101 protein-coding genes (1 of these 101 running past the window's edge) are annotated in these 115,343 nt (G+C 59.3%); 50 read left to right on the forward strand and 51 right to left on the reverse strand.

The annotated features are described in order from the left end of the window. Positions 1–86: 86 nt before the first annotated feature. The 3 genes from AAE514_RS07575 to AAE514_RS07585 form a co-directional block, all read right to left on the reverse strand. The gene (locus AAE514_RS07575) at positions 87–1,217 is read right to left on the reverse strand and encodes a 4-phosphoerythronate dehydrogenase (RefSeq protein WP_347330928.1); all 1,131 of its coding nucleotides are present in this window, start codon (positions 1,215–1,217) and stop codon (positions 87–89) included. A gap of 254 nt (positions 1,218–1,471) precedes the next feature. Next, a complete protein-coding gene (locus tag AAE514_RS07580) occupies positions 1,472–2,368 on the reverse strand; it encodes a 5'-3' exonuclease (protein WP_347330929.1) in 897 nt (298 codons plus the stop codon). After that, positions 2,365–2,961, reverse strand: a complete 597-nt coding sequence (locus tag AAE514_RS07585; protein ID WP_347330930.1) for an elongation factor P hydroxylase — start codon at positions 2,959–2,961, stop codon at positions 2,365–2,367. Before AAE514_RS07585 ends, AAE514_RS07580 begins: the two co-directional genes overlap by 4 nt. 200 nt (positions 2,962–3,161) lie before the next feature. On the opposite strand from AAE514_RS07585, the gene AAE514_RS07590 reads away from it, so the two are divergent. After that, the gene (locus AAE514_RS07590) at positions 3,162–3,860 is read left to right on the forward strand and encodes a hypothetical protein (protein WP_347330931.1); all 699 of its coding nucleotides are present in this window, start codon (positions 3,162–3,164) and stop codon (positions 3,858–3,860) included. Positions 3,861–3,955: 95 nt separating this feature from the next. Here the strand turns inward: AAE514_RS07590 and tusA are convergent, their stop codons facing one another. Then, a complete protein-coding gene (gene tusA / locus AAE514_RS07595) occupies positions 3,956–4,210 on the reverse strand; it encodes a sulfurtransferase TusA (RefSeq protein WP_347330932.1) in 255 nt (84 codons plus the stop codon). Between the two features lie 145 nt (positions 4,211–4,355). Here tusA and AAE514_RS07600 point away from each other — a divergent pair, with 145 nt between their 5' ends. Beyond that, positions 4,356–4,739: a hypothetical protein gene (locus AAE514_RS07600; RefSeq protein WP_347330933.1), complete on the forward strand. Its 384-nt coding sequence runs from the start codon at positions 4,356–4,358 to the stop codon at positions 4,737–4,739. 68 nt (positions 4,740–4,807) lie between these two features. Continuing rightward, complete coding sequence (locus AAE514_RS07605) at positions 4,808–5,101, forward strand: antibiotic biosynthesis monooxygenase family protein (protein WP_347330934.1); 294 nt, start codon at positions 4,808–4,810, stop codon at positions 5,099–5,101. A gap of 68 nt (positions 5,102–5,169) precedes the next feature. Here the strand turns inward: AAE514_RS07605 and rlmM are convergent, their stop codons facing one another. The 3 genes from rlmM to AAE514_RS07620 are packed head-to-tail and all read right to left on the reverse strand — an operon-like array spanning position 5,170 to position 7,095. Continuing rightward, on the reverse strand, positions 5,170–6,225 hold the full coding sequence (gene rlmM, locus AAE514_RS07610) for a 23S rRNA (cytidine(2498)-2'-O)-methyltransferase RlmM (RefSeq protein ID WP_347330935.1): 1,056 nt from the start codon (positions 6,223–6,225) through the stop codon (positions 5,170–5,172). After that, the gene (locus AAE514_RS07615; RefSeq protein WP_347330936.1) at positions 6,222–6,872 is read right to left on the reverse strand and encodes an alpha/beta family hydrolase; all 651 of its coding nucleotides are present in this window, start codon (positions 6,870–6,872) and stop codon (positions 6,222–6,224) included. Before AAE514_RS07615 ends, rlmM begins: the two co-directional genes overlap by 4 nt. After that, entirely contained in the window at positions 6,865–7,095 is a 231-nt protein-coding gene (locus tag AAE514_RS07620; protein ID WP_347330937.1) for a YheU family protein, read from the reverse strand. Before AAE514_RS07620 ends, AAE514_RS07615 begins: the two co-directional genes overlap by 8 nt. 103 nt (positions 7,096–7,198) lie before the next feature. On the opposite strand from AAE514_RS07620, the gene AAE514_RS07625 reads away from it, so the two are divergent. Then, positions 7,199–7,723, forward strand: a complete 525-nt coding sequence (locus AAE514_RS07625) for a glycine cleavage system transcriptional repressor (RefSeq protein WP_347330938.1) — start codon at positions 7,199–7,201, stop codon at positions 7,721–7,723. Between the two features lie 165 nt (positions 7,724–7,888). On the opposite strand, the gene AAE514_RS07630 is transcribed toward AAE514_RS07625, so the two are convergent. From AAE514_RS07630 to AAE514_RS07705, 16 genes are all read right to left on the reverse strand, one after another. Continuing rightward, positions 7,889–12,055, reverse strand: coding sequence for a DUF6701 domain-containing protein (locus AAE514_RS07630; protein ID WP_347330939.1), 4,167 nt, complete (start codon positions 12,053–12,055; stop codon positions 7,889–7,891). 30 nt (positions 12,056–12,085) lie between these two features. Next, positions 12,086–12,523 (reverse strand): MSHA biogenesis protein MshP, encoded by a 438-nt coding sequence (locus AAE514_RS07635; RefSeq protein ID WP_347330940.1) that lies wholly within the window; start codon positions 12,521–12,523, stop codon positions 12,086–12,088. Further along, a complete protein-coding gene (locus tag AAE514_RS07640) occupies positions 12,513–13,283 on the reverse strand; it encodes a PulJ/GspJ family protein (RefSeq protein ID WP_347330941.1) in 771 nt (256 codons plus the stop codon). Before AAE514_RS07640 ends, AAE514_RS07635 begins: the two co-directional genes overlap by 11 nt. Then, positions 13,283–13,744 carry a prepilin-type N-terminal cleavage/methylation domain-containing protein gene (locus AAE514_RS07645; RefSeq protein ID WP_347330942.1) on the reverse strand — a complete coding sequence of 154 codons (462 nt, stop codon included), beginning with the start codon at positions 13,742–13,744 and terminating at the stop codon, positions 13,283–13,285. Before AAE514_RS07645 ends, AAE514_RS07640 begins: the two co-directional genes overlap by 1 nt. Positions 13,745–13,751: 7 nt before the next feature. Then, a complete protein-coding gene (locus AAE514_RS07650) occupies positions 13,752–14,189 on the reverse strand; it encodes a prepilin-type N-terminal cleavage/methylation domain-containing protein (protein WP_347330943.1) in 438 nt (145 codons plus the stop codon). A gap of 245 nt (positions 14,190–14,434) precedes the next feature. Further along, a complete protein-coding gene (locus tag AAE514_RS07655; protein ID WP_347330944.1) occupies positions 14,435–14,839 on the reverse strand; it encodes a prepilin-type N-terminal cleavage/methylation domain-containing protein in 405 nt (134 codons plus the stop codon). A 145-nt stretch (positions 14,840–14,984) separates the two neighbouring features. After that, complete coding sequence (locus tag AAE514_RS07660) at positions 14,985–15,557, reverse strand: hypothetical protein (RefSeq protein ID WP_347330945.1); 573 nt, start codon at positions 15,555–15,557, stop codon at positions 14,985–14,987. 4 nt (positions 15,558–15,561) lie between these two features. After that, a complete protein-coding gene (locus AAE514_RS07665; protein WP_347330946.1) occupies positions 15,562–16,782 on the reverse strand; it encodes a type II secretion system F family protein in 1,221 nt (406 codons plus the stop codon). A gap of 5 nt (positions 16,783–16,787) precedes the next feature. Next, positions 16,788–18,524: a GspE/PulE family protein gene (locus tag AAE514_RS07670; protein WP_347330947.1), complete on the reverse strand. Its 1,737-nt coding sequence runs from the start codon at positions 18,522–18,524 to the stop codon at positions 16,788–16,790. 3 nt (positions 18,525–18,527) lie between these two features. After that, positions 18,528–19,931, reverse strand: a complete 1,404-nt coding sequence (locus tag AAE514_RS07675) for a hypothetical protein (RefSeq protein ID WP_347330948.1) — start codon at positions 19,929–19,931, stop codon at positions 18,528–18,530. After that, the gene (locus tag AAE514_RS07680; protein ID WP_347330949.1) at positions 19,928–20,857 is read right to left on the reverse strand and encodes an ExeA family protein; all 930 of its coding nucleotides are present in this window, start codon (positions 20,855–20,857) and stop codon (positions 19,928–19,930) included. Before AAE514_RS07680 ends, AAE514_RS07675 begins: the two co-directional genes overlap by 4 nt. A 13-nt stretch (positions 20,858–20,870) precedes the next feature. After that, on the reverse strand, positions 20,871–22,625 hold the full coding sequence (mshL, locus tag AAE514_RS07685; protein ID WP_347330950.1) for a pilus (MSHA type) biogenesis protein MshL: 1,755 nt from the start codon (positions 22,623–22,625) through the stop codon (positions 20,871–20,873). A 29-nt stretch (positions 22,626–22,654) separates the two neighbouring features. Beyond that, the gene (locus AAE514_RS07690) at positions 22,655–22,984 is read right to left on the reverse strand and encodes a hypothetical protein (RefSeq protein ID WP_347330951.1); all 330 of its coding nucleotides are present in this window, start codon (positions 22,982–22,984) and stop codon (positions 22,655–22,657) included. Beyond that, positions 22,974–23,642, reverse strand: coding sequence for a hypothetical protein (locus tag AAE514_RS07695; protein ID WP_347330952.1), 669 nt, complete (start codon positions 23,640–23,642; stop codon positions 22,974–22,976). Before AAE514_RS07695 ends, AAE514_RS07690 begins: the two co-directional genes overlap by 11 nt. Then, positions 23,635–24,279, reverse strand: a complete 645-nt coding sequence (locus tag AAE514_RS07700) for a hypothetical protein (protein ID WP_347330953.1) — start codon at positions 24,277–24,279, stop codon at positions 23,635–23,637. Before AAE514_RS07700 ends, AAE514_RS07695 begins: the two co-directional genes overlap by 8 nt. Continuing rightward, positions 24,279–25,223, reverse strand: a complete 945-nt coding sequence (locus AAE514_RS07705) for an MSHA biogenesis protein MshI (RefSeq protein ID WP_347330954.1) — start codon at positions 25,221–25,223, stop codon at positions 24,279–24,281. The genes AAE514_RS07700 and AAE514_RS07705 overlap by 1 nt, the downstream gene beginning before the upstream one ends. 255 nt (positions 25,224–25,478) lie before the next feature. Between AAE514_RS07705 and trmL the strand changes: the two genes are divergently transcribed. The 4 genes from trmL to mnmC all read left to right on the forward strand — a co-directional run bounded on the left by trmL (position 25,479) and on the right by mnmC (position 29,114). After that, positions 25,479–25,946: a tRNA (uridine(34)/cytosine(34)/5-carboxymethylaminomethyluridine(34)-2'-O)-methyltransferase TrmL gene (gene trmL / locus AAE514_RS07710; protein ID WP_347330955.1), complete on the forward strand. Its 468-nt coding sequence runs from the start codon at positions 25,479–25,481 to the stop codon at positions 25,944–25,946. Positions 25,947–26,038: 92 nt separating this feature from the next. Next, positions 26,039–26,503 carry a flavodoxin domain-containing protein gene (locus AAE514_RS07715; RefSeq protein ID WP_347330956.1) on the forward strand — a complete coding sequence of 155 codons (465 nt, stop codon included), beginning with the start codon at positions 26,039–26,041 and terminating at the stop codon, positions 26,501–26,503. Beyond that, the gene (gene fldB, locus AAE514_RS07720; RefSeq protein WP_347330957.1) at positions 26,500–27,021 is read left to right on the forward strand and encodes a flavodoxin FldB; all 522 of its coding nucleotides are present in this window, start codon (positions 26,500–26,502) and stop codon (positions 27,019–27,021) included. Before AAE514_RS07715 ends, fldB begins: the two co-directional genes overlap by 4 nt. Continuing rightward, a complete protein-coding gene (mnmC, locus tag AAE514_RS07725) occupies positions 27,018–29,114 on the forward strand; it encodes a bifunctional tRNA (5-methylaminomethyl-2-thiouridine)(34)-methyltransferase MnmC2/FAD-dependent 5-carboxymethylaminomethyl-2-thiouridine(34) oxidoreductase MnmC1 (protein WP_347330958.1) in 2,097 nt (698 codons plus the stop codon). Before fldB ends, mnmC begins: the two co-directional genes overlap by 4 nt. Positions 29,115–29,142: 28 nt before the next feature. On the opposite strand, the gene AAE514_RS07730 is transcribed toward mnmC, so the two are convergent. After that, positions 29,143–29,820: a DUF502 domain-containing protein gene (locus AAE514_RS07730; protein ID WP_347330959.1), complete on the reverse strand. Its 678-nt coding sequence runs from the start codon at positions 29,818–29,820 to the stop codon at positions 29,143–29,145. 47 nt (positions 29,821–29,867) lie between these two features. Here AAE514_RS07730 and AAE514_RS07735 point away from each other — a divergent pair, with 47 nt between their 5' ends. Continuing rightward, positions 29,868–30,686, forward strand: coding sequence for a glutaminyl-peptide cyclotransferase (locus AAE514_RS07735; RefSeq protein WP_347330960.1), 819 nt, complete (start codon positions 29,868–29,870; stop codon positions 30,684–30,686). 60 nt (positions 30,687–30,746) lie between these two features. Here the strand turns inward: AAE514_RS07735 and AAE514_RS07740 are convergent, their stop codons facing one another. Beyond that, a complete protein-coding gene (locus AAE514_RS07740) occupies positions 30,747–30,953 on the reverse strand; it encodes a cold-shock protein (protein WP_347330961.1) in 207 nt (68 codons plus the stop codon). Between the two features lie 345 nt (positions 30,954–31,298). Between AAE514_RS07740 and fnr the strand changes: the two genes are divergently transcribed. The 5 genes from fnr to dapE all read left to right on the forward strand — a co-directional run bounded on the left by fnr (position 31,299) and on the right by dapE (position 35,536). Then, positions 31,299–32,036, forward strand: coding sequence for a fumarate/nitrate reduction transcriptional regulator Fnr (gene fnr, locus AAE514_RS07745; RefSeq protein WP_347330962.1), 738 nt, complete (start codon positions 31,299–31,301; stop codon positions 32,034–32,036). A 37-nt stretch (positions 32,037–32,073) separates the two neighbouring features. Further along, positions 32,074–32,667 (forward strand): DUF4202 domain-containing protein, encoded by a 594-nt coding sequence (locus tag AAE514_RS07750; RefSeq protein ID WP_430623890.1) that lies wholly within the window; start codon positions 32,074–32,076, stop codon positions 32,665–32,667. Positions 32,668–32,840: 173 nt separating this feature from the next. Beyond that, the gene (locus AAE514_RS07755) at positions 32,841–33,191 is read left to right on the forward strand and encodes an ArsC family reductase (protein ID WP_347330964.1); all 351 of its coding nucleotides are present in this window, start codon (positions 32,841–32,843) and stop codon (positions 33,189–33,191) included. A gap of 101 nt (positions 33,192–33,292) precedes the next feature. Further along, positions 33,293–34,327 carry a 2,3,4,5-tetrahydropyridine-2,6-dicarboxylate N-succinyltransferase gene (gene dapD, locus AAE514_RS07760; RefSeq protein WP_347330965.1) on the forward strand — a complete coding sequence of 345 codons (1,035 nt, stop codon included), beginning with the start codon at positions 33,293–33,295 and terminating at the stop codon, positions 34,325–34,327. Between the two features lie 78 nt (positions 34,328–34,405). After that, positions 34,406–35,536 (forward strand): succinyl-diaminopimelate desuccinylase, encoded by a 1,131-nt coding sequence (gene dapE, locus AAE514_RS07765; RefSeq protein ID WP_347330966.1) that lies wholly within the window; start codon positions 34,406–34,408, stop codon positions 35,534–35,536. Between the two features lie 96 nt (positions 35,537–35,632). Here the strand turns inward: dapE and AAE514_RS07770 are convergent, their stop codons facing one another. Then, positions 35,633–38,605, reverse strand: coding sequence for a TonB-dependent receptor (locus AAE514_RS07770; protein WP_347330967.1), 2,973 nt, complete (start codon positions 38,603–38,605; stop codon positions 35,633–35,635). A gap of 304 nt (positions 38,606–38,909) precedes the next feature. On the opposite strand from AAE514_RS07770, the gene AAE514_RS07775 reads away from it, so the two are divergent. Further along, positions 38,910–40,121, forward strand: a complete 1,212-nt coding sequence (locus AAE514_RS07775; protein WP_347330968.1) for an MFS transporter — start codon at positions 38,910–38,912, stop codon at positions 40,119–40,121. Positions 40,122–40,189: 68 nt separating this feature from the next. Next, the gene (locus tag AAE514_RS07780; protein WP_347330969.1) at positions 40,190–40,927 is read left to right on the forward strand and encodes a lipoprotein intramolecular transacylase Lit; all 738 of its coding nucleotides are present in this window, start codon (positions 40,190–40,192) and stop codon (positions 40,925–40,927) included. Here the strand turns inward: AAE514_RS07780 and djlA are convergent. Together djlA and AAE514_RS07790 are read right to left on the reverse strand one after the other, a co-directional pair. Beyond that, positions 40,902–41,705, reverse strand: a complete 804-nt coding sequence (gene djlA / locus AAE514_RS07785) for a co-chaperone DjlA (RefSeq protein ID WP_347331054.1) — start codon at positions 41,703–41,705, stop codon at positions 40,902–40,904. The two genes, AAE514_RS07780 and djlA, sit on opposite strands and share 26 nt — an antisense overlap. Before the next feature lie 35 nt (positions 41,706–41,740). Then, the gene (locus tag AAE514_RS07790; RefSeq protein WP_347330970.1) at positions 41,741–43,366 is read right to left on the reverse strand and encodes a protein adenylyltransferase SelO; all 1,626 of its coding nucleotides are present in this window, start codon (positions 43,364–43,366) and stop codon (positions 41,741–41,743) included. Between the two features lie 275 nt (positions 43,367–43,641). On the opposite strand from AAE514_RS07790, the gene AAE514_RS07795 reads away from it, so the two are divergent. After that, on the forward strand, positions 43,642–44,391 hold the full coding sequence (locus AAE514_RS07795; protein WP_347330971.1) for a proteasome-type protease: 750 nt from the start codon (positions 43,642–43,644) through the stop codon (positions 44,389–44,391). On the opposite strand, the gene AAE514_RS07800 is transcribed toward AAE514_RS07795, so the two are convergent. The 4 genes from AAE514_RS07800 to AAE514_RS07815 form a co-directional block, all read right to left on the reverse strand. Then, complete coding sequence (locus tag AAE514_RS07800) at positions 44,345–45,394, reverse strand: zinc-binding metallopeptidase family protein (RefSeq protein WP_347330972.1); 1,050 nt, start codon at positions 45,392–45,394, stop codon at positions 44,345–44,347. The genes AAE514_RS07795 and AAE514_RS07800 overlap by 47 nt on opposite strands. Before the next feature lie 11 nt (positions 45,395–45,405). Then, entirely contained in the window at positions 45,406–46,368 is a 963-nt protein-coding gene (locus tag AAE514_RS07805; protein ID WP_347330973.1) for an alpha-E domain-containing protein, read from the reverse strand. 1 nt (position 46,369) lies between these two features. Further along, positions 46,370–47,818: a circularly permuted type 2 ATP-grasp protein gene (locus AAE514_RS07810; protein WP_347330974.1), complete on the reverse strand. Its 1,449-nt coding sequence runs from the start codon at positions 47,816–47,818 to the stop codon at positions 46,370–46,372. A gap of 209 nt (positions 47,819–48,027) precedes the next feature. Continuing rightward, the gene (locus AAE514_RS07815) at positions 48,028–48,690 is read right to left on the reverse strand and encodes a 2OG-Fe(II) oxygenase (protein WP_347330975.1); all 663 of its coding nucleotides are present in this window, start codon (positions 48,688–48,690) and stop codon (positions 48,028–48,030) included. Between the two features lie 293 nt (positions 48,691–48,983). Here AAE514_RS07815 and AAE514_RS07820 point away from each other — a divergent pair, with 293 nt between their 5' ends. The 6 genes from AAE514_RS07820 (at position 48,984) to AAE514_RS07845 (ending at position 53,423) form a co-directional block, all read left to right on the forward strand. Continuing rightward, positions 48,984–49,544, forward strand: a complete 561-nt coding sequence (locus AAE514_RS07820; protein WP_347330976.1) for a PEP-CTERM sorting domain-containing protein — start codon at positions 48,984–48,986, stop codon at positions 49,542–49,544. Between the two features lie 138 nt (positions 49,545–49,682). Next, on the forward strand, positions 49,683–49,955 hold the full coding sequence (locus AAE514_RS07825) for a hypothetical protein (RefSeq protein ID WP_347330977.1): 273 nt from the start codon (positions 49,683–49,685) through the stop codon (positions 49,953–49,955). Positions 49,956–50,072: 117 nt separating this feature from the next. Next, entirely contained in the window at positions 50,073–50,447 is a 375-nt protein-coding gene (locus AAE514_RS07830; RefSeq protein ID WP_347330978.1) for a Sec-independent protein translocase subunit TatA/TatB, read from the forward strand. Next, positions 50,431–51,216 carry a twin-arginine translocase subunit TatC gene (tatC, locus tag AAE514_RS07835; RefSeq protein WP_347330979.1) on the forward strand — a complete coding sequence of 262 codons (786 nt, stop codon included), beginning with the start codon at positions 50,431–50,433 and terminating at the stop codon, positions 51,214–51,216. Before AAE514_RS07830 ends, tatC begins: the two co-directional genes overlap by 17 nt. Before the next feature lie 181 nt (positions 51,217–51,397). Then, positions 51,398–52,798 carry an alkaline phosphatase PhoX gene (locus AAE514_RS07840; protein ID WP_347330980.1) on the forward strand — a complete coding sequence of 467 codons (1,401 nt, stop codon included), beginning with the start codon at positions 51,398–51,400 and terminating at the stop codon, positions 52,796–52,798. A 34-nt stretch (positions 52,799–52,832) separates the two neighbouring features. After that, positions 52,833–53,423, forward strand: a complete 591-nt coding sequence (locus tag AAE514_RS07845; protein WP_347330981.1) for a PEP-CTERM sorting domain-containing protein — start codon at positions 52,833–52,835, stop codon at positions 53,421–53,423. Between the two features lie 182 nt (positions 53,424–53,605). Here AAE514_RS07845 and tatA read toward each other — a convergent pair whose 3' ends face one another. Further along, entirely contained in the window at positions 53,606–53,815 is a 210-nt protein-coding gene (gene tatA / locus AAE514_RS07850) for a twin-arginine translocase TatA/TatE family subunit (protein WP_347330982.1), read from the reverse strand. 86 nt (positions 53,816–53,901) lie between these two features. Beyond that, a complete protein-coding gene (locus tag AAE514_RS07855) occupies positions 53,902–54,237 on the reverse strand; it encodes a DUF1820 family protein (RefSeq protein WP_347330983.1) in 336 nt (111 codons plus the stop codon). 183 nt (positions 54,238–54,420) lie between these two features. Here AAE514_RS07855 and miaB point away from each other — a divergent pair, with 183 nt between their 5' ends. From miaB to lnt, 5 genes are all read left to right on the forward strand, one after another. Next, positions 54,421–55,815: a tRNA (N6-isopentenyl adenosine(37)-C2)-methylthiotransferase MiaB gene (gene miaB, locus AAE514_RS07860; RefSeq protein ID WP_347330984.1), complete on the forward strand. Its 1,395-nt coding sequence runs from the start codon at positions 54,421–54,423 to the stop codon at positions 55,813–55,815. Between the two features lie 623 nt (positions 55,816–56,438). Then, positions 56,439–57,485 (forward strand): PhoH family protein, encoded by a 1,047-nt coding sequence (locus AAE514_RS07865; RefSeq protein ID WP_347330985.1) that lies wholly within the window; start codon positions 56,439–56,441, stop codon positions 57,483–57,485. A gap of 3 nt (positions 57,486–57,488) precedes the next feature. Beyond that, complete coding sequence (ybeY, locus tag AAE514_RS07870; RefSeq protein ID WP_430623888.1) at positions 57,489–57,977, forward strand: rRNA maturation RNase YbeY; 489 nt, start codon at positions 57,489–57,491, stop codon at positions 57,975–57,977. Further along, entirely contained in the window at positions 57,974–58,864 is an 891-nt protein-coding gene (locus AAE514_RS07875; protein ID WP_347330986.1) for a CorC family transporter, read from the forward strand. Before ybeY ends, AAE514_RS07875 begins: the two co-directional genes overlap by 4 nt. Beyond that, on the forward strand, positions 58,861–60,420 hold the full coding sequence (gene lnt, locus AAE514_RS07880; RefSeq protein ID WP_347330987.1) for an apolipoprotein N-acyltransferase: 1,560 nt from the start codon (positions 58,861–58,863) through the stop codon (positions 60,418–60,420). The genes AAE514_RS07875 and lnt overlap by 4 nt, the downstream gene beginning before the upstream one ends. Here lnt and AAE514_RS07885 read toward each other — a convergent pair. Continuing rightward, on the reverse strand, positions 60,393–60,716 hold the full coding sequence (locus AAE514_RS07885; RefSeq protein ID WP_430623889.1) for an ArsR/SmtB family transcription factor: 324 nt from the start codon (positions 60,714–60,716) through the stop codon (positions 60,393–60,395). The two genes, lnt and AAE514_RS07885, sit on opposite strands and share 28 nt — an antisense overlap. A 189-nt stretch (positions 60,717–60,905) precedes the next feature. Here AAE514_RS07885 and AAE514_RS07890 point away from each other — a divergent pair, with 189 nt between their 5' ends. From AAE514_RS07890 to AAE514_RS07915, 6 genes are all read left to right on the forward strand, one after another. Further along, positions 60,906–63,497 (forward strand): efflux RND transporter permease subunit, encoded by a 2,592-nt coding sequence (locus tag AAE514_RS07890; protein ID WP_347330988.1) that lies wholly within the window; start codon positions 60,906–60,908, stop codon positions 63,495–63,497. Next, positions 63,494–64,288, forward strand: a complete 795-nt coding sequence (locus AAE514_RS07895; RefSeq protein ID WP_347330989.1) for an outer membrane lipoprotein-sorting protein — start codon at positions 63,494–63,496, stop codon at positions 64,286–64,288. Before AAE514_RS07890 ends, AAE514_RS07895 begins: the two co-directional genes overlap by 4 nt. Positions 64,289–64,303: 15 nt before the next feature. Next, complete coding sequence (locus AAE514_RS07900) at positions 64,304–65,569, forward strand: hypothetical protein (RefSeq protein WP_347330990.1); 1,266 nt, start codon at positions 64,304–64,306, stop codon at positions 65,567–65,569. Between the two features lie 24 nt (positions 65,570–65,593). After that, entirely contained in the window at positions 65,594–65,809 is a 216-nt protein-coding gene (locus AAE514_RS07905; protein ID WP_347330991.1) for a YgaP family membrane protein, read from the forward strand. Between the two features lie 275 nt (positions 65,810–66,084). Further along, on the forward strand, positions 66,085–67,833 hold the full coding sequence (locus AAE514_RS07910; protein WP_347330992.1) for an AAA family ATPase: 1,749 nt from the start codon (positions 66,085–66,087) through the stop codon (positions 67,831–67,833). Position 67,834: 1 nt separating this feature from the next. Further along, positions 67,835–68,701 (forward strand): general secretion pathway protein GspB, encoded by an 867-nt coding sequence (locus tag AAE514_RS07915; RefSeq protein WP_347330993.1) that lies wholly within the window; start codon positions 67,835–67,837, stop codon positions 68,699–68,701. 22 nt (positions 68,702–68,723) lie between these two features. Here the strand turns inward: AAE514_RS07915 and AAE514_RS07920 are convergent, their stop codons facing one another. Further along, on the reverse strand, positions 68,724–69,095 hold the full coding sequence (locus tag AAE514_RS07920) for a DUF6164 family protein (RefSeq protein WP_347330994.1): 372 nt from the start codon (positions 69,093–69,095) through the stop codon (positions 68,724–68,726). A 2-nt stretch (positions 69,096–69,097) separates the two neighbouring features. Further along, the gene (locus AAE514_RS07925; RefSeq protein ID WP_347330995.1) at positions 69,098–70,423 is read right to left on the reverse strand and encodes a sensor domain-containing diguanylate cyclase; all 1,326 of its coding nucleotides are present in this window, start codon (positions 70,421–70,423) and stop codon (positions 69,098–69,100) included. Positions 70,424–70,810: 387 nt separating this feature from the next. Between AAE514_RS07925 and AAE514_RS07930 the strand changes: the two genes are divergently transcribed. From AAE514_RS07930 to glgP, 10 genes are all read left to right on the forward strand, one after another. Beyond that, a complete protein-coding gene (locus AAE514_RS07930; RefSeq protein ID WP_347330996.1) occupies positions 70,811–71,389 on the forward strand; it encodes a gluconate 2-dehydrogenase subunit 3 family protein in 579 nt (192 codons plus the stop codon). A gap of 2 nt (positions 71,390–71,391) precedes the next feature. Beyond that, positions 71,392–73,080, forward strand: a complete 1,689-nt coding sequence (locus AAE514_RS07935) for a GMC oxidoreductase (protein WP_347330997.1) — start codon at positions 71,392–71,394, stop codon at positions 73,078–73,080. Positions 73,081–73,199: 119 nt separating this feature from the next. Continuing rightward, entirely contained in the window at positions 73,200–75,455 is a 2,256-nt protein-coding gene (locus AAE514_RS07940) for a heavy metal translocating P-type ATPase (RefSeq protein ID WP_347330998.1), read from the forward strand. A 193-nt stretch (positions 75,456–75,648) separates the two neighbouring features. Next, positions 75,649–75,870 carry a hypothetical protein gene (locus tag AAE514_RS07945; RefSeq protein WP_347330999.1) on the forward strand — a complete coding sequence of 74 codons (222 nt, stop codon included), beginning with the start codon at positions 75,649–75,651 and terminating at the stop codon, positions 75,868–75,870. Between the two features lie 228 nt (positions 75,871–76,098). Further along, positions 76,099–76,701, forward strand: coding sequence for an NAD(P)H:quinone oxidoreductase (gene wrbA, locus AAE514_RS07950; protein WP_347331000.1), 603 nt, complete (start codon positions 76,099–76,101; stop codon positions 76,699–76,701). Positions 76,702–76,843: 142 nt separating this feature from the next. Continuing rightward, on the forward strand, positions 76,844–77,887 hold the full coding sequence (locus AAE514_RS07955) for a sodium:calcium antiporter (protein ID WP_347331001.1): 1,044 nt from the start codon (positions 76,844–76,846) through the stop codon (positions 77,885–77,887). 137 nt (positions 77,888–78,024) lie between these two features. Next, positions 78,025–80,412 (forward strand): phosphoenolpyruvate synthase, encoded by a 2,388-nt coding sequence (gene ppsA, locus AAE514_RS07960; protein ID WP_347331002.1) that lies wholly within the window; start codon positions 78,025–78,027, stop codon positions 80,410–80,412. Next, positions 80,409–81,398, forward strand: coding sequence for a 2-hydroxyacid dehydrogenase (locus tag AAE514_RS07965; protein ID WP_347331003.1), 990 nt, complete (start codon positions 80,409–80,411; stop codon positions 81,396–81,398). Before ppsA ends, AAE514_RS07965 begins: the two co-directional genes overlap by 4 nt. A 6-nt stretch (positions 81,399–81,404) precedes the next feature. Further along, complete coding sequence (locus AAE514_RS07970; RefSeq protein WP_347331004.1) at positions 81,405–84,152, forward strand: cation-translocating P-type ATPase; 2,748 nt, start codon at positions 81,405–81,407, stop codon at positions 84,150–84,152. Between the two features lie 4 nt (positions 84,153–84,156). Next, positions 84,157–86,676, forward strand: coding sequence for an alpha-glucan family phosphorylase (gene glgP, locus AAE514_RS07975; RefSeq protein ID WP_347331005.1), 2,520 nt, complete (start codon positions 84,157–84,159; stop codon positions 86,674–86,676). A gap of 73 nt (positions 86,677–86,749) precedes the next feature. On the opposite strand, the gene AAE514_RS07980 is transcribed toward glgP, so the two are convergent. Together AAE514_RS07980 and AAE514_RS07985 are read right to left on the reverse strand one after the other, a co-directional pair. Then, a complete protein-coding gene (locus AAE514_RS07980) occupies positions 86,750–88,747 on the reverse strand; it encodes an alpha/beta hydrolase family protein (RefSeq protein WP_347331006.1) in 1,998 nt (665 codons plus the stop codon). Then, positions 88,737–89,309: a hypothetical protein gene (locus AAE514_RS07985; RefSeq protein WP_347331007.1), complete on the reverse strand. Its 573-nt coding sequence runs from the start codon at positions 89,307–89,309 to the stop codon at positions 88,737–88,739. Before AAE514_RS07985 ends, AAE514_RS07980 begins: the two co-directional genes overlap by 11 nt. A 204-nt stretch (positions 89,310–89,513) precedes the next feature. Here AAE514_RS07985 and AAE514_RS07990 point away from each other — a divergent pair, with 204 nt between their 5' ends. Continuing rightward, positions 89,514–91,268, forward strand: coding sequence for a beta propeller repeat protein (locus AAE514_RS07990; RefSeq protein ID WP_347331008.1), 1,755 nt, complete (start codon positions 89,514–89,516; stop codon positions 91,266–91,268). A gap of 61 nt (positions 91,269–91,329) precedes the next feature. Here AAE514_RS07990 and AAE514_RS07995 read toward each other — a convergent pair whose 3' ends face one another. From AAE514_RS07995 to AAE514_RS08050, 12 genes are all read right to left on the reverse strand, one after another. Next, entirely contained in the window at positions 91,330–91,695 is a 366-nt protein-coding gene (locus tag AAE514_RS07995; protein ID WP_347331009.1) for a cytochrome b5 domain-containing protein, read from the reverse strand. A 26-nt stretch (positions 91,696–91,721) separates the two neighbouring features. Further along, positions 91,722–93,032, reverse strand: a complete 1,311-nt coding sequence (locus AAE514_RS08000; RefSeq protein WP_347331010.1) for a ferredoxin reductase family protein — start codon at positions 93,030–93,032, stop codon at positions 91,722–91,724. A 14-nt stretch (positions 93,033–93,046) separates the two neighbouring features. After that, on the reverse strand, positions 93,047–95,245 hold the full coding sequence (locus tag AAE514_RS08005) for an MtrB/PioB family decaheme-associated outer membrane protein (protein WP_347331011.1): 2,199 nt from the start codon (positions 95,243–95,245) through the stop codon (positions 93,047–93,049). Positions 95,246–95,261: 16 nt separating this feature from the next. Beyond that, positions 95,262–96,227 (reverse strand): DmsE family decaheme c-type cytochrome, encoded by a 966-nt coding sequence (locus AAE514_RS08010; RefSeq protein ID WP_347331012.1) that lies wholly within the window; start codon positions 96,225–96,227, stop codon positions 95,262–95,264. A gap of 247 nt (positions 96,228–96,474) precedes the next feature. Next, on the reverse strand, positions 96,475–96,867 hold the full coding sequence (locus AAE514_RS08015; protein WP_347331013.1) for a response regulator: 393 nt from the start codon (positions 96,865–96,867) through the stop codon (positions 96,475–96,477). A 45-nt stretch (positions 96,868–96,912) separates the two neighbouring features. After that, positions 96,913–98,556 (reverse strand): diguanylate cyclase, encoded by a 1,644-nt coding sequence (locus tag AAE514_RS08020; RefSeq protein WP_347331014.1) that lies wholly within the window; start codon positions 98,554–98,556, stop codon positions 96,913–96,915. A gap of 93 nt (positions 98,557–98,649) precedes the next feature. Further along, entirely contained in the window at positions 98,650–102,594 is a 3,945-nt protein-coding gene (locus AAE514_RS08025; RefSeq protein ID WP_347331015.1) for a PAS domain S-box protein, read from the reverse strand. A gap of 96 nt (positions 102,595–102,690) precedes the next feature. Then, positions 102,691–103,113 (reverse strand): hypothetical protein, encoded by a 423-nt coding sequence (locus tag AAE514_RS08030; RefSeq protein ID WP_347331016.1) that lies wholly within the window; start codon positions 103,111–103,113, stop codon positions 102,691–102,693. A 272-nt stretch (positions 103,114–103,385) separates the two neighbouring features. Next, positions 103,386–104,243: a hypothetical protein gene (locus tag AAE514_RS08035; RefSeq protein ID WP_347331017.1), complete on the reverse strand. Its 858-nt coding sequence runs from the start codon at positions 104,241–104,243 to the stop codon at positions 103,386–103,388. A gap of 22 nt (positions 104,244–104,265) precedes the next feature. Continuing rightward, positions 104,266–104,787 carry a hypothetical protein gene (locus AAE514_RS08040; RefSeq protein WP_347331018.1) on the reverse strand — a complete coding sequence of 174 codons (522 nt, stop codon included), beginning with the start codon at positions 104,785–104,787 and terminating at the stop codon, positions 104,266–104,268. A gap of 50 nt (positions 104,788–104,837) precedes the next feature. Beyond that, positions 104,838–105,698 carry a formyltetrahydrofolate deformylase gene (gene purU / locus AAE514_RS08045; RefSeq protein ID WP_347331019.1) on the reverse strand — a complete coding sequence of 287 codons (861 nt, stop codon included), beginning with the start codon at positions 105,696–105,698 and terminating at the stop codon, positions 104,838–104,840. A gap of 97 nt (positions 105,699–105,795) precedes the next feature. Next, a complete protein-coding gene (locus AAE514_RS08050) occupies positions 105,796–106,698 on the reverse strand; it encodes an AEC family transporter (protein ID WP_347331020.1) in 903 nt (300 codons plus the stop codon). A gap of 517 nt (positions 106,699–107,215) precedes the next feature. Here AAE514_RS08050 and AAE514_RS08055 point away from each other — a divergent pair. The 5 genes from AAE514_RS08055 to AAE514_RS08075 form a co-directional block, all read left to right on the forward strand. Further along, positions 107,216–110,155, forward strand: a complete 2,940-nt coding sequence (locus AAE514_RS08055) for a ribonucleoside-diphosphate reductase subunit alpha (RefSeq protein ID WP_347331021.1) — start codon at positions 107,216–107,218, stop codon at positions 110,153–110,155. A gap of 228 nt (positions 110,156–110,383) precedes the next feature. Beyond that, a complete protein-coding gene (locus AAE514_RS08060; RefSeq protein WP_347331022.1) occupies positions 110,384–111,676 on the forward strand; it encodes a ribonucleotide-diphosphate reductase subunit beta in 1,293 nt (430 codons plus the stop codon). 216 nt (positions 111,677–111,892) lie between these two features. Next, complete coding sequence (locus AAE514_RS08065; protein WP_347331023.1) at positions 111,893–113,191, forward strand: nucleotide-binding domain-containing protein; 1,299 nt, start codon at positions 111,893–111,895, stop codon at positions 113,189–113,191. Positions 113,192–113,198: 7 nt separating this feature from the next. Then, positions 113,199–113,795 carry an SLATT domain-containing protein gene (locus AAE514_RS08070; RefSeq protein ID WP_347331024.1) on the forward strand — a complete coding sequence of 199 codons (597 nt, stop codon included), beginning with the start codon at positions 113,199–113,201 and terminating at the stop codon, positions 113,793–113,795. Positions 113,796–113,950: 155 nt separating this feature from the next. Continuing rightward, positions 113,951–115,343: the 5' end (the start) of an AAA family ATPase gene (locus AAE514_RS08075; protein WP_347331025.1), read on the forward strand. Its footprint extends 3,176 nt past the window's final position; only the first 1,393 of its 4,569 coding nucleotides appear in the window; its start codon is at positions 113,951–113,953; its stop codon lies off the right edge, out of view.

Consider the following 115,343-nt stretch of genomic DNA (forward strand, 5'->3'; position numbering starts at 1 on the left):
ACCTGTCCCTGACATCGAGCACTGAGACCTTGCAAACGGGGAGGAGACCATATACGGATAAGCCGGAAGGCGCATCCGCCGAATAGCTACTTCACCCGAAACCCAAGGGCCTCCAGACGCACTCGAGCCTCTTCGGAGTAATCCCCAGTGACGCGATAATTCCCAAACTCCCGACGCTTGGGGTATTCCTTGCGCAGTCGATCAAAGCCTTTGGCAAAATCCGCCTCACCTCGGTCCGCGCGCTCGGCCAGCTCGCGCAGTTGTCGGTCGTCTTCGGTGATGTCATACACCTGCGGAACCAGCCGCTGAATGGCCGGCCAGGGCTCACCACCGGCCCAGTGCCGCTGGGGGTCGGCCACCGAGGGGCGCAATGCACTCAGGTCTTTCTCCGGCGTTCGCCCCAGATGCCGACACAACGCCTCGTAAATCATAAACGTTCCCTGCATCTTGCCGTCATAGCTGTAACCGGCGATGTGGGGGCTGCCCAGGGCGACTTTCTCCAGCAGCGGACGAGAAATGTCCGGCTCCGGCTCCCACACATCCAGCACCACTTTCAGATCCGCCCCGCTCTCCAGGTGGTTCAGCAAAGCCTGATTATCGATGACCGGCCCACGACCGGCATTCAGCAACACGGCGCCGGGCTTGAGCTGCTTGAGCTGCTCCGCCCCCAGCAAGTGCACGCTCGGGTGCGGGCCCGACCGAGTTAAAGGCGTGTGCATGCAAACGATATCGCTGCCCAATACGTCGGTAAGGGACGTCAGCTCGGGAATCTGCTCCGTGGAGAGGAAGGGGTCGTATACGCGGCATTCAACGCCCTGGGCCTTTAGGCGGCGATACAGCCGCCCTCCGACATTGCCGCAACCGATAATGCCGACCCGCTTCCCCTTCCAGTCGACATTGAGGTGGGCCAGCGCAGCGTAAACGTATTCCACCACGGAGTTGGCGTTGGACCCGGGGGCGCTGACCCAGGTGATGCCTTGGTTGTCGAAATAGGCAGTATCGAGATGGTCGATGCCGATGGTGCAAGTGCCCACAAACCTCACAGGAGTGCCCTGGAGCAACTCGGCGTTAACCTGGGTGACGGAGCGCACCAGCAGCGCGTCGGCGCCCTGGAGATCCTCGTTGGTCATATTTCGCCCGGGCAGGCGGATGATTTCGCCCAGGTCGCCGAAGCATTCATTGACCAGGGGGATGTTTTCGTCAGCTACGATTCGCATTCTTTTCTTCCGTTTTGTTTGGTTTTTCTGCATAGACCGTTTTTGTGTAGGACACGGTAAGGCGTCAGCCGCCACCTGCCACAAAAGCCATAGCAATGCGACGAGGTGCGACGGGTGGGAATGAATGGTAGGTGGCGGCTAACGCCTTACCATACCCTACGCCTCGATTTGGTTGAATTGGGTGGGAAACAGTTCATCGCCGGTTTCCAAGGGGTACGCCCTACCTCGGGTCGGACGCGACGCCAGCACCAGCTTCAATAGCCCTCGAGAACCCGACTGGCTCGACTCAGAAACCCAGCGCCAAATCCCATTTCATCGGCAAACTCCTCCAACGCCCACCAATCCACCGGGCCGAACTTCAAGTCCGCCAGTGTAACCCCCAGCGGCAAATCATCCACAATACGGGCCAACTGCCGGGAAACTTCCACCTGCTCCCACGCCGCCTCCAGCTTCGCCGCCAACGTTCTGGCACCACGAATGGGCAACGACGCCACAGCGGACAAATCCGCTCGCAGCGCCTCCAAAGAGCCGAAATGCCGCAACAGCGCCGACGCCGTCTTCGGCCCGACCCCGGGCACGCCGGGAATATCGTCAATACTGTCCCCCACCAGCGCCAGATAATCCACCAACTGATCCGGCCGCACCCCCAGCTTGGCCTCCACATCCGGTGCATAAGCACGGCGGTCGGCCGCGTGGTCCCACAGGTAGTCCTGGGGGCGGCTCAAAAGTTGGCCCAAATCTTTATCCCGAGTCAGGATCGCCACCGGGCGGGGGCTGCGACGCAGGGAGCGGGCCAGGGTGCCGATCAGATCATCCGCCTCGTGGGTGGGGCTGGCAAAGCTGGCAATGCCCAGAATTTCCCCAAAGCGCCGGCAGGCCAGCAGCTGAAACGCCAAGGCCTCGTCCGGGTGAGCGCGGCTGATTTTGTAATCCGGGTAGAGGTCGTTGCGAAAGCACTGCCCCAGGCTCTCGTCGTAGCAGGCCGCCAAATGGGTGGGGCGGGACTCTTCCATTAGCCGCAGCAAAAACGTGCTGTAGCCGTACACCGCGCCCGTACCGTAGCCCTCCTCCCGGCTAAACCAGTGATCCGGCAGGGAGAAATAGTAGCGGAAAATGTAAATGGAGGCGTCAATCAGGCAAATGGGGTTCATGCCACCTCATCCCAGCTGAAGTGGCGCTCATCCAGTAGGGCCTCCACGTTGGCGGCGGTGCCGTAGAAGCTCACCAGCGCTTCCAGAAACGCCCGTACCCGCTCACTCACGCCCTCCCGGCAAAACCGAAGCACCTGGGCGTGGATGGCCTGTTTGAAAGATTCGCTCGGCCCCTGGTTGGCGGCCAAGTTATCGGCGCTGGGCCGAAAGCGCCAACCCGCGGCCCGAGAAAACAGCCACTCCAACGCTTGCGGGCGCACCTCCACCCGCTCGAACAGGGCCTGCTCGGCCTCGGTGCGGCCGTCGGGGGCGTACCAGTAGCCGTAATCCTCCCGCTGGCGCCGCTCGTGGCCGGCCACGCACCAGTGGGCCACCTCGTGCAGGGCGCTGGCGAAATAGTCCCGGGTAAACCAGATACAATGGACGTCGCTCGCGGCGCCCTCCCCCGAGCTGGCGTCGCTCGCCGGCCGGTACAATGGCTCCAAAGCGCCCCCGCGCAGCCGGGTCAAATGGCTTTTAAGGAACGTTTGGTCAAACAACCGGACTAAGTCTCGACAATCGTGCCGGTTTGTGTTGCCAACTTCGGTCAACATGCAACTCCTAAAAGGCACACCACTCAACAGAAGCTGGTGAGCGCAAAGATTTTTCTTACCAAGTGTTGTGCTTTCGGTTTATAACCTATACTTTAGAAACAGATGGCGGAGTATTTTGCGTATCCCGCGTTTCGGGAACCCCACCATCCGTGTCTCCTGGGCTAGCGTCGTTAGCCCCAGCCTCAGCCAGGAGGTGTATTATGAAGACCTCACAGTCACGCCACAACACGGAAAATGTGGTCGATCTCTTCACGGGAAAATCTCTCTCCGAGCTGCATGATCAGCGCTTCATTCGACTCGCCCCCGAGCTGGATGGGCTGGAAATGCTGTATTCCAATGATACCAGCGACGATCGCCTGTTTAGCCTGAAAGTACTTTGCTGGGGCCTGCGTGCCAACGGTGAGGTAGTGGGGCTGGTCCCCTGGCTCAACGATATCGTGGCCTGCCCGGATATTTGTGACCCCCTTAACGGTCAGTGGGAGGGCTATTACGACCCTGGCATTGACGACGTGTTTTTCGACGCCCCCATGCACAAGGTCATCGAGCTGGAAACCGCGGCCGAATATTACGAGCTGCAGTGCGAGAACGAAGACGATGTGGTGCAGGAGCTGCCCGATACCATCGGCACTCACGCGGTGCTTGCCACTGAAGAGTCCAACAAGCTGCACCTGGTGGAGGTGATCAGCTGGCGGCTGCTTCACGACGGCAGCGTCTACGGCATGCTCACGGATATGAACAAAATCGTCAGCACGCCCGTACTGCCCGGTGACGACTGCTTGTATCCGGCGCAGACCAGCGACCAGTTCCGGTACTTTTTCCAGCATCAGATCGCCAACAAGATCAAGGCGGAAGACCCGGAGGCGCTCGCGGCGATCTCTCTGCTGGTGGACGGCTACTAACTAACCGCCCACCATTTGCGCAGCGCCATCAAACGCTTCGGCGCCCGCCCCGCGGGTGCTGGAGGGCGCCCTTTTCCCAACTGACAACGCCCGCGTTACTCGCTTTTGCGGATGTAGTAGTGATACTCGTCCTCCCGGCGACGTTCCTCCACCAGCTCATGACCCAGAAACTGACAGAATTTGGGAACATCCCGGGTGGTGGATGGGTCGGTCGCCAACATCTCAATGACCTCTCCGGCTTCAACCTCCCGCACCGCCCGGTGCAGGAGCATCACCGGCTCGGGGCATACCAAGCCGCGCGCATCCAACTGCTTGCCAATTTTCCAGGGGGTCGTCTCAGGCTCTGACATCCGGTCGCATCTCACAGTTAATGGGTTACCCATAGAATTATTGACGCAATCGCCGGTAAAAACCGCCACTGATTGCTAGACTGATAAGTAGGAAGTCCTATGGCAGGAAGGCTGAACAAGAGTCGTAGCTTACAGGGGTTACCCTATGTCGTCGCCCAGTCAGTCCCACGCCCACGCCGCCCTTACCCCGACGGCGCTGGTTCTTACGTCCCACTTATTGCGTCATGATAACCCGAACTTGGCTTTCGCCATACAGCATGCTCTGGAATACCTCGGCGCCGACCGCCCGCCCCCTTCGACACAAGCCAATGAGGAGCTCCAATTGAACACTGCCCTGCTGGCCAGCCTGCACGCCCAAACGGTGGGAGAAATTCTGGCGGCGCTGACTGTGCTGGGCCAGCAGGCAGTCAGCACCCCGCAGCGCCATCCCGAACGGGTGGCATTGCTCCATGAGTTGCTGGACGAGTGGGTCGCCCTGGCGGAGTGGATTTTACAGCGCACGGATAACCCGCCGGAGCGGTGGCATTAGACGCGCTATGCAATCAACGCTAAAATACCCCCTTCTGATTGAGACTGTCATTACAACCGGAACGCTTCATGATCTACGTGCTCGTTGAACGCCACATCGCCGATGGGATGGAAAGCACTTACGAAATCGCCGCTCGCAAAGCTTTGAAATCGGCTTACGAAGCCGAGGGATTTCTAACGGGGGAAACGCTTCGCGACCTACAGCGCCCCAACCACCATTATCTTCTGTCCAAGTGGCGTTCGCTGCACGACTGGAAACGCTGGTACTACAGCGACGAACGCTACGAGGTGATGAACCAGCTTAACCCCACGCTGGCGGATTTTGAGAAAATAACCCTGCTGGACAAAAACCCGGTGGAGTAAGGAGCGCCTCTAAAGACGGCGCCCGTAAGCGGAAGAAGAAAGAAGGACGAAGAAAGTACCCGGCGGCGTTACCGCAACCGCACCAAGTGGCCGGTTACCTCTTCACGGTCGTGGTACAGCTGTTTGAAGGCCAGGTCCACGCTCAACCCGGCGTCCGCACACTGTTGCTCAATGCGCTCGCGCAACCTCGCCACTTCGGCGTAGCGCTGCTTCATGGGCAGCTTTAAGTTAAACACCGCCTCCCGGCACCAACCATGGCTGCCCCAGTGGGCGATCAGGTTAGCCACCCTCGCCGGTTTGTCGGCAATATCACACACCAGCCAGTCCACCGGTTTTTTGGGCTCAAAGGTAAAACCGTCCTCCCGGCAGTGGGTGACCTGTCCGGACTCCATCAGCGCCTCCGCCATGGGGCCGTTATCCACGGCCTCCACGAACATGCCGCGCCGCACCAGCTGCCAGGTCCAGCCGCCGGGGGCCGCGCCCAAGTCCACCGCTTTTTGGCCGCCACCGAGGCGGGCGTCCCACTCGTGGGCCGGCACAAAGTGGTGCCAAGCTTCCTCAAGCTTCAACGTCGCCCGGCTCGGCGCCCCTTTGGGTTGGCGCAGGCGCGGTATTCCCATGGGCCAAGCGGCTCGGTTATTGACCGGACTGATGCCCAGGTACATGCACTGGCCTGACAACAACATCAGGTGCAACTGCCAGGGGCTGGCAGGGTCCATCAGCTTTTGCTTTTTCAGGGCGGATAACAGCGGCGGCGTCAGTTTTTTTCCGAGGGTGGACAGTTCCTTGCCCTCGTTGGTGTCCAGCGTTTCAATCACCAGCGAGCGGGTCGGGGGCAGTTCAGCGGCCAGTTCCATCAGCGGCCCCACCCGGTTCTCCGGAGGCAAGTCCCGGCGGGGCGGCCCGGTCACAAACCACTGGCGGGTAAAAATCAGGTCCATAAAGTACAGGCGCTGAACCAGCTCCAACGCGCCCTCGGGCTCGTGGGTAACGTAGATCACGTACGCTTGGTCGGCCTTGGCTTTAACAAAGCCATACACCCCGACGGCGGTGGCGAGCTCCTGGATCTCCGCGGCGCACTCCTTTTCGAAGCCGGCTCGGCAGTGCAAAAACAGATGGTTCATTGATTGTCTCCCAATTTGTGAAGATCCCCTATCCGCTGAAGGCTCCACCGCCCCACTGTGTCGAGGGCGCTCTGCCAGTGTTCGCTCTGGCGGTGGCCGGATTTGACCCGGGGTTTGAAGTCGTGGTCGCCATCGTCCAGCCAAAGCCAGTCCAGTGACGGGGGCAAGTCGTATTCGGCCACTTCCTCCTTTCCACCCAGGGGGTCGCGAGTGCCCTGCACGATCAGTGCCGGCACCGTGAGGTTTTGCAGGGGCTCGAGCCGGGTTTTTTCCGGCTTGCCCGGAGGGTGGAAGGGGTAGCCCAGGCAAACCAGACCGGCCACCCCCGGCGTTTGCGAGGCCAGGCTGGCCATACGGCCGCCCATGGATTTCCCGCCAATCAACAGCGGAAGGTCCCCGGCCGCCTCTTCGATGGCGGTTTGCCAACACTCCAGAAGGATGGGCTGACGATCGGGCGGGCGTTTCTTGCCCGTGCGGCGACGTTCGGCCATGTAGGGAAACTCGAACCGCCAAAGGTCGATACCCCGCTCGCACAGCCCCGTGGCCATGACGTTCATAAAATCACTGTCCATGGGCGCTCCGGCCCCATGGGCGAGCACCAGCCGAGCGGCGGGCTGCTCGGGGGTATTTTTCAGCCACTCAATCATTGTCCAGGTCCCGCGCCTCACGCTGGGTGAGCAGGGTGACGGACTCGGTGGCGGGGTCGAATACGATGACCACATCGCCCTGCTCTATTTGCCGGCGCACCTGTTCGACCTTTCGCTCCAGGCTGGTTTCTTCCCAGCCGTAGTCGGTGCCTTCACGGGTGATAAATTCTTCCATCAGGCCCCGCAGGGCGGAGTCGGAGAGTTGTTCGTGGGGAATGATCATGGTGTCTCTTTGGTGGTTGTCGGTGCTCGGGGGTGTCGGTATTTGCTTTTGTGGGTGCTTGGGTCACAATGTCGGCATTACACGTCTGAAATGGATGATAACAATGCAACACTATTTGATTCTGACGCTAATCAGCGACGATAAACCCGGCATTGTGGAGCGGTTGGCCCAGATTATCCAGGAGTATGAGGGTAACTGGCTGGAGAGCCGTCTGTCTCACCTGGCCGGGAAGTTTGCGGGTATTGTACAGGTTGCGGTGCCTCAGGCGCAGCGCGAGCCGCTAACGAAGGCGCTTGAGGCGCTCGGTGCTCAGGGTTTTAAGCTGGTGGTGGAGTCGGCCGAGGCGGAGGAGCGGCCGGCGTTCCGGGCGTTGCGCTTTACGGTGGCGGGCCCGGACCGGTCGGGGATTGTGCGTGAGATTGCTCAGGCGTTTGCTCGGCGCCAAATTAATTTGGGGGAGCTTGAGACGGATTATTCGAGTATGCCTTGGTCGGGGGAGCCGATGTTTCAGGCGAATGGGGTGATTGAGGTGCCGGAGTCGGTGAATATGGATGAGTTGTACGATGAGATGGATTCGATTGCGGATGAGTTGGCTATTGATATTCGGTTGGAGGAGGATGGCGAGTAGAATCCTGTGTATTTCCTCCAGAACGTCCAGCGAAGGGAGCGGGGATGCCCTTCTCAAAACGCGATAGATACGTCCCTGTAGCTCCCTCTCTTCATCCCTGAAGAGAGGGTTTGAGAAGGGCATCCCCGCTCCCTTCGCTTCAGCAGCTGCATCACGCTCACGCTTCTATTCCAGTACTTCTCTCCAGTAGATAATTCTGTCGTGGCCTCGGTAGGAGCCGAAGCCGATGTTGGCCGGGGGCATGTTGATGTCGTTGTTGTGGTCGCCGTCCCGGTTCCAGTCGAATATTAACCAAGGTCGGTCGGTTAGGTTGACGAGGATGTCGAAGGAGCCCGTGTTGCCTTCTCCGGGGGCGGTGAAGGTTTGGCCGCTGTAGCTGTTGTTGATGTTGACGCCGACAGCGTCGAGGTTGTCGTATTGGCCGGTGGTGGTGCCGCTGCCAATGGGGACGGTGCGGTTGCTGTCGTCGGTGAGGGTTCCGGTGGGTTCGTAGGTGATGGCGCTACGGGGAATGCGGGTGCAGCTGTCGTCCGCGTTGCGGATGAATTCGGTTCCGTTCCAGTATTCGGTGTAGAACGGCGCGGGCAGGTTGAGAACTTCGGGGCCGAAGGCGTTTTCCAGTTTCAGACGACCGAAACGAAGCTCTAGGGTATCGCCCAACGCTACGGCGTTGCAGTCGTTCGAGGCCGTGCAGTCTCCCGTGGTGTCGGCGTTCATGTCATAGCCTGTGAGCGGGCGGTTGTCGGGGTCGGACAGAGCAGTCAGGCCGATGCGCAGGGATGGCCAGGGGCCGTCGGGTTGGCTGGCTCTTCGTAGCATGGCGGTGTTGGTATCGAACTGTCCCGTGCCGTCGTCCCACTCCCCGTCAAAGGTCGCTTGCACCCGTCCGTTAAAAACGTCGCCGTTGCCGCTGCCGGCGTTTTCCGCCACGTGGCCGGTCGCCGCCGGTGCGGCCACTTGCTGGTAGGCCAAGTCGGTATTGTCGTAGTTGCTGACGTTGTTGCCGCCTAAATTGCGCGCCACTACCGTCACGCTCAACCCCACCGCGGGCTGTTGAAGGTAGCTAAAACTGCTGCAGGTATCGACGCTGTCGCTGGCGGTGGCCGCATAGTCCCAGGGGTAGAAACGCCCTATGGCATCACTCTGGGAGGTGGTAACCAAAGCGCCCGTTCCTTGATAGCCGTCGCCATCGAGTTGGGGGGTCAAGGCAATGGCCCCGACGTTATCCCAAGTCAGGGTATCGGCGGTTAGCTGGCCCGGTCCGGTGCGGGAGAAGCTCAGGGCATTGGCCAGGGTGCCGGTATCTCCGCCGGCGGGATAAACCAGCGCGGGCGGTGTGGCGAGTTGCACGCTTTCGGGGGTGGTTTCGTTGCCGAAGTTGGGCGTGAGCTGGTCGCGCTCGTTACGCGCTTCGACAGTGACCGAGAAGGTTTCGCCAGCGGCAACAAAACCCTCGCTCTGGGGGTCCTGTCCCGCATTTGTCCCCCAGCCCGGGGCATCGGCCCCGGCACCGTCCCTTACCGCCGTTACGGCCAAGGTGTATGGCCTGACAATGAACTCGTTGCTGTCGCCCGAGACGGTATCCACCCGGTTCGGGTCATTTTCCACCGGCACCTCCACTCGGCCATGCAAGCGCACTTGGCCCACGTCCGAATACTCCAGAGGGATGGAGGCGAAGCCGTCGTTGTCGAACGACAAAGAGACCGACGTGTAGGCCAAAGCGGCATCGCGGTTGTTGGCCGTTACGGCTTGGTCGTTTAGCGTCAGCGTCTGGCCGGCAATACATTGGGTAGGGTTGCGGCACTCGAAAGCCAAGTCCACCGATCTGTTCTGGTTGGTTACCGCCGCCTCACAAGCGCCGGTTTCGTCGTCCGTGCGGACCACCCGAAGCGTCGGGTCCGGGTCGCGCCGCCCCGCGACTTGGGTGGGCACCGGTGGGGGATTTAGCGGGTCAACATTACGATTGCCGTAAAAACGCAGGGCCTGGTCGACGAAGTTTATCTCCGCTCCCACACCCGAAGCACTGCCGGTGGTTTCCAGCACTTCGGGAGTGACGGTGGTCGGTTCGGTGTGGGTCAGATAGCGCTCTACAAACGACTCCACTCCGGAGAAGGTATAGAAATTGCCACCGACCCAACTGGCACCGGAGCCAGCGGGAACGACTCTGAATTCAATTTCGGTGCCGGCCTGTGGGACCATGGCGTCGCCATTACTGTCGCGGGCCGTGACAGTGACAAGCTGGGCTTCGCAGGTCAGACCAATAGTGCCATGTTCCACCGTGTAGTAAGCCACGGCGGTTTGCGGGCAGTGGTAGAGGCCGGGGGCGGTACCCTCAACGTTTCCGGCCGGAATCAGTTGCTGGTTCATGGGGGACCCGCCACCGGGGCGCGACCAGTACAATTCGATATCCGCATCGCCCTGGTTTTCGTAATATTCCAATTGTAGGTCGTAGACCTGACCGGCTGCCAAAGGTTGGGGAGCCGAGTTGAAGGCCTGATCGTCGTGGTCGTACCATTCGTCGATTAGAGTTTGTCCGTCCAGCAGCAACCGAACGCCATCGTCCGACACTACGGTAAATTCATAGTCGCCCGACTGGCTCACCAACAATTTTCCGTTCCATAGGATGGAAAAATCACTGCCCTGCCCTAGCACTGTGGGACCGTCATCGCCGTTCCAGGTAAACGCAATGGGCCCATCCACGCGAGTGGCGGTGGGAGGGCTGTCGCGCACGCTGTCCAGGTCCTGCGTGTTGTAGTAATTGCCCATTAGGCCGGGCTCGGCGGTGGCGTTTGGGCAGATCACATCGGGGCAGGGATGAGTGGCGCCAAAAATTTGTTGAACGTCATCCAGTCCCAGAACGCCGTCATAAACGCGAACTTCGTCCAGCTGACCATCCAAGTATTCGTGAGTGCCTCCCGTATCCATGATGCTGCCAATACGGTCATAACCATTGCCAATCACACCAGTGGCAATACTGCCATTATTGTCGAGAGCCCCGTCTATATAGATACGAAACTCGCCCGCCTGATGATCGCGTGTCAGCACCACATGGTGCCAACTGCCGTCATTAATTGAAGCCAGGGACTTCGTGGAGTTATCGTTGGCAATAGACACGCCGATACGGCCCTGGCTATCGAGCCAACCCCAAAAAATATCGTCGGTCCCACCGGCCTCTTCCACGCCGGCCACCCCCGGCGCCTGCCAGGCGGTGTCGCTGCCCACCTGCGAGGTTCGAATCCAAAAGGCAAGCGAAGCGGTGGCGTTGAGCGTATTTGACAGCCCCGGCACCGAAATGTAGTCACCGCTGCCGTCAAACTGGCCGTATCCACAAGAGCCGGGATCGCCCGCAATGGCAGGGGTCGAATTATCCGTACTGGCATCACCCTGAGCGGTGCCATGATTGCCGTTGCCGCTCGTATCCTGCACTTCGCCGGCCGTGCCGTTCCAAAGCGTTTCGTCCATGCGCCAGTAGGACACCGGCTTCGGGGGGCCTGTCCGGCAAAAAGGCGCAAACTCAACACCATCGAGGACTCCGCTCGGATAGTCGATTGAGGTTTCATTGGCCAAGTTTACTGTCCCCCCAGATACCGCGCCCACGACACTGGATTGAAAACCGCTCTGAAACTGACTGCCCGCGTAGAGAAACCCCGCCATTTGCACCTGATCGGCAAAAGTGATGTTGCCGGTGGCATAGATCAATAACTGCTCAGGATTGAAACCAGAGGACCTCGCTGCATAACCAATGCTGACATCGCCATCAACAAAAATTCGAACCGTGCCACCGCTTACCACTACCAACTCCGTTTCCTGACCGATAGTCATATCCCCAGCGATCCAATAGTCCCCAGCACTAAACTGGACTTCCGATTGGTAGTTACTGGTCAGGCTTTCCATCAGATAGGTCCCGCCAGTGGTGCTGAAATTCAACACACGTTCCTGCCTCACTGAAATCGTTGAGTAGTCACCTTCACTCACAGTGGTGACACCCCCTTTAGGTCCAGCGGCGTTGACCCCACCATCGACCCCACTTCCCCTCACAAAATCAGGGCTTCCGGTGGCAGCCGGGGAGCCACTTGCCGTACAACTGCTTCCTCCGCAGGTCACTTGATTTCCGGTCGTCAGCAAAGGAGTATCCAGTTCGCTTCCACCCCCCGTAACCTGAGTTTGAAAATTGGCATTGATGCTGCCGCCAGACGAATGACTCTGCACACCATTGGTAAACACCGCATCGCAGGCGGCGGACCAAGCCGGCGATGCCCAGCTGGCGAGCAGGATGACCGCTAGCCAACGCGCGTGTCTTATCCAGGCTTGTTTATCGGTGATTGCGTTCATTGAACGGATTCCAACACTCGTTGCGCATGATCAAAAGCGGGCCTGAACCCGCAGCTCCCGCACGGCGCGGGTCGCCCCCGTACCACAGGCGCCACTGGCTTCCACCCGGTAGATACCCGGCTCCAGCAGCTCGCAGCTTACCTCGGAGGAGCACAGGTTAAGCCCGGAGATGCCGGAAAAGTCCAGGGACTGGCTTAAGCTCGTGCAGCGACTATCCACCGCCGGGCGGGACGAGGCACTGGGGTAAAACAGCTCACTCAACCCCGACTGGAGGCCACTTTCAGCCGCGTACAGTGCCTGCACGGTGAGCAGTTCCTGGACGCTCGCCACGGAGCTCTGGCTGGTGGTGCGCCAAAGGGCCAGGGCGGCGAGTCCCATTACCACGACGATGAACATGGCCACCGGCAACAGGAAACCTTGCTGCGCGGCGGGCAGTGCGGACGGTGAGCGGTTCCGATTAGGGGACATTGCGAATCAACACCTCCTGTTCAAAGGCGAGCGATTCACCCCCTTCCGCAAAGGCAATATTTAGGCGCACCAATACATTACGGCTGTCGCTTGCCGCAGAGAGCGAAAAAGGCGCGCCCACGGCCTGGGCGCCTCTGGCCAGGAGGTCGTAATCCGAAGTGACGTCTATGCCAGCGGCGGTGCGATCCTGGTTCGGGTAAAAGCGAAGCTCCCCGCCAAACAAACAAAACCCCTCTGGTGGATTAAGCAGAAAGAAACGCTGGCCGATTGAGTTGCGCTGCCACCGGCGGCTGGGGAAGTCGACGGACGTCGCCGTGCGACTGGAGACCGACGCCAGCGAGACCGGGCTGCCGCCATAAAGCTCATCGCTGCTCATGGCCCCAATGGTGAGGAAATCCGCGGAACCGAAATCAACACTGTGGGGCGCCGTGGCGATGGACGCGTGCGCTGGCGCCTGGTTGGACTGGTCCGGGACCGGGTTGCGATAGTAACCACCGCCGGCCACCGGCATAAACTCCACGCAGCTGCCGCTGTTGGTAATGCGTACACTATAAGGCATGGCCCCGCGCAGTTGGCGAGTCATTCGCTCCAGAGCGGCGCGGGCGGTATTCACCAAGCCCGCCCGGGTCTGGGTCTGCTGATAGCTCTCCGTGGCGGTCACAATAAAGCCCGAGCCGATGGTCGCTATGACGGCCAGCACCACCACCACGGTAATCAGCTCGATCAAGGAAAACCCGCGCTCGCTCCGACAGACCATCATCAGAAATTGGTCCGGTAGGCGGAGAGAGTCAGTGATTGCCCGTCCGGGGCGGTCGCGACCACAGTGATGCGCTTTGCCCAAGCATTGTTGGGCAAGCCCAGCTCGGTGCCCGCCAGTTCCACGTTCACTTGCCGCTGATAGCCGACGTAAGGCGAATCGGAATAGCCGTCGAAGCTACTGACACCCCCCGCATCCGCGCAGACAGGGGCCGGCGGGCGGGCCGCTGGAACCGTGCTGCCACAGGCGGGCACGCCGCCGGCGGGGGTGTTGGCATCGTAGGGCTGCGCGAGAACCTCGTCCAGCTGGGACTGAGCCGCCTCCAGCAGACGGACGCGAACGACCGGGTCCACGCTGTTCACCACGGAGTGCTGGTAGACACTAAGCAAGGCTCCCATCGCCAAAGCCACGACCGTGATAAAAACGATCAGCTCTATCAGAGTAACGCCTCTTTGCGAGGCCATTGTAGGGCTACGGCGTATAGGCATAACCACTGGCCTCTACATTAATGGTGGCTGAGGTGGAACCACGGGCAATCACCAACTGTCCTTCGGAGGTTCGGCCCAATTTGTCAAAAGCGTAACTGCCGGTACCGCCGGTTATGGTCACTCCTTGGGGGAGCGTGATGGGATAGGGGCTGCCGGTGGCCGTGACCGAGTTGCCGTTTTCCGTCACGTTAAGACTATTTGCGGAAACCGTAATTTGAATGGGATTGGCGTCGCTGGCGCGCGCCATAGCGAGCTGTTGGGCAGTAGAAAAGGCCGTCAGAGTTTGATCGCGGGCGGACTGCACGGCGGCGACATCGGTGCTGTAGAAGCGAGGGAGCGCAACTACGCTGATAATGCCCAGAACAATGATAACCGCTATTAGCTCAATTAAGCTAAAGCCACGCTGGGCTCGTAATGTCACTCCACGGTTGCTTGTCGCCATTGATAAATCAACGCGTATAAGGTGATGAAGGAGAAACCGTTCCGTGAAAAACAATGAAGGGCCCTGTTGTTGAGCCCTCACTGCTTCTCACATTAGCGGAAAAGCCTTGTATTATAGCCAAACCGATAATCGGCACTAGGGCAATCAGCCTCAAGCTACAGGAATACTCGCTTTGCGCCAACTGCCTTAGTGCTTAACCCCTTCCCCTTGTGCTCTGCCGCGCGTTATTGCACACCGTAGGCAGTGAAGGTGGCAGTCGGCTTATTCGCATCAACGGCACCATTATCGTCAAAACCGACTGTGCACTGAACAGTTGCACCATCACCCACTGCAGCAGAAGGAATGAAATAATTTGCCGGCAGGCCGCCTTCCAACAAGGGACCTACCTCGTTGCAATCAGTGACGTTGGTGGGCGTGGGCGCATTAGCCAAGCCTGCATCGGCCGCCACAGAAGCTGCATAATTAAGGGAGCTTGCACTCGCAAGACTGCCAGCGACACCTTCTACGGCGGCTTCTTCCGCGGCAGCGGACAAATCCACAAACCGGGGCACGGCGACGGCGGCAATAATCCCCAGGATCACGATAACCGCGATCAATTCAATCAATGTAAAACCGGACTGTTGTTTCATAAGTATCAACTCCATCAGTGTGGTGAGTTCAATTATTAAAAGTGCTGCAAAGTCGCCGCCCCGATGAGGCCGAAATTGGCGCCTGATCACACCTAACTATAGTTTAATTCAACATCCATGCCAACAAATTTCCTAATTATTTTCGTCATTTCGGTGACGAATTGACGGTTACACTGCCATGGCGAGGCAGGTAGTCAAAATACTGCCGAATCGGCCCGTCAACCAAATGACGGTAGCGGCATGCCTGGTCGCCTTCCACAACTACAGACGAGACACTGTAGACCGCATTTCCGCTCGACTCTTGACCTTCACTCCGAATTGAAGGCGCTCCATAAAAAAGTCCGCTCCAAAGTTCCATACATTCCCAGGTTTCCAGGGTGCCGTCCTGAGCCGTCGCGGTGGAGGCGGTGTTAACCGGCCAGCCCTGTCGGTTCAAGTAGACTGTCACAGGGCGCGTGCCCTGCCCTTCGCCCGGGGCGATAGGTAACTGTTCATACACACTTACAGTGTAGTCAACATTTCCCTGGCTTTGTTGCACGTACCATTGGGCTCTGACGCCGGATACGGCCGTTTCAAAATTCTGGGCGGCCAGCTTGAAACTCAGCTTTTGCACATCGGCCGCCATTCGGGTGTAAACGCCCACGGCCATCATGACGATGACGCCGATCACGATGATCAACAACAGCCATTCAAATACGCGCGCATTCCGTCCGGCCATAGAGTCACTGTTGGATGTTATACATTTCCCACATGGGAAGAAAGATGCCCAGCGCCAGGATCAATACAAAGCTGGCCATGATCACAATCATAATAGGCTCAATTCGGTCGCTGAGGCGCTTGGTGTCATAGTCCACTTCACGCTCGTAAAACTCGGCCACTTCGGCAAGCAGCTGGTCCACCTGCCCGCTTTCCTCCCCGACGGCGATCATTTGCAATACCAGCGGCGTAAACATACCACTGGTCATGTGCGTCTGGAACAGGCCCTCGCCGCGCTCGACCCCCGCCCGGATTTCCCGAATTTTGTCGCCCAGGTAGGGGTTGTCAATAGCGCGGGCGCACAGGTCCAGCGCGCGGTTGACCGGCAGGCCGGCCCGCAGCATCACGCTAAAGGAGCGAGCGTAGCGCGCCATGGAGGCCCGTTCGATAATGTCGCCAATCACAGGCAGGCCCAGTTTCTTTCGGCCCCACCAGCGGGCGCCTTCGTCAGTGGCAATATAGTGTCTCAGCCCAAAGAAAACCCCGACGGTAATAAACAGTAAATACGGCCAGAAGTCGACAAAAAAGTCGGACACACCGATCAGTATTCGGGTGGGCAGCGGCAACTCGGCGCCGAACTGGGCGAACATGTTGCCGAAGGCCGGGATCACCTTGATGTTGATAACCAAAATGGCAATCGCCAGGGCGACCAGAACGAAAGTCGGATAGCGCAAGGCCGCCTTGATGTTCTTAATGGTTTCCTGGTCGCGCTCAATATACTCGCCAAGTTGTTTAAAGGCATCTTCCAGCGAGCCGCTGTCCTCCCCCACGCTGACGATACTGACGAACAGGTTGTCAAACACCTTCGGGTGGTGACGCATCGCCACGGACAGCTCAAGGCCGGCTTCCAACCGGTCGGCGATATCCTCTAGCGTCTCGCGAAAGGTGACGTTTCGAAGGTTGGCCGCCAAGCCTCGTATGCCGCGCACCAATGGAACGCCTGCACGGGTGATGGTGTACATCTGACGGCAGAACATGATCAAGTCCACCGTTTCCACTTTGCCGCTGTTGTGCCAGGCTTGGAGACGCTCCGAGAGGCTGGCCTTGTACTCATAAGGCTCAATAGCCAGCGGCGTGACGCCTCGCCCGGACAACTGCCCGGCAACGGCGTCGGCACTGGCCGCCTCTAGCTGGCCGGTTACCAACCGGCCTTCGGCGTTGCGTCCTCGAAACTGGTAGGTCGCCATGGCGGTTAGATTATCTCCGCATCATCTTCAATTTGCGCCGATACTTTCATCACTTCCTCCAGGGTCGACAGCCCTTCGATGGCATAGTCCAGAGCGGCGTGGCTTAGGGGGCGGTAGTGGGGGCTGGCCTGCGCCGCCCGGGTAAAGGCGTTGAGGCTGTTGTCGCGTAGCGCTTCGGCCATGGCGTTGTTGATTTCCAACAACTCAAACACGCCGATTCGACCGCGATACCCTGTATTGTGGCAGTGCGGGCACCCCGCGCCCCGCTTGAATTGCGCGTGCTCGAGGTTGTGGCCGTGGCCGATCGCCGCCAGCAGCTGTTGTTCACTGGCATCGGGGGTGTGATCCTCAATGCAGCTTGAACAGATTTTCCGCAGTAACCGCTGAGCGACAATGGCTTTCAATGCCGTCGCCACCAAGTAGCCGTCCACGCCCATGTCAATCAAACGAAGCGGTGAGGTCAACGCGTCGTTGGTGTGCAGCGTGGAGAGCACCATATGGCCGGTCATGGCCGCGCGCAAGGCAATTTCGGCGGACTCGGCATCACGAATCTCGCCCACCAGCAGGATGTCCGGGTCCTGACGCAGGGCGGCTCGAAGCACACTGCCGAAGGTCAGGCCGATGCGTTCGTGTAGCTGTACCTGGTTAATACGAGGCAGCCGGTACTCCACCGGGTCCTCCACGGTGATGATTTTTTTCTCCGGCTTGTTCAGCTCGGACAGGGCCCCGTATAGCGTGGTGGTTTTACCGCTACCGGTGGGTCCGGTAACCAACACCAGGCCGTGAGGGCGAGTAATGATTCGGCGGAAACGATCCACCAAATTCGATGGCATGCCCACTCGCCCCAGAGGCAAGACCCCTTCGGTATGATCCAACAGTCGCATGACCACCGACTCGCCAAACTGAACCGGCATGGTGGACAGGCGCACATCAATGTTGCGACCTTTAACCTTGAGGTTAAAGCGCCCGTCTTGGGGTTTACGCTTCTCGGAAATGTCCAGCCCGGACATCAGCTTCAGGCGAACCACCAGCGCCGGGGCGATGCGTTTTTCGTTCATCACCTGCTCAAGCAACACACCGTCGATCCGGTTACGAATGCGCAGCACGGTTTCATCGGGCTCGATATGAATATCCGAGGCCTTGGCGGAGATGGCTTCCTCAAAAATTTTCTGCAGCAGCTTGACCACCGGCGCGTCGCTATCAGTCGCTTCCGCCGCGAAATCCGTCAGGTCAATGGCGGAGCTTTCGAGCTCTTCATCCAGCTCTTCGGCCAGTGAGGCGATTTCACTGGCTTGGCTGTAGGCGATGTCGAGTACGTCCAACAGTTCGGACTCCCGCACCACCGCCGGCTTCAGCGGTTGCTTCAGTTGGCGGGCCAAATCGTCCAGGCAAAAAATGTCGGTGGGGTCGGCCATGCCCACCAGCAGGCCGTCCGAGTCCTCGCGCAGGGGGATCACCCGGTAGCGCCGAGCACTGGTTTCCGGCAGGCGCTGAATCAGATCCCGATCAAAACGGAACTGCTTAAGCTCGACAAAGGGAATGTTGAGCTGTTCAGACAACAGGTTAAGCAGCGTACTTTCATCGACGTAACCGAGATCCACCAAGGTGTTGCCCAGCTTGCGGCCGGTGAGCTTTTGCTCCTGGAGCGCGTGCTTGAGCTGATCGTCGGTGATCATCTGCTGACTGACCAGCAAATCCCCAATGCGGATACGTTTGCGCGGATTGGATTGCGGTTCCGACATAGTTCAGGATTCCTGTGTCTGTATTCGCCGTCTCAGGGCATTGACGCGGTTGTGCAGGTATTCCTGCACGGCGGCATCATTGCGATAGCCACCACTTTCCAGCGCTTGGCTGAAGGCGTTCAGTGCCGCCGGGTCATCGTCTTGCGCATCCTTGGCCAGCCCCAGCCCCAGCCAGTACGCCGGGCGCTCGCCCATGTCCGTTAGCAGAGCCTGGTAGTGATTCGCCGCCTCGGTAAACCGCTTCTGCTCATAGTATAGGCGAGCCATAAGCGCCCGGTACGGCTCGTGCCGCGCCGCCTCTTCGGCCCCGGACTCCAGTAAGCTCAGCGCCTTCTCCGTCTGCCCGGTCGCCAGCGCGAGCTGAGCGCGACGGTAGAGCGTCTCCTCCGCCGGTAGGGGGTGGTCGGCAAGCAGCTGTTGCGCGCGGGTCAGCTCCTCAGCGCTCAGGTACACATCGAACAATACCCCGATGCTTTGCACCGGCACCGTGCCTTCAAACGACCACTCCCGAAGCGTCTTTTCCAAGAGCGAGCGCGCCCGCTTAACATCGCCCTGGGACCACCAGCGCTCGGCCTGACTCGCACGGTTTCGGTCCACCGAGGCGGGGTCGGGGCGCACTGACAGAGACGACTGGGCCGTTGCCGGTTCAGCGGCGGACTTGGGCTCGGCCGGCACATTCGCCAGCGCCTTCGCCGACGCCTCCGCCAACGATGCCAGGCGCGCTTCACTGGCCTGAATGCCTTCGACGCCCGGGCGAACGGAGCGGGCCCGCTGCAAAAATTGCCGGGCCTTTGTCAGGGCCTCCCGGTCCATGGCCGCCTCGGCCAGCTCTCGATACCGCTGGGCGATGGCCGCCAGCCCCGCCAGCGCCTCGGGCTGGTCAGGTTCCATGGCCAGCACTTGTTGATAGTATTCATAGGCGTTATCACTCACTGGCCGTGTCAGACGGTCCCGCGCTCGGGCGGTGCGGGCCGACTCCAATAAGTTTGCAATAAGCTCCGCCTTCGCGGCACTCGCTTCTGGCGTTGCCGCTTCTTCTGACGTTGCCCCGTCCTCTGCCATGGTCGGCTCCGAGCGACTGGGCTCATGGAGAAGGGGTTCAACGGCTTGAACTTCCGGTTTCTCGACTGACGCCTCGGCGGTTGCCCGCTTGACCGGCGTTGTCGCCACCTGAGTGGGCGCGGAGGACGATGCCGAAGAGGCGGCGGCCGAGGGGGACGGCTCGCGCGACTCAGGCCACCACCAAAGTGTGGCAATGACCACAATCAGAATCACGACGCCGCCCGCCATCACGGCGGGCATGATGGAGACCGAACGAGTCGCTCGGTGGTGATCCCCGAGGGGGTCATGATCACCGCGTGCGCCCCGGCGATCGAGATCCTTAAGCATATCGTTCATCAAGCTCATGGCTGTCCCCCAACGCTCATGGCTGTCCACCACCAGCCGGCGGTGAGGCCACCGAGGCCGACGATCATCAGAGGCATGACCCACAACCAATGGTTTGCCAGCCAGCGCCCGAGGGTGCGGCTTTCGGTGGTGTCTTTGACCGCTCGGGCCACCTGAGCACGGCCCACCTGGGCCTGGCCCTGGCCGTAACCCACGAGTAAGGACTTGTGGGCAAGAATATTGATCAGCCGAGGAACGCCGCCGGAGGCGCGGTGGAGCAAACGAACCGCGCCGCGCGAAAACAAGGAGCGCCCGCGGTAGCCCGCTGACTGCAAGCGGTAGTCGAGGTAATCGCCCAAGGTGCGCCGGTCGATGGTGCCCAGAGTTTCGGAAAACACAATGCGTTGCTTGAGCTGACGCAGGTCACTGCGGTTAAGCACTTCGTCCAGCTCGGGCTGGCCGAGCAACACCACTTGCAAGAGCTTGTTTTTCTCGGTTTCCAAATTGGTGAGCAGCCTGAGCGCTTCTATGGTTTCCCGGGGCATGGCCTGGGCTTCATCCACCACGAGAACCACTCGGCGTTTCTGCGCCGCCAGTTCCACCAGACGGCGGTAAACTTCATTAAGCAACTGGTAGGCTGGCATATCGGGAGCCGGCTCGACCCCGATCTCCTGCGCCAGGAAGCTTTTCAACTCATCCGGTGTCAGGTAAGGGTTGGGAATATAGGCGGTAATGAATTCATCGCCCAGGCTCGCCAGCAACTTTCGACAAAGCAGGGTTTTGCCGGTGCCCACTTCCCCAACAATTTTAATAAAGCCTTCGCTGTGCCGAAGCGCCAGCAACACGGTATTGAGCACCGCCCGGTGGGCGGCGCTGTCGAAAAAGAACTGTGTGTCGGGCGTGAGCGAAAATGGCATCTCGCGCAACCCGAAGTAATGCTGGTACATGACCGGCCCCGCGCTATTGATCCCAGAGGTCGCGATAGCCTTCTCCCATGGATTGCATTCGCTCGCGGCTGCTTTCCAGCTCCCTGTTCCAAGTCCCGTCCTCATTGTCGACCACTACCGGGCGCAACAGAATCACCAGTTCGGTTTTCTGTTGGCTGCGCCCCTGGGTTTTGAACAGACTTTTCAGCAGAGGAATATCACCCAAGAACGGCCGCTTGCCGTCACTGTCTCGGGTGTCTTCCTGCATCAGCCCGCCAAGCACCACCACCTGGCCACTCTGGGCCCGAACAATACTGTCCGACTCGCGCACGCCGCGCTGCGCCAGGGGCAGGGCGAACTCTTCATCACCAATGGTGAAGACTTTCAGTTGGTCATTGACCTCGCTCACCACCGGGTGGATGTGCAGAATCACTTCGCCGTCATCGGCGATCTGGGGGGTCACGTCCAATGCGATACCGCTGAAGAAGGACGACAGCTCAATATTAGGCGTACTGGTCACCGACGCCGCATTGGAAGTGGTGTTGTTGGAAATCCCGGTCACGAAATATTCGTCCGAGCCGACCCGAATCAACGCTTTCTGATTGTTCACCGTGGACACCCGCGGGCTGGAGAGCACTTGGACACTGCCCTGGGTTTCGAGCAATGACAATAGGTCCCGAATATTGCTCACCTGCAGAACCGAGGTGAACAAACCTTCGCTGGTTTTCTGGAAGGCATCCACCGTGGTTTGCGTGGCGGAAAACTGACCTGAGCTGTCACGATTGATCCTGAGTTCGTCGTTGAAGGAGTCGGTTTCTCCGCGGTTGTAGCCATACTGCAGCTGCCCGCCGATAGCACCCCAGTTGATGCCGGCCTCAAAGCCTTCGCTCAGCCGCACTTCAAGAATTTTCGCCTCTAGAATCACCTGGCGCCGAATGCTCAGCTCTGAACGCTCCAGAAACTCCCGCACGGATTTAAGTTCGTGGGGCATGGCTTTCACCACGATCATGCCCGCCTGGGGGCTTACCATTACCATGCGATCACCGGCATCGCCGCCAATAATGGCGGTGACCGACTCTCTAAGCGAACGCCAGAAATCCGTGCGGTTGCGTGTTTGTACCCGAGCGCCGGGTGAGAGGCTGGCATCGCCCCCGCCGGCATCCTCACCGCCGAGCATTCCCAGCAAGTTGGCCGACTCATTATCCGCCCCACCGCCGCCGGAGCCTCCGCTACGATTATTGCTCCCGCCGGAGGACTCGGCCTGCCCGATGGACAGGTTGGTGTCCGACACCCCCACCCGCTGGACGTCCAAATAGTTGAGATGGAACACCTGGGTGCGCAACTCATTGGGGTAGACCGTATAAATATTGCCGGAGCGTTCAAACTCATAGCCGTAAATGTCCCGGGTGACTTCCAGCACGTCCTCTACCCTTACTCGCTTGAGGTTTAGCGACAAGCTGCCGCTAACATCGGGGTGCACCACCACGTTGGTGTCGGTGCCTTCGACCAGCCCCAGGAAAAACGTCTGCGCCGGGACGTTGCGGACCGATACGTCAAAGCGTTCCTCGGCGGACTCCTCGGACGCCGGGCGACGATCGGGCTGCAGCGCCTGATTGACCGCCTCGGGCACCGGGGCCTTGCCTTGCGCTTCCTGCTCGGCGACCACCCGGTCCATTTCCTCTTCCGCCGCCAGTTGAGAATCCCGGGGACCAACGCAGGCCGCCAATGGACACAGGACGGCGGCCACAGCCCACCACCGCAATCCGGATACCAATACGTGCTTGCCCATAGACTCTTGCCTCAATACTCCGCGCGCCGTCATCGGCGCACCGGTTCATTATTCAGTTTTAATCGCCACTGGCGGCCCGCCTGGCCCACCAACACTGACTCACGGTCGATGCGTACCACCCGGATGCCACCGGAGTTGGCAATGGTGTCACCCTCTTGAAGGCGCTGGCCGTTGACCACCGCCAGGCGCCGCTCTCCACCGCGCAAAATAGCATTCACACTCAGTTCCACGCTCACCCTGGAAACCCGGTAGTCCAGCGGCCGAGTAGGGTCATTTTCAACCGGCTGGGCCAATACCGTCCAGGACAGGCCCATCATCAAAACGAAGGACAGGTTTCGAATCGCGAGATTAAACACCAAGCAACCCCTCTTCCGCGCTCAGGGTATACACCCGAAGCCGAATCTCCCCTTGGGGATAGTCCACCACCTCGTAATCGAGGCGGTCCCAGTAAAAGCGCCAGGGCAGAGCTTCCAAGCGGCGCAGGAACGCCAGGGTCTCGTAATAATCCCCACTGACTTCCAGCTCCACGCTGTGGCGGTAGACCCCGGTCTCTCGAACCTCGGTTTGCGCATCGGCCTCTGTGGCCTTCAGCGGCAGCTCTTCCACCGGCAGGGTGCGCACCCGGCGCAACCTCAGCTCGGTAGTGGAAACCAGCACTTCCTGGAGTATTTCCGGTAGCTGGTCGGCACTAATCAACCCCTGGGACAGGCTCGCGAGGCTCTCGTCCAGGCTCTCCCGCTGAGCCTGCAAGGTGGCGAGCTCTTTGGTGACCCCGGTGTCCTGCCCGGAGCTCATCAACGCCTGCACTTGCGCTTGTTGGGCCTGCTGGTCTTTGGCCAACGTCTGCTGTTGCTGCATGAGCTGCTCTCGGGTTTGCGCCTGCGGCAGCTCGAAGAACCACTGCCACACGCCCACAATCACGGCGATTACACACAAAAGCAGCAGCGCCCGCTCCCGCAGGGAGTAGGCTTCTATGCGCTCCGACCATTGCTGCCATCGTTGTTGCCAGTCAGCCATCGTTTCGTCCTCCGTTGCGCCCTTGACGTTCAGTGGCCGCCTCCTGCTGCTGCACGCGCTTGACGCTAAACTGCAACCCCGGGCCTATATCGTCCGGCTCCCGAGCCACTTCCAACACGCCCAGGCGCACATCGGCAAAACTGCTATCGCCCCGCAGGCGTTGCAAATACAGGGGCACCACCTCGGGCTGGCGGACCCGGCCGGCCATTTCGACGTATTGCCCTCCCGATTGCAGAGAGAAAGCCGACAAAGCGAGCTCCTCGGGGGCATGGCGGGCAAGGCTGACCAACTGCTCGGAGAAACCATCGGCATTGCCCAGGTTTTGTTGAGTAATCAGACGCAGAATTTGCTCTCGCCGGGCCACCTCCGCGCGCAGCTCTGCCACCTGCTCTTCGATACTTTGGCCTCGCCGGGCGGGCAACTCGGCCGCCAACGCCTCCACTTGGGCCTGAAGCGCCTGGAGCTGTTCGCGCTCAGCCGCCACTTCCTCGGACAAGGCGTCCGTGCGCGCGGCGCTGAAAAAGCTCAAGAGAATAATGAGTAACAGAACGAGCCCCAGCACGGCGCCCATTTGGGGAAGGTTGAGCCAAACCCGACGAGGCTGGAACTCCGGCAGATAGAGGTTGACCTGTTGCATTAATCAGCCTCCCCTTCCATTAACCGCATGGCCGCGCCAATGGCCTCCAGGCACAGCGGCAGAGTGTGGGGCTGAGCCTTTTCACCCAGGGTCACCAGGCTTTCAAGATCCAGCGCGGAGAGGTCCATCGGCAAGCTGTCCGATAAACTGTCGGTGATCTTATCCGGCGTGAGATTTTCCCCCACCAGAACAATTTGCCCGGGCGGGGGCTGGCGCATCTGCCGCTCAAAGTAATCCAGTGAGCGTTGCACCTCCAACACCAACACATCCTCCGGCAAGTCTTCCAACAGTCCGCCTTCATAGGGCACGTTAAAGCGGCGAGCAAGGTGCAGGTCCGCGCCCCGAACAATATGCAAGCTGCCGGCGCCCTGCCCCAGCCGCACCAATGCCACGCCGCGCTCGGTCTCGCACAAGCGATACACGATATTGCGAAGGGACAGTTCGGGGATGTCGATGGTCTTCAAGTCCAAGCGTGCATCCGCCGCCTGGGCGATGCGCTCCTGAATCCGCTCGCGGTGGGCCACCGCCACATAGGCCATGCGCTTGCCCGCGCGCCCACGGTCCTCCGGCAGCATAAAGGCATCGAGTACGGCGCTCTCCACGGGAAAGTCAATGAGATCCCTGATTCGCCAGCGAAGCGCTTCGCGCAACTCACTCTCGGGCACCGAGGGGGCTTCGACCAACAAAAGGTTATAATCATCGCGCCCGAGCACCAAGTGGCAATCTTTACGGCGAAGCCCCAGCGCTTCGACCCGATCAGCCAGCGCTTTTTGCTGACGACCGACGTCGGACTCCGAGAGCCACTCACTGGCCACCACGTGCGGACGAGCATCATCGGCGCCGAACGAGTCCGAGAGCTTTACGTGAGTGAGCGAGACTCCGTCGGCATTGATTTGAACGCCAACGGCGCCTTTATTGGCAGTTTTTTTTCGAAATAAGCTCAACGGCTTGCCACCTAGACTTCCCAGATTATTATCAGTCCCGTGAACTTCGACAATTTGAGTACAGACTCCCTACATACTAGCAGCCTGTCAGGTAATTTCTGCTCACTGGTGCTGTTATTATGACGCTTTTGCGGTTTTGACTCCCGTTTACGCGGGAAACCGGCATTTAAAGGCTCACATATAACTAAACGTTATAAAAAGCTCTTATAGAAATTGTACTGTGTCGCAATATTACACCAAATAGACTAAAAACCAATGCTTCATATCGTTTTATTTGAACCTGAAATTCCGCCCAACACCGGCAATATCATTCGTCTCGCAGCCAATACCGGGTGCCAAGTCCACCTTATCGAACCCTTGGGCTTCGTACTGGATGACAAACGGCTGCGCCGAGCGGGGTTGGACTACGGCGAATGGCGGGACCTGAAGACCTACCCGAACTGGTCTAAGTTCCTGGAACAGTGCCGCCCCTCTCGCTTGTTCGGCCTTAGCACCAAGGGCCACAAGCATCACAGTGATATTCCGTTTCAGGCGGGCGACTACCTGTTATTCGGCCCCGAAACCCGGGGGCTGCCCGCCGACCTAAGGGACGCCTTGGGCCCCGACCACCTGTTGCGCATTCCCATGCAGGCAAACAGCCGGAGTATGAACCTGTCCAATGCGGTATCGGTGGTGGTGTACGAGGCCTGGCGCCAGCTCGACTACGCCGGCAGCGTCAACTGACGCGTCTGGAGCCCCGCCCCGGCGGGCTGGTATGATGCCGCCCTTCGACGGAACCAATCCGTAAAGCTAACCCGACAGTCAGTAGAGTGTTCATGAGTCAGATTCAGATTTTAGTGGGCAGCGTCACCGGCAACGCGGAAATTGTAGCCGAAGAGGTCTCGGATGAACTGGAGGCCGCCGGCCACAGTGTCAGCCTCAACGGTATGGCTCAGGTGGAAGACCTGGTGCGAAACCCCGACGAAATCCTGTTGGTTTGCACCTCCAATACCGGTGCCGGCGAGCTGCCGGATAACCTTCAGCCCCTTTACGTGCAGATGACCCGGGAGTTTCCCGCTATTGCGGGACGTCACTACGGCATCATTAATATGGGGGACAGCAGTTACGTCACCTTCGGAGAAGCCGGCCAGGCCATCGACGAGGCTTTCGCCGACCTGGGGGCCCAACGGCTAGGCGAGCCGCTGGTTCTGGACGCCAGCAGTGGCGAGGACCCGGAAGCACTCGCCCGGGAGTGGGCCAGCCAGTGGCAACGGCTACTGCCCACCGGAGCGGCTTCATGACCCGCGCTCCCATTGGCCTTTTTTACGGCAGCTCCACCTGCTACACCGAAATGGCCGGCGAGAAAATCCGGGCTGAGCTCGGTGAAAGCCGGGTGGACCTGTTTAACATCGCCGATGAGCCCGTCATTACGGCCCAGTTTTACGATTATCTGATTTTCGGCATTCCCACCTGGGACTACGGCGAACTGCAAGAAGACTGGGAAGAGATTTGGGAAGAGCTGAACGAGCTGGATTTAAGAGGCAAGGCGGTGGCCCTTTACGGGCTGGGTGACCAGATCGGCTACCCGGAGTGGTTTCTGGATGCCATGGGCTACCTCCACGCCCAGCTCTTGGCCCGGGGCGCCCGGCCGTGCGGTTACTGGCCCAGTGAAGGCTATGAGTTCGAGGCCTCCAAAGCCCTCACCGAAGAGGGCGATCAGTTCGTCGGGCTAGCCCTGGACGAGGAAAACGAATTTGATTTAACCGAAGAGCGCATCGCCCGCTGGTGCCGACAGATCGTTCAGGAGTTCGGTTTGTGAGCGACCGCGAAGGACCGAGCGAGACCATCCGCTGCGCCGCGCTGCGTTGGGACGAACTGGGGCAGCCGCGGTGCAACCACTTTGACGATGTCTATTTTTCCCCCGCCGACGGCTTGGCGGAAACCCGCTACATCTTCCTGGCGCAAAACCAGTTGGTCGAGCGCTTTTCGGCTCTCGGCACCGAGCCCGCACTGTCTCGACGTTTTGTCATTGGCGAAACCGGCTTCGGCTGCGGCCTGAACTTCCTGGCCACTTGGCAATTGTGGCGGGAGCAAGCACCAGCGGGCGCCCACCTGCATTTTATCAGCGTCGACAAATTTCCCCTGGCTCGACCGGACCTGGAGCGGACGCTAATGCTCTGGCCCGAACTGGCTCCGCTGGCCCAAGCACTGCTAGAGCAATACCCGCCTACGGTGGGCCCGGGCTTTCACCGGCGCTATTTCGACCAGGGCCGGGTGAGCCTCACGCTGATTTTTGATGACGCCTACCAAGGGCTCGGCCAGCTCAGGGCCAGCGAGCATCCGGACTTTGTCGATACCGGGCTCGCCGTTGACGCCTGGTTTTTGGACGGCTTTACTCCGCGCCGGAACCCCGAGATGTGGACGCCGGCCCTGCTCTCCAGGCTTGCCGAGCTGAGCGCGCCGGGCACCACCGTCGCTACGTTCACCGCCGCCAGCGCGGTAAAGCACGGGCTGCGGGAGGCGGGTTTCGAGCCGGAAACGGTACCGGGCTTCGCCCGGAAACGGGAAATGGTGAAGGCTCGGTTTATGGGCCGTCCGGCCCCCGAGGCGAGTCCCTATCGCTTTCACGGCAAGCCACCCCTGCCCTGGCATGTACCGCACCCAAGCAGCCGACTGCGGGCCTCGGAACCCCGGACTGCGCTGATCATCGGCGCCGGGTTGGCCGGCTGCCACACCGCGCGCGCCCTCGCCCAACGAGGGTGGCGGGTCACCGTACTGGATCGACGCAGCGCCCCCGCGCAAGAGGCCTCGGGCAACCCTCAAGGGCTCCTCTACGCCAAGCTGTCCCCCAAGAATTCGCCCCTGGCTCGGTTTAACCTCCTGAGCCTGAGCTACGCCCAGGCCCACTACCGCCCCTACTGGCAAGGCGGCGCGGGCTCGCCCTGCGGCGTTCTGCAAATGGCCATAACGGATAAGGATGAGACAGCTCAGCGAGCCATTGCCGAACGCTTTGCCCAGGCACCTGAGTTGGTCCAGGGGGTATCGGCCGCTCGGGCCAGTGAGGTGGCGGGCATAGCGCTTCACCACCGCGCCCTGTATTTCCCCAAGGCCGGTTGGCTGGCTCCCCGGCGTTTGTGCGAAGCCCTGCTCAAGCACCCCGCCATCACTCTTCAGCCGAACAGCGCTGTGGCGCAACTGGAGCGAGAGGGGAGCCAGTGGCGGGCGTTCGACGCCGAGGGCAATGTCCTGGCCCAGGCCAGCGTGGCGGTGCTGGCCAACGCCCATGCCGCGCGCCAGCTGTGCCCCGAGCAGGGTTTGCCCTTAAAGGCGATTCGCGGTCAGATCACTCAGGTACCGGCCAACGCCAAGAGCAAAGCCTTGCGCGCGGCCCTATGCGGCGATGGCTACCTGGCCCCCGCGGCCGACGGTTACCACTGCTTGGGCGCCACTTTCAACCTGGGCGAGACCAACCCGGAGCCCACCGCCCGAGACCACCGGGCCAACCTTGAGCAGCTCTCTCAATTCGGACCCGATATCGAAGCACTTTTTTCCGGTGAAAAACCACTCCTTGAGGAAGAGCCCGAGGCCATGAAGGGTCGAGTCGCTTTTCGCTGTGCCACGCCCGACTATCTGCCTTTGGTCGGCCCGGTGCCCGATATGGACGCTTTCCTCCGGGACTACGCCCCCCTGCGTAAGGACGCCCGGTTAAACCTCCCGCTGGCCGGACAAACCCGCCCTGGGTTATACCTGAACCTGGGGCACGGCTCTCGCGGGCTGTGCTACAGCCCGCTCAGCGCCGAACTGCTCGCGGCCCACGTCACGGGCGAACCCATGCCCCTGGACGCCGAGCTGGTTCAGGCGTTGCACCCCGCGCGCTTTCTTATTCGAGACTTGATGCGCAACAAGCGCTAAAAGAGGGAGCGGGACTGGCCTAGTGGTGTCACGGGCCGGAAGGCGTTGTTGCCTTTTTGTCTTCCTCGCCCGGCTCACCCTCTTCCTCAACTTCTTCGGGCGGTTCGCTCAAAATATGAGAGCCGCTGCCGCAGGAAATGACTGTGCGCATGGCGGTCTCGACACTGATGTGGGGCAGTAAATCGATACACTCCTCCCCCAAGTGGTACACAAACCCAGAGGACGGAATGGGTGCCGTGGGCACATAGACGGTGCAGTCCCCGTTATCGTGGCGTGCTGTGACAATGGCGGTAACCGACACCGGGCTCTGGCGGCCCATGATGTAGGCCCGGCACACTTGGCCACGCAGCAAGGAGGTGTTGTTCTCACCGCCCACAAACTGCGAGACCACCTCGCGGATGGTGCTATAGCCCGGCGCAAACCGGCTCAGCCAGTGGTCCACCCGGTTGTGAACCCAGCGCCCCACGCTGGTTTTCACCGCCAGGCCCACCAGAAAAAAGGCCCCGAGCACTAATAGCACCCCCAACAGGTCCGCCACTTGCTCCCCAAGCGGCGCCCAGCGCGCCAGCCAATGGCTGATGGGGGCGATCAAAGCAGTAACGAGCCCCAATAGCCATTGCAGTAGAAAAATAAAAATCGCAATCGGCAGTGCCACCATCAGGCCACCGAGCAACGTCAAACCGATATAGGACTGCCAGCGTTTCATTATTGCGTTCCTGTTGATTATCATGGGCCGCTACCCAGGAGGAAGGTATGACCCCAAGACAGCCCCGAAGTATCCACCCCCGAGGCATTCCAAGCACTCTGCGCCCGGTTCTGCTGCTTTGCGCTCTCGCGAGTGCCCTCTTAAGCGCCTGTGGCGACCAGGCCCAACCGGTGGACTACCGCTACGAGGTGGTTGAGGTTCGCCCCCATGACTCGCGTCTATTCACACAGGGGCTGCTGATTCACGACGGCCTATTCTACGAGAGTGGCGGGCGCTACGGCCAGTCGCGCGTGGTGGCCTACGAAGAAAGCGCCGAGGACCCACTTCGCCAGCACCGCCTGCCCCACCACTATTTCGCCGAAGGACTGACCGAGCTTGGCGGTCGGCTTTATCTGCTGACCTGGAAAGAAAACACCCTTCTGACGTTCGATAGGGAGAGTTTTGAGCTTCTTGAAGAAACCCACTACCCGGGCGAAGGCTGGGGCCTGGCGGACAATGGGGAGCATTTGATCCGTTCGGATGGTTCTGACCGGCTCTACTTTCACGAGCCGGAGGGGTTTGATCTCGCCCGGACCGTCGCCGTCCGGGAAAACGGTCAGGCCGTGGCGAAGCTGAATGAGCTGGAATTTATTGAAGGCGCCCTGTGGGCCAACGTCTGGCATACCAATCGGCTGGTGCAAATCGATCCATCCACTGGCGACGTCCTCGGCTCGCTTGACCTGAGCTCTCTGGTGCGCCGGGAAAACCCCTCAAGCTCCGAGGCGGTGCTGAATGGGATCGCCTACGACGAGAAGCGCCAGCACCTGTGGGTCACCGGCAAGAACTGGCGTCACCTGTATCGCCTTGAGCTTCAACCCGCCCCTTAACAAAAAGACAAAAAAACCGCGCCGAAGCGCGGTTTTCTGCGAAGCGTGGGGTAGGCGCCATTACAGCCCCACCACGTTCTCCGCTTGAGGGCCTTTCTGACCCGTCTTTACATCAAACTCGACCCGCTGGCCTTCGGCCAGGGTCTTGAAGCCGCTACCGGAAATGGCACTGTAATGAACAAACACGTCCTGTCCGCCTTCCTGCTCAATAAAGCCGAAACCCTTGGACTCGTTAAACCACTTAACAACACCTGTACTTCTGGACATAGTTATAAACCTTTACGTTTTGCTGAGTCGAATGATGCCTCCACCCCGGCAACGGCTACTGGCGGGCAGTAACGAAGCACGGCGCGGACCAACTCGCTGGCTCAAGTCACTTACTTATGACTCACAAAACCTTATGACTCACAAAACGCGGTGCTATAAGGCGGGCTTACAGGGCGTGCGGGGCAGCCTTGTTAGAACAACGAAGTAACCATAAATAATGCGGCGTTCAGCCAGCTCTTTGACTATATACCGGTTCTCGCGATCAAGTAAAGTCCCCACCCCCGAGCCGCTTTACCCTATTCGACAAAGCTGCAACAATGACGTTCTTGCACTATGGGATGGAACATGACACACACCACCACACAGGCCAACAACTGCCGTCATGACACCCAGGCTTCATGTGGAAGCTGTCGTTTGAGTACACTTTGCCTGCCCCTGAGCTTGCACCTGGACGATGTCGACCAACTGAGCCGCATCGTTCAGCGGGGATGGCCTCTACAAAAAGGCGCGACCCTGTACCGGGCGGAAGAGCCGTTTACCTCTCTGTTCGCCATACGCTCGGGAGCCGTGAAGGCTTCCACCTTGAACGAGCAAGGGGAGGAGCAAGTCACCGGCTTTTACCTCCCCGGCGAGCTGGTTGGGCTGGATGGCATTGCCGCCAACCGCTACACCACCACCGTAGTGGCGCTGGAAACCGCCTCGGTCTGTGAGATTCCCTTTGATCAGATCGAGGACCTGAGCCTGAAAATCCCCTCACTTCAGCGCAACGTCTTCCAACTGCTCAGCCGGGAAATCACCCAGGACCAGCAATTAATCGGCCTGCTCAGCAAGAGCAACGCCGAGGAACGCGTCGCCACACTGCTTCTTAGCCTGGCCAACCGACACCAGCGGCGAGGACTCTCGGCGCATCAGTTCCGCCTGCCCATGTCGCGCACTGACATCGGCAACTTCCTCGGCCTCACCATCGAAACCGTCAGCCGGGTGCTCGGTCGACTGCAGCAGCAGGGCGTGATCGCCGTCAACCGAAAAGAAGTGAACCTTCTGGCGCTGGAGCGGTTGCGCGCAATCGCCAGCCAACGCTGATACCCAACCAACCCACCCCAGATCCGGTTTGGACTCCATTATGACGAATGACAGCCGCCTCGAACGGACCCTCGCCGCCTTTGACGCCTCCAACGCCGAAGACCCCAACCAGGAATTGGATCGTGGACAGCCTCAACCCAAGGAATGGCTCTACGGCCGGCGAATGAGCGAAACCCTGGCAACCTTCAAGCCGGACGCCTCCGAGGCCCTGCAGCTCGCCGCCCGCTGCCAGCACATCCGACGCTGGGAGAGCCCGCGAAGCGACTATCCCGACGGGCGTGCCGGCTATAAAAAGTGGCGCAGCCAGCTCGCCCTGTTCCACGGCAAGGTCGCGGGGGAGATAATGGCGGAACACGGCTACGACGAAGCCACCATTGCCCGGGTCAAAGACATGCTGATCAAGCGCAACCTGAAGCGGGACCCGGAAGTCCAGGCCCTGGAAGACGTCATCTGCCTGGTGTTCCTCTCCTACTACCTGGAAGACTTCGCCCAGAAGCACGATGAGGGCAAGCTGATCGACATCATCCAGAAAACCTGGCGCAAAATGTCGGAAGAAGGCCACGAAGCCGCCCTGAAGCTGCCCCTTTCCGACCCCATGGCTCAGTTGGTTAAAAAAGCCCTTAGCGAATAATAGGAAGCCCTTAGCGAGTAATAGAAAGCCCTTAGCAGCAATAAAACGCCCTTAGCGCTCTGAGGGGATATAAGCCCTTAGCGGCTGAAGGTAAACCCACCACGCCCCTGCCCGAGCGAACCGCGCCATTTTTTGCTACCATTGTCGGTTTTCTAAAACCGGTGGGGCCTCGTATGTCAACCATTACCCTTTACGGGATCAAAAACTGCGATACCGTCAAAAAAGCCCGCCGCTGGCTGGATGACAACGGTGTCCCCTATCACTTCCACGACGTTCGGGCCGATGGCCTCGAGGCGGCCCAGGTGGATACCTGGCTCCGGGAGCTGGGGCTGGAGCTGATCAACCGGCGCAGTACCAGCTGGAAAGCGCTGGACGAACAAACGCGCAACGCGCTAAACGTCGAAAACGCGCGGGATGTGATCCTGGCCCACCCCACTTTGGTCAAACGCCCGCTGCTGGATACCGGACGCGAGCGTCGCGTCGGTTTTAAGCCGGCGGAGTATCAGGCCCTACTAAAAGCCTGACGCGCTCCCGATCCCACGACGGACCAGGGCATTAACCCGCTGTTATGCCCGGCATACACCCACTATTTTTTTACCCGCAATGCAGTAGACAGGAATGAACCATGACACAACTTTATAGCCTCGGCCTCGGTGTCGGCACCCAGAACCTGAAAAATGAGTGGCTGGAAGTTTTCTACCCTCAGCCCCTGCTCAATCCCGACGCTGCCACCGCCGAGGCGGTGGCCAAGGCCCTCAACTACCAGGGGGGCAATCAGCTCATTGAGCTGGATGTGGACAAAATGCAGGCGTTGGCGCAAGCGCTGGAGCAAGCCGGCAATAATGAGCAGGCCGCTATTGCCCGCTCGTTCATTCACAGCAAGCGCCCACTGATCGCGACGCTGCTGGCCGAAGACAGTGCGCCCCAGTCCGTGCCCGAGGGCTACTTAAAACTGCACCTGATCTCTCACCGTTTGGTGAAGCCCCACGGAACGGACCTCACCGGTCTGTTCGGCTGCCTGCCGAACGTAGCTTGGACCAACCAGGGCGCGGTGGATTTGGAAGAGCTGCCCGAGCGACAGCTGCAGGCTCGCTTGGCCGGCGAGTTGCTGGATGTGGCGTGCGTGGACAAGTTCCCCAAAATGACCAACTACGTCGTTCCTCAGGGTGTGCGTATCGCTCACACCGCGCGGGTGCGCCTGGGCGCCTACCTGGGTGAAGGCACTACCATCATGCACGAAGGTTTCGTCAACTTTAACGCCGGCACTGCCGGGCCGGGCATGATCGAAGGGCGCATTTCCGCCGGCGTGTTTGTGGAGTCCGGCTCTGACCTCGGCGGCGGCAGCTCCACCATGGGCACCCTCTCCGGCGGTGGTAACATTGTTATCTCCCTCGGCAAGGAGTGCTTGCTCGGCGCCAACGCCGGCACCGGCATTCCCCTCGGTGACCGCTGCACCATTGAGTCCGGCCTGTACATTACCGCAGGCACTAAAGTGGCGGTACTGGATGACCAGGGCCAGGAAGTGAACACCGTCAAGGCCCGGGAGCTGGCAAACCAGTCCGGCCTGCTGTTCCGCCGCAATTCGCTGACCGGTCGGGTTGAGTGTGTGACCAATAAAACCTCTGTTCAGTTGAATGAGGCCCTGCACAAAAACAATTAATGGTAATGGCGGATGCGCTTAGTAGCTCCGAAGCGCATCCGCTGGTACCCAAGCAAGCTGTTTCAACAGGCATACACTATGACTCCCACCCTCGAACTCGCCCACGACCTGATCAGCCGCCGCTCGGTCACCCCGGAGGATGCCGGCTGCCAGGCGTTGATGATCCAACGGCTGGAGGCCATCGGCTTTACCGTCCAGCGGCTGCGCTTTGACGACGTGGACAACTTCTGGGCCACTCGTGGCAACGGTGGCCCACTGCTCGCCTTTGCCGGGCACACCGACGTCGTTCCCACCGGCCCCGAGGGCCAGTGGCAGTACCCGCCTTTCGAGCCGACGATTGTCGACGGCATGCTCTATGGCCGCGGCGCGGCGGATATGAAAGGCTCCCTCGCCTCAATGGTGGTAGCGTGCGAGCAATTTGTGGCCGAACACCCGGACCATAAGGGCCGCATTGGTTTTCTTATCACCAGCGACGAAGAAGGCCCCTCCATCAACGGCACCGTAAAAGTCGTGGAGTGGCTGGAAGCCAAAGGCGAAAAAATCGATTGGTGCATTGTGGGGGAACCCTCCAGCACCGACCGCGTGGGGGATATCATCAAAAACGGACGCCGAGGTTCGCTCGGTGGCGTCCTGACCGCGAACGGCGTACAGGGCCATGTGGCCTACCCGCACTTGGCTGACAACCCCGTTCACCGTGCAGCGCCGGCGCTTGCCGAGCTAGTCGCTCAACAATGGGATAAAGGAAACACATTCTTCCCGGCCACCAGCTTTCAAATTTCCAATATCAACGGCGGCACGGGTGCCACCAATGTGATCCCGGGCGCCGTGGAAGTGGTGTTCAATTTCCGCTTTTCGACGGAAGTAACCGAGGAGGAACTGCGAGAACGCACCGAGGCCATTTTTAACCAGCACGAGTTGGACTATCGCATCGACTGGAAGTTGAGCGGCCAGCCGTTTTTAACGGCGGAAGGCGATTTGGTGGAGGCGGTTGTCCGCGCCGTGGAGGCACAAACCGGTCAAAAACCGGTACTGTCCACTGCGGGCGGCACTTCCGACGGCCGCTTTATCGCCCCCACCGGAGCCCAGGTGGTAGAGCTCGGCCCGGTCAACGACACCATTCACAAGGTGAACGAGTGCGTCCGAGCGGATGATCTGAACCAGCTCACCCGAATGTACCAGTCCACACTGGAGAACCTTCTCCGTCCGTAACGGCCAAGGAGATCCAAAAAATGCTCCAAAAAAAGCCCCGACCTGAAACCAGGCCGGGGCTTTTTTCTGTCAGCTTTTGACAGCGGAGATTAACGCTTAGAAGCGCATCCGCACGCCGGCTGCCATGCGACGTTCCTGTGCCGCCACTGACTGGAACTGACTCTCAAACTGCGCATAGTTGCGGTTGCTGGTTTCAGTCAGATTCGTGCCCTGGAGGTAAACGGTGAAGTTTTCATTGATGTCATAGTTCACCGAGGCATCCAGGTAGCCGGCGGATTCGGTCCAGCTGCCCATATCCAGTGCCACTTCGCTGGTGAGTACGCCAACCTGCCCCTGATAGACGTCGCTGCGCCAGTTATAGGCCAAACGCGAGCTCAGCTTCTCCCCCTGATACCACAGCACCAAGTTGGTCTGGTGCTCGGAGTTGGAGGGCAGCGGGAAGCTTTCCCCATTCAGGTCCTTATCCCCAGAGTCACTATCGGAATAGGTGTAGTTAAACTCAACACCGGTATCCGCCAGAACGCCCGGCAGGAAAGTCATGGCCTGACGATAACCCAGCTCGATACCTTTCAGGTCGGACGCGGCCAAGTTTTCACTCATCCAAACGTTGACCGAGCGACGTACCTGACCGTCTTCATCGGGATACTCACGTTTTTCCTGAACGATTTGAGTCGCGGTATCCACCTTAATCAGGAAGGCCGCCGCGGACAGCAAACCACCCTCATTGAAGTACCATTCGCTCGAAACGTTGTAGTTGCTGGCCTGCCAGGGCTCAAGGTCGGGGGTGCCGTAGTCATCCCCACCGCCAACGCCCCACAGGGCATCATAACGGCCTTCGTCGTCCTGCTGGCTGCCGGTGTCCGAGTACACTTTGTACTCCTGGAACCACAGGGCTTCGGTTTCACCGACGTTGGTCAGATCATTACGGGCCATGGTTTCGTTGTAAGACAAACGGACGATCACTTCTTCATTGGGGTAGAAGTTGATGTTCGCCATCGGCAGCACATGGCTGAAGCTGGCATCATGCTTCTCGGTGTCGAGCCGCTTGTAAACCACCTGGTAGCCTTGGGGCCGCCCCAGAGTCGCTTCGTAGTTGCCACCGATGTAGTTGCCCTCTTCGGGAACCGCGCTTACATCGGTCACGGAGGTAATCACTTCACGATCGGTATTGACCAAACGCAGGCCCAGGTTACCGTCGAAAGGCACACCGAAAAGACCGTAATCGTTGGTGAAGTTGTATTGAGCGTAGGCCGAAGTTTCGTCCTCGGTCACCGCATACTGACGGCTCGGCTGGTTAAAGCGCTGGCTGCCGTCGTAAATCAAGTTCATAAAGCCGCCAACGTCGTCCATGCTATCGGGGGAAACGGCGGCCACTCCGTCTTCCCAGCCTTTGAACGGCCCGAAATCGTTGTAGGAAACCAGCTGCGCTTGAAGGTCTTCAAACGGCGGAACGTCTTGAGCCGGGTTGCCAAAGAAGCTGGTCCAGTCCGGGTAACGCTGCCACACGTGGTCGCCTTCCAGCAGTTCGCCGGAGGGAGTGCGGGCCGTGGGGGTCATATAGACAAAGTTGGCCGTTTCCACATCCCGGGAGCTCAGACGCACACCGAATTCCACGGAGTTCAGACCTTCGTTGTCCAGGTCATAACGACCGTCCGCCCGAAGGGTATTCAGGGTGGCGTCCTGGTCAAAACCATCGGCAAATGCCTGGAACTGAGACAGATGGTCCGGGTGGGACATATCGTCATCCAGGGTGAACACCGGGTACTCGGGGCGATAGTCTACGGAGATGTTGAACGGCCCGCGGCGGTCCGAGACACCATCGTTGTTCCGGTCAATGGTACTCCAGTGCGGCGTGGTCTGCTGCAGACTGACTTGTTCGTACAGGCGTTCGGCCTGACCACCGTTGTACTGAACCGAGCCGGAGAACGCGGTTCCCGGCTCAAAGAACAGCTTAATGCTGCCGTTGAGTGCTTCGGTGTGGTTCTGATAGCTGGCGCTGGTGGCCTGGAAGTCCGGTGCCTCCACTTGGGCGACCTGGACGGAGTTCAGGGCCCGCTCAGGCAGCTCTTCGGTCGCCGGCAGTTGAGCGACCGGAGTGGAAACAGTGCCCTCGCGCAACAGGTCATAGCTGTTTTCATTGATGTACAGGAAGCGCCCTTCTACACCGCGATCAATCTGATCCATCTTGTTGTAGAACAGATCCGCGGTCAGCGTAAAGGCATCACCCATGTCCATTTGGAAGGAGGAAGCCAGACCATCGCGCTCGCGCTCCATGATATAGGACTTAACCCCGAACGCACCCGGAACCAGGTAGCGATCATTCAGGTCGCCGTTGTTATTGAGATCCAGGGGGTCGCCGCCTGAGGTGGCGAACGCCAATCGAGTGGCTTCATCCATGCCGTAGTTGGCGGAGTTGGTCAAGGTATTAAACGCCGCCAGGGTGAAACCGATGCTGCCTTCGTTGTAACCGACAAAGCCATTCACGTTGTGATTGGTCTGCTCGGTCATGGAGCCTTCGGAGGTTTCCAGGCCCACGCTGGTGGTCCAACCTTCGGGCATGGCCAGGGGACGGCGGGTTTTGAGGTCAATGACACCGGAAATACCACCGGGCAGGGTGGAGGCGGATTGGGACTTGATCACGTCCACGGCGGACACCATACCCGCCGGAATGTCGCTGTAGTTGGCCTGAACATCGGTGATGGACCAGGGGCTCAGGAACTGCTCACCATTAAGAGTGGTCAGCACTTGGGGCATGCCGCGCACGTTCAGGCTGGTGCCCTCACCGGCTTCGCGCTGAATCTGGACGCCTGTCACGCGCTGGAGCGAGTCGGCGATGGTCACGTCCGGCAGCTTACCGATGTCTTCGGCGACGATCGAGTCTACAATATTGACCGAATTGCGCTTAACATCCAGCGCCGCTTCCTGGGAGCCGCGGATACCCACGACAACGACTTCTTCCAGTAACTCCCCCTGAGGCATCATTTGCGCGCCGGCCACGGCGGGCAGGGATACGGTCAAGGCGGCAATGCAACGGCTTAAACGACTTCGGGGGATGTGTCTGATGGTCATGCTAATTCCTCTGTTTGAACGACAGTCCAGGGCGGCCCAAGGGGGCCTTAGGGTCAAAAAAGACAAGAAATATGGTCAAAAAGACAAGAAATATGGTCAAAAAGACAAGAACACTATTCTATATGTTGTTATAAGTACTACAAGACCTTAATTAGGATTTGTTATAACAATTAGACGCAAGTCTCAGGCTCCCCCCTTTCAATGTGTTGTAAGGCGCCAAACAGACGTCGGTTTATACCGCCCAGCGTTTACTTTACAATTGCTCGCTTTTCACCCACCCCCAACCGATGCAGGCACGGTCTCATTGCGTAACTACCTTCGTTTTATTACTGACTCCTGGCCTCTGCTGGCCTTTGGCTTCCTCAGCATTTTCTGGGGCAACTTCGGTCAATCCTTCTTTATCAGCTGGTATGGCACGCCCATCCAGGAATCGCTGGGCCTCTCGGCGGGCCGCTACGGTTCGCTCTACTCCATTGCGACACTGAGCAGCGGGTTGCTCATTATGGTGTTCGGGGGCTGGATCGACCGGTTGCCGCTGCGCTTTTTCGCCACCCTGGCGGCCCTGGGGCTGACCCTGGCGGGCGTGGTGATGGCGCTGGCCTACCATCCCCTAATGCTATTGCTGGGCCTGTTCTTAATTCGCTTTTGCGGCCAGGGGCTGATGCCCCACACCGCCCAAACCACCATGGCCCGCTACTTCGACGCAGACCGGGGCAAGGCGCTGAGTGTCTCCGCCAGTGGCGTCCCCGTCGGGGAGGTGATCCTGCCGATCGCCGCGGTAGCGTTGATCGCCGCCATCGGCTGGCGCGGCAGCTGGGGCGTGATCGCGCTAATAACGGTGGTGGTTTATATCCCGTTTATGCTCTGGCTGCTGGCCAGGGCGCCGGTGGAGACCCACCGGTCTCCGGTGACCGTCAGCCCCGAGCGGCTCAAAAAAAGCGCCGGGCGAATAGAGATGCTGAAGGACCATCGCTTTTGGCTGGCGCTGCCCACGGTGCTGGGCGGGCCCTTTATGGTCACCGGCATTTTTATTCACCAGGGCTTTATTCTGGAGGAGAAAGACTGGAGCGCGGCCTGGCTGGCCAGCTGCTTCATTATTTACGGGGTCACCCACTGGCTGGCGCAGATGGTCACCGGGGTATTGATTGACCGGTTCAGCGCCCAGACGGTGTTGCGCTGGGTATTGGCGCCTCTGACGGCGGCGGTGTTTGTGCTCGCCCACCTACAGGGCAACTGGGTGGCTCCACTGTTTATGATTCTGCTCGCCATGACCATTGGCTCCGGCAGCCCCACCGGAGGTGCGCTTTGGGCTGAGGTCTACGGCACCACAAAACTCGGCTCAATTCGCTCACTGATGAGTTCGCTGATGATCATCTCCACCGCCATTTCCCCCTTTGTTCTGGGGGTACTGATTGACCAGAAACTCCCCCTCAGCGAAATCTTCGGCACCATTGGCTGGGTATTGCTGGGGGCCATCGTTCTGGTCCAGTTCTCCTATAAGCCGGAGCGGTATTAACGGTCGTAAGACTTTCCTGAGCCATAAACTCTTGGCATGATGCGGGTTCTGTTTACCGGGATTCGCTCATGCTTGCACGTTTCTTTCATCGCTTCGCACTCTGGCCCCTGCTGCTAATCAGCCACTTTCTGGTGGCCAGCCTGCTGGCATGGCACCTGTTGGCCAAAATCGACTTCGGTTACGCCTGGGCCTACCCGGCTTTGGATATTCAGGCGCATATCGAGCGCTTTGGCCCGCTAAACCGTTACAAACCCGGTTTCGGTGAAACGGGCAAAGAAGAGCACTTTCGGCTGTTCGGGGAAATCACGGAAAGCATTCAAAGTGGCGGGGAAGGGCTGAGCGAAATCCGCTACCCCCTGCCCGGTGGCCAGGAGACGCCGCTGATGCGCGAGGCGGAAGTGATTCACCTGCAGGATGTCGCCCGCCTTGTGAGCCTCTATTACGCCGTGGGCCTAGCCGCCGGAGGGCTATTCCTATTATTAGTCGTCTATGCGTACAGGCGAGCGCAACGGCCACCCCGGCCCGCGCGGGTTCTGTGGGTCACCCTGGTAAGCCTGCTACTCGGCGCCGCCCTTCTGGCCCTGATAGGACCGGTAAAGGTGTTCTATTGGCTACACGAACACGCCTTCCCGGACGACCACGAGTGGTTTTTCTACTATCAGGACTCGCTGATGACCACCCTGATGAAGGCCCCGGACCTGTTCGGCTTTATCGGGGCGCTTCTGCTACTGCTGACGCTGGTTCTGTGGGGCGCCTCCGGTGCGCTGCTTTGGCGCTGGCTCAGCCGCGCGCCCGTTCGGTCTTGATCAGCTCGTAGGCCTTGCTGATTTCCTGGGACCGCTCGGTGGCTTCCTTCACCATATCCTCCGGCACGCCCTGCCCCATCAGCTTGTCCGGGTGGTATTGGCTCATCAGTTTGCGATAGGCTTTTTTGATCTCGGCATCGCTCGCCTCCGGGGAGACGCCAAGCGCGTCGTAGGCTTTTTGTAGCTGGTCGGCGCTCGAGGGACCCCCCGCGCCGCCCTGGTACTGTTGGCCCCCAAAGCTGTTCTGGGCCTGAATCATGCGCAACAGCTGCTCGAACATCGACGCTGAAATGCCCAGCCCCTGAGCGATGCGCCGCAGCACCTCGGCCTCTTGCTCGTCCAGCTCGCCATCGGCCAGGGCAATATTGACCAAGTAGATCAACAACATCCGCACCAGGTTCGAGCGCCGACCGCACACCTCCCGAAAGCGGGTCACCTGGGCGTCCGCGTCAAAGTCAGCGGCGGCGCCCTCTTTGAACAGAGCAATGGCCTCCTTGCGATGCTCGGCGGTCAGCCCCATTTCCGCCATATAGGCTTCGGTCTGCTGAACTTCGGATTCAGAGACCCGGCCGTCCGCCTTGGCCAGGTGCCCAAGCAACCGAAACACCGTTTGAAAAAAGGTCTGCTCGATTTCCCGGCGACGCTCGGGCGAGCCTTCCGCCTGAATCTGGGCGTAGCCCTTGTCGAACATATGGCCGATAAACAGCCCGATCAGGGCGAAAAAAATACCGCCCATGTACCAGCCGAGGACGGCGCCGATCAGTTTGCCGAAAATCATCATCGTGGGGCTTTATCCTTCTTAAAACAGAGTAATTAAGAGCTACAGGAAAGCATGGAGCAACCGGCCTTCTCCCGCGCCCATTCGGGGCGTCGGGCGAAGTAGTGCTGATTCTCCGGCTGTTCGTCGTAGGGACGGCGCAGCAGCGCTTGGAGGCGGTGGATCTCGGAGAAATCCCCCCGCTCGGCCAAATCAATGGCCTGCTGGGCCAAGTAGTTACGCAGCACGTATTTGGGGTTGGTGCGGTTCATCTGGGCCCGCCGTTGCTCCGGTTCGGTGCCGTGGACCACGGTATCCCGCACCAGACGATCGCGGTAACGACGCATCCAATCGGCCATCAACTGTTCCGCCGGGGCCGATGGCGTTTGGTAATAGGCCTCGCGGATCACCGACAGCAAAGCGGCATTCTCTCGCGGGTCGCTTTCCCGGTCCATCTGGGGGTCGAAGTCCGCCAGGTTACGGTAGAAGATGGTCATATCGGTTTCCGTCTCCACCAAGGCACGCTGCAGGTCATTGACCAGTTGCCCGTCGGCATCGCCTTCCCACTGCGCAAGACCGAGCTTATTGGCCATGTCCCGTTCCCAGCAGCGCTGATACTCCTGTCGGTACAGGTCCATTACCGCCTGTAGCGGCTCGACCTCTTCCACCAGGGGGTAGATCGCGTTGGCCAGCTGAGCGAGGTTCCACAGGGCCACTTGGGGCTGCGCGCCGAAGCGGTAGCGCCGGCCCTGGGCATCCGTGGTATTGGGGGTCCAAGAGGGGTCGTAGCCCTCCAGCCAACCGTAGGGGCCGTAGTCAATGGTCAGGCCCAGAACGGACATATTATCGGTGTTCATCACCCCGTGCACAAAGCCGACCCGCATCCAGTGCGCGACCATTTGAGCCGTTTTGGTGGCCACTTCTTCCAGCCAGCGGACGTACGTCTCTGGTCCGGGGTCCCCCAGGTGGGGAAAGTCCGCTTCGATCGTGAAGTCCAGCAGCCGCTTCAGCAGCTCGTGCTCCTGCCGGGCCGCGTGCAGTTGGAAATTCCCGAAACGCACAAAGGACGGTGCCACCCGGCATACCACGGCGCCGGGCTCCCATTGGGGGTTACCGTCGTAGAACATATCCCGTTCCACCGAATCGCCGGTCAGCACGAGGCTCAAGGCCCGGGTGGTGGGCACGCCCAGGTGATGCATGGCCTCGCTGCACAGAAACTCTCGCACCGAGGAGCGCAACACCGCCAGCCCGTCGGCGCCGCGGGAATACGGCGTGCGACCGGCACCCTTGAGCTGCAAGGTCCAGTGCTCGCCATCGGCGTTAAGCAGTTCCCCGAGGTTGATGGCCCGGCCATCGCCCAGTTGACCGGCCCAGTGGCCAAACTGGTGGCCGCCATAGGCACTGGCGTGAGGCGCCATGCCCTCAAGCAATTGGTTGCCGGCAAATACCTGGGCAAAGGCGTCGCTTTCACAGTCTTCCCGGGAAAACCCGAGGCGATCCGCCACCTCGGAAGCGTAAGCCACCAGTTTGGGAGCACTGGCCCGGCGCGGAGTCACCCAGCTGTAGCTGGCGCCGGTGACGGGGCGCGGAACGTTATCGGTTACCGGGTCGGCGGGCAGCGCGCGCAGCCAGCGGTTGTCGAAACGGGGGACGGTGTGAAAGCGGGTAAAGTCTGAGGTCATGACGGCAGTATATCATCTGGCCCCCCGGGAACGGGAAGGTGGGTCTGAAAGCGGTCCATACCACAAACCACTCGATAGAGGGCACTTTAGGCGCCGCACTGAAGGAAATACCCCGAGGTGGAAATGAGTTCGGCCCACGCTGCAGGCCGCACCACAGGCGGCCCTGTCCACCCCGTTGGCACCCCCCGACTCAGCCCGGTCCGCGCCCGTCTCTTGACGCTCCGAGAGACTGCTCTTAACCTAGGCGCCCTTTGAGTTACTGGGCGTCAACCAATATGACCTATTGCCTGGCCATCAATGTCGACAACGGCTTGGTGTTCTGTTCGGATTCGCGCACCAACGCTGGCGTCGACCGGGTGAGCACTTACAGTAAAATGTACCGCTTTGGTGTGGAGAATGAACGCCAGTTCGTGGTGCTCTCCGCCGGCAACCTCGGCACCACCCAGGCGGTGGTTTCACGCCTTAAACGCGATATCAAGGAGGAGGCGGAAACCAGTCTGCTCACCATGGAGACCATGAGTGATGCGGCCGAATACCTGGGGGAAATCAACCGCGCCCAGCAAGAAAAGCACGCCGATAACACCAGCGGGGCCAATTTCGAGGCCAGCTTTATTATTGGCGGCCAAATTCGCGGGGACAAACCGCGCATTATGATGGTCTACCCCGCCGGAAACCACATCACCACCTCCAAAGACACCCGCTACCTGCAAATTGGCGAAAGCAAATACGGCAAGCCGATTCTCGACCGAATTTTGACCGCCAAGACCGATTTGCACACCAGTGCTTTGTGCTCTCTGGTGTCCATGGATTCCACGATGCGCACCAACCTAACCGTGGGCCCGCCCATCGAGCTGGCACTGTACGAGACGGACTCGTTCAGCCTGCAACACAACCGCTTCGATGAGGATGACGAGTATTTGAGGGAGTTAAAGAAGGCGTGGGACGCCCGTCTGGTGGAGGCGTTTGTTCAGCTGCCGCCTATTGACTGGCGGCCTGAATCACCTGATGGACCAAGCGAAGCTTAGTCACCACGGTTTCGGTCAACACAAACGGGTAGGCGTCCTGCAGCCCCATGCTGCGGTTCAGGGCGTTCAGCACCACCGTTAACTCCACCCACTGATCCACCAGGGCCTGCAGGGGTATGTCCCGCGTCGAGGTGGGCACATTCACCCTCAAACCAAAGGCCGAAGCGGTCTCCAGTGTGTCCCGCATGTGCAGATAATGCGCCCAGGTTTCCGCCCAGTCTTCCGAGGGATGGGAGCTGGCATAGGCGCTGATAAAGTGCTGTTGCCAGTCATTGGTGCGTCCTTTGGTGTAATGACGTTTGAGCGCTTGCTGGTAATTGAGGTCCGGGTCGCCAAAAACTTGCTCAAACGCAGATCGCCAGTGGGTTCCCCGAACCAGAAGCTCATAGTAGTAGTGGCCACTCTCATGGCGAAAATGGCCGAGAATGGTCCGGTAGATCTCACCCAACTGCTGGCGGGTTTTCTCCCGGTAGGCATCGTCTGCTTCGGCCAGGTTCAGGGTGATCAGCCCCCGGGCATGACCGGTCGCCACGAAGGATTCCCGCACATTGGCGTTCGAACGGCTATCCTCCAAAAACGCAAACTCCAACCCGAGGCCATCGGTCTCCTTGGGGCTCCGAACCGGCAACCCCAGCTCTATCAGGGTATACAGCAAATGCCGCTTGGCCGATTCCAGCTTGGTCCAATGCCGGACATTGCCCGGCCTCTCCAGGTGCGGCACCACTTTGTTAAGCCGGCAGGAGCGGCAGTAAGGCTGCTTCTCGCTCGCCGGTAGCACCCAATTGCAGGCGCGGTATTGAGTCCGGTTACGACACTCCCGAAAGTGACGGCCGGCCTCGTCCACCAATGTGGCTTCGCTTTCCGTCGGCCCCCGGCTTTCACTGGGGGTCAGCGCCACCATGGTGTGCCGCTCCGGGTCGAACCGCAATGAGCGGCCACACGCCAGACAATGGGTGTTGTCGAAGTAGATCCTCTGCCCGCAGGTGCAGTGAAAGTCTTTCATAGCGCGCGATACTACTCGCTTTCCACCAATGGCGTCACCGGCAAGAACCAGGTACCGGCAATTTGCTGGTGAACATCGGCGATTTCCAGCTGCAAGCGGTCAATGTACTCCTGCAGCCCGCTTTGCAGCAGGGCGGGGATATCCGCGGTGCGCACGCGCCGCCGCACCCCGGTAACCGCGCGCAGCGCATTGTCACTGTTAGGCAGCTTTTTCAGGAAGGATTCCAGCTCCCCCAAGCTGTGGGACACCGCGCGGGGAAAGAGTGCGTCCTGGAGCAAAAACGTCACCACATCTTCGGCGTTGACGCGGTCCTGCACGTGTTGGCGATACATTTGATAGGCACTGAGCGAGCGCAGGACGCTCATCCACAGAATATTGTCATAGGGCTCAAGCACATCCTCTTCGCCCAACAGGTGCGGCAACAGGTTGGCGGAGCCGGCATCCACAATGCGGGTGGTCATATCGGCCCGCTCGAGGTTACGGCCGATGCGAATAAAGTCATAGGCGCTGTTGTGGCTCATACAGCCGGCCAGCAGCCCGGTGAACTGTTGGATGCTGGTAATAACCGTATGCAGGGTCCGGTTGCGCTCGCGCCGGGCGACGGACTTGGATAGGTTGTCTTTTACTTCCAGGTAGAGGTTGTTGATCAACTCCCACCCTTCCATGGGAATTATTTCCCGGGTAATCCGGGCGTTTTCCCGCGCCCAGCTAAGGGAGTTCAACAGGGACGCGGGGTTGTCCCGGTCCGATAGCATAAAGCGCACCACGGTGCGCTCGTCCGCTTTTTCGGTATCGCCCCGGTTGAAGTAATTCCCGGTGCCGCTGATATGAATCAGCGAGCCCCAACCGACCCGAATGCCCTTGGGCAGGTCCATTAGCAGGTGAGAATTAACATTGACCAGGCGCGCCATGTTTTCGCTGCGCTCCATGTAGCGGCCCATCCAGTAAATACGTTCGGCGACTCGGGAAAGCATATTATTTATCCCCCTCTACCACGACCCAGGTGTCTTTGCTGCCACCACCCTGGGAGGAGTTCACGACATAGGAGCCCTTGGTCATGGCCACTCGGGTCAGCCCCCCCGGGGTCACGTGATGTTCGCGCCCCTGAAGAATAAACGGGCGCAGGTCAATGTGCCTGGGCTCGGCATTGCGCGGGGTCACCACGGGTGATGTGGATAGCGCCATTAACGGCTGGGCCATGTAGTTGCGGGGGTTGGCCTTGATTTTTTGAGCGAATGCCTCGCGCTCTTTCTTGGTGGCCTGGGGGCCCATCAGCATGCCGTAGCCGCCGGATTCGTTCGCGGGTTTGACTACCAGCTTGTCCAGATTGGCCAGGACGTAGTCCCGGTCCTTTTTGTCGTTGCACAGGTAGCTGGGCACATTGGGCAGGATCGGGTCTTCGTCCAGGTAGTATTTGATCATTTTGGGCACGTAGGTGTAGACGAGCTTATCGTCCGCCACGCCGGCGCCGGGGGCGTTGGCCAGCGCGACATTGCCCTTGAGCCAGGCGCGCATGAGGCCTGGCACGCCGAGCACGGAGTCCGGATTGAACATTTCCGGGTCGAGAAAGAGATCATCAATTCGGCGGTAGATGACATCCACTCGGGCAAGCCCGTTGATGGTGCGCATATAGACGGTATCGTCTTCCACGACCAAGTCGCTGCCTTCCACCAGCTCTACGCCCATCTGTTGAGCGAGGTAGGAGTGCTCAAAGTACGCGGAGTTGTAGATGCCCGGGGTGAGCACCACGACTTCGGGGAAGTCCAGGGGCCGGGGTGAAATGGCGGCCAAGGTGTCGAACAATTGGTTGGGGTATTCGGTCACCGGCAGTATGGCGTGATTTTCGAACAGTTCGGGCAGTACCCGTTTGGTGACTTTGCGGTTTTCGAGCATGTAGGAGACGCCCGAGGGGACCCGCAGGTTGTCTTCCAACACGTAGAGCTGGCCTTTGTGGTCGCGAATCAGGTCGGTGCCGCAGATGTGGGCCCAAACGCCCAGCGCGGGTTTCATGCCGATGCATTCGGAGCGGAAGTTTTTGGAGTCGGCCAGCAGTTCTTCGGGGAAGACGCCGTCTTTAAGGATTTTACGGTCGTTGTAGATGTCGTCGATGAAGCAGTTGAGGGCGGTCAGGCGCTGTATCAGGCCGCGCTCGGTTTTTTCCCATTCTTTTTGGGAGATAACGCGCGGGATGATGTCGAAGGGCCAGTCCCGGTCGATGTTGCCGGCGTCGCTGTAGACGGTGAAGCTGATGCCCATGGTTTTGATGGCCAGTTCGGCGGAGAGTTTGCGCTCTTGCAGTTCCTCGCCGCTGAGTGAGGCGAGGTAGTTGGCCAAGTGGCGTGCCGCTTTGCGCGGGTTGCCGGGGGAGCTGATCAGTTCGTCGTAGAAGTCACCACATGCGTATTCACGCCAGTCAATTTGCATAGCCGGGTCCCTACTGCTGTGAATGGGGGCGCTCGCGGAGCCAAGGTTTCGGCCCTGTACGGCGCCAAGCCTTTTGACGATATCATCTCATTCCACAAAGGCCAAGCTGCGCGGTGGCAGAGTCCGGTGAGGGAAAGGTGTAGGGCTGGTAAGCCTTTTGAAAAAAGGCGCACCTGCCGTAACCACACAACAGCTCCCCCTTTTTTCGCCTAACGGGCCGGGTCCGCCATCCACGCCGAACTATTATTCACCCGGAACCACCCGGCGATGCTGTTCCGCTCCCGCTGGGCGGGCAACACTTCGTGCGGAAACACTTCGCTGAGGAAGATCACCAGCTTGCCGTACTCCGGCAAGACTCTCTCCAGCTCGTGCTGGTCGTTTTCGTCGTAGATAACCAGTTCGCCACCGTCATTCGGCTGCCACTGAGGGTTGAGGTAGAAGACGGTGGACAGCACTCGGTTTGATTGGCCTTTGAAGGCGTCCACGTGTTTTTTGTAGAAGGCACCGGTGGGGTAGCTGGCGTAGTGGGCTTCGTAGTCAAACAGTCCCAGGAACAGGCGCCGGTTAAGGCCCTCTCGCAGGGTTTGCATCCAGGCGAGAAAACCCGCGGCGGCGGGGCTGTCGCCGTTGAGCCAGCAGATTTGGTCGGAGCGGACGAAGCGGTTGAGCTGGAAGTCGTCTTGCCGGCCGATGCCGGCGGGTTTGAAGTACTGCTCGGGCAGTTGTTTCAGCTCGACGAATAGGGCGTCTACCGTCTCCGGGGGTAGGGCCTGGGGCACAAGGGCGTAGCCGCGGTGCTCGAGTTGTTGGGCGATGGCGTCAAGGGTGTCCGCATTGAAGGGCTGGGCTGGAACGGCAATTTCGGGGTTCAATGAATGACTCTCGTATGTCACACTAGATAAGCAGGCTATATACACCAAAACCTGCAAAAACCCCAGCAGTTTTACGGCCTTTTTTGAGATGCGCAACCGCGCGCCAAGCTCCACTTAATTTTGACGCGCTTAACGACATACGCCCCAAGAAGTGCTGGTTGTTGGTGATTTAATTCACACTATGACAATTCGCGTAGAACTTTTCTAACGGATTAGCAACCCAACGCTAAGCTCTTATACGAAGCGGGCCACTTTTCCGCTTGGAGCTCATCACTTGTACTGAAGGAGGGTCTATGAAAATTTTACTGGCTACATTGACGTTGTTGTTCATTTCGACGACGGCGCAGGCTGTGCCTGTGCACTATGACGGAGAAATCTCCACCTCGGGAGAGTACTCTGGGACGACAGGAAACGGGGAATCACTGGCCTTTTGGGGGATAAACGCGACGGCGGGCCAAACGCTGTCCGTGGCGTTCGAAAGCTTCAGCGGCTGGATCGGCGTTGCCGGTTTGTACGAGGGAGAAATTGACGGATTGGGTGTCATCGCCAGCTTTTTTGACGATAACAAGCAGGCGCTGGGCTCGATCAGTTACCTTGGCGACCCCCTTCACGTCGAGGCGGAGAACTCGCTGCAGGACTATACCTTTACCAGCGACGGGCTTCACACCCTGGCGCTCGGTGGTATCGGCTACGAAGATCGGCTGGACTACACCATCGACGTGGCTCTGACCTCAGTGCCCGAAGCCAGCTCCTTCCTGCTGCTCTCCACCGGCTTGTTGGGCATCGTTCTGCTGCGCCGGCGGCAAAAGCACACTCCCGAACGGAAAGGAGGCTTCTCCTCCGCTATCGCTTAAGGTAGCGCCCGCAGCAAGGACGCTGCGTTTGGCCCTGCGTGCCGCCCTGCTCTCCCCCCTCCTGTTCGGACTTGCCCTTTTCGCGGTACCATTTCTTTCAGACGGCTCTCTATTCACCGGCAAGCAAGGCGCGCCTGTATGAAACGAGACTGGCGCCAGGCGCTGAAACATCACTATACCGCTACCTTGGAACAAGGCTTTCGCCAGTTCCGACAGGGTGTATCGTTCTTTTTTCTGGGAATGGTGGGCCTTTACATCGGCCAGTCCCTGTTTGAACCTTCTCTCACCCAGGAGTTGGTAGTACTTGCCAGCCTGCTGGTGGGCGGCGCCGGTTTCATTTGGGCCATGATGGCCCATTTGCGAATGCTGATCGGTCGCCTTATTCGCTTCTTTTCCCATTCCGACGATTAGCCCTCGCTCGCCCAACTCCACCGACCGCGATCACTTTCTCCACCACTGAGTTGTCACCATTTGGTCACACCCTGCTGGCAGACTGCGCCCATCACCCGAAAGAGGGAGTGCGCTCTTATGCTGGATCTTGGCTGGGCCGAGCTCAGTTTTCTCGCCGTGCTGGCATTGATTATTGTCGGCCCCAAAGACCTGCCCAAACTGGCTCGCGGGGCGGGCAAGTTGTGGGGACGCGCACAGCGGCTGTACCGCCACTCGCTTCAGAGCATCACCCGCCTGGAAAATGAAATCGAGCTGGCCAGCGGCCCGGACCAGCGCCGGGCGCCCTCCCACTACGACCTGCTGCCCGAACACGTCCGCCGCGCCATGGAAACCGCCGAACCCAGCCGGGACCCGGAGCAGGCCCGTAAAGCGGACGAGATGTACCGCGAAGCAATGACCGAGCTACGCGAGAAACAACAGAAGGAGGCCGAAGCCGATGAGCGAGGAAAATGACCTAGACATGAGCCGGGCGCCTTTGCTGGCGCACCTGGTGGAGCTTCGCCGCAGACTCATGGGCTGCCTGTTGTTTTTCACCCTCGTGCTCGGGCTTTGCTACTGGCAAGCGGAGGCCATTTACAACTTCCTCATGCAACCGCTGGTACAGGTCTTTGGTGACCTGACTGAACGGCGAATGATCTATACCGGCCTGCACGAAGCTTTTTTGACCCACCTGAAACTGTCATTTTTTGCCGCGCTGTTTTTTACCCTACCGCTGATTCTGATTCAGCTTTGGCGCTTTATCGCCCCTGGCCTCTACCGCCAGGAGCAGCGCTGGGTTTCGATATTATTTTCCCTGACCCCAGCCCTGTTTTTCGCCGGAGCGGCCCTGGCCTATTACGTGGTTTTCCCTCTGGCGTGGAATTTCTTTCTCAGTTTTGAGTCCGGCGTGGGAGAAACGGCTATCCCGGTACAGCTTGAAGCTCGCGTTAGCGAATACTTGGGGTTGGTTATTCGTCTGATTCTTGCCTTCGGGTTGGCTTTCGAACTGCCTGTGGTGCTCTTGTTGCTGGCAAAGGTCGGCATTTTGAACGCCCGGACCCTGGCGGAAAACCGCCGCTACGCGATTGTGGCGGTCTTCGCCATGGCCGCGGTCATTACGCCACCGGACCTGATTTCTCAGGTGGCGTTGGGCACCCCGGTTCTACTGCTCTACGAAGCCTCTATTTGCTTGATTCGGTTGACTGAGAAACGAGAGGCAAGAGAGGCACAGCAACTGAGTTAACCCGCCCGTGGTCAGAACCATTGGAATAACCAAATTAAAAATTTGATGGTTTTGTCATAAAAGCTTACGCGGATTTTCACATTCGGACCGTAACCTCCCGAGTTGAGCCTAGTGGGCCGCACGGATAATTCCGTATGGCCCACTAGCCGCCTGTTCAACACTCTAACCCAGGAGGTTACCCGTGAATCATAGCCCTACCGAGAAGATCCATAAAACCGACGCCCCCATGGAACCCATCGTCAACCGCCGGGACTTTATGAAAGGCGGTGCCGCCGGCGCCGCCGCCATTTCCTTCGGCGCGTTGGCCAGCAACCATGCCAACGCCTTCAGCCAGGACTATGGACCGGTGGCCCCAGTGGCCGATGACATCACCGGCCTGCCACTACTGCAGTTGCCCGAAGGCTTTACCTATCGGACCTATGGTTGGACGGGCCAAATGATGCAGGACGGTACCCCCACGCCCCCCGCACACGACGGCATGGCCGTGGTCGCCAAGCAGGGCAACACTGTCGTTATGGTTCGCAACCACGAAGTGCGCGGCGGTGGCAATGCCGTGACTTCCCCGGCCGTTTACAATCCGGCCGGCCTCGGCGGTTGCAGCAACTTGATGTTCGATGTTCAAAAAGGCCAGTGGCTCGCCTCTTACATGAGCATCAGCGGCACTTCCACCAACTGTGCCGGTGGATTGACCCCTTGGGGCACCTGGTTGACCTGTGAGGAAACCACGGCAACCTATGGCGACATGACCCACGGCTGGGTTTTTGAAGTGCCCGGCTTCGGCCTCGCCGACCCGACGCCCATCAAGGGCATGGGCCGGTTTGCTCACGAAGCGGTGGCGACCGACCCGGTCACCGGTTACGTTTACCTGACCGAGGATGCGGGCTCCACTTCCGGCTTCTACCGCTACCGGCCCAACGAGTACGGCAAGCTGCTCGCCGGCGGCACTTTGGAAATGCTGAAAATCAAAAACATGAACCAAGTGGCCATGCAAAACAGCCACGCCGACGGCACCAGCTGGGACACCGAGTGGGTCACCATCGACGACCCGGAGTCCATCGAGCCGCGCAACTTCACTCAGGGCTTTGACAAGGGCGCCGCCCGCTTCGCACGCTTGGAAGGCTGCTGGTATGACACTGGCCTGGTGTTCTTCGCTTCCACCAGTGGCGGTGGTATCGGGCGCGGCCAGATTTTCGCCTATGACCCGCGCCGGGAAAAAGTCACCCTGGTGTTTGAAACCCGCAACGAAAACACCCACCCGGTCTCTCCGGACAACCTGGCCGTGAGCCCCCGCGGTGGCATTCTGGTGTGCGAAGACCGCAGCGGCCCGCTCTCTCGCCTGATCGGGCTGAACCAAATCGGGGACGTGTTCGAGTTTGCCCGCAACAACATCGACCTGAGCGCCTCGGACATCGCCATTGCCGACGCCCACTTCCCCGGCGTCGCCAATGCCATTGACCCCGGCAGCTACACCGGCTCGGAATGGTGCGGGGCGACCTTCCACGACCGCTGGTTGTTCGTCAACCTGCAAAGCCCCGGCATTACCTTTGCCATAACCGGCCCCTGGAATCAGGGCATTTTGTAATCCTCACTTTCATCATTAAACAAAGGAGTATCCGATGAAAACGTTAATGACTGTCGTTGCACTTTTGATGTTAACCAGCGCGGCGCACGCCCTGCCCGTTCACTACTACGGTGAAATCAGTGGCAGCGGCGAGTACAGCGGTACTGTCACCAGCGCAGACGCCTGGGTCAATCCGCCCTTTGGACTGAACCAGAACAGCCAACAGATCAACCTCTGGGGCCTGAACGCCAGCGCAGGTCAGACCCTATCCCTGGCGGTGAACGGCCTGGACGGGCTGGTCGGCGGGTTCAGCCTCTACCGGGGCGAAATCACTCACAATAACCTGTTGTTCAATGTGTTCGACAACGACGGGGATGTGGGCGATGCGAGCTACCTGACGGGTACAACCACTTTTGGCGTGGACAGCTCACTGAGCGACATTCTCCTGAGCGACGACGGCTTCTACACTCTGGCCGTGGGGGGCAAAAGCTTCGGCTTCGGCACTGAGTACGACTACACCCTGGATGTGGCGATGACCTCGGTACCGGAAGCCAGCCCACTGTTCCTGATGGCCACCGGCCTTATGGGCATCGTTGCCCTGCGCCGGCGCCAGAACAAGCGTGAGCAGAAAGCGCTAACGGCATAATAAGGATGACCTCAGCCCGGCAGGGAAGCCGGCACCTACCATACCCGCCCCTCCGCTGACCCTCACGCTCCAAAGAAGCCGCAACGGCTTTGCCCGTCATGGAAAAAAGGGAAAGTCGGGAAAGACAAAACTCCGAAGGCGCGGGCGGGCGCCCACGCCAGGTTGGATCAAGCAATCAGTGCCTAACGAGCAGCGCTGTCTCGCTCCGCGTCCGTTTGCTTCAAGTGCCCCGCCAGCGCGTCCTCTTTCTCGGTATCGTCTTCCGAGACGCCCTTTTTGAAACTCTTGATGCCATCGGCCAAATCCCCCATCAACTGGGGAATTTTCCCACGACCGAATAACAGTAAAAACAGAATAACCACCAACACAATTTGCCAGACACTCAGTCCCATAACAGGCCTCCTAGAATGAAGCATCAACAGGATTTGAAGTCTGACAGGGAACTGTGACGCTGAGGTGTCAGAGCCTTGGCGGGCGGTTAACTGTCCGAACCGGGCCTGGGCATAAAGTTGCCGTGAGGAAATTGAGCGATTTTGTCGCCCTTAAAGTCGCTGATCTTACCCGTGCCCTCTTTCTCCACCTCGTCGATGCGCACGATGGCGTGCATGGGGATATAAGAGCGTTTGACACCGGCAAACTCGTTTTTCAGCTTCTCTTCGGAGGGGTCCACCACCACTTGGCTGCGCTCCCCGAAGACGAACTCTTCGACTTCGATAAAACCGTACATTTCACTCTGGTAGATGGCGCAGGCGAAAATCTCGTACACCTGCCCCTGGTTGAGAAAAATGACTTTGTAGACGGGTTTTACGGCCATAGAACGAACTCGGGTAATTCAGAGAAAACGAAAGGGCGCGAAGAATAGCACAAAACGGCCCGGGAACAGACGGTTTCCGGGTGGATTTTGGGCAATCATCCCTCGGGGACCTGTGATTTGAGCGCTAAGATCGCTATAATGCGCGACCTCTATTATTGCACACTTTTTAACCAGGTTGTTGCCATGAGCACCGATACCACAGCCCAGGCCCCCTCGCCCAAAAGCCAGCCGAAGAAGCTCTACATCAAGACCCACGGCTGCCAGATGAACGAGTACGACTCCGCCCGCATGCGCGACCTGCTGGGTGAGTCACACCAGATGGTGGCCACCGAGAACCCGGAGGAGGCGGATGTCATCCTGATCAACACCTGCTCCATCCGGGAAAAAGCGCAGGAGAAGCTTTTTCACGAGCTGGGCCGCTGGAAGTCCCTAAAAGACGCCAAACCGGACCTGAAAATCGGTGTGGGCGGCTGCGTGGCCAGCCAGGAAGGGGAGGCCATCTCCAAGCGGGCGCCCTTTGTGGACATGATTTTCGGGCCCCAGACCCTGCACCGCCTGCCGGAGATGATCGAAACCCCGCGCGGTGACAGCGCCGTGGTGGACATCAGCTTCCCCGAAATCGAGAAGTTCGACCACCTGCCCGAACCGGAATCCGACGGGGTGAGCGCCTTTGTCTCCATCATGGAAGGCTGCTCCAAGTACTGCACCTTCTGCGTGGTGCCCTACACCCGCGGCGAGGAAGTCAGCCGCCCGGCCACCGACGTGCTGGCGGAAATCGTCCACCTGGCCGGCCAGGGCGTGCGCGAAATCAACCTTCTGGGCCAAAACGTTAACGCCTACCGGGGCGAGAACAGCGACGGCAGCGTGGTGGACCTGGCCGAGCTGATTACCTACGTCGCCGCCATCGACGGCATCGACCGGATTCGCTTCACCACCTCACACCCGGTGGAATTCAGCGACTCGCTGATCGACGTGTACAATGATGTACCGGAGCTGGTCAGCCACATCCACCTGCCGGTGCAGAGCGGCTCGGACCGAATTCTGATGGCCATGAAGCGCGGCCACACGGCCCTGGAGTACAAATCCAAACTGCGCCGTTTGAAGGCCAACCGGCCCAACATCAGTTTCTCCTCGGATTTTATTATCGGCTTTCCGGGGGAAACCGAGGCGGATTTTGAGGCTACCATGAAACTGATTCATGATATTGGCTTCGACACCTCATTTAGTTTCATCTACAGCCCCCGTCCGGGCACGCCGGCATCGGATTTGCCGGATGACACGCCCATGGCGGTGAAAAAGGAACGCCTGAAAATTCTCCAGACGCGGATTACCCAGCAGGCTCAGGACATCAGCCGCAAGATGGTGGGCAACACCGAGCGGGTGCTGGTAAGCGGTTACTCGAAGAAAGACCCGGGGCAGCTGTCGGGCCGCACCGAAAACAACCGCGTGGTGAATTTCCGGTGTGACGACCCGGCGCTGATCGGCAAGTTCGCGGATATCCTGATCGAAGAGGCGCTTCCGAACTCTCTGCGGGGGACACTGTTGAGCTCCGAACTGGACCAGGATTGGGCGGCGTAAAGACCGTCCCTTCAGCAAGACCGGCCTATCCATTGAGGGAGCACTAAGGTAGTCCGGGCTCGATATCAGGTGGGCTGTTTCGGAAACGCGATGAATACGTCCGTGTAGCTCCCTCTCTTCATCCCTGAAGAGAGGGTTCCGAAACAGCCCACCTGACACCGCGCCCTCCGAGGCTGATTCACGCTCGACGCTACGTAGCGACTTAGGCTTTCGGCTACTTCCGAGGACTCGATACCGTGCCCTCCGAGATAGATTTGCGCTTCATGGCCACTGCCTATGGCCCTTTACGCAATTGGACTATTAGCACCGAGGGCCGGGAAGGGGAAGACCTTTCAAGACCGTGGAGCGCGGGATTCGCGATTCGAGCCCCCAAGGGCCGCTCTATGGCATCCGTGCCATCGCGGCATTAGTGAATCCCTTCACGTCACGGGTTTACGGCGTGTCTTGAAAGGTCTTCCCCTTCTCGGACCGGACCCTCTACGAAGCACAACCGAACACCGTTTATAACCCATGGTTCATAAAACCCCTGGGCTAAGAAACAAACAACCGAAAAATCGCCTTTTCGCCGTCGGTTGAATGGTTTAGGCTTTAAGTAACACCAGAGACAGGAGAACCAACCCTCTTTGAATAATCATGCAGTAACCAGCCCCAAAACCGTCACCCAGCGTGTCACGCTGGAGCCAGACGATAATCGCCGCCTCGCCAGCCTCTGCGGTCAATTCGACGAGCACCTGAGGCAAATTGAAGGGCGCCTCAACATCGAAATCCAAAACCGAGGCAACCAGTTCGCGCTCACCGGCAACGCCAAAACCACCGAAACCGCCGCCGAACTGCTCAAACACCTCTACCGCGAAACCGACCAGGCAGAGCTCACCCCGGACGAGATTCACCTCGCCCTGCAAACCTCTGGCATTGAGGACCTTATGGACCAACTGAACGATCGCGCCCCCGAAGAGGGTACCGCCGAATCCGGTTCGGGCACCGGCGCGGGCAACGGCATGACCCTGATCCGCACCAAAAAGTGCACCATCAAACCCCGGGGCGGCAACCAGCAGCAGTACGTCAAAGCGGTTCAGACCAATGATATAAACTTCGGCACCGGCCCGGCCGGTACGGGCAAAACTTACCTGGCCGTAGCCTGCGCGGTCGAGGCCCTGCTCAAGGACGAAGTGGAGCGGATTCTGCTGGTACGCCCAGCGGTAGAGGCCGGTGAGAAGCTGGGCTTCCTGCCCGGGGACCTGGCCCAGAAGGTCGACCCCTACCTGCGCCCCCTGTACGACGCGCTGTTTGAGATGCTCGGCTTCGAGACCGTGGGCAAGCTGATCGAACGCAACGTCATTGAAGTCGCGCCCCTGGCCTACATGCGCGGGCGGACGCTGAGCAACGCTTTCGTGATTCTGGATGAGAGCCAGAACACCACCCGGGAGCAAATGAAAATGTTCCTGACTCGCATCGGCTTTGGCTCCACGGCAGTCATCACCGGTGACCCCAGCCAGATTGACCTGCCCAAGGGCCAGAAATCCGGCCTGCGGCATGCGATCGAAGTGCTCTCGAACGTCAACGGCATCAGTTTTACCCACTTCAGTGCCAAAGACGTGGTGCGCCACCCGCTGGTGCAGCGCATCGTCGAGGCCTATGACGCTTTCGACGAAACCAACCCGGAAGACTGAGGCGTGCACGTTCATATCGACATCGCCGTCGCCACCGACGGCGGCGGCCTCCCCTCGCACGAGCAAATGGAACGCTGGATCACCGCCGCGCTGGAAGCCGACGCGAGCCGCGAGCAGGCCGAAGTCAGCGTCTGTGTGGTGGATGAGCCCGGCAGCCAAGCGCTCAACCACCGCTATCGGGGCAAAGACAAACCCACCAACGTGCTTTCCTTCCCCGCCGACCTCCCGCCCGAGTTGAACCTGCCCCTACTGGGGGACTTGGTCATCTGTGCCCCCGTGGTGGCGCAAGAAGCGGCTGCTCAGGGGAAAACGCCGGAAGCCCATTGGGCTCACATGCTTGTGCATGGCACCTTGCATTTGCTAGGTTATGACCATATTGACTCGGCTGAGGCCGAGGTTATGGAAAGTCTGGAAACCCACATTCTGACTCGGTTACACTACCCGGCTCCTTACGCCGATGATGGCTCTAAACAGGACAGATTGACCTCATGAGTGACGACCCGTCGAGTAGCAGCCTTTCGCGCAACTCCGATAAGAACGACCGAAACGACAAGTCCGACAAGGGCGACCGATCCTGGCTGCACAAGCTGATGCAAGCCTTCAACGGCGAGCCCCAGTCCCGCGAGGAACTGCTGGAAATCATCAAGGAAGCGGCCAACAATAAACTGTTGGACCAGGAAGCGCTGAATATCATCGAAGGGGCCATGGATGTGTCCTCCCTCCAGGCTCGCGAGCTGATGATCCCCCGCTCCCAAATCGTCGCGATCCGTAGCGACGAAAGCCCGAAAGAATTTCTGCACAAAATCATCGAGTCCGGTCACTCCCGCTTCCCGGTCATCGGGGAGAGCTTTGACGACATTAAGGGCATTCTGCTCGCCAAGGACCTGCTGCGCATGATGCTGGAGGAGAACACCGACTTCAGCCTGGATTCCATTTTGCGCCCGGCCAACATTATTCCCGAAAGCAAACGGGTAAATGTACTGCTGCGCGAGTTCCGGGAGAAGCGCTACCACATGGCGCTGGTGATCGACGAGTACGGCGGCATCGCCGGGCTACTGACCATTGAGGATATTCTGGAAGAAATCGTCGGCGAAATTGAAGATGAAACCGATGAAGAGGTCAGCGACGAATTCATCAAGCGGGTGAGCGACAGCGACTACATCGTCAAAGCCCTCACCCCCATTGACGATTTCAACGACCATTTTAATGCCGGCCTGAGCGAAGAGGATTTCGACACCATTGGCGGCATTCTGATGCAGGAATTCGGTCACCTCCCCAAGCGCAACGAAGTGGCCACCATCGACAACTTTCAGTTCCGGGTGCTGTACGCGGATAATCGCCAGATTCACCTGGTCAGATTGACCCTCATCGACGAATGACCACCCCGTTCTCTGCGCTGGCGCGCCTACCCGGCTGGGCCGCTACACTGCTGTGCGCGCTCGCCGGCGCCCTGGTCCCCCTGAGTTTTGCGCCCTTCAACCTCTGGCCCCTGGCCATGGTGGGGCTGTTCGCCTTTCTCTGCCTGCTGCATCGCCGCTCCGGCCGCAGCGCCTGGTGGCGAGCCTGGGCGTTTGGCCTGGGCCTCTATGGCGTGGGCGTTTCCTGGATTTACATCAGCATCCACACCTACGGCAACGCCCCGGCCCCCCTGGCCGCTACCATGGTGGGGCTATTCCTGCTGTTTGTGGGGTTGGTATTCAGCCTGCCGTTCTACCTCTACGGTCGTTGGTTCAGCCACCACCGCTTCGGCCCCCTGTTGGCCTTTCCCGCCCTGTACCTGCTGGGTGAATGGCTCCGGGGCTGGTTACTGACCGGCTTCCCCTGGCTGTATTTGGGCTACGGCCACATCGACACCTGGCTGGCCGGCTGGGCACCGGTGCTCGGCGTTCTGGGGGTCAGCCTGTTAGTGCTTTTTACGGTCAGCGCGCTCGCCCACGGCCTACTAACGGCCCCCCGGCACTGGAAACCCTGGGTGCCCGCCCTCCTGGTGCTCGTCCTGTGGCCGGCGGGCTTCGCATTCCAACAAGCCGAGTGGACCGCCCCCGTGGGAGAGCCGGTATCGGTAGGCATGGTCCAGCCAAACATTCCGCAAGAATTGAAATGGGACCCGAGTTTCGTTCAACCCACCTTGGACCGGCTGGACAGCCTGAGCGAGGGACTCTGGGACAACGACTGGCTAATTTGGCCCGAGGCGGCCATCCCCAAGGTCTACCACCAGATGTTGCCCTACCTGAACGAACTCAACACCCGGGCGGAGGAAACCAACACTGGCCTGATTACCGGCATCATTTTCGATGACGCGCAAAAGCGGGCCTTCTATAACAGCGTCGTGGGCCTGGGGCCGGCGCTGGGCATCTACCACAAGCGCCGGTTGGTACCCTTCGGTGAATATGTGCCGCTGGAGTCCCAACTGCGGGGCCTGATCGACTTCTTCGACCTGCCCACCTCCATCATTCACCAGGGGCCCTGGGAACAACGGGGCCTACAGATAGGTTCGGTGGGTATTTCCGCCTTGATTTGCTACGAAGTCGTCTACCCCGACCTGGTTGCCCGCAGCGCCCGCGAAAGCCAGGTTCTTCTTACCATCAGCAACGATGCCTGGTTTGCCGACTCCATCGGCCCCCTGCAACACATGCAGATGGCCCGCATGCGGGCCCTGGAAACCCGCCGGCCAATGATTCGTGCCACCAATAACGGGGTCAGCGCTTTTGTGGACCACCGCGGGCAGATTGAGAAGCGGGCGGAGCAGTTTGTCCAGACCAACCTTGAGGGCACCATTCAGCCCCGCAGCGGCAATACCCCCTTTATGGTCTGGGGAAGCTGGCCTGTGGTGGTGTTGTGTGGGTTGGTGTTGGTCTTTTTGGGGGTATGGAGGCGGCATAAGCGAAGCGCATCCGCCACTCCCCCTCACTTAGCCAATAACCCCGGACAATAAATCGACTGCAGCGTCTCAATCACCCTAAGCGCCCTCTCTCCTTCCAGGCGGTAATACACGGTCTGTGCCTCTTTCCGAGTCGCCACCAGGCCCGCCCGACGCAGGTTCGCCAAGTGCTGGGAAAGCGCCGACTGGCTCAGGGGAATTTGCTCATTGAGCTCCCCCACGGACATTTCCCCCGCCCCGAGGGTGCATAACACCATCAGGCGATGTTCGTTACCCATCTGCTTCAGCAGCTCAGCCGCCTCGCGGCTGTGAGCCTGCATTTGCTCCAGCCCCATCGTCAAATCATTCATTACTGGCCTCAACCGCTCGTTCAATACGCCCAATACACCGGATTTCCCACGTAAAGTCAATAGCTCTAAATTAGATTATTCTAATTTAGAAAATTAATGACTATTCCGCTCCAGCCCTAGTGACAAGCGTCGATTTATAGAGTATTTTAGATTTATCTACTTTAGATTTAACTAATATTGGAGACCGGAATGGCCAATCGACGGCACGCTTCACTCACCCACTGGGCCACCACCCACCGAAAAACCGTGTTTTGGGGGCTGGGGCTGCTCACCCTAGCCTTCACCGCCCTGCTGCCGCTGATCCAGATCGATACCGATCCGGAGAACATGCTGCCCGCGGACAACCCCGACCGGGTATTTCACAACCAGGTCCAGGAGCGGTTCAATATGCACGACACGCTTGTCGTGGGCATGGTGCACCCGGAGGGTATCTACCAGCCACGACTTCTGGCCGACCTGCACAGCGTCACCCGCTATGCCGAGCAGTTAGAGGGTGTCATCACTCCGGACGTGATGTCTCTGGCCTCCGTGGACAACATTACCCAAGGCGAGCAGAACACCTTGCGCTTCGAGTGGATGATGCGCACGCCACCCGAATCGGCCGAACAGGCGCAGCGCATCCGCACTCAGGTGGAAAACCTGCCCTTGCTGTATGACACCCTGGTCTCCACCGACGGCAAAGCCGCCTCGGTGTATATTCCCATTGAAGACAAAAACCAGAGCTACGCCCTCAGCCGCCAGATTCAACGGCACATCGACACCCTGGACTCCGAAGCCGAGTGGCACCTGACCGGCCTGCCCGTGGCCGAAGACCGATTCGGGCACGAAATGTTTGTCCAGATGGGAATCTCCGCCCCCCTGGCCGGGCTCATGATCTTTCTGTTGCTGTGGGTGTTCTTCCGCAATATTCCCTTCATTCTCTCGCCGATGATCGTCGCCCTGGCCACCGTGCTCATTACCATGGGCGCGCTGATCGGCGCCGGGTTTACCGTGCACATCATGTCCTCCATGATCGCGATCTTTCTTATGCCCATCGCGGTGGTGGACTCCGTGCACATTCTTTCGGAGTTTGCCGATCGCTACCGTCGCGGCGCCTCCGCCAAGGCGGTAGTCACCGAGGTGATGTCCCACCTGTTCAAGCCGATGTTGCTCACCTCCATCACCTCGGCCGTGGGCTTCTTCTCGTTGATGCTCACGCCGATTCCGCCGGTCCAGGTGTTCGGCTTCTTCGTGGGGCTGGGTATTTTGCTCGCCTTTGCGATCACCATTGTAGTCATACCCACCTACCTGACTAGCCTGAACCCTCAAACGCTGGACCGAATGGTCGAGCGCCTCCCCGAGGAGGGCAAAACCAAACTGGCCGGGGCCTTAATCGCCCTGGGCCGCGGCGCGCGTGTTCGGGCCCGGCTTTGGCTGCTGGGGTTTGCCACGGTATTCGCCCTGTCGGTGTGGGGCATCACCCAGATTCAAATTAATGACAACCCGGTACGCTGGTTCAAGGCGGACCACGAACTGCGCGTGGCCGACCGTACCCTGAACGATCACTTTGCCGGCACCTACGATGCCTACCTGGTATTCGACTCGGACACCGCGCCGGCCCAACAGGCAGGCTCGGTTCTGGAGGAGGTGTTAGCCTCGGGTAAGCTCAGCGAGGAACACCAGCAATGGCTGGCCGGGCAACGCCAGCAACTCGCCGGCGAGCGAAGCCTGTCGGACTTGGTGCTGGCGCTGGATGATCGACTGTTCGACGCCGCGGGCCAAGACGTGCGCGTGCTGGAAGCCGTTCTGGAGGATTTGGAGCAAATCCAAAGCCGGGGCCAGACGTTCCTGCAGCCGGACATCCTTGCCTACCTCGGTCGGCTAGAAACCCATCTGGTCGACAGCGGGCTGGTGGGTAAAAGCAACAGCCTGGCGGATGTGGTCAAAACCGTAAACCGGGAACTGCGCTCGGGCGATGCCAAGGACTTCCAATTGCCCAACAGCGCCAACGGCGTGTCCCAAACCCTGCTGCAGTATCAGTCCTCTCACCGGCCTCAGGACCTGTGGCACTTCGTTACGCCGGACTACCGCTCAAGCCTCATCTGGCTGCAACTGACCAGCGGCGACAATCAACACATGAGCGCCGTGGTGGAGGCGGTGGAGCGCTACGTGCAGTCCCACCCTCTCCCCGAAGAGTTAACCCTGCAGTGGGCGGGGAAAAGCTACCTGAACGTGGTGTGGCAATCGGAAATGGTGGAGGGCATGGCCACCAGCTTGCTCAGCGCCTTCGTCATCGTGTTGGTGATGATGGTCCTGCTGTTCCGCTCACTCTGGTTCGGGCTCATCTCCATGCTACCCCTGACCCTGACCATCACCGCCATCTACGGTTTGATTGGCTGGATCGGAAAAGACTATGACATGCCTATCGCCGTGCTCTCGGCGCTGACGCTCGGCCTATCCATCGACTTTGCCATTCACTTTGTCGAACGGGCTCGGGCCACCGTCCGGGAGACCGGTAACTGGTCCGAGACGCTGGATGTCATGTTCCGCGAGCCGGCCCGTGCCATTGCCCGCAACGCCGTCGTCATTGCCGTGGGTTTCACCCCACTGCTACTGGCTCCGCTGGTGCCTTACATCACCGTGGGCGCCTTTTTGGCATCGATCATGGCGCTCTCGGCACTGGTGACGCTCATCCTTCTGCCGGTGGTTATGACGCTATTGCGTCGGCCGCTGTTCGGCCTACGAGAGGCCAATGCCACCCCCACGTCTTCCGCTCAACAGAACAGGAGCACAACACTATGAAATGGTTAAACCTTATTACCGCACCCGCTTTAACCTTGCTCGCCCTGGCCGCCCATGGCACAGAGCCGATGACTGATGCCCGAGCCATCGTCGAAGAGGCCGAGCAAGTGGCCTTCTATTCCGGCGAGGACGGCCGCACCGAAGCGAGGATGCTGATTACCGACAGCCAGGACCGCCGACAGGTACGTCAATTCTCCCTGTTGCGCCGCACCCGTGAGGACGGCCGCACGCAGGACATGATGGTGTTCTTCTCCCGGCCGGCGGACGTGCGCAATACCGTGTTCCGGGTCATTAAACGAGTCGGCACCGAGGACGACCGTTGGCTCTATCTGCCGGGGCTCGATCTGGTCAAACGCATTTCCGCCGGTGACAAACGCACTTCTTTTGTCGGTTCGCACTTTTATTATGAAGATGTCTCCGGGCGCAACACGCAACTGGATAACTACGAACTGCTGGAAACCACGGAGCGCACCTATCGCTTAAAAGGCACGCCCAAAGCGCCGGACACCGTGGAGTTCGACCACTACATCGTCACCATCGACCGGGAGACCATGCTGCCCGTGGGCACTGACTACATCAATGCTCGGGGCGAAACCTACCGGCAGATGGAGGTGCTCAAAGTGGAAACCATCGAGGGTTACCCCACCGTCTTGCACTCGGTCATGCGCGACCTGGAAAGCGGCGGCCAAACCGAGATGCAGTTTCGCAACGTGGCCTACGACCTGGGGCTGCCGGAATCGGTATTTTCCGAGCGCAGCCTGCGCAATCCACCCACTGAATGGCTCGACTGATTGCAGGAGAATCGCGTGAGAACATTATTGTTTACGTTCGCACTGCTCGCCGCCTCCGCCCAAGCGGAGGACGGGTGGGAAGACTGGGAGAGCGGCGGTGAGTGGGAACCGGAAGCAGACGCCGCCGTTCCCCTCTACGGTTTTGTGGAACTGGCAGCCGGACAGCGCCTGAGCCATAGCCCCTACCACGACGGCTCCACACTGGGCGAAGCCCGGCTGCGCCTGGAGACCGAACACTCAGTCAAGTCGTTAAACCTGAGCGCCAAGGGCGACCTGTGGTATGACACGGTGCTGGAAAAGTGGAAGACCGATACCCGAGAGCTCACGGTTCAGAAAACCTTGAGCAAAATGGACATCAAACTCGGCCGGCAAGTCGTTACCTGGGGAACCGGCGATTATCTGTTCCTCAACGACTTATTCGCCAAAGACTGGCAATCTTTTTTTATCGGCCGGGACGATGAATACCTCAAGGGCGCCTCGGACTCGCTCCGGCTGACAGGGTACTTCGAGCTGCTGAACCTCGACCTGGTTTGGACGCCCTCCTTCACCCCCGACCGATACCCGACCGGCGAACGCCTGTCGCTGTTTGAGCCGGGCCGCGGACACGTGATCGGCGAGGACAACCCCATCGCCACTCGCACGCCCGAGGATGACGAATGGGCCCTTCGCCTGTACCGGAACCTGGGTTCCACCGAGTTCGCCCTTTACGGCTATGACGGCTACCACAAAAGCCCCAATGCCTCGAACGCCCAAGGCCGCGCCACCTTTACCGAGCTGACCGTTCTCGGCGCCTCCGTGCGACGCCCCATTGGCGAAGGCCTAGTCAATGCGGAAATCGCTCACCACGACAGCACCGAGGACGAGCAGGGCCACAACCCCCGCATCTCCAACAGCCAGTGGCGGGTTTTGGTGGGCTATGAACGGGAGCTGGCCACGCGCCTGACCGCAGGCTTTCAAGGCTACCTGGAACAGACTCAGGACTACGAGGCCCTTCTGGCTCACAGCCCCGCCCCCGAAAGGGAGGCGGAAGAAAATCGCACCCTGCTAACCACCCGCCTGACCTGGCGGGACGCCCGCGACCGGCTGACGCTGTCACTGTTCGCCTTCTATTCGCCCAGCGATGAAGACGGCTACCTGCGCCCGAAAGTGGACTACCGCTTCAACGACAACCTGAGTCTCACCGCCGGGGCCAACCTGTTCCGGGGGTCGGAGCCCCACAGCTTCTTCGGACAATTCGAAGACAATAGCAACGCCTACGCCCGTTTGCGCTACGCGTTTTAACATCGACCAATAGAGGAAAACACCATGAGTCTAGAACGTGCCGTCACCGCCTTCGCCGGTATGATGATCCTACTCTCCGTCGCCCTAACCGTCTGGGTTCACCCGGGCTTCATCTGGCTGACGGTGTTTGTGGGAGCCAATCTGTTTCAGCAATCCTTCACGGGTTTTTGCCCCGCCGCCTCGGCGATGCGCAAGCTCTTCGGCTTGAAAACCGAAGCGGAGTTGGCGCGGTTGGGCTGAGAACACAACATCCCATAAAGCAGCAGCGCTATGCAGCGGAGTCGTGCTCGACGCCCCACCCGGGAAAGACGAGCACGGCAGGGTGACAACGGAGCGCGCGAGCCAAAGCTTTGGCGGTCGGGTCATCCGAGCCCAACCCCGTGGAAAATGGCATTTCAAACCACGGAGTTCCAAATCTGTGGGCCAAGGCACAGAAAACTACTCTTCCCGTCGCTAGGATTTGCCGCTATCCTGGCAGGCTGGCAAATAACTCAAGGATAAACGCGCCCATCACCATGTATCACCAGTTTTTCGGACTCACGGAATCGGCATTCGCCATCGCCGTCAACCCGCGCTACCTCTATATGAGCGAGCAGCATCGGGAAGCCCTCGCGCACCTGCTATTCGGCCTGCAGGGCGGTGGCTTCGTGCAACTGACCGGGGAGGTCGGCACCGGCAAAACCACCATCATCCGCTGCTTGCTGGAACAACTCCCGGAAAATACCGACATCGCCCTGGTGCTCAACCCCATGGCGTCGGTCCCCGAGATGCTTTCCACCATCTGTGACGAGCTCGGGGCGAGGTACATTGATGACCAGCACACGGTGAAAACCCTCACCGACGCCCTGTACAATCAACTGCTGGATAACCACATGGAAGGGCGTAAAACCGTCCTGCTGATCGACGAGGCCCAGTCCCTGAGCGCCGAAGCCCTTGAACAGATACGGCTGCTGACCAACCTCGAAACCCATACGGAAAAGCTGCTCAACATCATCCTGGTGGGTCAACCCGAACTGTGTGACCTGCTGGACCAGCCCTCCCTGCGCCAGTTGGCGCAGCGTATTACCGCCCGCTTCCACCTGCGGCCCCTGACTCAGGAAGAGACCGCCGCCTACATCCGGCACCGCCTTCAGGTCGCGGGCCTGCCGGAGGGGAAACAGCTGATTCCCGAAGAGATTGAGCGCGAGGTTCATCGCTTCAGCGGCGGGATACCCCGGCTGATCAACATTCTGTGCGAACGCATGCTACTCGGCGCCTACGGGCAAAACCGCACGGATATCGATCACACCCTGTTTGAACAGGCCCGCCGTGAAATTACCGGAGAACGGGCAGAGCCATCGGCCAGCAGCGCACGGGCGTCTGCACCACCGCCCTCCCAACCGGCCTCTGCCAGCCGCAACTCGACACCACTCCTGCGTTCCAAGGCCGCTAGGCCCTGGTGGCTCGCGGGGGGCGGCGTTGCGCTGCTCGCCACCGGCCTCGCGTTGGGGTGGCTGTTCGCCGCACCCACTGAGCCGCTCCCCCGGCAGCCGGTGGTGACGGAAGCCCTCGCAGCTCCTGAACTCGCCGAGGAGCTCGACACGCCGGCCATCGAACCCGCCACCACGGAACCCGAAGTGGTGGAGCCCGAAGCGGCCCCCAAACCCAAAACGCCGGCTTTGCTGGACCACAACTGGCCGCTGCGCCTGCCCCAGGCCCAGAGGCAGCTTGCCGAGGTCTTTGACTTACAAGTCCCCCCCTCCGGCTCCCCCTGCACGGAGGAAGACGAGACCGGCCACCACTGTGCCCAGGCCCAGCTCGACACTTGGAACGCTCTTAAGACGTTGGACCGCCCGGCCGTACTGACACTGGTGACCCCCGAACGCAAGTTGGCCTATGTACCGCTGCTGGGCCTGGGGGATACCCGGGCCCTGACCTGGGTGGACGGCACCGAACAGGTCGTCCAATGGGCGGAGTTGGCCTCGATGTGGAGTGGCGAAGCCCACTATTTCTGGTTTGCACCCGCCGATTTTGACGGCAGCCTGGCCCCCGGGGAGCAGAACTCAGCGGTTCGCTGGCTGGCGGAACGTTTCGCCGAACTGGACGGTGAGAGTACGCCCCTGACGGGCAACCGCTACAACACGGCGCTGCGCAAACGGGTAGAGCTGTTCCAGCGCCAGTACGATTTGACCGCCGACGGCCTGTTTGGGGAGAACACCCTACTCCGGCTCTCTCGAGCCCTGGAGCTGGACCCGGGACTGAAGCCAGTACCGGAGGAGCGCTGACATGTCGATGATTCTGGATGCGCTGCAGCGCGCCGATCGCGAGCGGCGAAAGCAAGAACAGACCCCGCCTTCGCTGAGCACACCCACCACGCCCCCGCCGCGCCAAGCGCCGACCCCGAGATGGGCGTGGTGGCTGGCGGGCGCGGGACTGGCGCTGGCGCTTGTTGCGGTCCTGCTATTTGTCGCTCTGCCTCGGCCGCCCGCTCCCGCCCCGACGGGCCATCCCTCCGCCCGGGCGGTACAGCCGCAGGAACAGGCCCCTACCCCTGAGCCGGCCCCAAAACCCGCCTCGGAGCCGCGGGCCAAAGCCGCCCCAGCCAAGCCACAAGACATTGCCGAGCTGTATCACTCACCCCAGGTAGACGAGACCTCGGTGAGCCAGCTGTATCGCACGGCACAAAGCGGTGGAAGGCCCACCCCTACCGTGGATGCCTCAAAGGCGTCGGCCATTGAGGGAGCCGAAGGCCATACCCAACAGCTGGCGGAGCGGCCCAAACCCGCGGCCGTGCGGTTGTCGCAAGCGGAATCAGCACCGCAAACAGCGCGGGAGACACAACCAGCCCAGGCCGCCCCGTCCAAAACCGCCGCGCCGAAGCCGGAACCCGCGCCCGAACCGACGCCGGCCGTACCCAGTGTTCGGGACCTACCCTGGAATCTCCAGCAGACAATGCCGTCGCTCAACTACCAACGGCATGATTACCGCGAGGGCGCTGCGAGCCGGGTCGTGATCAACGGTAAGGAGTTGCGCGCGGGCCAACAGGTGGCCTCGGACTTGAAGCTGGAGCGCATTGAGGAGGATGGTGCGATTCTGCGCTATCAGGGGCATCAGTTTAAATTGCGGGCGCTGAACAGTTGGGTCAATATGTAGCGCGCCCCTCAGCGCCGATGGTTCACACCGTGCCGATGAGCCCCACAAATGGCAGAATCGTGAGCGCCAGAATCACGCCGATGGCCAAAAGCATGGCGATAAAACGCACCGGAGCCTGCAACGCACGTTGGAGAAACGTGGGCTGCTCTCCGGCGGCCTCCCGCTCGGCTTTAAGCGCTCTCTGGCGAGCCTGGCGCTCGCGCTGGTAGTCTTCAAGCAGCGCCTTGGCCTCGGGGAGTTGCTCGGGGTCACTCAGCCACAGGGCGGAGACACCCAGCCCCCAAAAACCCGCGTGGGTCTCGTAGATGGGAAAATCGTGTTCTTCAAATAAGCGCCGAACTTCCTCGGCTTCATCTTCCGGCACATGATTGAGTTTAAATAGCAGGGCACCCACGGTCAGATAACTCCCGCCGCATCGTTGGAAGCCTCATTCTCCATCACCAAGTGAACGCGGTTTCTGCCCCACTCCTTGGCTTTGTATAAAGCGGCGTCCGCCCGGGACAGAAGCTGGTCAAAGCGGCCATCGCTGTCAAACACTTCCGTTACACCCGCACTAAAGCTGGTTTTAAATACTTCCAAACCATCTCCGAAAAACTCGGTGGTGGCAAAGGCCGAGCGAATACTCTCGATAACATCGCGGGCCTCCGGGCCTCGAGTGTGGGGCAAAAGAATCAAAAATTCCTCCCCGCCGGAGCGGCCCGCAATGTCACTGTGGCGCAAGCGGTTTTTCAAGGTGGCGGCAAAGGCTTTTAGCACTTCATCCCCCATTAGGTGGCCGTGAGTGTCGTTGACCGACTTAAACCAGTCCAGGTCAATCTGTATCAGTGAGAATATCACTCCGTGACGGCGATAATCCTCCAACAGCTCCGAGAGCCGCTGCACTAAAAACCGCCGATTGTACAAGCCGGTTAGCTCATCGGTCACCGACAGTTCCAGCAACCGTTCCTCGAGTCGCTTGCGGTGGGTAATGTCCACCACAACACCGTACCAGGTCACCACCTCTTGCCCCTCCCAGTCACGCTCAGGGGTAGCCAGGCTCTCCAGCCAAACCTCTTCCCCATCCACCAACACGCGGTACTCGCAGGCCCATTGGTTCTGGGTTTCAAAGGATTCGAGGATGGAGGAGTGCAGCATTTGCAGGTCGTCGGGGTGGACCCGTTCAAACACCCGATTCGGATCCCGGCGGATGCTTTCGGGCTCATGCCCATAGAACTGGCGCGCCCCCTCGCTAATGTAGGGGACCTCAATATGGCCGTCCGCGTACATTCGAAACGAATAAATCACGCCGGGAACGGTTTGAGCCAACTTACTCAGCAGTTGAGCATTGATGTGCTGCTCGCTGATATCGATGTGGGTCCCCACTACCCACTCCGGGGCGCCCTCGGCGGTTCGGCTGATTAGGCGGCCTCGGTCGTGAACCCAGACCCAGTGGCCCGCTTTGTGGCGCAAGCGCACCACGCACTCATAATAGGGAAGCTCCCCCTCGAAGTGCTTCTGAAACACCTCGTTGGAACGGGCGAGGTCATCGGGATGGCACAGCCGGTGCCAGAGCGCGATGCTAATCGGCTCAAGTTCCCGAGCGCTGTAGCCGAGCATTTCCGCCCAGCGCTCGTTGATAAGCTGCTCTCCGGTGTGCGCATTCCACTCCCAGGTGCCGGCACGGGTACCTTCGATAATGGCCTGCAACCGCCTGAGTTGCTCACTCTCCTGGAGATGGGACACAGCTTTCCTCTAATTGCTTCGCGCACCGTTAAGACGGCACATTGGATTTCCAGTTCCGTCTATCTGACTCTATCTTCGCAAGCCCCGCCTTAGCTGGCAAGCACTTACGCCGCTCTATGAGGACTCCGTCGGAACTTGAGATAAGCGGGGCGCGAAAAACATCTGAAGCAAGGCACTTGCACACGCCCCGGAGTTTGCTTACATTTAGAGAGAGCAACACTTAATACTTCCCACGCCATCCCAGCGGGTACCCCCATCGGGCAAACAAGTGGGTTCAGTATTAAGTGGCTAAATAAATAATAGTCATAACAACCGCCGTGCGACTGCGTTTTCGTCATAGCCAGACAAACGTTGTCACATCAACACCACCCAACCACGGGTTTTACCATGAACAGACGCGAACTTCTGAAAACCGCTGCCTGGCTCAGCGGCACGGCCATCGCCGCCCCGCTAGCCACCGCGGTACTCACCGGTTGTTCCCCCCCCAACCCAGAATCACCCGCCGGCGCGAGCAGCCAACGTGAGTACCTTTTCTTCTCCCCCCAGGCCTACCAGCAGGCGAGCCTTGTGGCGGACACCCTGCTGCCCGCGACCGACAGCCCGTCGGCCAGCGACGTGGGTGTTCCAGAAACGCTGGATACCCTGCTCGGGCTGGTCCTGAGCACCGACTACGTCGACTCGTTTCGTCGGGTGTGGGGCGACCTTCAGACGTTTCTCGAGCGAGAACAGTTCGCGGGGCTAAACGCCAAGAAGCGTGAGACCCTCCTGAAAGAGCTGGAAACCACGGAAAACGCCACCCAGGCCAGCGCCCGGGAGGCATTGGTCATGCTCAAGCAACAGGTGATTATTCTTTACCTCACCAGCGAAACCATCGCGGAGGAGTACCTGAACTACCTCCCCATTCCCGGCGATTACCAACCCTGTATTTCCGTCGATGATGTCAATAACACCGCCTGGGCGATTTGATTATGAGTAATGATTTTGATGCTATCGTCATCGGCTCCGGTATCAGCGGCGGCTACGCCGCCATGGAGCTTTGCCAAAAAGGGTACAAGACCCTCATCCTTGAGCGCGGGCGCGACGTTCGCCACGGCGAATACCCCACCGCCCACGATGACGTGTGGGACCTGCCTCACCGGGACCAGGTACCCCGGGCGGAGCTTGAGAAACACTACCCGAAACAAAGCCGGCTGGGCTGGTGGGTCACCCAGGCCAACAAACACTGGATCAACAAAGACGACGAATACCCCTACCGGGAGGACGAGCGTTTCGACTGGATTCGGGGCCACCACGTCGGTGGCCGGTCCATCATGTGGGGGCGTCACTGCTACCGCTGGAGTGACCTGGATTTTGAAGCCAACAAAAAAGAAGGCATTGCCATCGACTGGCCCATTCGCTACCGCGACGTCGAACCCTGGTATGACAAGGTCGAGACCTTTGTGGGGATTGCCGGCCAAGCCGAGGGGCTGAAACAGGTACCGGACGGCCGCTTCCTAAAGCCGTTCCCCCTGAACTGTGCGGAACAACATTTGCGCGAAACCGTTGCCGAAAAATACCCCGGGCGAGTCGTGACCCCGGGGCGAGTGGCCAACCTGAGCGAATACGACCCCGAAATTCACAAGGGCGCGCGCGGCCAGTGCCAGGCCCGGGACCGCTGCTGGCGCGGCTGTCCTTTCGGCGCCTACTTTTCCAGCCAGTCCGCCACCCTCCCGGTGGCCGAGGCCACCGGCAACTTGACGCTGCGGCCTTACAGCATCGTTAAGGAAATTGTTTACGACGCCGAGACCGGCCGCGCCAGCGGCGTGCGCATCATTGACGCCAATACCGAAAAAGAAGAGCAAATTTCCGCTCGGATTATTTTCTGTAACGCCAGCACCGTGGGTACCACGGCTATTTTGCTCAACAGCCGGTCCGATCACTTCCCCAACGGCCTGGGCAACCGCAGTGGCGAGCTTGGCCACAACATGATGGACCACCACTACGGTATGGGCGCCGCGGGCTTTCTACCCGATTTAAAAGACACTTACTATTCCGGTCGCAAACCGGTGGGGTTCTACATCCCGCGCTTTACCAATATTGACGAGGCCAGCCAAAGAACCGAGTACCGTCGCGGCTTCAGCTACCAAGGCGATGCCAAACGGGTGGAAAACATCCCAGTGGGCGAAGTCGGTGCATCACTGAAACAAGCGATTTTCAAGCCGGGCGCCTACCAAATACGGATGACCTGCTTCGGCGAAATGCTGCCCTACCACGATAACCGCATGTATCTGGATTTCAGCCAAACCGATCAGTGGGGCATGCCCTTAATTACCTTTGACGCCAAGCTTCGGGAAAACGAGGTCAAGTTGCGCGAGGACGGGGTAAAAAGTGCCGTGCAAATGTTGGAGGCAGCCGGCTGTACCGACATCTCCTGGTACAACAGCGCCACCGCCCCCGGGGCCTGTATTCACGAAATGGGCACCGCGCGCATGGGCCGGGACCCGGAAACCAGCGTGCTCAACCAATGGAACCAGATGCACGACGTGCCCAACGTGTTTGTCACCGACGGCGCCTGCATGACCAGTTCCGGCACCCAAAACCCGAGCATCACCTATATGGCGCTCACCGCACGGGCGGTGGACTACGCCGACCGCGAAATGCAGGCAGGCCGGCTGTAACCGCTGAGGGCATGGGCTCGAGCCCATAGAGTTGGATAAGGCAAGGACGCCGAAGCTTGACTTTCCAGTGGCTGGAAGGTCTATGCTCTGCTCAAACTCTTGGAGGAGAAGCCCAAACGATGACCGCCGCCAACCATTTCAACCTGCATATCACCGGCATGAACTGTGGCTCCTGCGCCGCCCGGGTGGAAAAAGCGCTCCGGGAGGTGCCCGGAGTAGCCGATGCCAGCGTGAACCTCGCCACCGAAGGCGCGCAAGTGTCCACCACCAAAGAGGCCGTTACCCTCGACACCCTGGTCAAAGCGGTGGAGAAGAGCGGTTACGGGGCGGAGTCCGCGCGCTCCAGCCGAGACACCGACGACGCCCAACGCCAGGAGCGTGAACGCGAGCAGCAGAGCCTGCAACGGTCGTTCGGGCTGGCGCTGGCATTGACGCTACCGGTATTTATTCTCGAAATGGGCAGCCACGTAATCCCGGGCCTCCATGAATATTTAATGGAGGCCCTGGGACGGCAAACACTCTGGAGCGCTCAATTCCTCCTAAGCACCCTGGTGCTGTTTGGGCCAGGGCTGCGCTTTTTCCGCCTTGGGGTTCCCGCTCTGCTCCGCTTCGGCCCGGACATGAACTCACTGGTGGCGCTAGGGACCACCGCCGCCTGGGGTTACTCGGTGGTGGCCACCTTTCTCCCCGGCGTGCTCCCCGACAACGCGGTGAACGTATACTACGAGGCGGCCGCCGTGATCGTTACGTTGATTCTGCTCGGCAGGCTTTTGGAGGCGAGGGCCAAGGGACGCACCAACCAAGCCATCACCCGCCTTGTTGGCCTGCAAGCCAAGAAAGCCACCGTTCTACGCCACAAAGAAGAAGTTGAGGTTGCCCCGGAGGAGGTAGAGCTCGGCGAGGTGGTGATTGTCCGTCCAGGCGAAAAAATCCCTCTGGACGGAGATATTGTCGAAGGCCATTCCTATATCGACGAATCCATGCTAACCGGCGAAGCCCTACCGGAGGAGAAGACCGAGGGCGATACCGTTGTCGGGGGCACCTTGAACAAAAACGGGACCTTCTCGTTCAAAGTGACCAAAGTGGGCGAAGACACCATGCTGGCGCAAATCATCCAAATGGTGGAAAACGCCCAAGGCTCAAAACTCCCGATTCAAGCACTGGTCAACAAAGTCACCCTTTGGTTTGTGCCTTCGGTCATGGCCGCCGCCTTGTTGACGCTGGCCGCCTGGCTGGTGTTCGGCCCCGAGCCGGCCCTGACATTCGCACTGGTCAGTGCAGTCTCGGTTCTAATCATCGCCTGCCCCTGCGCCATGGGGCTGGCCACGCCCACCTCTATTATGGTGGCCACCGGTCGCGCCGCCGAAATGGGGGTCCTGTTTCGCCACGGCGAGGCGTTGCAGGCACTGCGGGATATGGACACCATCGCCTTGGACAAAACCGGCACCCTGACTCGCGGGGAACCCGCCCTCACCGACCTAATCCCCGCCGAGGGCGTGGAACGCCAACAGCTGCTGATCTGGGCGGCGGCCCTGGAGCAGCGCTCCGAACATCCGATTGCCGAGGCTATTCTCGCGGCGGCCAAGGCCGAAGCCCTGCCGTTGCCGCAAGCCCGCGATTTCAATGCGTTGACCGGGTACGGCATTGAGGCCACGGTCGACGGCCGTCCCATGGCGATGGGCGCCAAGCGGCTTGTGGATCAGCGCGAGGTTGTTAACCCGTTCGAGCAGGAGGCCGAAACACTCGCACAAGCGGGTAAAACGCCTCTTTACCTGTTGGTGGACAACCAGGTCGCGGGTTTGCTCGCCATCTCGGACACCATAAAGGACTCCACGCCCAAGGCTATTCGCTACCTACACAAAGAAGGACTAAAGGTGGTGATGATGACCGGCGACAACGAGAAAACCGCTCGCGCCGTGGCGCGGGAACTGGGCATTGACGAAGTTGTGGCCGATGTCTTGCCCGATGGCAAGGTCAACGCCCTGAAGGAGCTACAGGCCCAAAACCGAAAAGTGGTTTTTGTGGGGGATGGAATTAACGATGCGCCCGCTCTGGCTCAAGCGGACCTCGGCATCGCCATGGGCACCGGCACCGACGTGGCCATTGAAAGCGCCGACATTGTATTGGTCAAAGGGGATGTGGCCGGCGCGGCGCAGGCTATTGCGGTCTCCCACGCGGCGATGCGCAATATTAAACAAAACCTGTTCTGGGCCTTTGCCTACAACACCGCCTTAATTCCCGTGGCCGCCGGTGTGCTATACCCCGTGTTTGGCCTTTTGTTGTCGCCCATTTTCGCAGCTGGAGCCATGGCACTGTCCAGCGTCTTCGTTCTGGGTAATGCATTGCGTTTGAAACGGTTTAAAATTCAAATCTAGTCCCCATATCTTTATACAGGCTCGGATGGAACGGCCGTTTTGTTAACTGCAAACCATTGGCCGACAACGAGCAAAGCGGTGTTAAATGCCAGCCGCTTTAGCGCACGACCGAACGAAAACGCACTAATGCGTAACAAGGCCACAAGAGAGCTCCATGAATTCACACAACCGGTTACCGGTAAGGAGAAAACTCATGCAAGTTCGAAACCTCATATCAGAACCCAACAACACTCATGCACGCGTGGAGCGCGCCAAGCAGCTGATTGAAGAGAAAGGCTCTGACGTAGCGCACGAGTCTCGCAAACGCTATCGCCGCGCCAGACACTACGCCAAGGCCAACCCCGTGACCATTGCCGCGGGCGCTGCCGTCGCAGTGGGCGCGCTATCCGCCTTGCTCTTCTGGCATAGGAAGTAGGCCGGTGCGTTCACCTGCCCCAATAGGGGGCAGGTGTTCACTGCCCTCACAACACGTCTCAACAAGTAACCTCTCTCCCGTAAGTGACCTTGAGAAGGTCAGTGCCCCTTCTAAGACTGTAAATTAACGTTAAGCGGTTAAGCGCTCGCGCGTGCTTGCGATCCAAACCATTGCTATGCTCGTAACGGTTAATCTGCCCTCAACATTTTATTCCCAAAGGAGACACTGATGACAAAAGTACTTGTGCTCTATTACAGCATGTATGGTCACATCGAAACGCTCGCCAAAGCCATTGCCGAAGGCGCTAAAGGCGTGGACGGCGTGGAGGTCACCCTTAAACGCGTCCCCGAAACCATGCCCGAAGATGTCGCAAAAAACGCCGGCGCGAAGCTCGATCAAGACGCGCCTGTCGCCAAGCCCGAAGAGCTTGAAGACTACGATGCCATAATCTTTGGCACGCCCACCCGCTTCGGCAATATGTGTGGCCAAATGCGTAACTTTCTGGACCAAACCGGCGGTCTCTGGGCTAAGGGTAAGCTGATTGGCAAAGTGGGTAGCGTATTCACCTCCACCGGGAGCCAGCACGGCGGGCAGGAAACCACCATCACCTCATTTCACACCACGCTGCTGCACCAGGGCATGATTATTGTGGGCGTCCCCTACTCGGTTCCGGCGCTGACGAATATGGATGAAGTGACCGGTGGCACGCCTTATGGTGCCAGTACCCTGGCCGGCACCGATGGCAGCCGCCAGCCGTCGGAAAATGAGCTAATCATTGCCCGCTTCCAGGGCGAGCACGTCGCAAAAATTGCCATTAAGCAAAGCGCTTGAAGCAACGGTTCCAAAACCGTCCGTTAACCGACCCGCCTATCACCGGGAAGTGAAGGTGGCGCCTCCCAATTGGGTTGCCCCATTCCCCTGCGTATGTAAAAGTGATGGTTTGAACGGTCACTTTTTGGCATAAGGATCCCCGTTGATACCTCTGGACCCAGACAACTGGACATTGCTGGAGAGCGTGCTGGTATTCGCTGGCTGTGCCCTCGCCATTGCCCTGGCCGGTACCCGCATCGCGGGCGTGGTGGACCAGCTCGCTGATCGCACCGGTATCGGCGAGGCGGCGGCCGGTGCCGTACTGTTGGGGGCATCCACCTCCTTGGGGGGCTCGGTCCTTTCGGTAACCGCGGCCTGGAATGGCCACGCCGAACTAGCGGTCAGTAATGCGCTGGGCGGTATTGCCGTACAAACTTTTTTTCTCGCCATTGCCGACATCGCCTACCGCCGCGCCAACCTGGAACACGCCGCCGCCTCGGCGCCCAACATGATGCAGAACGCCCTGCTGATTTGTCTGCTGGCACTCATTCTTTTATCTCCCTTTCTACCAGCGGTTTCTCTTTGGGGTATTCACCCCGTCACACCGGTGCTGCTCGGGTTTTACCTCTACGGGCTTCATTTGGTTCGAGGCGCTACCGATAATCCCATGTGGCACCCCAGGCGAACGCGCGAGACCCGCGAAGACACTCCGGATGACACGGACAAAATGCCCGCCTTACCGCGTTTGTGGGGCGAGTTCTTTGTTCTGATGGTGGTCTTGGGCCTCACCGGCTGGACTCTGGAATCCGCAGCTGCGGGAATAGCCACTCACTCCGGTATGAGCCAGACGCTTGTCGGGGTGTTACTCACCGCCATCAGCACCTCCATTCCCGAACTGGTCACCTCAGTGGCGGCGGTGCGCCGCGGGGCGCTGACAATGGCCGTAAGCGGCATTATCGGCGGCAACGCCTTCGACACGCTGTTCACCGCGGCGGCGGATATTGCCTACCGGGATGGTTCCATCTACCACGCCATTCCCCAGCAGGTTCATTTTTGGGTGGCATTGACGTTGCTAATGGCGGGCGTTCTGATGATGGGTTTGATTCGCCGGGAACGTTACGGCTTGGGCCGGATCGGTGTTGAAAGCGTCGTCATTATGGCCTTATATCTGTTGGGGGTCTCGGTCTTGCTCAGCGGTCAATCCTAACGCCGGCGCGCACCGACCATCGAGCGAATTTCTGATCTAGCGCAAGTTCCACCTCACCCATTACGACTAGACTGCCTATAGCAGCTAGACTTATGGCAACGGCCCTTTCGCTAACCCCCTTTGTAAGCAGGTGAACTATGACCCAGTCAGACTCCATTCTGTGGTTTGAGCATATCACCATGGACGACATTGGCCAGGTCGGAGGCAAGAACGCCAGTTTGGGTGAAATGACCCACTCGCTTCATTCGGCCGGTGTCCCCGTTCCACCCGGCTTCGCCATCACCGCTCAAGTGTATCGGGACTTCATCGAAGCCAACGCTCTGGCAGGGCCCATTGCCGAACAACTGGCCGCGCGCGAACAGCAGCAACAGAGCCTGGCGGAAACCGGCGCCGCCATACGCGAGCTAATCCTCGCAGGGGAGTTCACCTCCGAACAACGAAACGCTATTGAAGCGGCCTACGAACAACTCTGTGAGCGCTTGAGCCAGACGGATTGCCCGGTGGCCGTGCGCAGCTCCGCCACCGCCGAAGACTTGCCCGAAGCAAGCTTTGCTGGCCAGCAGGAAAGTTTTCTCAACGTTCGGGGCCTGGAAGCGTTACTGGAAACCAGCCGCGCTTGCCTGGCCTCGCTGTACACCGACCGCGCCATTGCCTACCGGGAACAAAACGGCTTCGCTCATGAGCAAGTGGCACTGTCCATCGGCGTGCAACAGATGGTTCGCTCGGACGTGGGGTGCGCCGGTGTGTTGTTTACCCTGGATACTGAAAGCGGCTTTCCCGATGTGATACTGATTAACGGCGCCTGGGGGCTGGGCGAATCCGTGGTCAAAGGCAGCGTTAACCCGGACCGGTATATGGTGTACAAACCCCTGCTGGAAAAAGGCTTTCAACCGATTGTGGAGCGCACCTGCGGCAGTAAAGCGGAAAAAATGCTGTACGCCGAACCGAACAGCGGAACCGGCAAAAGCACCCGAGTCGAACCCACCACCGAGGCCGAACGAAACCGCTTGGTTCTGAATGATGAGGATATTCTCACCCTGGCGCGCTGGGCCCAGTTAATTGAGCAGCACTATCGTCGTGCCATGGATATCGAGTGGGCCCGGGACGGGGAGACCGGCCAGCTCTACATCGTGCAGGCCCGCCCGGAAACCATCGAGTCACAAAAAGACCGGGCGGTGTTCTCCAGCTATACCCTGAAAGAAAAAGGCCGGGTACTGGTCGAAGGGGCGAGCGTGGGCAGCGCCATTGCCGCTGGAACCGTGTGCAAACTCGACCGGCACGACCAAAGCGAGCAGTTTCCCGAAGGCGGTATTTTGGTCACCGACCGGACCGACCCGGACTGGGTGCCGATTATGCGCCGCGCCGCCGGGGTCATTACCAACAGCGGGGGCGCCACCAGTCACGCGGCCATTGTCAGCCGGGAGCTGAAAGTACCGGCCATCGTCGGGGCCGGCAACGCCACGGAATGTCTGGCCGAGGGAAGCGAGGTCACTCTGGATTGCTCCAAAGGCGCCCAGGGCAAAGTCTACGAAGGCAAGCTCCCCTTCGATGTGCAACAAATTCGAGTGGACCACGTCGCCCCCACCCGCACTGATTTAATGATCAATGTGGCCATGCCAGACGGCGCGCTTTACTGGTGGCAGCTGCCCACCCGAGGCATCGGCCTGGCCCGAATCGAATTCATCATTTCCAGCCAGATCGGCGTGCACCCCATGGCGTTGTTGCACCCTGAGCGGGTGTCCCAGCAAAAAACCCTGGACGCCATGGACGCGCTCTCCAACCGCTACCCGAACCCGGCGGAGTTTTTCGTGGACCAACTGGCCACCGGCATCGGGAAAATCGCCGCCTCCTGTTACCCACACCCGGCGGTGGTGCGTTTCTCGGACCTCAAGTCCAATGAGTACCGGGGGCTTTTGGGAGGTGAAGACTTTGAGCTGGAGGAGGACAACCCCATGCTCGGTTTGCGCGGCGCATCGCGCTACTACCATGAGGGCTACCGCGAAGCCTTTCAGCTGGAATGCCAAGCATTGAAACGCGCTCGCGAACTCATGGGCTTTGACAACATCATTGCAATGATTCCGTTTTGCCGCACACCGGCCGAGGCCGACAAAGTATTGGAAGTCATGGCCGAGGCCGACCTCAAACGAGGCAAGAACGGCCTGCAGGTTTACGTCATGTGTGAGATTCCCTCGAACGTTATTCTGGCGGAACAGTTTGCCGAACGGTTCGACGGTTTCTCCATTGGCAGTAATGACCTAACCCAGCTGGTGCTCGGCATCGACCGGGACTCACAAGCGTTGCGCCCACTGTTCGACGCCCGGGACGAAGCGGTCAAGCGCCTCGTTTCCCAGGTCATACGGGTGGCCCACGAGTACGGGCGCAAGGTGGGCATTTGTGGCCAGGCCCCCTCGGACCATCCCGACTTCGCCGAATTTCTGGTCGAATGCGGTATTGACTCCATTTCTCTCAACCCGGACTCCATCATTCGGGCCAGTGAACACATTGCACAGGCGGAAGCAAAATGAAAGTCGCTGTTTTCAGTAGTAAGCCCTACGACAACACATATTTAACCCAAGCCAATCGGGAACGCCACGAGCTGGTGTTTCACGAAATCGCGCTCAAACCCTCCAGCGTGCCGCTGGCCCAGGGCTGCACCGCGGTCTGCTGTTTTGTGAACGACCAGTTGGATGCCGAGGTGCTCAACGCCCTGGCCGAACAGGGCGTTAAGCTGATCGCACTGCGTTGCGCCGGGTTCAATCAGGTGGACCTGGACACCGCCCGGGCTCTGAACATTACCGTGGCGCGGGTACCGGAGTATTCACCCCATGCCATCGCCGAGCATACCCTGGCCTTGATACTGACACTGAACCGACAGTTGCATCGCTCGCACTACCGGGTTCGTGAAAACGACTATTCGCTCAACGGCCTGCTCGGTTTTGACCTCTACGGTAAAACCGTGGGTGTTATCGGCGTTGGAAAGATAGGCCGAGTCTTTGCGCACATTATGCTAAGCCTCGGTTGCCGGGTGGTGGCTTATGACCCCTACCCCAACGAAGCCCTGCAAACCGAAGGGGTGGAATACATCGCCCTGGAGGAGCTCTGGCCGCGGGCCGACATTATTTCCTTGCATTGCCCGCTAACCACAGATAACTACCATCTGATTAACGCCGAGGCCCTGACCAAAATGAAACCCGGGGTTATGTTAATTAACACCGGTCGCGGCGGGTTGATCGATACCAAGGCGGTTATTACCGGACTGAAATCCCGGCAGGTGGGCTACCTGGGGCTCGACGTTTATGAAGAGGAAGGCGACCTGTTTTTTGAAGACCACTCCAGCCAGTTACTCCAGGACGATGTCTTCGCCCGTTTGCTGACTTTCCCCAATGTGGTGATCACCGGGCACCAGGCGTTTTTTACCCAGGAAGCGCTCACCGCCATTTCCGAAACCACACTCGAGAACATCGATGGCTTCGAGCAGGGTGACCTGACTCGCCTACACAAAGTTGAGTAACCGCCCATGACGGCAACGGATTCCCCAGCGTCTCCAGCTCCGGCCCCAACCGAAACCGACCGGAGCGAACCGGCTCATGCCCTGACCACCGAGGAAGTGCTGAGCGCGCTAAACAGTCGCACGGAGGGGCTAAGCGCGAGCAGCGCACAAGAGCGACTGGCCCGGTGGGGCCGGAACGCGCTGCCCACCCAGCCTCCCGTTCCGGCCTGGAAGCGTTGGCTACGGCAATTTCACAACCTGTTCATTTATGTGTTGCTGGCCAGTGGGTTTATCAGCCTGCTTCTGCGCCACTGGGTGGATGCCGGGGTGATTGTTGCCGTGGTGTTGATCAACGCCACCATCGGTTTTGTACAGGAGGGAAAGGCCGAGCAGGCGCTACGCGCCATTCTTTCCATGAGCCGAAGTCAGTGTCTGGTCCTGCGCGATGGGGCCACCATCACGCTCGATAGCGAACAGCTGGTCCCGGGGGATGTGGTGCTGCTTCAAGCGGGCGATAAGGTGCCGGCGGACCTTCGCCTGCTTGAGAGCAAAAGCCTGCGCTGCGATGAGGCCCTGCTCACCGGCGAGTCCCAGGCGGTGGATAAGGTCACCGAGCCGGTGAGCGCGGACGCGCCTCTGGCCGAACGCCTCAACATGGCTTATATGGGGACCCTTGTCAGCTATGGCAGTGCGCGGGGCGTCATCACTGACACCGGCGCCCGGACCGAGATCGGCACCATTAACCAAATGGTCCAAGGGGTCAGCCTGAACCCGACCCCGCTGCAGCGTCAGTTGCAGCGCTTTGCCGGTCAGTTAACCCTCGTCATCCTGGTGATCACCGCGCTCACCGTCGCCCTCGGCGCGCTGCTGCACGACCAAAGTCTGGCTGCGCTGTTTCAAGGGGCCATCGGCATCGCCGTGGCGGCCATTCCCGAAGGTTTGCCCGCCGTAGTCACCATTACCCTGGCTCTGGGCGTGGAGCGCATGGCGCGCAAGCGTTCGCTGATGCGGCGTCTCCCGGCGGTGGAAGTACTCGGCTCGGTAGACGTGATCTGCTCGGATAAAACCGGCACCCTGACCGCCAACGCCATGACCGCCCGGGCACTGGTGACCGCGAATGCCCATTTCCGAATCAGTGGAGAAGGCTACTCCCCCGAGGGCCACATCGAACCCGAGGGGCCCGCCGGCCCTGAGGCCCCCGAACGGGACAGCAAACACGAAACGGCCCCCTTGGTGGCCAGCGCCGCGCGCATCGCCTTACTGTGCAATGATGCCAACCTGACCCGGGAGCAAGAGCAGTGGTGCCTCCATGGCGACCCCACCGAAGGCGCGCTGCTGGTCATGGCCCTTAAGCAAGGGCTGGACGCCGAGCAGTGCCGAAACGACTGCCCACGGATAGACAGCCTGCCGTTTGAAACCGAAAAACGGTACATGGCCATTCTGCACGACCGCCCCAACGGCGAGCGCGAGCTGGCCATCAAGGGCGCGCCAGACCGGTTGCTCGAGCTCTGCCACAAGCAACTGGGCCCGGAAGGCCCCGAACCTCTGGACCGAAACTACTGGCAAACCCGAATGGACGCCCTGGCCGGGGAGGGCATGCGCGTAATGGCTTTGGCCCGCAAACCGGTGGCCCCCGAGCAAGACGAGGTTCACCACCAGCATGTGGAGTCGGGCCTAACCATGGTGGGGCTTGTGGGCATTAGCGATCCGCCCCGGCCGGAAGCGGTGGAAGCGATCGCCCAATGCCACAGCGCCGGCATTCGCGTTCTGATGATTACCGGCGATAATCCGGTGACCGCCACCGCCATCGGGCGGGAACTGGGGCTGAAAAGCGAGCGGGCCGTTACCGGAGCGGAGCTGGACAGGCTCAACCCCACCGAGCGAGCCCAGTTGGTGGAGTCAGTCGACCTGTTTGCCCGCACCAGCCCGGCCAACAAACTGCAATTAATCGAAGCATTGAGAGCCAATGGCCATACCGTCGCCATGACCGGAGACGGCGTGAATGACGCGCCGGCCCTGCGCAGCGCCGATATCGGCATTGCCATGGGCCAAAAGGGAACCGATGCGGCCAAGGAAGCGGCGGATTTCGTGCTCACCGATGACAACTTCGCCACCATCTCCCGGGCGGTGGCCGAAGGCCGGACCGTTTACGACAACATTGTTAAAGCCATTGCCTTTATTCTGCCCACCAACCTCGCGCAAGCCACGGTAATTATTGTCGCTCTACTGTTCGGCTGGATGCTGCCCATTACCCCGGTGCAGATTCTCTGGGTGAACATGGTCACGGCGGTGAGCCTGGCGCTGGCCATGGCCTTCGAGCAGAGCGAGGCAAACATTATGCGGCGCCCGCCCAGACCCCGCTCCCAGGGCCTGATTACCGGCGCCCTGCTCTACCGCATACTGCTGGTGGGCGGCCTTGGTGCGCTCACGATATTTGCCCTGTTTCGCTGGGAGCTGGCTCAAAGCGGCCAAGCGGAGCTGGCCCGAAGCGTCGCGGTCAACGCGTTGGTGCTGTTTGAAGTCTTTTACCTGCTGAGCAGTCGAACCCTAGCCGAGTCAGTGTGGCATAAACGCTATTGGCAGGGCATTAAACCCGCCCTAATATCAATATTACTGGTGCTGGGCCTGCAACTGAGCTTTACTTATTTAACCTGGAGCCAGGCCCTATTTGACGTGGCGCCGCTGAGCGCCAGCCACTGGTGGCTGCTGATACTGGCGACCAGTCCGATATTAGTTATCGTCGAAGTAGAGAAACTTTTCACTCGACAAGGATAAGCCCATGAGCCTGTTTCATCGTCCCCTACCCGATGCCCTCGCCATTCTGCGAGAGCTCGCGCTGGACCTGTACTGGAGTTGGAACCACGACGGCGACCAACTTTGGCAGCAACTGAACCCGGAGGTGTGGGAGCATACCCGCAACCCGGTGGAAGTACTGCAATTGACCAGTGACGAACGGTTTGAAGCCCTGGCCGAAGACCCGGACTTCCTCGATGCACTCCAGACACTGACCCGCGCGCGCCAAGCCTACCTTACCGACACCGCTTGGTACGAGCGCCACTACCCCGACAGCCCCGTGAAAGGGGTCGCCTACATCAGCATGGAATACGGTCTGTCTGATGCGCTCCCACTGTATGCCGGTGGCCTGGGCATGCTCGCCGGGGATTACCTGAAAACCGCCAGCGACCTGGGTCTGCCACTGGTCGCGGTGGGGCTGCTCTACCAGCAAGGCTACTTTCACCAAAGCCTGAACACCGAAGGCTGGCAACAGGAAACCTACCTGTATAACGACCCCGGTGGCCTACCCCTTACGCGCGCCCGCGCCGAGGACGGCAGCTGGCTGCACATTGACGCCGAATTCCTGTGCCGCCGGGTGCGCTTTCGGGTCTGGCAGGTCACCATCGGCCGGGTCACCCTGTACCTGCTCGATAGCAACGACCCCCGCAACCAGGCCAGGGACCGAAGCATTACCAGCCAACTTTACGGCGGCAATGGAGAAACCCGGCTGGTACAGGAAATCGCCCTGGGCATTTGTGGCTGGCGTCTGATCGACACCCTGGGCCTGGGCGACTACGTTTGTCACCTGAACGAGGGCCACGCCGCTTTCGCCACCCTGGAGCGGGCTCGTCTTTATCAGACTCGCACCGGAGCGTCCTTTGAAGAGGCACTCTGGGCTACGCGCGCCGGCAATATATTCACCACCCACACCCCGGTTGAAGCCGGATTCGATCGCTTCCCCGCCTCTTTGCTGCGCCGCTATATCGGCGAGTTCGCGCTGCAATTGGGCCTTTCGATGGAACAACTCGTGGCACTGGGCCGTGCCCACCCTGAAGATGAGGACGAACGGTTCAACATGGCCCACCTGGCCATGCACACCTGCGCCTTCAGTAACGGCGTTAGCGCCCTGCACGGCGCCGTCAGCCGGGAAATATTTCAGCCGCTCTTCCCCCGCTGGCCCCGCTGGGAGGTACCGGTGGGCCACGTGACCAACGGCGTGCATGTGCCCACCTGGGACTCCCCCCGGGCCGACGCCGAATGGCACCGCCTATTCGGCCCGGACCGCTGGCGCGGAGAGGTCTCCGCTCTAAGCGCCGAGCGTGCCGAGCGCCTGGACGACGCGCGCCTGTGGCGAATGAAGGGGGAAGGGCGTGCGCAGCTGGTGGGGTATGTGCGCCGGCGCCTGGAACACCAGTGGCGCCAGGAAGCCGACCCGGGTACCTGCGCGGTATTTGCCGGCCAGCCTCTGGACCCGAACTTACTGACGCTGGGTTTCGCCCGGCGCTTTGCCGAGTACAAGCGTCCCAACTTGTTACTGCAGGACCCGGAGCGCCTGGCGGCGTTGCTCAACCACCCCCACCACCCCATGCAGCTGGTGGTAGCAGGCAAGGCTCACCCGGCGGACCGATGGGGCAAGCAGGCCCTACAGGCCTGGTACCAGTTCGCCCAGCGCCCCGAAGTACGCCACCGGATGGTGTTCCTCGAAGACTATGACATTGAGCTGGCCCAGCACTTGGTTCAGGGGGTGGATATTTGGCTCAACACCCCGCGCCGCCCCTGGGAGGCTTGCGGCACGAGCGGCATGAAGATACTGGCCAACGGTGGCCTGAACCTCTCCAGCCTGGATGGCTGGTGGGCCGAAGCCTATGATGAAAACCTAGGCTGGGCTCTGGGAAACCACGAGGAGCCCGAAAGTACAAACGATGCGGCCGAAGCCGAACGCCTCTACCGACTGTTGGAAGAGTCCGTGGCCCCCAGCTTTTACCAGTGCAGCAATGACGGCCTACCCTTGCAGTGGCTGGAGAAAATACGCCACAGCATGGCCCACCTCACCGTCGCCTTCAGCTGTAACCGCATGCTGCACGAATACCTGGAGCACTACTACCAACCCGCCGCCGAGGCCCTCGCGGCCCGAAACGCCGAAAAGGGGCGCGTCGCTCAGGACCTGCACCAGTGGCGCCAACGGCTGAATACCCACTGGCACGAGCTGCACCTGGGCGCTCCCCAGTGGCAAGACAGCCAACGCGAGGAAGAACAAGTGGCTGTGACGGTTTACCTGGGAGGCCTTGAGCCGGAGGACATTCAAGTCCAACTGATAGCCGAGCCGCTCGGAGACGAGGCAGCCCCCGTGCAACTCGCCCTAGAGCCCGTGGAAACTCTGGCCGAAGCGACCCACGCCTACCGCTACCAAACCCGCCTAAAGCGTACCCGCCCACGGGAGGATTTTACCTTGCGCCTCATCCCCCACCACCCGCAGGCCCGAATGCCCACCGAGTGTGGCAAGATTTTGTGGCAGGAGCGATAAACCCTCGGGCTTTCAGGCTGAGCGAATTCTAGCGAGCAGTGGGAAAAAGCGACCTCTGAACTCGATGAACCCGCTAGTTCGACGAGCCCGCTTCTCGCTCCAGCTGGCGGTGCACAAAGCGGTAGACATCGGAATAAAGCGCTCGGCGTTGTTCGGGGTCGATAAATGAGTGCCCGGCGTGCGCATCGAAATACCACTCGTGAGAGAAGCCACGGGCCTCCAGAAGCTTATTCACGCGATGGGAGTGTTCCATATCAGAGATTCGATCTTCCCCGCCATGGGCCAGAAATAACGGTACCGACCAGTCCTGCAGATTATAAAGGGGAGACAACTGCATCAAAGCATCGGTCTCCTGCGCAGAGACCCCCATCAGCTCAACCAACTGTTCTCTTTGAGTATCGTTCAGGTCAGTCGAGTTCACGAGCAAATTAAGGTCATAAACACCGGATATTGCCGCCACGCACTGGTAATCTCCTCCGTGTTGAATCGCCAGGGAGAGCGCTGCATAAGCCCCGTAGCTGGCCCCCACCAAACATACTCGCCGCCCATCGATATCAGGACGTTTTTTAACTTCGAGAACGGCCCGATGAATATCTTCCAGCATGAGCCGACCCCACTGCCCCTGCCCTGCTTGCTGGTGGGCCGAAGAAATACCCCCCGAGCCTCTATAGTTCACTCTCAAGGCCGCCATGCCATTGGCCACGAAGTAGGCCGCAACGGGGTCGTAGTAGGGAGTATCGTACAAGCCCTCTGGCCCCCCATGAGGTAAAACAACCAAGGGCACGGACTTTTCGGAAGTGGGCAAGGAGGACGGCAAATTGAGCAAATAAGGAATCTCCAGCCCTTCCACGGTCACGGTGGCCTGCTCCAGGCGCGCTGACTCCAAGCCGGAGGGCACGGGCGCTACCTCACCCACTTGCTGCAGCACGGCCCCTTTGTCATCCACCAACATAAACCGACCCGGGAGATTGTGACGCTCCCGATACACTAGCGCTCGCCCCTTATGCGTACTCCGGTCGATAACCACCCGCAACTGTTCGGACTGCTCGCCCGGCGATGCGTCGGCCTCCTGCCCCACGTATTCATAGGAAACGGCCCCGTCCCGCACCACTTTCACCCCAATCAGTTCGTGGTTCGGGCTCGTCAAAACATCCAGTATTCGATAGGCCTGAGTTCGATACACTTCCTCTTGGGTATCCGCCCGGTAGTCAATTTTATAAAGGGTCTGACGCTCTTGGTCCGTCACGTCTACGCCATAAAATTCGGTCTCCCCCTCGGCCCGAGCGACCGGAATAACTTTTTGTTCCGACTCCGAATCATCCAGGGGCCAGGACTCAAACACCTCTGGCGTCCCCTCCTCAACATGAAGATGCACCAGCTGCAACGCCTCCTCTTCCCGGTTCAAACGCAGTGCCATGCTTGACTTCGAATCCTGACCCAAGTGCCAAGCGTGAACATAACCCTCGATGGAGAACAGCTCGTTATCAGAAACAAACTGGCCGCCGTCAACCAAGTCAAGCTTCCCCAGAGGCTTGCGGTCAACGGTCAGCTTGCTCACCGTTAGCCGGTATACCTTTGAAACGCTTCCACTTTTTGAGTAAAGCAGTGTGCCTGCTTCTTCTGGCAAGGGATCGACCAACTCGCCCGGGGTTCTAACGCTGTAGATATCGGCACTCTTCTCCAGTGTATCCACAATCAGCAAACGACTGGAGACCTTGGTCTCCAGCAACTGGGCGATACCTTCAACAGATTCGTGCAATTGAATGGCCAGGTATTGATTGTCAATCCACACCACCGGCCCGATAGCCGACTCACCACCGGCATAGTCCGTCACGTCAAAAAGCTGGCGCTCTTCATCTCTTTCCAGATCACTGTAAACGACCGCGGCGGAGCCGGCGGACATCCTGACTCCCGCTACCCCGGCACCGTCCGGCCGGAGCCGAGCGTCCACCATATCCGGGAACCGGAAAAAGGCCTCCGCCCCGCCGGCTGCCCACCCGGGTTTCGCTCCCAAGGCAGACACCGCCAACAGCAAAGAGATAATTACCGACAGGCGAACATTACTGCGCATTCTGGCTCTCCAATACCGCGGGAAAGGGATCCCGGTAGGCCATATTCACGGTCAGAGGATAATCCTTAAGAACATGGCCGAACGTCGATTCTATAGCATCCACACTGGCGGCCCAGCGGTTTCTCAGTTGTATATCGACATAGTTCATGGAGCGCTCGGGGGCCACTAACAATGCGCCCCCATAATTCACCGTTCCCGCCTCGATCGTAAAACGCCAGCGGTCATCCTCGCTCACGTCTTTTCGGTAAGGCAAATCAAAATACGGAACCGACACATTGAGAACTTGATAGTCCCCGGCGGGCAAGGGCGTTAATTCGAAACGAACGTCCGAATTATTTAGCACCAATGGCGAACGGGGGCGTCGCCGCCGGCGATCAAGACGTTCAAGCTCCAATTTCGCGGTACTGTTGGAGAGTTGGTACTCCAATAACAGGTAGCCATAACCGGCGTTTAGGGAGTATTCCTCGGGCTGGGCTTGCTGAGCGAGGGAAGGCAATGCCTGAGCGGCCCCCAAAAGCAAAAAAACTTGAAGAAAGCGCCTTGTCATTGGAACAAAAGCCATAGTAGTCTACATGTTGGGTCCGGCGTCGCCACGACCTTTTAATAATTTATTATGCCCGTGCTCAACAGATGGCCTAGGGGCGCCCTTTGATCGGACCATTTCCGTAACGGCAGGGGTTCTCTGACACCGAGATTGAAGCACAAATGGAATGTAAATCCAAGCGGCTACTTATAACCTATTACAGACCGCCACAGGAGACCCCACATGCAGCGCGTCACACTCCCCTTGCACCTTCCACTCATTGTTTTATTCGGCCTCTCTTTACTGGGGGGCTGCGCTCAAATGAGTGAGGTGGACATGGTCGACAGCCTGAAACAGGATACAGTCCTGACTCCGAAAGAAGGAATCATCACCGCCCGGGTCATTGATGCGAGCCGTAAAGGCTTACCCTTCAACTATATGACAATTACCCCGAAAAACGTCAACGAATCCGATACCGCCAAACCTCAACGGCTGAGTGCCGTACCGGAGGAAACCGGCGGCACCGTCATGTTTGCGGCCGCCGTCCCGTCGGGCGAGTACGCCTTCTCAAACCTGCGGGCGTATTACGTTAAGGGTGAGGCGTGGTACAGCCGTTGGGCCAGCGAAGACATTGATTTGGGCACTTTCCAAGTGAAGCCGGGGGAGGTTACCGACCTTGGCACACTGGTTTATTACCCCCGTGTGCAGGAAGACAAATATCAGGACGCCGTGCTCCGTGTGCCGGGTTCTGAGGCATTACCCATTGCTCGGGAGTTTGTGGCCTTCGAAGCCCTGGAAACCGAGTCGCCCTTGGGGTGGAACAACGACCAAATGAACGCCGAACGGCGTTCCTTGTACGCCTCTGCCGTGCAAAACCCCACCGCCTTCAACGACTACCTCCATGCGCCCGATGGAAGCTTGTACTTTTATGGCAAGCTCGGGAGCGTGTTAGTTCGCTCGCCCGATGGCCAATGGTCGATGGATGCCGTGGAAGCCGACGCGGACATGCACAGCATGGACATGAACCGCCAAGGCGATATGGTGATCGGCGGCAATTTGGGAAATCTATACTACAAAGAAACCGACGGTGCATGGCAGCACCTGCCCCTGGAGAAAGCGCTCAGCGTTCAGGAGGTCAACTTCCATACCGATGACCAGATTGACGTGATCGCCAAAAGCCATCGGGACATCGTGGTTACGCGTTTTACCCGGGAAGCGGGCGCCCACAGTTCCGAAGAACTCGCCCGCTACAATGCCCGTACTGGTTGGGTGAGCCACAAGGGAGAGTCGAACCCTGTGGGCGTATCGCAGCGACGCAGCACCAAGACGGATCGCATTGGCTATGTGTACACCCAAACCATTGACGATGAGCACTTGCTGTTCATGAGCACCCAGAGCGGCCACAACAACAATGTTCTGAGTGACCACGACTCCATGGTTTTCAGTCTTGAGCCGAAAACCTGGGAGCTATCGATTCCGACCTCCCACACCGACATGGACAAAATCCTCGATGCCGGCGCGGTCAATATCGGCCTGAAGGAACCGGGGTTCTTCTCACTCAGCGGCGACCCCACTTATTACCGGTACAAGTCTTCATCGCAGGAGTGGGAGAAGCTGAAAACCGAATTCGACCAGTGCCCTTCGCTCGACCGTTCAGCTCGTAGCTGTAAAAAGAACGGCCAAAGAGTACGCCGCTTCCTGGACTTTGATTTAATGTCCGTACCGGTGTTTAGCTCCACCACCGATGCCCTGGCAATCGCCCGCTACCAGCCCCGCCGTCAGTCAGAGGACGCCCAAATATTCATAGTGGCGACGGACAATGGCGGCGAACACTGGACCCGTACGGGAAATGAACCCCCCAAGCCCTACTGCACCTCCACGGTGCCGGAGCTGACCGAGACCTTCCTGCTCTACTGCAACGGGGCCTCCAGCGACGTTTACCAATCCGAGGACGGAGGCGAAACCTGGAAGCGAGTGCGGGAACACCGGAACTTTTAATCCCTTAAAAACGGCCGACGAAAAGGCGGGGGACGGTTCCCAATGGCTGGAACGCCCCGCCTTACTCTGGCCCCTCCGCTTCAGAAAGAACGCCCACCTGGTAGGCCTCCATGGACTCCCAGGCCGCCGGGCTGTGGTCGCGGCCATAGCCTTTGGTGGTCATACCCTCGGTGGCTTCGCAACCGCACCAGGGTTCGAGCACGGGCGGCGGCGCCGGGTGTTGCGGGACGTAGTCCGTAAAGTCGTAGACCTTGCCCTTAATCGCCATCCAGCAATCCTCCAGAGAGGCGTGTTCGGCCACCTCTTCGAGCGTGTACTCAGTTTCGCCCTCGGCCAGCGTGGCCGCCGGTGCCAGTGCAAAAAGCGCCAGCATTGTACCCACCGAGGACCAAAACGCGACAAAAGCGGCAAATACGGTTTTCTTCATAGGAAAACTCCTGCTTGATACACCATTTACAACAACACAAATTCTTCAGTGACAATGCGCGCGCGGGGAACGCCCAACCCCTGCAACTGGCCGCGGGCCCGATCAATCAACGGTAGCGGCCCACACAAATAGGCAAACCGCTGGGCCGCGTCCGAACACGCGCGCTCTATAAATTCCCGCTCCAGAGGCCCCTCGCGATAAAAGTAGTGCAACGTTATCCGGCTTTCGGGTAGTTGAGCCTCCAACTGGCGAAGCTCTTCGCCAAACAATACCCTGGTTTCGTCCTGCACGCAGTAAATTAGATGGGCGTTCAGCGCCTCACCGGTGCGCGCGCAATGGCGCAACCGACTTAAGAACGGGGTGATGCCGATCCCGCCGGCGATCCAGAGCTCCGGTTCGGGCGGGGCCTCCGGGGAGGGGAAGAACCGCCCGTAGGGGCCTTCGATTCGCACCTCGGTGTCTAGAGTGAGCGTCTGCAAGGCCCGGCTGGCATCCCCCAGATCCTTGATGGCAATGCGCAGTAACCGCTCGCCGGGGGCCGAGGAGAGTGTATAGGGGTGCTCTTCACCCCGCCCCGCGGACAGTTGGGGGTCAGTGGGCGTCAGGTACACGAACTGCCCCGGGTCATAGCGAAGCGCGGCTGCCCGGGGTTCAAGGGACAGCTCGACCACATTTCGGGCCGGCCGATCGATGGCCACCAGACGGTAAGGCTGGCGCCCACGCCAGCGGGAAAACACCCAGCGATAACTGATTGCAAAGAGCGCCGCGGCCGCCCAAAGCCCCCAAATAACCGGGCCCCAGGCGCCCGGCAAGGTGCGACTGAGCAGTAAGGTGTGCACCAGGCCCAGCACCACCGTGACGCCGGCCAAGCGGTGCACGAACTTCCAACGCTGGTACTCGGCTTCACCAAAAAAACTGAAGCTCGGCGCCATAAAAATCATCAATGCCAGCAGCGCCACCCAACCCCATATCACCGCCGAACGGTCGGAAAACAAGGTCTGCACCGCGGCGGGAAGCGAAATACTGGCCGCCGAAAAAGCCAGCAACAACGGGTGCAACAGCAACAGTAAAAAGGCCACGGCTCCCAGGCGGTGGTGCAGTTGCCAAAGCTTGGTCAAACCCCCAAAGGGGCGATCAAACCCCGGCACTCGGCAGCACAGCCCGGCCGCCACCAGCAAGAGCGCCATCCCCCAAATACCCGTCAGGCGGCCCAGCAGGTTTAGTACCGCCCCGGGGCTGCTAAAGTCCGAGGGGTTTAGAAACAGCAGCGCGAGCAAGCCCGGCGTGAGTGCCAGAAGCCATACCACCGCTTGACTGCTTTTTGCCGTAAGTCGCATAGCGCCCTCTTGCTTCAAAAACTCAGCCGGTAACCGAGCACCACCCAGGTCGTCCGGTAGGCCGGGCTGGTTCGCCCCATCAATAGCACATTGGGGTGCGCGTCCGGGGCCAGGCTATCCAAGGCAAAATCCTCGCTCCGGTAGCGCTCCCGTTCCACCTCCAAGCGAAGAGAGGAGCGCTCCGAGAGGTGGTAACGAGCTTGCACGCTCACCCTGTCCAGGCGGGTGGTCAACTCGGGAAGGGGCGCGGCAGCCAGGGCCGGGCCGGTCTCGGTTACCACCTCACCGGTGGAGCGGGATTGGCTCAATGACAGTGACAAGTCCAGGTCCCCCTGCGGTTGCCAGCCCAATAACCTCGGCTCAAGCCCTTCCCAGTCCACGGTAAGCCCCCCAACAGTAAAGCGATCCCGAGCCCGGGTCTGCCAGTTGCGCTCGGGGTCCCAGGCATCCTCGGATACCGAGCCCCGGAAGGACCGGCCCGACTGGCTCCGGCGGTAACGGTCGCGATTGACAAAGCCCGAGAGGCGAACATCCTCGGTGGGCGCGTAGGTGATATCCAACGTGGCGGAGAGCATCTCGGCCTGAGTTAACCCCAAATAGCCAGCGGGATAATCGTCCCGATTATGGGCGAGGGTCGACCCTACCGACACGGAGCTCGACGGGTACCAGTCCATCCGCAGACGCCACTGGTCCCGATCTCGGTCGGTGAGATAATATTTGCGCAGCAAGGGGTGGTTTTCAAAGTCCTCCTCCCCCACGCTGCCGGGCACATGGGTTTCGACCAGCGGCCGGTTGCCCACATAGTCACTTGCCTCCCGCCGCAGGCGACGGTAATCGAGCGACAGCGCCACGCTGTTCCAGCGGGTGCTGCGGGCCCCCAGTTTGAGGCCGTGTTCATCGGTTCGGGCCACCTCGGAGTAATCCCGGTCGGTCTGGGTGAATTCATAGCCGGCCTCCAGGCGCAGCCCTCGGGCCAGGCGGTAAGCCGCATCGGCCGACGCCTCTCGCTCGGTCAGACTGTAGGGCCGGTTCAGGCGGGCATCCACGTAGGCTTGCTGGGCCGAGGCATCGCTGCGAACCCGTTGATAGGCCTCAATGGGGGTTTGGTTGTCCCGGTCGCGGTACCCCAGGCGGGCCACCAGGTTCAGGCGGGCCGTGGGACGGCTGGTCAGGCGCGCCTTCAGTCGAGTGGTATCCACTCGGGCGTTCAGAGAATCGCGGGGCAACGGCGCCTCAATGTCGATACGCGGGTTCACCGTATAGGGCAAAAACGCCTCGTCTTGCGTTTGCCGCCCCAATGCAGCATCCAAGTGCAGGCGGGTGCGCCCAGGCAAGTTCACACGACCATTGGCACGCAGTTGGTGGGCCTGATTGTCCGGCTCCAGCGCCAGTTGGTTTTGCCCTTCGGGGTAGCCGGTTCCCGGGGCCCACTGAGGGTGCTGACCAAAGGGTGTGGGCCAGAGCAGCGTGCCCGCCCGGTTGTTGAAAAACGAACCCTGGTAGCCCAGGCTCCAGTAATAACCGCTGCCGGTATAGGCAATGGCGAGCGCGGCGGTTTGGGTGTCATAGTCCAGGGGAGCAGGCAACAGCAGCGCCCGAACATTGCCCCCGTGCGCCCCGGTCGCGCCCCCCAACACACGGGTCCCCTCCAGAGTTTGCCGCCGAAAATCCGCACTCACCGTCCACTGGCGATCCAGATGCCGCTGGTATTCGAGCCCCAGGCTGCGCCGCCGCTGCCAGAGATTCACCTCCTCCAAATGTTCTTCCAGGCGGGTCATGCCAGTGGTGGAAGCGTCGGCGGCTTCCCAGCCCGGCGGCAGGCTGAGTGTGGAAGTGCCCGCTCCGCGCAGGGGCGTGACCGCCTCATCGAACCGATACCCCGGTATCTCCCGGTACTCCAAGCGCAGGCGCTGCCGCCCCTGCTCACCGGCTTCCAACTCCACCCGGCCGGTTTCCAACCCCAGGCGCTTGGCTTCCAGTGTCCAGTAGCCGGTCTCGCCGCTGGCCGGGTCGGCGCTGGCGTTCAGTTCCAAGTCCAGCACCGCCGCGAGCCCCGCCTCATTGACGCCCGCCTCGTTGCCGTAGCGGTAGGCACCGTCGCTCAAGTGGCCAAGGCCGATTTCCACCTCGCCGGTCGGGGTGTCGGCTCGGGCCACCGAGGCGGCGACCGCCGCAGCCAGGGCGATAGAGGCTGGCAAACAGAATCGATTCATACGCTAAACCCCCGCCTCATCGGGTCAACCCCGAGCCCGAAGGGTGATTGGAGCCATGCACTTGGGTATGGCAGTTGGAACAGTCCTTCGCCATGAGGTTACTGGAAGCCCCGTTCGGCGGCAGGCCCATTCCGCTCTCCGCGCTACTGGGATGAAAGGGGGCCATATGGCACTCCTGGCACAACCAAGGGGTGCGAGCTTGCAACAAATCCCGGTGGTTGGATCCGTGGGGCCGGTGGCAATGGCTGCAGTCCTCCGCCACGGGTGCATGCTCCCACAGGAAGGGGCCGCGCTTTTCCGCATGGCATTGATAGCACTGATCATTGAGGGTGTGTTCGGGCATCATAAACGGGCCCGGACCGCCGTGGGGGTTGTGGCAATCGGTACAGTGCATTTGCCCCGAACGCAGAGGGTGACTGGAGGCTTGCTGCATCTCCGCACGCTGCTGGCGGTGGCACGTTAGACACTGATCGGTACGCCCCGCGGCGGTGCTTGCGCTATCGGCCTCGCCGTGAACATTGTGGCAGCCGGTACAGCTGACCTGACCAAACTCGTGCAGGCTGCCCTCCCAGTGGGTGCCCGCCTCCCGGGTGTGGCAACTGAGGCAGACGGCATCGCGCTTTTCCACTGAGTGACGGTCGTCAAACACCACGGCGGGCAAGGGCCGACTGCCATCGTCCTGGCGCCCCAGGTGATCAGCACTGGGGCCGTGGCAAGCCTGGCAGCCGAGCTGCCCCTCGGCAAAGGGGGAGGCATCATTCCCCACAACGCCGTGAACCCCGTGCATAACATCGTCGGCAGGCATACCACTGCCGGCGCCGTGGCACATCAGACAAACCTTCGGATCATCCGCCACGTAATCGGCATCGGCGTCAAACACGGCTGGGGAAGCGAGCGCCACTGGAGCAAAAAGCCCCGTGGCACAGAGCAACATCAAAAAACCAGCGGCAAGCAGACGGCACAGTACACGAGAACCCGACACAGCCAACTCCCTCTCCCCATTAGCCAGCGCCCGGGCATCCGGGCAAACGTAGCATTTAGGGTAGCGCATGAACCCCACCGGTGTATTGATTCATATCAACCACCGGACGGGGTTCGCAGAGGGTCCTGAAGGCCAATGCCATCAATTCGTATGCCCTCTTCTCGGAGCGCCAGGCATTGAAGTCGTTGTAATACAGTTCCGCGTCGGGGGCGTATTCTTCGGCATACTGAAGCGATGAGGTGCCCGATCAAGTGGCTTCGGGCCGTCGGTCCCATATTGCACGGACTTGCTCGGACAGAGCCACCGGGTCAAACGGCTTGGGGATGACCTCGATCGCTCCACAGCTTTTCAGGTGGTCAATTTCGTTGGGCCGCACTTTCGCGGTCATAAAAATGGCGGGGGTGTTTGCGGTCACCGGCAAACGCCGCAATGCGGCCAATGTTCGCGGGCCATCCATGCCAGGCATCATGACATCGAGCAGCAACAGGTCCGGCTTGAACGCTTCCACCTCGTTGAGGGCTTCTTCACCGGAAGAGCAGACTTTCAGCTCAAAACCGCCCAGGCTCTCCAGGGCTATTTGAGCAATCGCCCGGATATCGGGTTCGTCCTCGACGTATAATATTCGCTGCAATGAATTCATAAAACAGTTCCGTCAAAAAAGCCAAAACAGTTGCTCGCCGGAGCGCTAGATAACACGATTTCGACCGCTGTTTTTGGCGCGATAAAGAGCGGCGTCCGCTGCCGCGATCAGGTCCTCCCCTTTTTGACCGAGATCCGGGTCCAGCGACCCTATACCGGCGGACAGCGTGCAATGGAAAGTACTTCCGGCACTGTCAAAGTCAATTCGGGAAAAGAGCTCTCTAATATTGTTGAGGATGGTCTCCGCAAACTGCCGGTTGCAACGAGGAAGAACGACGGCAAACTCCTCCCCGCCATAGCGACCGACAATGTCGGACACCCTGACGCGCTGTTTAAGAAGAGTGGCCAGAGAGGAAATAACCAAGTCACCCGCGGGGTGGCCGTAGGTATCATTGACAGACTTAAAGAAGTCAATATCGATCATCGCCACACTGAGGGGCTGACCGTCGCGCACCGCTCGGCTTACCTCTTGTTCCACATGCTCCTTGATGCTGGCGTGGCGCAGCAAGCCGGTGAGGCTGTCTTTGGTGATTTGGTCCGCCAGCCGGCGGGCCCGCTCAATACGGGCATGGACCGCGGCCACCAGCTGGATGTTCAGCACCGGTTTACACAGAAAGTCATCAGCGCCGAAACGCATGGCCCGAATCTGCTCTGCCATGTTCGTTTCCGAGGAAAGGTAGACAGTCGGCAAGCTTTCCCATTGATCGTACTGACGAATCACCGCGGCCAATTCAGTGCCGGAATACTCGGGCATATGCAGGTCCATCAACACCAGCTCCGGGCGGAAGTGGGTCAACTCTTCCATAATACGATCAGCTCTTCCGAGCACCTTCACCCTCATACCAGCCGCTTCAAGCACCAAGCTGTAGTGCTCTGCCAGAGCCTCATCATCCTCCACTACCATAACCCGCTCGGGTGGCGCTGACAGCCTGGCCAAGGCTCGATCAATATGGCCTGTTAACTTAGGCACACTGACCGGCTTTACGGACAGTCCCGCCGCCATTTGCTTGGCGGCGAACACTCGCAAACCAAAACGATCCTCCTCGGCCAGAAACAGCACTTGTACACTCTTTTCTTCCAGCCCCTGACAAAAATCTTCCAACACCTGCCTTTGACGAGCGTCATCGTAAAAGGAGGATAGGTTAATGATTGCCAGTTGCGGCTGTTCGGAATCGTCTGCATTGGCAGCGGTCAAGGGGTCTTCAAAGTGGCGCAAACGGTAATTGAAAGGGCTCAACTGACGCTTCAGGGCCACAAACTCCCCGGGGTCCGACTCCAACACCCATATCAGAGACTTTTGCCCACCCAAGGGCACGCGAGCTTCCACAACATCCTCACGCTCCCCGTCGGGCTCAACGACAGTCGCCGAAAGGCGAGAAGGCATGGATTTCAGCCAGTCCAAGTTCGCGGACTGGAGCGTTTCCCCGTCGTTGAGCAGCGCCTTGACCGTCTGTTCAAACTGTCGGGCCTCATTACTGAGTGCCGGTTGGCCGAGCGTTCCGGCGCTGCCTACCATACGGTGTAGCAACCCATAGATAGTTTGAAGACGATCCCGGTCATTACCGTCATCGAAAAGGTGGCTGACCTCGTTTGACAAGTCCAGAAGCCGCTCGGGAAGCGCGCACCAGAACTCCCATCGCTTTTTGGCCAGTTGTTCCTGAAAGGAAATCTCTTTTTGTGGAGGTACCATGGTGTCAGCCTGTCATGTTCGGCAATCAGTACGTTTTTTCCTTCTTGGTTGTCTTCCTCAATATCGTTCCCACCTCAATACGCCTCTCGGTACTTATTGCTGGCCGGTGCCATGCCCTTCCCAAGAGGTCTCGATAACCTTGAGCAGCTCCTGTAGGGACAGTTCAGACTTCTGGATGACCCTGTCTACGGTGTGCTTGAGGTCGTCCCCGACGTCCGTGCCGGTCATCACAACGATACGAGCCTGAGGCAGCATTTTTCGCGCCGTTTCCACCAACTCAAGCCCATTGCCGTCAGGCAGGAGGATGTCGATGATAATCACATCATAATGCCGACTCTCGAGCAGAGAAAGCGCTTCTCCCACCGTTCTGGCATGCTCAAACTCGGAGGCCGATCCCACGAGTGTCCCCAGCACGTTGTGAAGGTCAACATCATCTTCAACGTGTAATACATGTGGCTTTTCCGATCGACCGCGAGCCGAAAGTGCCTGCCCGAGTTGGTGACACGCTTCCTCATTGATGGGCTTGGCGACCCATGTGACATTGGGAAAGTATTGGTTCAGCGACACCTCTCCTTCCGCCACCTCCGCGGTCACGACAACCAAGGCCAAGCGCTGCAGTTTGGGAATGGTTCTTATCTGACGAATCAGCTCCAGCCCGTGCATCCCCGGCAACATCAGATCAATGGTTGCCAAGTCGTAGGAGCGCTCGCAAAGCAAGTCCAGTGCCTGTTCCCCAGTGCAGGCCACATCCACCTGGCTCCCCTGCCGCTCAAGCAACGCTTTGAGGTAACCCGCTGTTTCTGCATCGTCTTCCACGACCAGGACCTTGCCATTCAGGGGCTGGGGTGCGGTGGCAGTCGCCTCAGGAGACGGAAGATCGACATAGAAGAAGGCGCCTTCGCCCGGCTTGGACTGGTAATCCACCCGGCCTTTCATTTGTTCTACCAGCTCCCGGGTAATCGCCAGCCCGAGGCCGGTGCCCCCCCGCTGACGGCTGTCGGACGCGTCCACCTGGGCGAACTTCTGGAACAGTCGCGTACGGAACGACTCGGGGATACCGGCGCCGCAATCCCGCACGCCTACTCTGACGCCATCACTTTGGCGTTCTATCGACACGGTGACCGTTCCACCCGCCGGCGAGAATTTGATGGCGTTGGATAGCAGGTTCGCCATCACTTGCTCAAACCGTTGAGCATCGACATTGACGGTCGGGTCATCAGCCGGAGCCGAGAGCGACAAATGAACACGGTACTTATCCGCATACCCCTGGATATTGTCAATGCTCTGAGCCACCAACTCCCGCAAGCGGCAGGGCTTTACATCCAGCTCCATATTCCCGGAAACCAGTTTTTCCATATCCAAGAGGTCATTAATCAGGTCCGTCAACCTCTGACTGTTCTTGTGCGCAATGGTCAGCATGTTCTTTGTTGCATCAGTCAGCTCACCCAGCCCCCCGTTGAGAGCCAGACCGAGGGCACCGGAAATGGAGGTCAAAGGCGTGCGCAACTCATGGCTCACCGTGGAGACAAACTCGTTCTTCAACCGCTCGATACGCTTGCGCTCGGAAATATCCTCGATGATCGACCAGATTAACCGTCGCCCGGTCGGGTCTTCCACCAAAGTCCCATTGAGCATAACGGGGTATCGCTCGCCGTCACGGCGGATGTACTCCTTCTCATAGGGCCCGTATTGGCCTCGCTCCCGGAGCGATTCGAGCTGCTCAAGCTCCTTCTCTTCATACTCTCTCGGCGTCAGTGCCCAATAGTTAAGCGTCAGAAACTCCTCTCGCCCATAGCCCGCGGATTGGGCCAACGCCTTGTTCACTTCCAAAAATTCGCCGGTTTCAAAATCATTCAGAGCGATGCCGATCGGGGAGAGCTCAAAAAGCGCTCTCAGCCGGGCTTCACTCTCAAGCAAGGCTTCTTGGGCCCGCTTCTGCTCGGAGATATCGTGAATCGTTCCATGCCAAACAATGGAGCCATCGGCCAAGCGCTCGGGTGTCGAGTTGCCCTCCACCCAGCGGTACCCCCCGTCCTCTCGGCGCACCCGGTATTGAACATGCCAGACCGACATGTTTTTAGCAGATGCCTCAATGGTAGTTTGAACGTGCGCCAAGTCGTCGGGGTGTATTACGTTAAACACCGCTCCGGCATCTTCCTCGATCTCCTCCGGGGTCAACCCATAGATGTCTTTTACGCCGGGGCTGCAAAAGGGAAAGCTGGACCGCCCGTCCGGAGACCTCTGAAACTGGTACATCATTCCCGGAAATTGCGTGGCCAGCTTCGCCAAACGTTGCTTGCCCTCGTACCGGTCGATGGCCGCCCCTACCCAGCGTGCCAACAAGCGCACAAACATGCGATCCGATTCGCGGAACGGGGAGGACCGGACGTGAGGCGAGGAGAAGTTTAACGTACCGTAGCGCCGCCCTCCCGCTTCAATCGCGGCACCTATATAGGACTCCAGGGCGAAGGACTGATAACAAGGGTGCCCCCGGTAGGGGGAATTACCCATATCCTCAATCGCCAACACATCCCCGGCATCGAGGGTCAAGCTGCAGTAGGTCTGGCCAAGGTCGAACGTCTGGTGCGTCTCCAAGCCGCTTCCCGAAGGCGCAGTGAACCAACTGATGCGGTAAAGGTCCTCAAAAATTTCGCTGACAATGCCAACCTCCAGCTCCAGGAAGCGTGTGCCGAGCTCCAAGGCTCTCTCGACCTGCTCCGAGACGGATAGTGTGGGGTTGGAGGCGATATCGTTCAGGGTGGTCAAAGCTTGAATCTGGTGCTCCCGTTCGCCCTGGGCCTCCATTTCTCGGGTAATGTCAGAGTGGGTGCCGTACATCATCAACGGTTCCCCGGCCTCGGTCCAGCTCATCACCCGCCCGCGATCGTGGACCCAAACCCAGTGGCCGTCCTTATGGCGCATCCGGCAACGACAATCATATTCGGGCAATGCCCCCCGAAAGTGACGATCCAGCAAGTCGGCGGAGTCTTTCAGGTCATCGGGGTGAGCCAAATTTAACCAGGTGTTGATATCAACCGGCTCCAGCTCTTCGAGACGGTAACCCACAATCTCGGCCCACCGCTCATTGAAAACCGTCGCGCCGGTTTGGACGTTCCACTCCCACGTACCTGTACGCGTGCCTTCCAGCACCCAGGCCAACCGGGCCTGACTTTCCTCCAGCGCCTTGGCACGCTTTCTCTCGGCGGTCACCTCCCCCATCAGCACGACAATTTTGAGGTCACTGAGCGGACGGACCCGTACTTCATAAATAGCATTATCCGAGTCGCTCGCCAAAACCACTTCACGACTAATGACTTCGTTGCCATAGACGGCCCGGGTGACCATTTGCTGGATGGAGGCGGCCGCATCGGGAGGCAGAAAAGAGCTCAGCGGATGCCCGACGATATCGGCTCCGAACAGCGGGCGCTGTCCGCTTGAGGACAACACGGTGCCCTGCCGGTCCACCACAAAGGCGGTATCGGGAAAGGCCTCGAGAACCGCCTCTCCGTCGTCGCTACCCCGGGAGACGGCTTCGTCCCCCAGCAAACGATTCAAAAAGCGCTGCAGCTCCTGCTCCACGGTATCGGCCAGGTCCCGAAGAACACGGCGCTCTTCGCCCGACAGGGTTCGGGGCTCACGGTCGATGATGCATAGGGTTCCCACTCGCACCCCCAACCCCACCTTGAGAGGTGCCCCCGCATAGAACCGGATGTGAGGAGGGCCTACCACCAGGGGATTGCCCTGAAACCGGTCATCCTCCCACGCATCCGGAATTTCCAGAATGTCATCGGAAAGAATGGCGTGACCACAAAACGAAATAGAGCGATTGGTTTGGCAGGCGTCGAGCCCTTGGCGTGATTTGAACCACTGGCGCTCCTCATCAATGAGGGAAACTACCGCCATATCCACACCGAACACGTATTTGGCGATACGGGTCAGGCGATCAAAGCGCTCCTCGTCCGGTGTGTCGAGTATGCCCAGGTCGTGCAGCGTCTTTAGGCGCTCTTCCTCGTTCCAGGGAAGTTCCGGCTCTCTCATTATCCCTCCCAGCGGGAAAACAATCTATCCTGATAAGACTCTAGCAGGAATCGAATAGAAAGAAAGAGCGGAAAAGCCCAGCACCGCTCCCGCCGGTTACGGAAGCAGCCAGGCCACCACGATAATGACAAGGGCCACCAACAGGGCAACTCCGCCCAGTTTCATAAACGCTACGTTGCGCCGACGCACCGCATCCAACCGAGCGGTGACCGACGAAGGTGAGGGTTCTTCAATGTTGGTGCCGGCCGGGTCCGCCCCGGCATAGCGGGAGCCGCCCGGCGTGTCTTCGTCCCCGGGTAAAATAATCAGCAGCGCCCCGGCCTCAGCAAACTGTCGGCGCCAGTGGTCCGCGTCCGATTTGGACTCGACGGTTTTAAACTCCACCGGCTCGCCGGGAAAGAGCGTTTCGCGCACCTCCTCAGGCGACTGTTTGAGCAACGAAGCCAGGTTGTCGATAACTTCTTGGCGTTGAAAGCCCGTGACTATGTCACCGGTAAACATCAGTCGGTAGCTCGACATGGCTGGCTCCTCTGGCTCAAGTGGGCGGTATTTCATTAGCGGGCGTTAAACAACCGGGGCTAATCAACTCTCAGGCCTCCGGTTCTACACTGACAGACGGCTTCATGATCACATAGATTCCCCGGGCTTGCACCCGGCGTGCTGGCGGCGCCTGCTAGGCAGCAGAGACACTGCCGGTTAAGCCCAAAAAAACTCCACAAAAAACCCGGCTGGTTTACCACCAACCGGGTTTTGGTCGCCCAGAATCGAGCGGCCGGTCATACAAGCTCGGATCATTCAACCGTCGTGAAGGTCACCGTGCGCACTTGGCGGGCCGAAATGGAACCACCCGCATAGGCCGAGTCGAGCTGCCCCAACCGGGCCTTGGTGAGAGTCGCGGTTGTAGAGCAGGACCCCGAGAGGCGCTCCGCATCGATATCGCCCGCCTCAATCTGCAGCGCGCCGGTGTCTTCGTCCACCGTGGTCCGGTATTGGTATTCCGAATCGTCGGCACAGGTGGTGGTCACATCCACCTCTACCATCACATCAGACTCCGTGGGCAACCATTCCAATTGCACCGGGTCCGAGGAGCGGCTCAGCGTTTGATCGCTCGTCGGTGACAATAAGTCAAACGCCCGAGGCATGGTGACGGTGGACTCCAGCGCTTCGGCCTTCGAGTCGCGCAGCAACGAGACGGTGTACCGGGCTCCGTCGGGCACATCTTCTAGCTGGCCATTGTAATGCACCTTCTCGGGCGTCAGCACGCTCCAGAAGAAGAACAGGTGATCAGAACGGTACCGGGTGGTACCGGCCAATAACTGTTGCGTATGCGCCAACTCCGCCAGACTCTCAAACCAATTACTTCCCAGGGTCTCCTCCCGCAGGTTGACCCCGGTGGTGAACCACAGCTCATCGCCCTCCAGCAGCTCAACATACTCATCCCCGGAGGTTTGTGAGTGCTCATTTAGCAGCTGCGCGCTGGCGTAGGCCGAATCGTCCCCATCGGAGTAGACCTCAAGGGTGGCTTGCATTTGCCCCGTGGAAATCCGGGAAGACGATACCACCGAATCATCACTACCACAGGCGCCCAACAGCACCGTCAAGGCTATGGCTAAACATCCTTGGCCGGCTAACTTTATAGTTCCCATCATTACGCTTTACTCCTTGATTGCCTTAAAACGAAAACCGAATGCCGACGGCCAGGGCGGATACATCGCTGCCGAGCCGGTCATTAAAGTACAGGTAGCTACCCTTCAGAGAGAAACCGTCCACCAATTGCCTGACCCCGGCCACTTCCACAAAAGCCCCCCATTCGCTCTGCTCGTCCAGCAGGCGGCCACTGAGCTCGGCTTCGGATTCCAGCCGCGCGGCGCCCGCCCCCAGCTCCCAGGTGAGGAGGCGAGTCTCAAAGCGCCGTACCGCCTGCATATAGGGGCCACGCATGGTAATACTGGCATCCGCCACATCCGAATCCAGCTCAAAGTCACCCAAGGAGAGATAGCCGGCCCGGGCCGACCAGTCCCCCATGCGGTAGCCCAGGGAGGTATTGGCAAAAACATCGGAGTCGTAGTCAGAAGCGGACGGGAAAGAGGCACCAGCAGAGAAGTCCAACTCCACCTGCGCCAGGGCCGGCCCTGCCATGACCAGCCCCGTAAAGCCCAGGGCCGCCAAGAGGGTTGCGCGAAATTTGGACATCGTAGTCTCCTTTACAGTAAGGGTTATTAAGTCAGAACTTGATCGTATTATCAGCGCGCAAACACCACCGTCTTACTACCATTGAGCAACACCCGGTGCTCGGCGTGCCAGCGCACGGCGCGGTTGAGCACCACCGCTTCGATATCCCGGCCGATTTCCGCCATTTCATCCGGCAGGTTTACGTGAGAGACGCGCTCCACCGACTGCTCGATAATCGGCCCCTCGTCCAGGTCCGCCGTGACGTAGTGGGCGGTGGCGCCAATCAGCTTCACGCCCCGGTCGTAGGCCTGATGGTAAGGCTTGGCGCCTTTGAAGCCGGGCAGGAAGGAGTGGTGAATGTTGATCGCGCGGCCGTTGAGCTTGCGGCACAGGTCGTCGGAGAGAATCTGCATGTAGCGGGCCAGCACTAGGCAGTGAACATCCTGCTCTTCGATCAGGCGCCAGATTTGCGCCTCTTGCTCGGTTTTGGTCTCCGGGGTGACCGGCAGGTAGTGAAACGGTAACTGGTACCACTCGGTCAGGTCCCGCATTACTTCGTGGTTGGATACCACCCCGGCGATGTCGATGGGCAGGGAGCCGTTCTTCCAGTTGTTCAGCAGGCTGTTCAGGCAGTGCCCCCATTGGGAAACGGCAATCAGCACCCGGGGCTTGGAGTCCACATCAAAAATGTCCCAGTCCATCTCGTAGCGGTCGGCCACGGGTTTGAACAGCGTGTTGATCGCCGGCAGCTCATAGCCGGGCGGGCACTCGAACACGGTACGCATAAAAAAGCGGCGTTGGTCCACGTCTTCAAACTGAGAGGATTCGCGGATATTAAACCCCCGCTGGGCAAAGAGGCTGGCCACCGCCGCAACAATGCCCTGGGCATCCTGACAACTGAAAGTAAGTACTATCTCCCGCACACCGGCCATGGGGTCTTCCTATTTTATAGAGCGTTGTTTTTAAAGGATGGTTATCACTGATAAAGGCCGCAAGCCTACTGGATTGGGGACGAACGGCTCAAGTGTTTTATGCGCCGGCCAGGGGCAGCACCAGCACCAACACAATGGGCAGCACCACAAAGGCCAACAGAGTGGACATCAGCACCATGGCGGCCACCTCCTGGGGCGCCCGGTCATAGCGCAGGGCCAGCAGGTAGTTGAATATGGCCACCGGCATGGCCCCTTGCAGCACCGCCACCCCCAGCGCCTCGCCTTCCAGGCCCACAAGCCGCGCCGCCAGGTACCCCAGCGTTAGGCCGCCCAGCACCCGAAGGGCGCTGAACAACAGGCTGCGCTTCCAGGCCACCAGCTTGAGCCGGGCCAGGGAGACCCCCAGGGTCATCAGCATCAGGGGGATGGCAAAGCCGCCCATCACATCCACCGTGTTGCCCAGCCAGCGCGGCAGCGGCGTGTCGGTTACCAGCAGCACCACCGCCACCACCATGGCGTACAGCACCGGCTGGCGCGCCAGGGCTTTCAGCCGTGCGCCCAGCCCTTCGGCCCGGGAGACCAGCATAATACCGAAGGTGAAGGTGCTCAGCATCATCACCATAAATGAGGCCATCGCCAGGGCCAGGCCGGTTTCCCCGAAGGCAAACAGGCACAGGGGCAGCCCCAGGTTGCCGTTATTGGGGAACAGCAGGGACGGCAAATAGCAGGGAGGGTCCAGCTTCAGCCAGCGGATCAGCCCGTAGCCGAGCACCAGCATGCTCACAATCACCAGCCCCGCGGCCAGGGCGACGCCGCCCATAATACGGGGGTCCACCTCCACTCGGGCCATCACCGAGACGATCAGGCAGGGGGTGGCGATGTTCATCACCGCCCGGGAGACAAACTCAGAGGGGTAATCCGTGCCCGAGCGAACCCAGACATAACCGATGGCCGTGCCAATAAACAACGGCGCCATAATGGCGATAAGTTCAGCGAACATGTCGCTCCTTTGACGAACTTAGTAACAAGGGGCCCAACGGAGCCGCAACGGGAAAGACCCAATCGGCCGGCCAAATTCCGCGGCAGAGCCCAAAACCTCGGGCCCACTTCCTAGGGTGCGCCCTTACATATGCCCATTGTACGATAACTGACCCCACTAACGCCGTATGTGATCGTTGGCGATAACAGAAAAAGTCAGTAGAATAAAAAAATCTATTCGGTCGCTCGACCGGTTCACAAATTGACAACAACCCCCAACCTCGCTCCCTGCGCGGCCCGCAGGATAGTGGTTACTGACCTGCCGATTTACGCACATTTTATCCACAGGCATTCCCCACTTTTGTCCGCTTGCATTCCCGCCGAAAGCGCATTATCTTGTAGCGCAATTGAACGGCACCCCCATATATAGGGTTTCGGGACGACCTTGCCCCAAGGTTATTATCGTCCCCCAAAGGCCAGCCACCCTCCCCCGGTGGCCGCTACACAGTCACGGAATTAGTTCGCTCGCGGAGACGTCCATGCACACAGATACCGATCACAACCCCAGCTCACAGACCCAACCTGAGAGCCAAGCCCCTTCACAGGAACGTAGCGCGGCCAGCCTCTCGGCCACCGCCCCCGGCCAGTTACGCGTGATCAAGCGCAACGGCACCGTGGTCACCTACGACCCCAGCAAAATCGCCGTCGCCATGACCAAGGCCTTCCTGGCCGTGGAAGGCGGTACCGCCGCGGCCTCACGCCGGGTGCGCGAGACGGTCGAAAACCTGACCGGCCAGATTACCGCCACCTTCAAGCGGCGCATGCCCTCCGGCGGCACCATTCATATTGAAGAAATTCAGGACCAGGTCGAGCTGATGCTGATGCGCTCCGGGGAGCACAAAATCGCCCGGGACTACGTCCTCTACCGCGAAGAGCACGCCCGCCTGCGCGCCGAGAAGCAGCCCGAAGCCGACGCCTCCTCGGAAGACCCGGAATACCCCGCCGTCGAAGTCACGCTGGATGACGGCAGCAAATCCACCCTGGACACCCAGCGCCTGCGCACCATCGTGAACGAAGCCTGCGCCGGCCTGAAGGATGTGAGCGAAAAGGCCATTCTCGACGAGGCCATGCGCAACCTGTACGACGGCGTAAACCTGCGGGATGTGAACACCTCGCTGGTGATTACCGCCCGCACCCTGGTGGAGAAAGAGCCCAACTACACCTACGCCACCGCCCGCCTGCTGATGGACAAACTGCGCGCCGAGGCGCTGAGCTTCCTGGGCGTGGCCGAGACCGCCACTCAGGGCGAAATGGAAACTTACTACGCCCAGGCCCTGCCCGCCTATATTCAGAAAGGGGTAGAGCTGGAGCTGCTGGCGCCGGAACTGCTGAGCTTTGACCTGGAAAAACTGGGCAAGGCCATCATTGCCGAGCGCGACCTGCAGTTCACCTACCTGGGCCTGCAGACGCTGTATGACCGCTACTTCATTCACAGCAACGATGTGCGCATCGAGCTGCCCCAGGTGTTCTTCATGCGCGTGGCCATGGGCCTGGCCGTGGAAGAAGACAACCGCGAAGAGCGCGCTATTGAGTTCTACAAGTTGCTGAGCTCGTTCGACTACATGAGCTCCACCCCGACCCTGTTCAACGCCGGCACCCTGCGCCCGCAGTTGTCCTCCTGCTACCTGACCACGGTACCGGACGACCTGCACGGCATTTACGGCGCGATCCAAGACAACGCCATGCTGAGCAAATTCGCCGGCGGCCTGGGCAATGACTGGACCCCAGTGCGCTCCCTGGGCGCCTACATCAAAGGCACCAACGGCCGCTCCCAGGGCGTGGTGCCCTTCCTGAAAGTCGCCAACGACACCGCCGTGGCGGTGAACCAGGGCGGCAAGCGCAAGGGCGCCGTCTGTGCCTACCTGGAAACCTGGCACCTGGACATTGAAGAGTTCGTGGAGCTGCGCAAGAACACCGGTGACGACCGCCGCCGCACCCACGACATGAACACCGCCAACTGGGTCCCGGACCTGTTTATGAAGCGGGTGTTCGACGATGAAGAGTGGACCCTCTTCTCCCCCAACGACGTACCGGACCTGCACGACCTCTACGGCGACGCTTTTGAAGAGCGTTACCGCGAGTACGAGCGCCAGGTCGCCACCGGCGAGCTGAAGCTGTACAAAACCGTAAAAGCGGTGGACCTGTGGCGCAAAATGCTGGGCATGCTGTTTGAAACCGGCCACCCCTGGATTACCTTCAAAGACGCCTGCAACCTGCGCAGCCCGCAGCAGCACGCCGGCGTGGTGCACTCCTCCAACCTGTGCACCGAAATCACGTTGAACACCAAGTCCAACGAAGAAATCGCGGTCTGTAACCTGGGCTCCGTCAACCTGGCCCAGCACATCGTCGATGGCAAGCTCGACCACGACAAGCTTGAGAAGACCGTGAAAACCGCGATACGCATGCTCGACAACGTCATCGACATTAACTACTACTCGGTGCCGGCCGCGCGCAACTCCAACCTGCGCCACCGCCCCATCGGCCTGGGCCTGATGGGCTTCCAGGACGCGCTCTACCGTCAGCGTCTGGCCTACGGCTCGGACGAAGCGGTACAGTTTGCCGACATTTCCATGGAGGCGATCAGCTACCACGCCATCAAGGCCTCCAGTGAGCTGGCCCGCGAGCGCGGGCGCTACGGAAGCTTTGAAGGCTCCCTGTGGAGCCAGGGCGTACTGCCCATCGACTCCATCCAGAACCTGGCCAAGGCCCGGGGCGAGAAGTACATCGAGATGGACACCAGCACAACGCTGGACTGGGACACCCTGCGCGAGCAGGTCAAAAGCGTGGGCATGCGCAACTCCAACGTCATGGCCATCGCCCCGACCGCGACCATCGCCAACATCACCGGCGTAAGCCAGTCCATCGAACCCACGTACCAGAACCTGTACGTGAAATCGAACCTCTCGGGCGAATTCACCGTGGTGAACCCCTACCTGGTACACGACCTGAAAGATCGCGGCCTGTGGGACAACGTCATGGTCAACGACCTGAAATACTACGAAGGCACCGTACAGCCCATCGACCGCGTACCGGACGACTTGAAAGCCCTGTACGCCACCGCCTTTGAAGTGGAGCCCAAGTGGATTGTGGACGCCGCCAGCCGCCGCCAGAAGTGGATCGACCAGGCCCAGAGCCTGAACCTCTACATCGCCGGCGCCAACGGCAAAAAGCTGGACATCACCTACCGCATGGCATGGTTCCGTGGCCTGAAAACCACCTACTACCTCCGTGCCCTGGCCGCCAGCAGCACTGAAAAGTCCACCATCACCACCGGCACCCACAACGCCGTATCCGCCAACGGCGGTGGCGGCACCGCAGCCGCAAGCGCCAGCAGCAGCGCGAGCGCCGGGAATGGCGAAGCCGCCCCCGTCCCCGCCGCCTGCTCCCTGGACGACCCCGACTGCGAGGCCTGCCAGTAAACACAACCACGGCACGGACGCCGCGTAAACACGTATATGCGTAGGGTAGGTAAGCGAAGCGCCACCTACCAAAAGGACTCGAAAACGAATTGAAAACGTAGGCTTGGTAAGGGGCGGCACGCCCCCAACACCACAACACAAACAAAACGGAAACGTAGGGTAGGTAAGCGAAGCGCCACCTACCAATTAAACACCCAAATTCACCCCAAACCACAGGACAAAAGCGCTATGTTGAGTTGGGACGATTTCGACGCAGCCGAAGAAACGCAACAGCAATCCAAGCCGGCCCCCCAGGCACCACCCAAGCCGGAACCCAAAGCCGCCGTAAAGGAACCCGCTGCCAGCTACGACAGCGCCCCCGCCCAAGCGGCCGCCACCTCCGAGGCCCAAGCCCAAAGCACGGGCACCAACAACGGCGCCGTACCCGACGCCGTGGCCGAAGCCCGCGCATCCCTGGAAAACCTGGACGTCGCCCCCGGCCTGGAAGAACTGGAAATGGGCGCCGCCCGCATCGAGGTGGACGACAAGCGCATGATCAACTGCCGCGCCGACCTCAACCAGCTCGTGCCCTTCAAATACGACTGGGCCTGGCAAAAATACCTGGACGGCTGCGCCAACCACTGGATGCCCCAGGAAGTGAACATGACCGCGGACATCTCCCTCTGGAAAAGCCGCGAAGGCCTGACCGAGGACGAGCGCCGCATCGTCAAGCGCTCCCTGGGCTACTTCTCCACCGCCGACTCGCTGGTGGCGAACAACCTGGTGCTGGCCATCTACCGCCTGATCACCAACCCCGAGTGCCGCCAGTACATCCTGCGCCAGGCCTTTGAAGAAGCCATTCACACCCACGCCTACCAGTACTGCATCGAATCCCTGGGCATGGACGAGGCGGAAATCTTCAACATGTACCGGGAAATGCCCTCGGTCGCCGCCAAGGCCGCCTGGAGCCTGAAGCACACCCAGACCCTGGGCGACCCCACCTTCAACACCGGCACCCCGGAAACCGACCAGGAACTGCTGCGCAACCTGGTCGCCTTCTACGCCGTGACCGAAGGCATTTTCTTCTACTGCGGCTTCAGCCAGATCCTGTCCATGGGCCGTCGCAACAAAATGACCGGCGTGGCCGAGCAGTTCCAGTACATCCTGCGCGATGAGTCCATGCACCTGAACTTCGGCATCGACGTCATCAACCAGATCAAACTGGAAAACCCGCACCTCTGGACCCCGGAATTCCAGAAAGAAGTCACCCAGATGGTACTGGAAGGCACCGAACTGGAAATCGCCTACGCCCGCGACACCATGCCCCGCGGCGTACTGGGCATGAACGCCGGCATGATGGAAGAGTACCTGCACTTCATCGCCAACCGCCGCCTCGCGCAGCTCGGCCTGAAAGAACAGTACCCCGGCGCCCAGAACCCCTTCCCCTGGATGAGCGAAATCATGGACCTGCGCAAAGAGAAGAACTTCTTCGAAACGCGCGTGACTGAATATCAGGTTGGTGGGGCGTTGAGCTGGGATTGAGACTTAATTAACCCTCCCTCCTTGTAAATCCCCAAACACTAGCCAGGGACGGCTGGACCTGCACTGACCTATGGAGTTAACCCCCTTCTCTACGGAGCGATGCTTACCAGTACACTACCGCCCGACACATCAGCCCATAGTCTCAACGGAAGGTTCGTGGTAGTAAGAATTGCTGTAATGTTTCTCTCCCCGTAATCAACAAGAGGTGAAATGTCTATGTCGGTTTCTGATATGTTTAAAGGATTTTTAGAAAACCTCAAAGTAGACAATTCTGGGCAAATTAGCCTTCGTTACGGCGAAATAACTAAAAGCCTGAATCAACAGTTTCGAGACTCAGACTCCACGACAGCAAACTCGTTACAGGTCGGATCTTACGGTCGATACACTGGGATAAAGGACATTTCAGATCTTGACATACTCTACATCATGCCCAAGACTAAATGGCTATCATACAAGTATGGAAAGCAATCCCATCTCCTAACAGATGTAAAAGATGCCATCAAAAACAGATACCCGACATCGAACATCCGGGTTGACCGGCTAGTAGTTACAGTCACCTATTCAAACTTTCACGTCGAAGTTCAGCCGGTTTTCGAAGAAACGGACAGCGACGGGAACCGCTACTTTCAGTACCCAGACACTTATAACGGCGGCAAATGGAAGATTACAAAGCCACGACAGGAAATGAGAGCGGTTAGAGCCCTAAATACGGAAAAGAATGGAAACCTAAGATTACTATGTAAGATGACGAGAGCATGGAGGAACAAACATGGTCTTGCCATGGGCGGACTCTTAATAGACACACTTGCTTATAACTTTCTGAGGTCAACGGAAGACTTTGATGACAAAAGTTATTTGCGTTTCGATAAGCTTAGCCGCGATTTTTTCAAATACTTAGCAAACGAACCGGACAGGGATCACTATCAGGCACCAGGCAGCAATCAAGACGTTAAAGTCAAAAAGAAGTTTCAGAAGAAGGCAGAACAGGCATACGATCTCTGCTTAAAAGCAATTGAAGCAGAAAAGGCAGACAACGTTTACGATAAATGGAAGAAAGTTTATGGTCGGCACTTCGCTACTTCGTCGACTATACAAAAGGCAGCTCTATCCGAACAAAAATGGAGAAACACCGAGGAATTTATCGAAGACCAACACCCCGTAGATATCCGCCACAACATTTCCATCGACTGCTCGGTACATCAAAATCAAGGTCTGGCTAAGAGCTTGCGAGATATGCTTGCAAATGGATATGGGATCAGCAATAACAGAAAGCTAGTTTTCAAAGTCGTCGACCATGACATAGAGGATGACTTTACCGTCAAGTGGAAAATACTAAATCGAGGATCCGAAGCGAAGCAGAGGAACTGTATTCGGGGTCAAGTCGAACCTAGCAACGATGGCCCCAAATCGAGAAAGGAGTCTGCAGACTTTAAAGGAGAGCACACAGTCGAATGTTACGCATTGAAAAACAACGTGGTCGTTGCACGGGACTCTATAAAAGTACCAATCTTATGAGGCCAGGATGAACAAATCAGATCTGCTCCGAAGCATTGCCGAAAAGGGCTATGACGTTGGGTTTGGTGCGAAAAAGCACTTCGCCACGTATGACATAATAGAAAAAACTCCTGGGCTAATAGGCTTCTCCTCAATGGCGTTCGGTATATTTGCACTTGCTGAAAGAGAGATTTCCACTGAGCTAACATCTGCTACTTTTATCGTGCTTGGTGTGATAGGACTTTATATCAGCTTATACAACCAAGAAAAGTCGGATTATGAGCAGTCTGGAGTTGCATTAACGAAGATATACAACGAGTTAAAAGCACTTTACTTCAAAGTAAAAAGCTTGGGTGAAAATGACAATGTTTTAGTTTACCAAGAAAAGTTATATGAGATCGAAGCCCGCTACTACGCTGCCAGTATTACTAAGCAGATTCTTTTCAGTAACTGGTATGCACATTACAAGTTTTTTTGGGAAATGCAAATAGGTTGGCTGAATGAACAGCTAAGTTTCAGGTTTTTTCGTGACATGATTCCTTTATCTCTCTGGCTCACATTATTCTTTGGAGTTATTGGATTAACCATTTGGCTCCTAAACACTTTTAACATCCTTTGCAACTAAACTCCAGGACTTCATATTTCAGATTAACAATCGGGGCACACCCAATCACCCTATCCACTTATTGTTGAAAACAGGGAAATAATTCCACTTGAACAGGGTACCGATCACACTAGCCCCCACAATATGAAAAATTAGATACTCTATATGGTCCTTAAATGAGCATCTCAGCAATACGATCCAATCGCGGCGACATTTATCAGAAGCTTATTGCCTTTAAATGGGCTCTGACTGTCCTGACAGACCCGGACTACCAATGGCTTGAGGTAGATTCGACCACTCATCTTGTAGATGACGTAGTCATCGGAAAAAGGGATGGATCAATTATATGCTGCCAGTGCAAAAAGAATCAGACCGATTTCAAATCTTGGGGAATTTCCGAGCTTTGGGATGAAATAGATAAAGCTATACAGGAACTAGCTGCAAACCCAGATGCGAAAATCCTTTTTTATTCGCGCAACAATTTTGGAGACCTGGCTAAACTACGTGAGTTCAGCCTCGGCTATCCCGACTCGTCCGATTACCACGCAAACTTAACTTCAGGGCATAGAGCCACCGATAGCGATTTGGCCACTCGTATTTCCGCGGGAGGCACTGAACTATCAACCTTTGAACTTTTGCGTCACACATCATTTATAGCTACCGACGATTTTGATCAAATTGACTCTGATATTAGATTTCGTTTAAACCAAATAGCAAGCAATTCAACGGCTGCATTTAACGCATTATGGAAACACATAGACCAACTTGGTGGACGCTATGATAGCAGCGATCACTTTGCCAGTCCCTTGCATCGGCTGACCAAGCAAGATCTGAAGGAAATTCTCTATCAAGCAGGAGCGATGTTAGCTCCAGCCATGGCTTTAGAGAATGTTCGGCGAGAGTTTAACAGAACGTCAGCTATCGGTAGATTTTGGTACAGGGAGATTGCTGGGCAACATATCCCAAGTCCGGTTGTGAAAGACCTCCTAAAAGCCATTGATGCTAAAGAACGCTCTGTATTGCTTACAGGCGCACCCGGATCGGGAAAAACATGTGCGATGCTTTGCCTTCAGGAAGCCCTAGAGCAACGTGCAAAAGATCGGACAGATTTAGTACCGCTTTTCATCCAATCGCGTGAATTTGCAGACTTCGAAACTGCACAGGATCGCCAGGAACAAGGACTTCCTGAACAATGGGTAGAAAAAGCAGCTCGTATGGCAGAAGATGTACACATAGTTGTGGTTATTGATTCATTGGATGTCTTGTCCATCGCGCGCGAACACAGTGTTTTGAAGTATTTCCTCGCACAGATTGATCAGCTACTTCTTGTTCCCAATATCACGGTTGTTACGGCCTGCCGAGAGTTCGATCGAAGGTACGACCGGCGCTTAGCAGTAACGCGCTGGGATGTCGAGCTACAATGCATGCCGTTGAACTGGGAAGGCGAAGTCGTGCCTGTACTAGATAAACTCGGACTCGATACGGGTACCATTGACACCGTTACTCGAGAACTCATCCGAATTCCTCGTGAGCTGGCTCTGTTTGTCGAACTCGCGCAACGTGAGGGCA

Source organism: Marinimicrobium locisalis, assembly GCF_039822625.1.
Classification (GTDB): Bacteria; Pseudomonadota; Gammaproteobacteria; order Pseudomonadales; family Cellvibrionaceae; genus Marinimicrobium; species Marinimicrobium locisalis.

Coding starts and splice junctions, on each gene's coding strand:
- AAE514_RS07575 (WP_347330928.1), bottom strand. CDS start 1,217: ATGCGAATCGTAGCTGACGAAAACATCCCCCTGGTCAATGAATGCTTC.
- AAE514_RS07580 (WP_347330929.1), bottom strand. CDS start 2,368: ATGAACCCCATTTGCCTGATTGACGCCTCCATTTACATTTTCCGCTAC.
- AAE514_RS07585 (WP_347330930.1), bottom strand. CDS start 2,961: ATGTTGACCGAAGTTGGCAACACAAACCGGCACGATTGTCGAGACTTA.
- AAE514_RS07590 (WP_347330931.1), top strand. CDS start 3,162: ATGAAGACCTCACAGTCACGCCACAACACGGAAAATGTGGTCGATCTC.
- tusA (WP_347330932.1), bottom strand. CDS start 4,210: ATGTCAGAGCCTGAGACGACCCCCTGGAAAATTGGCAAGCAGTTGGAT.
- AAE514_RS07600 (WP_347330933.1), top strand. CDS start 4,356: ATGTCGTCGCCCAGTCAGTCCCACGCCCACGCCGCCCTTACCCCGACG.
- AAE514_RS07605 (WP_347330934.1), top strand. CDS start 4,808: ATGATCTACGTGCTCGTTGAACGCCACATCGCCGATGGGATGGAAAGC.
- rlmM (WP_347330935.1), bottom strand. CDS start 6,225: ATGAACCATCTGTTTTTGCACTGCCGAGCCGGCTTCGAAAAGGAGTGC.
- AAE514_RS07615 (WP_347330936.1), bottom strand. CDS start 6,872: ATGATTGAGTGGCTGAAAAATACCCCCGAGCAGCCCGCCGCTCGGCTG.
- AAE514_RS07620 (WP_347330937.1), bottom strand. CDS start 7,095: ATGATCATTCCCCACGAACAACTCTCCGACTCCGCCCTGCGGGGCCTG.
- AAE514_RS07625 (WP_347330938.1), top strand. CDS start 7,199: ATGCAACACTATTTGATTCTGACGCTAATCAGCGACGATAAACCCGGC.
- AAE514_RS07630 (WP_347330939.1), bottom strand. CDS start 12,055: ATGAACGCAATCACCGATAAACAAGCCTGGATAAGACACGCGCGTTGG.
- AAE514_RS07635 (WP_347330940.1), bottom strand. CDS start 12,523: ATGTCCCCTAATCGGAACCGCTCACCGTCCGCACTGCCCGCCGCGCAG.
- AAE514_RS07640 (WP_347330941.1), bottom strand. CDS start 13,283: ATGATGGTCTGTCGGAGCGAGCGCGGGTTTTCCTTGATCGAGCTGATT.
- AAE514_RS07645 (WP_347330942.1), bottom strand. CDS start 13,744: ATGGCCTCGCAAAGAGGCGTTACTCTGATAGAGCTGATCGTTTTTATC.
- AAE514_RS07655 (WP_347330944.1), bottom strand. CDS start 14,839: ATGAAACAACAGTCCGGTTTTACATTGATTGAATTGATCGCGGTTATC.
- AAE514_RS07660 (WP_347330945.1), bottom strand. CDS start 15,557: ATGGCCGGACGGAATGCGCGCGTATTTGAATGGCTGTTGTTGATCATC.
- AAE514_RS07665 (WP_347330946.1), bottom strand. CDS start 16,782: ATGGCGACCTACCAGTTTCGAGGACGCAACGCCGAAGGCCGGTTGGTA.
- AAE514_RS07670 (WP_347330947.1), bottom strand. CDS start 18,524: ATGTCGGAACCGCAATCCAATCCGCGCAAACGTATCCGCATTGGGGAT.
- AAE514_RS07675 (WP_347330948.1), bottom strand. CDS start 19,931: ATGAGCTTGATGAACGATATGCTTAAGGATCTCGATCGCCGGGGCGCA.
- AAE514_RS07680 (WP_347330949.1), bottom strand. CDS start 20,857: ATGTACCAGCATTACTTCGGGTTGCGCGAGATGCCATTTTCGCTCACG.
- mshL (WP_347330950.1), bottom strand. CDS start 22,625: ATGGGCAAGCACGTATTGGTATCCGGATTGCGGTGGTGGGCTGTGGCC.
- AAE514_RS07695 (WP_347330952.1), bottom strand. CDS start 23,642: ATGGCTGACTGGCAACAACGATGGCAGCAATGGTCGGAGCGCATAGAA.
- AAE514_RS07700 (WP_347330953.1), bottom strand. CDS start 24,279: ATGCAACAGGTCAACCTCTATCTGCCGGAGTTCCAGCCTCGTCGGGTT.
- trmL (WP_347330955.1), top strand. CDS start 25,479: ATGCTTCATATCGTTTTATTTGAACCTGAAATTCCGCCCAACACCGGC.
- AAE514_RS07715 (WP_347330956.1), top strand. CDS start 26,039: ATGAGTCAGATTCAGATTTTAGTGGGCAGCGTCACCGGCAACGCGGAA.
- fldB (WP_347330957.1), top strand. CDS start 26,500: ATGACCCGCGCTCCCATTGGCCTTTTTTACGGCAGCTCCACCTGCTAC.
- AAE514_RS07730 (WP_347330959.1), bottom strand. CDS start 29,820: ATGAAACGCTGGCAGTCCTATATCGGTTTGACGTTGCTCGGTGGCCTG.
- AAE514_RS07735 (WP_347330960.1), top strand. CDS start 29,868: ATGACCCCAAGACAGCCCCGAAGTATCCACCCCCGAGGCATTCCAAGC.
- AAE514_RS07740 (WP_347330961.1), bottom strand. CDS start 30,953: ATGTCCAGAAGTACAGGTGTTGTTAAGTGGTTTAACGAGTCCAAGGGT.
- fnr (WP_347330962.1), top strand. CDS start 31,299: ATGACACACACCACCACACAGGCCAACAACTGCCGTCATGACACCCAG.
- AAE514_RS07755 (WP_347330964.1), top strand. CDS start 32,841: ATGTCAACCATTACCCTTTACGGGATCAAAAACTGCGATACCGTCAAA.
- dapD (WP_347330965.1), top strand. CDS start 33,293: ATGACACAACTTTATAGCCTCGGCCTCGGTGTCGGCACCCAGAACCTG.
- dapE (WP_347330966.1), top strand. CDS start 34,406: ATGACTCCCACCCTCGAACTCGCCCACGACCTGATCAGCCGCCGCTCG.
- AAE514_RS07770 (WP_347330967.1), bottom strand. CDS start 38,605: ATGACCATCAGACACATCCCCCGAAGTCGTTTAAGCCGTTGCATTGCC.
- AAE514_RS07780 (WP_347330969.1), top strand. CDS start 40,190: ATGCTTGCACGTTTCTTTCATCGCTTCGCACTCTGGCCCCTGCTGCTA.
- djlA (WP_347331054.1), bottom strand. CDS start 41,705: ATGATTTTCGGCAAACTGATCGGCGCCGTCCTCGGCTGGTACATGGGC.
- AAE514_RS07790 (WP_347330970.1), bottom strand. CDS start 43,366: ATGACCTCAGACTTTACCCGCTTTCACACCGTCCCCCGTTTCGACAAC.
- AAE514_RS07795 (WP_347330971.1), top strand. CDS start 43,642: ATGACCTATTGCCTGGCCATCAATGTCGACAACGGCTTGGTGTTCTGT.
- AAE514_RS07800 (WP_347330972.1), bottom strand. CDS start 45,394: ATGAAAGACTTTCACTGCACCTGCGGGCAGAGGATCTACTTCGACAAC.
- AAE514_RS07805 (WP_347330973.1), bottom strand. CDS start 46,368: ATGCTTTCCCGAGTCGCCGAACGTATTTACTGGATGGGCCGCTACATG.
- AAE514_RS07810 (WP_347330974.1), bottom strand. CDS start 47,818: ATGCAAATTGACTGGCGTGAATACGCATGTGGTGACTTCTACGACGAA.
- AAE514_RS07820 (WP_347330976.1), top strand. CDS start 48,984: ATGAAAATTTTACTGGCTACATTGACGTTGTTGTTCATTTCGACGACG.
- AAE514_RS07825 (WP_347330977.1), top strand. CDS start 49,683: ATGAAACGAGACTGGCGCCAGGCGCTGAAACATCACTATACCGCTACC.
- AAE514_RS07830 (WP_347330978.1), top strand. CDS start 50,073: ATGCTGGATCTTGGCTGGGCCGAGCTCAGTTTTCTCGCCGTGCTGGCA.
- tatC (WP_347330979.1), top strand. CDS start 50,431: ATGAGCGAGGAAAATGACCTAGACATGAGCCGGGCGCCTTTGCTGGCG.
- AAE514_RS07845 (WP_347330981.1), top strand. CDS start 52,833: ATGAAAACGTTAATGACTGTCGTTGCACTTTTGATGTTAACCAGCGCG.
- tatA (WP_347330982.1), bottom strand. CDS start 53,815: ATGGGACTGAGTGTCTGGCAAATTGTGTTGGTGGTTATTCTGTTTTTA.
- AAE514_RS07855 (WP_347330983.1), bottom strand. CDS start 54,237: ATGGCCGTAAAACCCGTCTACAAAGTCATTTTTCTCAACCAGGGGCAG.
- miaB (WP_347330984.1), top strand. CDS start 54,421: ATGAGCACCGATACCACAGCCCAGGCCCCCTCGCCCAAAAGCCAGCCG.
- AAE514_RS07875 (WP_347330986.1), top strand. CDS start 57,974: ATGAGTGACGACCCGTCGAGTAGCAGCCTTTCGCGCAACTCCGATAAG.
- lnt (WP_347330987.1), top strand. CDS start 58,861: ATGACCACCCCGTTCTCTGCGCTGGCGCGCCTACCCGGCTGGGCCGCT.
- AAE514_RS07885 (WP_430623889.1), bottom strand. CDS start 60,716: ATGAATGATTTGACGATGGGGCTGGAGCAAATGCAGGCTCACAGCCGC.
- AAE514_RS07890 (WP_347330988.1), top strand. CDS start 60,906: ATGGCCAATCGACGGCACGCTTCACTCACCCACTGGGCCACCACCCAC.
- AAE514_RS07895 (WP_347330989.1), top strand. CDS start 63,494: ATGAAATGGTTAAACCTTATTACCGCACCCGCTTTAACCTTGCTCGCC.
- AAE514_RS07905 (WP_347330991.1), top strand. CDS start 65,594: ATGAGTCTAGAACGTGCCGTCACCGCCTTCGCCGGTATGATGATCCTA.
- AAE514_RS07910 (WP_347330992.1), top strand. CDS start 66,085: ATGTATCACCAGTTTTTCGGACTCACGGAATCGGCATTCGCCATCGCC.
- AAE514_RS07915 (WP_347330993.1), top strand. CDS start 67,835: ATGTCGATGATTCTGGATGCGCTGCAGCGCGCCGATCGCGAGCGGCGA.
- AAE514_RS07930 (WP_347330996.1), top strand. CDS start 70,811: ATGAACAGACGCGAACTTCTGAAAACCGCTGCCTGGCTCAGCGGCACG.
- AAE514_RS07935 (WP_347330997.1), top strand. CDS start 71,392: ATGAGTAATGATTTTGATGCTATCGTCATCGGCTCCGGTATCAGCGGC.
- AAE514_RS07940 (WP_347330998.1), top strand. CDS start 73,200: ATGACCGCCGCCAACCATTTCAACCTGCATATCACCGGCATGAACTGT.
- AAE514_RS07945 (WP_347330999.1), top strand. CDS start 75,649: ATGCAAGTTCGAAACCTCATATCAGAACCCAACAACACTCATGCACGC.
- wrbA (WP_347331000.1), top strand. CDS start 76,099: ATGACAAAAGTACTTGTGCTCTATTACAGCATGTATGGTCACATCGAA.
- ppsA (WP_347331002.1), top strand. CDS start 78,025: ATGACCCAGTCAGACTCCATTCTGTGGTTTGAGCATATCACCATGGAC.
- AAE514_RS07965 (WP_347331003.1), top strand. CDS start 80,409: ATGAAAGTCGCTGTTTTCAGTAGTAAGCCCTACGACAACACATATTTA.
- AAE514_RS07970 (WP_347331004.1), top strand. CDS start 81,405: ATGACGGCAACGGATTCCCCAGCGTCTCCAGCTCCGGCCCCAACCGAA.
- glgP (WP_347331005.1), top strand. CDS start 84,157: ATGAGCCTGTTTCATCGTCCCCTACCCGATGCCCTCGCCATTCTGCGA.
- AAE514_RS07980 (WP_347331006.1), bottom strand. CDS start 88,747: ATGCGCAGTAATGTTCGCCTGTCGGTAATTATCTCTTTGCTGTTGGCG.
- AAE514_RS07985 (WP_347331007.1), bottom strand. CDS start 89,309: ATGGCTTTTGTTCCAATGACAAGGCGCTTTCTTCAAGTTTTTTTGCTT.
- AAE514_RS07990 (WP_347331008.1), top strand. CDS start 89,514: ATGCAGCGCGTCACACTCCCCTTGCACCTTCCACTCATTGTTTTATTC.
- AAE514_RS07995 (WP_347331009.1), bottom strand. CDS start 91,695: ATGAAGAAAACCGTATTTGCCGCTTTTGTCGCGTTTTGGTCCTCGGTG.
- AAE514_RS08000 (WP_347331010.1), bottom strand. CDS start 93,032: ATGCGACTTACGGCAAAAAGCAGTCAAGCGGTGGTATGGCTTCTGGCA.
- AAE514_RS08005 (WP_347331011.1), bottom strand. CDS start 95,245: ATGAATCGATTCTGTTTGCCAGCCTCTATCGCCCTGGCTGCGGCGGTC.
- AAE514_RS08015 (WP_347331013.1), bottom strand. CDS start 96,867: ATGAATTCATTGCAGCGAATATTATACGTCGAGGACGAACCCGATATC.
- AAE514_RS08020 (WP_347331014.1), bottom strand. CDS start 98,556: ATGGTACCTCCACAAAAAGAGATTTCCTTTCAGGAACAACTGGCCAAA.
- AAE514_RS08025 (WP_347331015.1), bottom strand. CDS start 102,594: ATGAGAGAGCCGGAACTTCCCTGGAACGAGGAAGAGCGCCTAAAGACG.
- AAE514_RS08030 (WP_347331016.1), bottom strand. CDS start 103,113: ATGTCGAGCTACCGACTGATGTTTACCGGTGACATAGTCACGGGCTTT.
- AAE514_RS08035 (WP_347331017.1), bottom strand. CDS start 104,243: ATGATGGGAACTATAAAGTTAGCCGGCCAAGGATGTTTAGCCATAGCC.
- AAE514_RS08040 (WP_347331018.1), bottom strand. CDS start 104,787: ATGTCCAAATTTCGCGCAACCCTCTTGGCGGCCCTGGGCTTTACGGGG.
- purU (WP_347331019.1), bottom strand. CDS start 105,698: ATGGCCGGTGTGCGGGAGATAGTACTTACTTTCAGTTGTCAGGATGCC.
- AAE514_RS08050 (WP_347331020.1), bottom strand. CDS start 106,698: ATGTTCGCTGAACTTATCGCCATTATGGCGCCGTTGTTTATTGGCACG.
- AAE514_RS08055 (WP_347331021.1), top strand. CDS start 107,216: ATGCACACAGATACCGATCACAACCCCAGCTCACAGACCCAACCTGAG.
- AAE514_RS08060 (WP_347331022.1), top strand. CDS start 110,384: ATGTTGAGTTGGGACGATTTCGACGCAGCCGAAGAAACGCAACAGCAA.
- AAE514_RS08065 (WP_347331023.1), top strand. CDS start 111,893: ATGTCGGTTTCTGATATGTTTAAAGGATTTTTAGAAAACCTCAAAGTA.
- AAE514_RS08070 (WP_347331024.1), top strand. CDS start 113,199: ATGAACAAATCAGATCTGCTCCGAAGCATTGCCGAAAAGGGCTATGAC.